This window comes from Nonomuraea aurantiaca, assembly GCF_020215705.1.
Lineage (GTDB): Bacteria > Actinomycetota > Actinomycetes > Streptosporangiales > Streptosporangiaceae > Nonomuraea > Nonomuraea aurantiaca.
On sequence record NZ_JAIWNB010000027.1, the window covers coordinates 1 to 113,059 of the forward strand.

General features: G+C 70.9%; 101 protein-coding genes (1 of these 101 cut by a window edge). 46 read left to right on the forward strand and 55 right to left on the reverse strand.

All coding sequences use genetic code 11. The features are described from left to right. Positions 1–250 precede the first annotated feature (250 nt). From LDL49_RS43330 to LDL49_RS43340, 3 genes are read right to left on the reverse strand one after another with little or no spacing between them, the layout of a single operon-like run. Positions 251–664: a GNAT family N-acetyltransferase gene (locus LDL49_RS43330; RefSeq protein WP_225300752.1), complete on the reverse strand. Its 414-nt coding sequence runs from the start codon at positions 662–664 to the stop codon at positions 251–253. Positions 665–693: 29 nt separating this feature from the next. Next, positions 694–1,263, reverse strand: coding sequence for a YbhB/YbcL family Raf kinase inhibitor-like protein (locus LDL49_RS43335; protein ID WP_225300753.1), 570 nt, complete (start codon positions 1,261–1,263; stop codon positions 694–696). 57 nt (positions 1,264–1,320) lie between these two features. After that, positions 1,321–3,321 carry a HelD family protein gene (locus tag LDL49_RS43340; RefSeq protein WP_225300754.1) on the reverse strand — a complete coding sequence of 667 codons (2,001 nt, stop codon included), beginning with the start codon at positions 3,319–3,321 and terminating at the stop codon, positions 1,321–1,323. A 154-nt stretch (positions 3,322–3,475) separates the two neighbouring features. Between LDL49_RS43340 and LDL49_RS43345 the strand changes: the two genes are divergently transcribed. After that, positions 3,476–3,769, forward strand: a complete 294-nt coding sequence (locus LDL49_RS43345) for a hypothetical protein (RefSeq protein WP_225300755.1) — start codon at positions 3,476–3,478, stop codon at positions 3,767–3,769. Positions 3,770–3,989: 220 nt separating this feature from the next. Here LDL49_RS43345 and LDL49_RS43350 read toward each other — a convergent pair whose 3' ends face one another. Further along, a complete protein-coding gene (locus LDL49_RS43350; RefSeq protein ID WP_225300756.1) occupies positions 3,990–5,642 on the reverse strand; it encodes a DNA repair helicase XPB in 1,653 nt (550 codons plus the stop codon). A gap of 62 nt (positions 5,643–5,704) precedes the next feature. Next, positions 5,705–6,073 carry a hypothetical protein gene (locus tag LDL49_RS43355; RefSeq protein ID WP_225300757.1) on the reverse strand — a complete coding sequence of 123 codons (369 nt, stop codon included), beginning with the start codon at positions 6,071–6,073 and terminating at the stop codon, positions 5,705–5,707. 126 nt (positions 6,074–6,199) lie between these two features. Between LDL49_RS43355 and LDL49_RS43360 the strand changes: the two genes are divergently transcribed. Beyond that, positions 6,200–6,700, forward strand: coding sequence for a SigE family RNA polymerase sigma factor (locus LDL49_RS43360; protein ID WP_225300758.1), 501 nt, complete (start codon positions 6,200–6,202; stop codon positions 6,698–6,700). Between the two features lies 1 nt (position 6,701). Beyond that, positions 6,702–7,634 carry a hypothetical protein gene (locus tag LDL49_RS43365; RefSeq protein ID WP_225300759.1) on the forward strand — a complete coding sequence of 311 codons (933 nt, stop codon included), beginning with the start codon at positions 6,702–6,704 and terminating at the stop codon, positions 7,632–7,634. Here LDL49_RS43365 and LDL49_RS43370 read toward each other — a convergent pair. Beyond that, positions 7,631–9,109: an AMP-binding protein gene (locus tag LDL49_RS43370; protein WP_225300760.1), complete on the reverse strand. Its 1,479-nt coding sequence runs from the start codon at positions 9,107–9,109 to the stop codon at positions 7,631–7,633. The two genes, LDL49_RS43365 and LDL49_RS43370, sit on opposite strands and share 4 nt — an antisense overlap. A 42-nt stretch (positions 9,110–9,151) precedes the next feature. Further along, positions 9,152–11,581: a helicase-associated domain-containing protein gene (locus tag LDL49_RS43375; RefSeq protein WP_225300761.1), complete on the reverse strand. Its 2,430-nt coding sequence runs from the start codon at positions 11,579–11,581 to the stop codon at positions 9,152–9,154. A 44-nt stretch (positions 11,582–11,625) separates the two neighbouring features. Here LDL49_RS43375 and LDL49_RS43380 point away from each other — a divergent pair, with 44 nt between their 5' ends. After that, entirely contained in the window at positions 11,626–12,537 is a 912-nt protein-coding gene (locus LDL49_RS43380; protein ID WP_225300762.1) for a hypothetical protein, read from the forward strand. A gap of 18 nt (positions 12,538–12,555) precedes the next feature. Here LDL49_RS43380 and LDL49_RS43385 read toward each other — a convergent pair whose 3' ends face one another. Together LDL49_RS43385 and LDL49_RS43390 are read right to left on the reverse strand one after the other, a co-directional pair. Further along, positions 12,556–13,173, reverse strand: coding sequence for a TetR/AcrR family transcriptional regulator (locus LDL49_RS43385; protein WP_225300763.1), 618 nt, complete (start codon positions 13,171–13,173; stop codon positions 12,556–12,558). 34 nt (positions 13,174–13,207) lie between these two features. Further along, complete coding sequence (locus LDL49_RS43390) at positions 13,208–13,654, reverse strand: hypothetical protein (RefSeq protein WP_225300764.1); 447 nt, start codon at positions 13,652–13,654, stop codon at positions 13,208–13,210. A 100-nt stretch (positions 13,655–13,754) separates the two neighbouring features. On the opposite strand from LDL49_RS43390, the gene LDL49_RS43395 reads away from it, so the two are divergent. Then, entirely contained in the window at positions 13,755–14,375 is a 621-nt protein-coding gene (locus LDL49_RS43395; protein WP_225300765.1) for an HAD family hydrolase, read from the forward strand. 91 nt (positions 14,376–14,466) lie between these two features. Beyond that, positions 14,467–14,862 (forward strand): cold-shock protein, encoded by a 396-nt coding sequence (locus tag LDL49_RS43400; RefSeq protein ID WP_225300766.1) that lies wholly within the window; start codon positions 14,467–14,469, stop codon positions 14,860–14,862. Here the strand turns inward: LDL49_RS43400 and LDL49_RS43405 are convergent. Beyond that, entirely contained in the window at positions 14,859–16,457 is a 1,599-nt protein-coding gene (locus tag LDL49_RS43405; protein ID WP_225300767.1) for an MFS transporter, read from the reverse strand. The genes LDL49_RS43400 and LDL49_RS43405 overlap by 4 nt on opposite strands. A gap of 285 nt (positions 16,458–16,742) precedes the next feature. Between LDL49_RS43405 and LDL49_RS43410 the strand changes: the two genes are divergently transcribed. After that, complete coding sequence (locus LDL49_RS43410; protein WP_225300768.1) at positions 16,743–17,543, forward strand: DUF3027 domain-containing protein; 801 nt, start codon at positions 16,743–16,745, stop codon at positions 17,541–17,543. Between the two features lie 101 nt (positions 17,544–17,644). Then, complete coding sequence (locus LDL49_RS43415; RefSeq protein ID WP_225300769.1) at positions 17,645–20,692, forward strand: sacsin N-terminal ATP-binding-like domain-containing protein; 3,048 nt, start codon at positions 17,645–17,647, stop codon at positions 20,690–20,692. Between the two features lie 95 nt (positions 20,693–20,787). Here LDL49_RS43415 and LDL49_RS43420 read toward each other — a convergent pair whose 3' ends face one another. After that, a complete protein-coding gene (locus LDL49_RS43420; protein WP_225300770.1) occupies positions 20,788–22,302 on the reverse strand; it encodes an alpha/beta hydrolase in 1,515 nt (504 codons plus the stop codon). Positions 22,303–22,393: 91 nt separating this feature from the next. Next, positions 22,394–22,609, reverse strand: a complete 216-nt coding sequence (locus tag LDL49_RS43425; protein ID WP_225300771.1) for a DUF2530 domain-containing protein — start codon at positions 22,607–22,609, stop codon at positions 22,394–22,396. Positions 22,610–22,691: 82 nt separating this feature from the next. Between LDL49_RS43425 and LDL49_RS43430 the strand changes: the two genes are divergently transcribed. The 4 genes from LDL49_RS43430 to thpR all read left to right on the forward strand — a co-directional run bounded on the left by LDL49_RS43430 (position 22,692) and on the right by thpR (position 26,532). Further along, on the forward strand, positions 22,692–24,134 hold the full coding sequence (locus tag LDL49_RS43430) for an NCS2 family permease (protein WP_225300772.1): 1,443 nt from the start codon (positions 22,692–22,694) through the stop codon (positions 24,132–24,134). A gap of 115 nt (positions 24,135–24,249) precedes the next feature. Continuing rightward, positions 24,250–24,702 carry a MarR family winged helix-turn-helix transcriptional regulator gene (locus tag LDL49_RS43435; RefSeq protein ID WP_225300773.1) on the forward strand — a complete coding sequence of 151 codons (453 nt, stop codon included), beginning with the start codon at positions 24,250–24,252 and terminating at the stop codon, positions 24,700–24,702. Positions 24,703–24,725: 23 nt separating this feature from the next. Then, positions 24,726–25,952, forward strand: a complete 1,227-nt coding sequence (locus tag LDL49_RS43440) for an MFS transporter (RefSeq protein WP_225300774.1) — start codon at positions 24,726–24,728, stop codon at positions 25,950–25,952. 22 nt (positions 25,953–25,974) lie between these two features. Beyond that, positions 25,975–26,532 (forward strand): RNA 2',3'-cyclic phosphodiesterase, encoded by a 558-nt coding sequence (gene thpR, locus LDL49_RS43445; protein ID WP_225300775.1) that lies wholly within the window; start codon positions 25,975–25,977, stop codon positions 26,530–26,532. A gap of 95 nt (positions 26,533–26,627) precedes the next feature. Here thpR and LDL49_RS43450 read toward each other — a convergent pair whose 3' ends face one another. Further along, the gene (locus tag LDL49_RS43450; RefSeq protein ID WP_225300776.1) at positions 26,628–27,596 is read right to left on the reverse strand and encodes an aldo/keto reductase; all 969 of its coding nucleotides are present in this window, start codon (positions 27,594–27,596) and stop codon (positions 26,628–26,630) included. Between the two features lie 52 nt (positions 27,597–27,648). Here LDL49_RS43450 and LDL49_RS43455 point away from each other — a divergent pair, with 52 nt between their 5' ends. Next, the gene (locus LDL49_RS43455; RefSeq protein ID WP_225300777.1) at positions 27,649–28,722 is read left to right on the forward strand and encodes an MATE family efflux transporter; all 1,074 of its coding nucleotides are present in this window, start codon (positions 27,649–27,651) and stop codon (positions 28,720–28,722) included. Then, positions 28,707–29,717 (forward strand): hypothetical protein, encoded by a 1,011-nt coding sequence (locus LDL49_RS43460; RefSeq protein WP_225300778.1) that lies wholly within the window; start codon positions 28,707–28,709, stop codon positions 29,715–29,717. Before LDL49_RS43455 ends, LDL49_RS43460 begins: the two co-directional genes overlap by 16 nt. Positions 29,718–29,732: 15 nt before the next feature. Here LDL49_RS43460 and LDL49_RS43465 read toward each other — a convergent pair whose 3' ends face one another. Further along, complete coding sequence (locus LDL49_RS43465) at positions 29,733–30,104, reverse strand: hypothetical protein (RefSeq protein ID WP_225300779.1); 372 nt, start codon at positions 30,102–30,104, stop codon at positions 29,733–29,735. An 86-nt stretch (positions 30,105–30,190) separates the two neighbouring features. Here LDL49_RS43465 and LDL49_RS43470 point away from each other — a divergent pair, with 86 nt between their 5' ends. From LDL49_RS43470 to LDL49_RS43515, 10 genes are all read left to right on the forward strand, one after another. Beyond that, entirely contained in the window at positions 30,191–31,096 is a 906-nt protein-coding gene (locus LDL49_RS43470; RefSeq protein ID WP_225300780.1) for an NmrA family NAD(P)-binding protein, read from the forward strand. 181 nt (positions 31,097–31,277) lie between these two features. Beyond that, the gene (locus LDL49_RS43475; RefSeq protein ID WP_225300870.1) at positions 31,278–31,715 is read left to right on the forward strand and encodes a VOC family protein; all 438 of its coding nucleotides are present in this window, start codon (positions 31,278–31,280) and stop codon (positions 31,713–31,715) included. A gap of 36 nt (positions 31,716–31,751) precedes the next feature. Further along, positions 31,752–31,919, forward strand: a complete 168-nt coding sequence (locus tag LDL49_RS43480) for a hypothetical protein (protein WP_225300781.1) — start codon at positions 31,752–31,754, stop codon at positions 31,917–31,919. Positions 31,920–31,964: 45 nt separating this feature from the next. Then, entirely contained in the window at positions 31,965–32,954 is a 990-nt protein-coding gene (locus LDL49_RS43485; RefSeq protein ID WP_225300782.1) for an NAD-dependent epimerase/dehydratase family protein, read from the forward strand. Then, positions 32,951–34,141 (forward strand): L-2-hydroxyglutarate dehydrogenase, encoded by a 1,191-nt coding sequence (gene lhgD / locus LDL49_RS43490; RefSeq protein ID WP_225300783.1) that lies wholly within the window; start codon positions 32,951–32,953, stop codon positions 34,139–34,141. The genes LDL49_RS43485 and lhgD overlap by 4 nt, the downstream gene beginning before the upstream one ends. A 14-nt stretch (positions 34,142–34,155) precedes the next feature. Beyond that, the gene (locus tag LDL49_RS43495) at positions 34,156–34,851 is read left to right on the forward strand and encodes a response regulator transcription factor (protein ID WP_225300871.1); all 696 of its coding nucleotides are present in this window, start codon (positions 34,156–34,158) and stop codon (positions 34,849–34,851) included. Further along, positions 34,851–36,272 (forward strand): sensor histidine kinase, encoded by a 1,422-nt coding sequence (locus LDL49_RS43500; protein ID WP_225300784.1) that lies wholly within the window; start codon positions 34,851–34,853, stop codon positions 36,270–36,272. Before LDL49_RS43495 ends, LDL49_RS43500 begins: the two co-directional genes overlap by 1 nt. Positions 36,273–36,337: 65 nt before the next feature. Then, positions 36,338–36,994, forward strand: coding sequence for a response regulator transcription factor (locus LDL49_RS43505; protein WP_225300872.1), 657 nt, complete (start codon positions 36,338–36,340; stop codon positions 36,992–36,994). 9 nt (positions 36,995–37,003) lie between these two features. Then, positions 37,004–38,743: a GTPase family protein gene (locus LDL49_RS43510; protein ID WP_225300785.1), complete on the forward strand. Its 1,740-nt coding sequence runs from the start codon at positions 37,004–37,006 to the stop codon at positions 38,741–38,743. After that, positions 38,740–40,410, forward strand: coding sequence for a GTPase (locus tag LDL49_RS43515; protein WP_225300786.1), 1,671 nt, complete (start codon positions 38,740–38,742; stop codon positions 40,408–40,410). Before LDL49_RS43510 ends, LDL49_RS43515 begins: the two co-directional genes overlap by 4 nt. A 25-nt stretch (positions 40,411–40,435) precedes the next feature. On the opposite strand, the gene LDL49_RS43520 is transcribed toward LDL49_RS43515, so the two are convergent. Genes LDL49_RS43520 through tdh form a run of 4 tightly spaced genes read right to left on the reverse strand, consistent with a single transcriptional unit; the run spans position 40,436 to position 44,771 of the window. Beyond that, on the reverse strand, positions 40,436–41,596 hold the full coding sequence (locus tag LDL49_RS43520) for an MFS transporter (protein WP_225300787.1): 1,161 nt from the start codon (positions 41,594–41,596) through the stop codon (positions 40,436–40,438). A 21-nt stretch (positions 41,597–41,617) separates the two neighbouring features. Next, positions 41,618–42,541, reverse strand: coding sequence for a LysR family transcriptional regulator (locus LDL49_RS43525; RefSeq protein ID WP_225300788.1), 924 nt, complete (start codon positions 42,539–42,541; stop codon positions 41,618–41,620). Between the two features lie 20 nt (positions 42,542–42,561). Then, the gene (locus tag LDL49_RS43530; RefSeq protein ID WP_225300789.1) at positions 42,562–43,743 is read right to left on the reverse strand and encodes a glycine C-acetyltransferase; all 1,182 of its coding nucleotides are present in this window, start codon (positions 43,741–43,743) and stop codon (positions 42,562–42,564) included. Beyond that, positions 43,743–44,771, reverse strand: coding sequence for an L-threonine 3-dehydrogenase (gene tdh, locus LDL49_RS43535; RefSeq protein WP_225300790.1), 1,029 nt, complete (start codon positions 44,769–44,771; stop codon positions 43,743–43,745). Before tdh ends, LDL49_RS43530 begins: the two co-directional genes overlap by 1 nt. A gap of 137 nt (positions 44,772–44,908) precedes the next feature. Between tdh and LDL49_RS43540 the strand changes: the two genes are divergently transcribed. Beyond that, on the forward strand, positions 44,909–45,982 hold the full coding sequence (locus tag LDL49_RS43540; RefSeq protein WP_225300791.1) for an RNA-guided endonuclease InsQ/TnpB family protein: 1,074 nt from the start codon (positions 44,909–44,911) through the stop codon (positions 45,980–45,982). 189 nt (positions 45,983–46,171) lie between these two features. Then, positions 46,172–47,365: a Gfo/Idh/MocA family protein gene (locus tag LDL49_RS43545; protein ID WP_225300792.1), complete on the forward strand. Its 1,194-nt coding sequence runs from the start codon at positions 46,172–46,174 to the stop codon at positions 47,363–47,365. Between the two features lie 269 nt (positions 47,366–47,634). Here the strand turns inward: LDL49_RS43545 and LDL49_RS43550 are convergent, their stop codons facing one another. Both LDL49_RS43550 and LDL49_RS43555 read right to left on the reverse strand, forming a co-directional pair. Further along, positions 47,635–48,465: an oxidoreductase gene (locus LDL49_RS43550; protein WP_225300793.1), complete on the reverse strand. Its 831-nt coding sequence runs from the start codon at positions 48,463–48,465 to the stop codon at positions 47,635–47,637. Positions 48,466–48,467: 2 nt separating this feature from the next. Then, positions 48,468–49,325 carry a helix-turn-helix transcriptional regulator gene (locus LDL49_RS43555; protein ID WP_225300794.1) on the reverse strand — a complete coding sequence of 286 codons (858 nt, stop codon included), beginning with the start codon at positions 49,323–49,325 and terminating at the stop codon, positions 48,468–48,470. A 378-nt stretch (positions 49,326–49,703) separates the two neighbouring features. On the opposite strand from LDL49_RS43555, the gene LDL49_RS43560 reads away from it, so the two are divergent. Beyond that, on the forward strand, positions 49,704–50,294 hold the full coding sequence (locus LDL49_RS43560) for a hypothetical protein (protein ID WP_225300795.1): 591 nt from the start codon (positions 49,704–49,706) through the stop codon (positions 50,292–50,294). Positions 50,295–50,384: 90 nt separating this feature from the next. Here the strand turns inward: LDL49_RS43560 and LDL49_RS43565 are convergent, their stop codons facing one another. From LDL49_RS43565 to LDL49_RS43595, 7 genes are all read right to left on the reverse strand, one after another. Further along, positions 50,385–51,458: an SPFH domain-containing protein gene (locus LDL49_RS43565; protein ID WP_225300796.1), complete on the reverse strand. Its 1,074-nt coding sequence runs from the start codon at positions 51,456–51,458 to the stop codon at positions 50,385–50,387. A 2-nt stretch (positions 51,459–51,460) separates the two neighbouring features. Continuing rightward, the gene (locus LDL49_RS43570) at positions 51,461–51,892 is read right to left on the reverse strand and encodes an NfeD family protein (protein WP_225300797.1); all 432 of its coding nucleotides are present in this window, start codon (positions 51,890–51,892) and stop codon (positions 51,461–51,463) included. Positions 51,893–51,964: 72 nt separating this feature from the next. After that, positions 51,965–53,122, reverse strand: coding sequence for a L,D-transpeptidase (locus tag LDL49_RS43575; RefSeq protein ID WP_225300798.1), 1,158 nt, complete (start codon positions 53,120–53,122; stop codon positions 51,965–51,967). A 70-nt stretch (positions 53,123–53,192) separates the two neighbouring features. Continuing rightward, positions 53,193–54,296 (reverse strand): fumarylacetoacetase, encoded by a 1,104-nt coding sequence (gene fahA, locus LDL49_RS43580; protein WP_225300799.1) that lies wholly within the window; start codon positions 54,294–54,296, stop codon positions 53,193–53,195. Continuing rightward, on the reverse strand, positions 54,293–55,048 hold the full coding sequence (locus LDL49_RS43585; RefSeq protein ID WP_225300800.1) for a hypothetical protein: 756 nt from the start codon (positions 55,046–55,048) through the stop codon (positions 54,293–54,295). The genes fahA and LDL49_RS43585 overlap by 4 nt, the downstream gene beginning before the upstream one ends. Continuing rightward, positions 55,045–56,214, reverse strand: a complete 1,170-nt coding sequence (locus tag LDL49_RS43590) for a homogentisate 1,2-dioxygenase (protein ID WP_225300873.1) — start codon at positions 56,212–56,214, stop codon at positions 55,045–55,047. The genes LDL49_RS43585 and LDL49_RS43590 overlap by 4 nt, the downstream gene beginning before the upstream one ends. A 78-nt stretch (positions 56,215–56,292) precedes the next feature. Beyond that, entirely contained in the window at positions 56,293–56,922 is a 630-nt protein-coding gene (locus LDL49_RS43595; RefSeq protein WP_225300801.1) for an IclR family transcriptional regulator, read from the reverse strand. A gap of 128 nt (positions 56,923–57,050) precedes the next feature. Between LDL49_RS43595 and LDL49_RS43600 the strand changes: the two genes are divergently transcribed. Then, a complete protein-coding gene (locus LDL49_RS43600; protein WP_225300802.1) occupies positions 57,051–57,638 on the forward strand; it encodes a hypothetical protein in 588 nt (195 codons plus the stop codon). Between the two features lie 9 nt (positions 57,639–57,647). Here the strand turns inward: LDL49_RS43600 and LDL49_RS43605 are convergent, their stop codons facing one another. Then, the gene (locus LDL49_RS43605) at positions 57,648–58,898 is read right to left on the reverse strand and encodes an MFS transporter (protein ID WP_225300803.1); all 1,251 of its coding nucleotides are present in this window, start codon (positions 58,896–58,898) and stop codon (positions 57,648–57,650) included. A gap of 190 nt (positions 58,899–59,088) precedes the next feature. Between LDL49_RS43605 and LDL49_RS43610 the strand changes: the two genes are divergently transcribed. From LDL49_RS43610 to LDL49_RS43630, 5 genes are all read left to right on the forward strand, one after another. Continuing rightward, on the forward strand, positions 59,089–60,762 hold the full coding sequence (locus tag LDL49_RS43610) for a fatty acyl-AMP ligase (protein WP_225300804.1): 1,674 nt from the start codon (positions 59,089–59,091) through the stop codon (positions 60,760–60,762). After that, positions 60,755–63,796 (forward strand): MMPL family transporter, encoded by a 3,042-nt coding sequence (locus LDL49_RS43615; protein ID WP_225300805.1) that lies wholly within the window; start codon positions 60,755–60,757, stop codon positions 63,794–63,796. The genes LDL49_RS43610 and LDL49_RS43615 overlap by 8 nt, the downstream gene beginning before the upstream one ends. Continuing rightward, positions 63,793–65,190 carry an MFS transporter gene (locus LDL49_RS43620; protein ID WP_225300806.1) on the forward strand — a complete coding sequence of 466 codons (1,398 nt, stop codon included), beginning with the start codon at positions 63,793–63,795 and terminating at the stop codon, positions 65,188–65,190. Before LDL49_RS43615 ends, LDL49_RS43620 begins: the two co-directional genes overlap by 4 nt. A 153-nt stretch (positions 65,191–65,343) precedes the next feature. Next, positions 65,344–66,708, forward strand: coding sequence for a glycosyltransferase (locus LDL49_RS43625; RefSeq protein ID WP_225300807.1), 1,365 nt, complete (start codon positions 65,344–65,346; stop codon positions 66,706–66,708). Between the two features lie 52 nt (positions 66,709–66,760). Further along, the gene (locus tag LDL49_RS43630) at positions 66,761–68,044 is read left to right on the forward strand and encodes a hypothetical protein (RefSeq protein WP_225300808.1); all 1,284 of its coding nucleotides are present in this window, start codon (positions 66,761–66,763) and stop codon (positions 68,042–68,044) included. A gap of 67 nt (positions 68,045–68,111) precedes the next feature. Here LDL49_RS43630 and LDL49_RS43635 read toward each other — a convergent pair whose 3' ends face one another. From LDL49_RS43635 to LDL49_RS43650, 4 genes are all read right to left on the reverse strand, one after another. Beyond that, positions 68,112–68,480 carry a MerR family transcriptional regulator gene (locus tag LDL49_RS43635; RefSeq protein ID WP_225300809.1) on the reverse strand — a complete coding sequence of 123 codons (369 nt, stop codon included), beginning with the start codon at positions 68,478–68,480 and terminating at the stop codon, positions 68,112–68,114. A gap of 17 nt (positions 68,481–68,497) precedes the next feature. After that, positions 68,498–69,568: an MDR family NADP-dependent oxidoreductase gene (locus LDL49_RS43640; protein ID WP_225300810.1), complete on the reverse strand. Its 1,071-nt coding sequence runs from the start codon at positions 69,566–69,568 to the stop codon at positions 68,498–68,500. A gap of 368 nt (positions 69,569–69,936) precedes the next feature. Continuing rightward, positions 69,937–70,161 (reverse strand): hypothetical protein, encoded by a 225-nt coding sequence (locus LDL49_RS43645; RefSeq protein WP_225300811.1) that lies wholly within the window; start codon positions 70,159–70,161, stop codon positions 69,937–69,939. 145 nt (positions 70,162–70,306) lie between these two features. Further along, the gene (locus LDL49_RS43650) at positions 70,307–71,461 is read right to left on the reverse strand and encodes an alpha/beta hydrolase (protein ID WP_225300812.1); all 1,155 of its coding nucleotides are present in this window, start codon (positions 71,459–71,461) and stop codon (positions 70,307–70,309) included. Positions 71,462–71,689: 228 nt separating this feature from the next. Here LDL49_RS43650 and LDL49_RS57600 point away from each other — a divergent pair, with 228 nt between their 5' ends. Together LDL49_RS57600 and ccrA are read left to right on the forward strand one after the other, a co-directional pair. Further along, the gene (locus tag LDL49_RS57600; protein WP_308016263.1) at positions 71,690–78,118 is read left to right on the forward strand and encodes an SDR family NAD(P)-dependent oxidoreductase; all 6,429 of its coding nucleotides are present in this window, start codon (positions 71,690–71,692) and stop codon (positions 78,116–78,118) included. Further along, a complete protein-coding gene (ccrA, locus tag LDL49_RS43665) occupies positions 78,115–79,419 on the forward strand; it encodes a crotonyl-CoA carboxylase/reductase (RefSeq protein WP_225300813.1) in 1,305 nt (434 codons plus the stop codon). The genes LDL49_RS57600 and ccrA overlap by 4 nt, the downstream gene beginning before the upstream one ends. Here ccrA and LDL49_RS43670 read toward each other — a convergent pair. Genes LDL49_RS43670 through LDL49_RS43680 form a run of 3 tightly spaced genes read right to left on the reverse strand, consistent with a single transcriptional unit; the run spans position 79,400 to position 81,763 of the window. Further along, positions 79,400–80,593 (reverse strand): PucR family transcriptional regulator, encoded by a 1,194-nt coding sequence (locus LDL49_RS43670; RefSeq protein ID WP_225300814.1) that lies wholly within the window; start codon positions 80,591–80,593, stop codon positions 79,400–79,402. The two genes, ccrA and LDL49_RS43670, sit on opposite strands and share 20 nt — an antisense overlap. A gap of 59 nt (positions 80,594–80,652) precedes the next feature. Next, positions 80,653–80,856, reverse strand: a complete 204-nt coding sequence (locus LDL49_RS43675; RefSeq protein WP_225300815.1) for an EF-hand domain-containing protein — start codon at positions 80,854–80,856, stop codon at positions 80,653–80,655. Positions 80,857–80,884: 28 nt separating this feature from the next. Continuing rightward, the gene (locus LDL49_RS43680; protein ID WP_225300816.1) at positions 80,885–81,763 is read right to left on the reverse strand and encodes a LysR family transcriptional regulator; all 879 of its coding nucleotides are present in this window, start codon (positions 81,761–81,763) and stop codon (positions 80,885–80,887) included. Between the two features lie 62 nt (positions 81,764–81,825). On the opposite strand from LDL49_RS43680, the gene LDL49_RS43685 reads away from it, so the two are divergent. Genes LDL49_RS43685 through LDL49_RS43695 form a run of 3 tightly spaced genes read left to right on the forward strand, consistent with a single transcriptional unit; the run spans position 81,826 to position 86,300 of the window. Then, complete coding sequence (locus LDL49_RS43685) at positions 81,826–82,809, forward strand: aldo/keto reductase (RefSeq protein WP_225300817.1); 984 nt, start codon at positions 81,826–81,828, stop codon at positions 82,807–82,809. 33 nt (positions 82,810–82,842) lie between these two features. Continuing rightward, entirely contained in the window at positions 82,843–84,504 is a 1,662-nt protein-coding gene (locus LDL49_RS43690; RefSeq protein ID WP_225300818.1) for an alpha-amylase family protein, read from the forward strand. A 53-nt stretch (positions 84,505–84,557) separates the two neighbouring features. After that, positions 84,558–86,300 carry a bifunctional metallophosphatase/5'-nucleotidase gene (locus LDL49_RS43695; RefSeq protein WP_225300819.1) on the forward strand — a complete coding sequence of 581 codons (1,743 nt, stop codon included), beginning with the start codon at positions 84,558–84,560 and terminating at the stop codon, positions 86,298–86,300. Between the two features lie 45 nt (positions 86,301–86,345). On the opposite strand, the gene sigJ is transcribed toward LDL49_RS43695, so the two are convergent. Continuing rightward, on the reverse strand, positions 86,346–87,254 hold the full coding sequence (sigJ, locus tag LDL49_RS43700; protein ID WP_225300820.1) for an RNA polymerase sigma factor SigJ: 909 nt from the start codon (positions 87,252–87,254) through the stop codon (positions 86,346–86,348). A gap of 176 nt (positions 87,255–87,430) precedes the next feature. Here sigJ and LDL49_RS43705 point away from each other — a divergent pair, with 176 nt between their 5' ends. Then, positions 87,431–88,144 carry an LUD domain-containing protein gene (locus LDL49_RS43705; RefSeq protein ID WP_225300821.1) on the forward strand — a complete coding sequence of 238 codons (714 nt, stop codon included), beginning with the start codon at positions 87,431–87,433 and terminating at the stop codon, positions 88,142–88,144. Between the two features lie 75 nt (positions 88,145–88,219). After that, entirely contained in the window at positions 88,220–88,786 is a 567-nt protein-coding gene (locus LDL49_RS43710; protein ID WP_225300822.1) for a dienelactone hydrolase family protein, read from the forward strand. 779 nt (positions 88,787–89,565) lie between these two features. Here LDL49_RS43710 and LDL49_RS43715 read toward each other — a convergent pair. The 6 genes from LDL49_RS43715 to LDL49_RS43740 all read right to left on the reverse strand — a co-directional run bounded on the left by LDL49_RS43715 (position 89,566) and on the right by LDL49_RS43740 (position 94,754). Then, positions 89,566–89,973, reverse strand: coding sequence for a nuclear transport factor 2 family protein (locus LDL49_RS43715; protein ID WP_225300823.1), 408 nt, complete (start codon positions 89,971–89,973; stop codon positions 89,566–89,568). A gap of 65 nt (positions 89,974–90,038) precedes the next feature. Further along, positions 90,039–90,497: a hypothetical protein gene (locus tag LDL49_RS43720; RefSeq protein WP_225300824.1), complete on the reverse strand. Its 459-nt coding sequence runs from the start codon at positions 90,495–90,497 to the stop codon at positions 90,039–90,041. Positions 90,498–90,861: 364 nt separating this feature from the next. Continuing rightward, positions 90,862–91,602, reverse strand: coding sequence for a cytochrome d ubiquinol oxidase subunit II (locus LDL49_RS43725; protein ID WP_225300825.1), 741 nt, complete (start codon positions 91,600–91,602; stop codon positions 90,862–90,864). Positions 91,603–91,611: 9 nt separating this feature from the next. Continuing rightward, positions 91,612–92,868: a cytochrome ubiquinol oxidase subunit I gene (locus tag LDL49_RS43730; protein ID WP_225300826.1), complete on the reverse strand. Its 1,257-nt coding sequence runs from the start codon at positions 92,866–92,868 to the stop codon at positions 91,612–91,614. A gap of 96 nt (positions 92,869–92,964) precedes the next feature. Continuing rightward, positions 92,965–93,633 (reverse strand): response regulator transcription factor, encoded by a 669-nt coding sequence (locus tag LDL49_RS43735; RefSeq protein WP_225300827.1) that lies wholly within the window; start codon positions 93,631–93,633, stop codon positions 92,965–92,967. Further along, positions 93,630–94,754, reverse strand: a complete 1,125-nt coding sequence (locus LDL49_RS43740; RefSeq protein ID WP_225300828.1) for a sensor histidine kinase — start codon at positions 94,752–94,754, stop codon at positions 93,630–93,632. The genes LDL49_RS43735 and LDL49_RS43740 overlap by 4 nt, the downstream gene beginning before the upstream one ends. Before the next feature lie 65 nt (positions 94,755–94,819). Here LDL49_RS43740 and LDL49_RS43745 point away from each other — a divergent pair, with 65 nt between their 5' ends. After that, positions 94,820–95,035, forward strand: coding sequence for a hypothetical protein (locus LDL49_RS43745; RefSeq protein ID WP_225300829.1), 216 nt, complete (start codon positions 94,820–94,822; stop codon positions 95,033–95,035). A 22-nt stretch (positions 95,036–95,057) separates the two neighbouring features. Here the strand turns inward: LDL49_RS43745 and LDL49_RS43750 are convergent, their stop codons facing one another. The 4 genes from LDL49_RS43750 to LDL49_RS43765 all read right to left on the reverse strand — a co-directional run bounded on the left by LDL49_RS43750 (position 95,058) and on the right by LDL49_RS43765 (position 100,882). Then, positions 95,058–96,071 carry a fatty acid desaturase family protein gene (locus tag LDL49_RS43750; protein ID WP_225300830.1) on the reverse strand — a complete coding sequence of 338 codons (1,014 nt, stop codon included), beginning with the start codon at positions 96,069–96,071 and terminating at the stop codon, positions 95,058–95,060. 162 nt (positions 96,072–96,233) lie between these two features. Beyond that, complete coding sequence (locus LDL49_RS43755; RefSeq protein WP_225300831.1) at positions 96,234–99,116, reverse strand: ATP-binding protein; 2,883 nt, start codon at positions 99,114–99,116, stop codon at positions 96,234–96,236. 22 nt (positions 99,117–99,138) lie between these two features. Continuing rightward, positions 99,139–99,474, reverse strand: coding sequence for an antibiotic biosynthesis monooxygenase family protein (locus tag LDL49_RS43760; protein WP_225300832.1), 336 nt, complete (start codon positions 99,472–99,474; stop codon positions 99,139–99,141). Positions 99,475–99,631: 157 nt separating this feature from the next. Beyond that, the gene (locus tag LDL49_RS43765; RefSeq protein ID WP_225300833.1) at positions 99,632–100,882 is read right to left on the reverse strand and encodes an FAD-dependent oxidoreductase; all 1,251 of its coding nucleotides are present in this window, start codon (positions 100,880–100,882) and stop codon (positions 99,632–99,634) included. A 65-nt stretch (positions 100,883–100,947) separates the two neighbouring features. Between LDL49_RS43765 and LDL49_RS43770 the strand changes: the two genes are divergently transcribed. After that, a complete protein-coding gene (locus tag LDL49_RS43770; RefSeq protein WP_225300834.1) occupies positions 100,948–101,538 on the forward strand; it encodes a TetR/AcrR family transcriptional regulator in 591 nt (196 codons plus the stop codon). Positions 101,539–101,553: 15 nt separating this feature from the next. Here the strand turns inward: LDL49_RS43770 and LDL49_RS43775 are convergent, their stop codons facing one another. Continuing rightward, entirely contained in the window at positions 101,554–102,492 is a 939-nt protein-coding gene (locus tag LDL49_RS43775; RefSeq protein WP_225300835.1) for a beta-ketoacyl-ACP synthase III, read from the reverse strand. 62 nt (positions 102,493–102,554) lie between these two features. Between LDL49_RS43775 and LDL49_RS43780 the strand changes: the two genes are divergently transcribed. Continuing rightward, entirely contained in the window at positions 102,555–103,157 is a 603-nt protein-coding gene (locus tag LDL49_RS43780) for a TetR/AcrR family transcriptional regulator (RefSeq protein ID WP_225300836.1), read from the forward strand. Positions 103,158–103,224: 67 nt separating this feature from the next. Here the strand turns inward: LDL49_RS43780 and LDL49_RS43785 are convergent, their stop codons facing one another. The 4 genes from LDL49_RS43785 to LDL49_RS43800 form a co-directional block, all read right to left on the reverse strand. Continuing rightward, a complete protein-coding gene (locus LDL49_RS43785; protein ID WP_225300837.1) occupies positions 103,225–103,437 on the reverse strand; it encodes a hypothetical protein in 213 nt (70 codons plus the stop codon). A gap of 137 nt (positions 103,438–103,574) precedes the next feature. After that, positions 103,575–104,246, reverse strand: coding sequence for a response regulator (locus LDL49_RS43790; protein WP_225300838.1), 672 nt, complete (start codon positions 104,244–104,246; stop codon positions 103,575–103,577). Beyond that, on the reverse strand, positions 104,243–105,430 hold the full coding sequence (locus tag LDL49_RS43795) for a sensor histidine kinase (RefSeq protein WP_225300839.1): 1,188 nt from the start codon (positions 105,428–105,430) through the stop codon (positions 104,243–104,245). The genes LDL49_RS43790 and LDL49_RS43795 overlap by 4 nt, the downstream gene beginning before the upstream one ends. 49 nt (positions 105,431–105,479) lie before the next feature. Then, positions 105,480–106,064 carry a hypothetical protein gene (locus LDL49_RS43800; protein ID WP_225300840.1) on the reverse strand — a complete coding sequence of 195 codons (585 nt, stop codon included), beginning with the start codon at positions 106,062–106,064 and terminating at the stop codon, positions 105,480–105,482. 215 nt (positions 106,065–106,279) lie between these two features. On the opposite strand from LDL49_RS43800, the gene LDL49_RS43805 reads away from it, so the two are divergent. After that, complete coding sequence (locus LDL49_RS43805) at positions 106,280–107,029, forward strand: SRPBCC domain-containing protein (protein ID WP_225300841.1); 750 nt, start codon at positions 106,280–106,282, stop codon at positions 107,027–107,029. A gap of 116 nt (positions 107,030–107,145) precedes the next feature. Here the strand turns inward: LDL49_RS43805 and LDL49_RS43810 are convergent, their stop codons facing one another. Both LDL49_RS43810 and LDL49_RS43815 read right to left on the reverse strand, forming a co-directional pair. Continuing rightward, a complete protein-coding gene (locus tag LDL49_RS43810) occupies positions 107,146–107,406 on the reverse strand; it encodes a helix-turn-helix domain-containing protein (protein ID WP_225300875.1) in 261 nt (86 codons plus the stop codon). Positions 107,407–108,266: 860 nt separating this feature from the next. After that, the gene (locus LDL49_RS43815; protein ID WP_225300842.1) at positions 108,267–108,824 is read right to left on the reverse strand and encodes a TetR/AcrR family transcriptional regulator; all 558 of its coding nucleotides are present in this window, start codon (positions 108,822–108,824) and stop codon (positions 108,267–108,269) included. Positions 108,825–108,871: 47 nt separating this feature from the next. Between LDL49_RS43815 and LDL49_RS43820 the strand changes: the two genes are divergently transcribed. Further along, complete coding sequence (locus LDL49_RS43820) at positions 108,872–110,047, forward strand: cytochrome P450 (RefSeq protein WP_225300843.1); 1,176 nt, start codon at positions 108,872–108,874, stop codon at positions 110,045–110,047. A 48-nt stretch (positions 110,048–110,095) separates the two neighbouring features. On the opposite strand, the gene LDL49_RS43825 is transcribed toward LDL49_RS43820, so the two are convergent. Beyond that, on the reverse strand, positions 110,096–110,542 hold the full coding sequence (locus LDL49_RS43825; RefSeq protein WP_225300844.1) for a YdeI/OmpD-associated family protein: 447 nt from the start codon (positions 110,540–110,542) through the stop codon (positions 110,096–110,098). Next, positions 110,539–111,333: an alpha/beta fold hydrolase gene (locus tag LDL49_RS43830; RefSeq protein WP_225300845.1), complete on the reverse strand. Its 795-nt coding sequence runs from the start codon at positions 111,331–111,333 to the stop codon at positions 110,539–110,541. The genes LDL49_RS43825 and LDL49_RS43830 overlap by 4 nt, the downstream gene beginning before the upstream one ends. A 149-nt stretch (positions 111,334–111,482) precedes the next feature. Between LDL49_RS43830 and ilvD the strand changes: the two genes are divergently transcribed. Beyond that, positions 111,483–113,059, forward strand: partial view of a dihydroxy-acid dehydratase gene (gene ilvD / locus LDL49_RS43835; RefSeq protein WP_225300846.1) — the 5' portion only. Its footprint extends 70 nt past the window's final position; only the first 1,577 of its 1,647 coding nucleotides appear in the window; its start codon is at positions 111,483–111,485; the stop codon falls past the right edge of the window.

The window sequence follows — 113,059 nt, forward strand, 5'->3', positions numbered from 1 at the left end:
ACCCGGCCAAGGTGACGCGCTCGGCGCTGCAGAACGCCGCTTCCATCGCGGCGCTCTTCCTCACCACCGAGGCGGTCATCGCCGAGAAGCCCGAGAAGACCCCTGCCGCCCCCGCCGGTATGCCCGGTGGCGGAGACATGGACTTCTAGGTCTCCTCACCAGAGACTTCCAGGTCTCTTCTCACCAGACCGGCTCGGACGCACGTTGTCCGGGCCGGTCTGTTTTCTGTGGTGAAGAGCCGTACATATGATCATTTAAGCGGTTTGACCCAACGCGACCACATGGGCTGGAGCGCGTAGCCGGCGGCGGACCACGCTCCGTGGGCGGAGAGGTTGTCGTCCAGCACCATGGCGTCGGCGCGGAAGGCGCCGAAGGCGGCGAAGCGGGACTCGGCCGCGGCCAGGAGCGTGGTGGCGATGCCCTTGCGGCGGTGGGACGGGTGGACGGCGAGGCGATAGAGATGCGCTCGCCAGCCGTCCCAGCCCGCGATGAGCGTGCCCACCAGCTCCCCATCGAGCTCGGCGATGAGCAGGGCCTCCGGGTCGCGCTCGATCAGCGCCATCACCTTGTCGGGCGAGTCGCGCCGGTCGGTGCCCTCGGCGGCCAGGAGCCAGAAGTCGAGCACGGCGGGCACGTCGTCGAACCCCCCATGCCGTATCTTCACCCCCGAAGCGGCCCCTGAGTCGGCCGCCATCAGACGCCGAAGTGGGCGACCACGTGGCCGCGTGCGAGCGTGTTGGCGGTGATGTTGAAGCCGACCACCGCCGGGCTGGCGTCACTGTCGACGCCCAGCTCGGCCACGCCCAGCGCGTGCACCGTGAAGACGTAGCGGTGCGGGTCGCCGGGCGGGGGAGCGGCGCCGCCGTAGTCCTTGCTGTTGTAGTCGTTGCGCGCGTGCGTGGCCCCCGCGGGCAGGCCCTTGAACTCGGGCGCGGTGCCGGCGCCCGTGGGCAGCTCGGTGACGGAGGCCGGGAGGTCGAAGAGCACCCAGTGCCAGAACCCGCTGCCGGTGGGCGCGTCGGGGTCGTAGCAGGTCACGGCGTAGCTCTGCGTCTCGGCCGGGGCGCCGGACCACTGGAGGTGGGGTGACAGGTTCTGGCCGGTCATGCCCCAGTCGTTGAAGACGTGGAGGTCACCCAGCCTCTCCCCGTCCGCGATGTCGTCGCTCTGGACCGTGAGTGCGGGGACCGACGGCAGGTGTTCGTGTGGCAGCGGTGCGGGCACGGCGTCCTCCTTGTAGAGATCCTCCACTACTCCAGCCATCCTAGGAGTGCGTCCGTCTCGGGAGGCGACGTGCCCGCTCGTGGGTCCCTCGGGTGGTCAGGCGGACAGCTGGGCGGGCAGGGCCTTTCCGTGTAGGACGGTGAGCGAGGTGACCGCACGGGTGAGCACCACGTACAGCCTGGCCAGGCCGCGGGGCTCGGCCGCCACGATGTCGGCCGGCTCGACGACGATCACGTGGTCGTACTCCAGGCCCTTGGCCAGCGTCGCCGGGACGATCAGCAGCCGGTGCTCCTTGGTCGTGTCGGGGTCGAGCACGGCGTGGGCCAGCCCGTCGAGCTGCCGTGACACCTCCGCCACCAGCGCGTCGGGCACGATCACGCCGATCGAGCCCTCCCGGGACATGGCCTCGCGCGCGGCGTCGGCGACCGCGCCGCCGGGGCGTACGCTCAGCGAGCCCACGCCGGGGCGCAGCGACCGCGGCGGGGCCAGCGTCGGGGCGATCGACGGCAGCAGCCGGGCGGCGTAGTCGAGCACCTCGCGTGGCACGCGGAAGCCCAGCGTCAGCTCGGTGACCTCGCCCGCGTCCTGGCCCAGGTGCTTGAGCACGGTCCCCCACGAGCTGGTGGACCACGGGGTGGTGCCCTGGGCGAGGTCGCCGAGGACGGTGGCCGAGCCGTTGCGGCAGCGCCGGCCGAGCGCGCGCAGCTGCATCTCCGACAGGTCCTGCGCCTCGTCGACGACCAGGTGGCCGAGCGAGGGCGTGCGTTCGATCAGGTCGCCGAGCTCGTCGAGGAGCGCGGCGTCGGCCGCCGACCACTTCGCCGACTTCCAGCCTCGGTACGGTTTCTGCCATAGCAACATTTGCTGCTCGTCGGGCGACAAATCGGTTTTGGCGGCTTTTGCCAGGAATTCTGGGTCCGAGAGGAGCTTGAAGAGGACCTGCTGCGGCACCAGTTTGGGCCAGACCGCGTCGACGAGCTGCTTGACCGGCTTGGACCTGGCCACGGCGTCCTGCACCCGGTCGTCGGGCGACTCCCCGCGCTGCTCCATGCGTACCAGCACCATGTGCGCGAGCCGCTGCGCCAGCGCCGCCCGGCCGGGCCCGTAGCGGGTGGTGCCGCGCAGCGAGGCGACGATCTCGCGTACCTCGTAGTCGGCCACCCGGAAGCGGTAGGCGCCCTTGCTGTAGACGACGCCCTCCTCCGGCTTCACGATGTGCAGCCACAGCGCCCGCTCCAGCACGGCGGCCATGCGGGCGTCGCCCTTCAGCGCCGACACCATCGGATCCTCCGGCGTGGCGTGTTCGCCGAGCAGGCCCGCCACCGTGGTCTGGTCGACCTTGACCTCGCCGAGCGCGGGCAGCACGGAGGAGATGTAGGACAGGAAGGCGCGGTTGGGGCCGACGATCATGACGCCCGACCTGGCCAGCCGCTCGCGGTGGGTGAACAGCAGGTACGCCGCCCGGTGCAGGCCGACGGCGGTCTTCCCGGTGCCCGGCGCGCCCTGGACGCAGACGGTCTGGGTGAGCGTGGCGCGGACGATCTCGTCCTGGTCCGGCTGGATCGTGGCGACGATGTCGCGCATCGGGCCGGTGCGCGGGCGCTCGATCTCCTCGGTCAGGATCTTCGACGGACCGATGTCGCCGCCCTCACCGAGCGGCTCGTCCTCGAACGCGGTCAGCATGCCGCCGTGATAGCCGAACCGGCGCCGCCGCGCGACGCTCATCGGATCGGCGGGGCTGGCCTGGTAGAACGCCCGGGACACCGGCGCGCGCCAGTCGATCACCAGCGGGCGGCTGCTGCCGTCGTGCACGTGGCGGCGGCCGACGTAGATCGTAGAGGGCAGGTCGTCGTCCGCCGAGCGGTCGAGGCGGCCGAAGAACAGCGGGGTGTCGGGATGGTCGGCCAGCGCCGCCACCCGCTTGTCGAGCAGCGACTGCAGGATCTGCTGGGACACCCAGTCGCCGGCCGCGTCGGCCGACAGCGATTGGGCGTGCAGCCGCATCGCCTGGAGCGCGGCCCTCGACTCGGCCAGATGGGACTGCTCGGCCGCGAGCACGTCGGCGGGTATGTCGGGGGCCAGCTGGTGTGCGGGCATGCGAAAGTGCCTCCCTGGTCGAAGTAACGGAGGTGGTGTAGGCAGCGAATCGACCAGTTTAGTGGGGCGTCCGGCACGCTTCCAAAGCATTTAGCCGGGGTAGAGAGGGACCGTGGCCCGCGTACGGTTTGTTTTCTCCCCGATCATCCCGACAGTGGCGAGTTTCCTGCTGGCGGCGTTGTGGGCGTTGTCGGTGTTCGCGGGATGGGGGCTGGAGGCGTTCTGCGCGGGAGGCGAGTCCGCGGCGGGCTGCTCGCAGCGGCTCGGCACGGTCTCGGCGATGTCGGGGCTGTTCGCCGTGGCCGCCGCCTGCTGTACGGCCGGTGCCTGGCTGGTCCCTTCCGCCAGGAACGATCCACGCGTGTTCAGCCGGTTCATGGGCGTGGGTGTGGCCGCCTGGATCGTCGCCGAAGGGGTGCTCTTCCTGGGCGGCCTGCTGGCCAGATAACGACAACCTGCCAATAACCGAGAATTCGGGCATATCAGGTGGATTTGCCGGATCATGGGGGTATGTCGCTGGCTGATTGAGGCGCGCAGCGGCGTAGCACGCTGGTGAGGGGGGTGGTTCGATTGTCGACAGCCCGCGGAGTCTCGTGGACGTAATCGACGTCGAAGCCTGGCCGCTCGGAGGGTGAGCGGCCGGGCCTCGCTCGGTCTTGAACGTGGCGCTACACGCCGCCGTGCACGTCGTCGGCGTCGATGATCTGGTAAGCGTAACCCTGCTCGGCCAGGAACCGCTGGCGGTGCGCCGCGAACTCCTGGTCGACCGTGTCCCTGCTGACCACCGTGTAGAACCGGGCGCCGCCGCCGTCGGCCTTGGGCCGCAGCACCCGCCCGAGCCGCTGCGCCTCCTCCTGACGCGACCCGAACGTGCCGGACACCTGGATGGCCACGGCCGCCTCGGGCAGGTCGATGGAGAAGTTCGCCACCTTGGACACGACCAGGACCTGGATCTCCTTGTCGCGGAAGGCCTGGTAGAGCCGCTCGCGCTCCTTGACCCTGGTCTCGCCCTTGATCACCGGAGCGTTCAGGTGCTCGCCCAGCTCGTCCAGCTGGTCGATGTACTGGCCGATGACCAGCACCTGCTCGCCCAGATGCCGGCGGACCAGCGCCTCGGTCACGTGGGTCTTGGACGGCGTGGTGGCGCAGAAGCGGTAACGCTCCTCGGACTCGGCCATCGCGTACGCCAGCCGCTCCTCGTCCGTCAGCGTGACCCGGACCTCCACGCAGTCGGCGGGGGCGATCCAGCCCTGGTTCTCCATCTCCTTCCAGGGCGCGTCGTAGCGCTTGGGGCCGATCAGCGAGAACACGTCGCCCTCGCGGCCGTCCTCGCGCACCAGCGTCGCGGTCAGCCCGACGCGCCTGCGGGCCTGCAGGTCGGCGGTCATCCGGAAGATCGGCGCGGGCAGCAGGTGCACCTCGTCGTAGACGACCAGACCCCAGTCACGCGCGTCGAACAGCTCCAGGTGGCTGTAGACGCCCTTCCGCCGGGTGGTCATCACCTGGTAGGTGGCGATGGTGACCGGACGGATCTCCTTCTTGCTGCCGGAGTATTCGCCGATCTCGTCCTCGGTCAGCGTGGTGCGCTTGAGCAGCTCCTGCTTCCACTGATGCGCGCTCACCGTGTTGGTGACCAGGATCAGCGTGGTGGCCTGGGCGTGTGCCATCGCGGCCGCGCCGACGATGGTCTTGCCGGCCCCGCAGGGCAGCACGACCACGCCGGAGCCGCCGTGCCAGAAGGCGTCGGCCGCGTCCTGCTGGTAGGGCCGCAGGCTCCAGCCGTCCTGCAGCAGCTCGATCTTGTGGTGCTCGCCGTCGACGTAGCCCGCGAGGTCCTCGGCGGGCCAGCCCAGCTTGAGCAGCGCCTGCTTGACGTTGCCGCGGTCGCTCGGGTGCACGGCCACGGAGTCGCCGCTGAGCCGTTCGCCCAGCATGGGCTGGATCTTCTTGGACCGCAGCACCTCTTCGAGCACGGCCCGGTCGGTGGAGGTCAGGATCAGCCCGTTGGCCGGGTCTTTCTCCAGCTTGAGCCGGCCGTATCTGGCCATGGTCTCGGCGATGTCCACGAGCAGCGCGTGGGGCACCGGATAGCGGCTGAAACTGATCAGCGCGTCGATGACCTGCTCGGCGTCGTGCCCGGCCGCGCGCGCGTTCCACAGCGCCAGCGGGGTGACGCGGTAGGTGTGCACGTGTTCGGGGGCGCGCTCGAGCTCGGCGAACGGCGCGATGGCCTTGCGGCACTCGCCTGCCTTCTCGTGATCGACCTCGAGGAGCAGCGTCTTGTCCGACTGGACGATGAGCGGGCCGTCGTTCACGGACATCCCTTCTACGGTTGACGCCTATCCAACACATCAGACGGCAAGAACAGTCCCCGAACAGGTAATCAGTCGTCGAGGTAGCCGTTGAGGCCGAGGAAGAGGAAGATGCCGAGATTGAGTGCGAGGCCCACCCCGAGCAGTGTCCAGCACCAGACGAGCAGGCCCTTGGCGCTGGCCGGCTGCGTGCTCGACCGGCCGAGCGCCATGCCCGCGAGGATGGCGCCGGGGATCGCGAAGATGTTGCAACAGCCGACGATCGAGAGCAGATTGAGCACCAGCGCGACGATGGCGGTGGCCCTCGGCCCCTCGGGCGGCCTAGGGGGCGGGGGATAGCCGTAGCCATAGCCATAACCGTGCTGTGGCGGCGGCTGCTGGCCGTATGGTGCGCCGTAGGGCTGGTACGGATATTCGCCCGATGGACCTTCTTGGCTCATGCCACCTCCTGACAGGTCAACATTTATCACGGAATGGCCACGCGCCCTGCCAGGTCTGCTGTCTCGCCATAGATCTGGACTCTCTCACACGTCTTCAGAGATCGAGACCCAGAGCAGGGAGGCGAGTTGCACCAGGACGACCTACGAGTCTTCACGGCGTTCGTCACGACGCGATCGGACAGCCTCATGCGCCTGGCGTACGTGCTCACCGGCGACCAGCACGCCGCGGAGGATCTGCTCCAGAGCGCGCTGGCCAGAACCGCGGACCGATGGCGGAGCATCAGGGGCGATCCGGAGGCGTACGTCCGCCAGGTCATGTACCACGAGCAGGTCGGCCGGTGGCGCAGCCCGCGCTGGGGGCGCGAGCGCGTGGTCGAGACCCTGCCCGAGCGGATCGCGGGCGACGGCACCGCGCGGGTCGACGACCGGCTCACGCTCGAACAGGCCCTGCGCCGGCTGCCCGCGAAGAAGCGGGCCGTGCTGGTCCTGCGCTACTTCGAGGATCTGCCGGAGTCGGACGTCGCCAGGATCATGGGGTGCTCGATCGGCACCGTACGCAGCCAGACCCACCAGGCCGTGAAGCGGCTGCGCGACCTGGTGGGCGAGACCGTCAATCTGGAGGCCTGAGATGACAGTCGACGAACGCGCGGTCACCGAGGCCCTGAGCAGGCTGGCCGACCGGGCGCGGCCCGTGGATCCCGAGCTGCTTCTGTCACGTGCCCTACGGAGGCGGGCACGGATGAAGTGGCCGAGATGGGGGCTGGCCCTGGCGGCGGCGGCCTGTGTGGTGGCCATCGGGGTGGTGGCGCTGCGGGCGCATGAGCAGCTGTCGGTCTCGCCCGCGAGCCCGCCGACGACGAGCACAGGACCCACCGCGAGCACAGAACCCACGGCGCGGGCGACGGCGACGGCCCCGCCCGCCACCGCGTACGTCCGGGACATCCCCGGCCTGCCGCGGAACACCATCGCGCAGTTCGCGAAGGTGGAGGACTGCATGCCCAAGGGCAGCCCGGTGCACAGCATGGACGGCGAGCGGCTGCTGCCCCAGTACGGGACCGTCAAGGATTACCGCTGGCTCGTGGAGGCCAAGGACAAACTGGGCGTGACGCGGCTGGTCGGCAGCCGCAAGGGGTTCGTGCTGTGCACGCCGGCCATCCGGCTGGTCAGCTACCCGACGGACCCGGTCTTCTCCTACTGGGGCGGGGACCCGCCTGGCAAGCCGGCCCTGCGCGGCGCGCTCAGCGTCGACGTCTACAGCATCGAGACGCAGTCGGAGATCAACCCGGGCCGGGACGGCGACCCGTCCTTCCTGGTGGTGGCCGGCCGGGTCGCTCCCCAGGCGACTCGGGTGGAGGTCGAGTGGGCGGACGGGCGGAAGATGACGGCCAGCGTACGGGACGGCTTCTACATCGGCCGATCGCGGGTGTACGCCGACAAGAAGGGTTCCATCCGCCCGGTCCTGCTGAGCAAGGTGACCGCCTATGACTCCGGCGGCCAGGCGCTGGGCGAGCTCAAGAACGTCAAGTGGAGGTCCGAGGGAGCCATTGACGCGGACGACTAGCCGAGCCTCGACCGCAGCGCCTTGCGGTCGAGCTTGAGCACGCTCGTGACCGGGATCGAGTCGACGAACCGCACTTCCCGGGGATACTTCACCCGGCCGACCCGGTCACGAGCCCAGGTCATCAGCTCCTCGGCGGTGGCCGTGCCGCCCGCCTTGAGCTGGACGAAGGCCACGACCTCCTCGCCCAGGCGCGGGTCCGGGCGGCCCACGACGCCGGACATCACCACGTCGGGGTGCTCGTTGAGGGCGTCCTCGACGTCGCGCGGGAACACGTTGAACCCGCCGCGGATGATGAGGTCCTTCTTCCGGTCGACGATGTACAGGTAGCCGTCGTCGTCCACGCAGCCGATGTCGCCGGTCCGCAGCTCGCCCTCGACCAGCGCGGTGCCGGTGGAGTCCGCAGGGTGCTCGCCCCAGTAGCCGAGCATCAGCGAGTCGCCGCTGACGCAGATCTCCCCGACGTCGCCCGCCTCGGCCTGGTCGCCGGAGGAGTCGCGGATCGTGATCGTGTAGCCGGGCAGCGGCAGGCCCACGCTGCCGATCCGGCGCCGCCCCGGCGGGTTGAAGGTGGTCACGGCGCTGGTCTCGGTCATCCCGTAGCCTTCGAGGACCTGCACGCCGGGCATCCGGCGCTCGAACTCCGCCAGCGTCTCCCGGCCGAGCGGCGCCGCGCCGCAGGTGAGGAAGGCCAGGTCGGGCAGGGGGTGGGACTCCAGCGGCTCGGCCAGGAGCATCTGGAGCATGGCGGGCACGACCGTTCCGTACTGGGCGCGCTGCGCGGCGGCCAGCTCGAGGAAGGCCTTCGGGTCGAACCAGCGCATCAGCACCGCCTGCTGCGGCTCCGTGGCGTGCATCCCGGCGACCGTGATGATCAGCCCGTACGAGTGGGAGAGGGGCACCGGCACTATTGCGCGATTTTTCCCCTCTTGGTGGGACATTTCGTAGGCGTCCTTGGCCACCTGCCAGAGCCCGCGATGGCTCAGCATGACGCCCTTGGCCATGCCGGTCGTGCCTCCGGTGTACATGAGAGCCGCCAGATCGGTGGCGTCCCGCTCGACGGGCCCCCGCTCGGCCGCCCGCTCCAGCTCCCCCGTGTCCACAAATATCGGGATTTGGGGCTCGGCGGCCTGGACCGTCTCCATCAGTTCGGGCGAGGTGACGAGGGCGGTGGCGCCGCTGTCGGCCAGGATGTGCCGCAACTCCGCCGGTCCGACCAGGAACACCACGGGCGTCACCACCGCACCGGCCGCCCAGATCGCCTCGTAGATCAGGCCGACCTCGGGGGAGTTCGCCATCATCACCACGATCCGGTCGCCGGGGCGTACCCCCGCCTCGACCAGCCCGCCGCAGACCTTGCGGGCCCGCTCGGCCAGCGCGTGGCCGCGGTGCCAGACCCCTTCGTAGTAGACCGCGTCGAAGTCGTCGAACCTGCTCCAAGACTCCTCGGCCAACCGGCCCAACGTCAGCTCGCTCACCGTCCCAACCTCGCCTGATCACCGCCGGGCGTCAAGCTGACGTCAAGACAGGTCGGCCACCCCGGTGATGCGATGGAGCGCGAAGCGGTGCACGGCGGCCCTGGTCTCGTCGTACGCCGTGAGGTAGCCGCCCTCCATCCGCGCGGGCTCCAGGATGCGCGAGGTGGCGTTGCCCTGGGAGTCGAGGTAGCCGATCCACACGCGTACGCCCTGCCTGATGGCATCCTGCAACGCGGAGATCGTGGCGGTCGCCGGGCCGCGCGGGATCTGGCCGCTGGGGGCGTCGGCGGGCTCGCGCCGCGTCAGGTGGGCCGCGTCGCCCGCCCGCAGCGCGCGTACGGCGGCGGCCGTGACCTCGGCGTCGAGGCCGTTGGGCGAGGGCACGGACCGGGCCGGCGGCAGGCCCTCGGTGCGCTTCCTGTCGAGCTCGGAGATGATCACGTCGCCGTCGAGCGACTCGGCCACCGGGGCGTACCCCATCGCACGCAGCGCGTCGACCAGCGCGGCCCGCGAGGAGCGGGAGGCGATGACCGTGGGCGCCAGCCTGCGCAGGCGCAGCGCGGCCGAGCGCCGGTCGGCGGTGATCTGGTCGAGCAGGGCCGGGTCGTCGCAGCGGATGTAGGCACTGGCGGTGCCGACCCTGATGCGCCCGTGCCGGCGGGCCACGTCGGCGATCAAGTAGGACAGCGCCTGCGGGACCGGCGTCGCCGAGTGGCGCTCCAGCATGGCCAGCAGCTCCTCGGCCCCCTGGCCCGCGTCGAGCGCGCGGCGGACCGAGCCCTCGCCGAACCGGTAGACGGTCGCGCCGCCCTTGGACTCGACATCGGCGGCCAGCGTCATCCAGCGGCTCAGCTCGCTGGTGAGCGGTCCTGGCGCGACGGCGGTCAGGTCGGCCTGGAGCAGCACATGATCGACCGGCTCGGGCAGCAGCGGGGCCAGCACCGAGGCGGGGTCCTCGCCGGACAGCAGCGCCCGGCCGTGTCCCGACAGCACGCCGAGCCCGGTGACGCCGATCTGCTCGGCCTCCCGCAGCGCGAACTCCGTCAGCTGCTCGCGCAGCGGCCCGCGGCGGCGCGGCTGCTCCCACGCCAGCCGGTCGAACACCGACTCGCGCGTGGGCGCCAGGCCGGGCGCCGACGCGAGCACGCCCAGCGCCGCCGACCGCACACCCGGCGCGGACGAGCGGCGCAGCTCGGTGTGCAGCGCGTTGAGCGGCCGGTCCCGGTCGTCACGCTCGCCGACCAGGCCGGGGACGCGGTCGGTGTGCAGCCAGGTGACCGCCAGCGCCGCCCACCGGTCGGCGGTCGGCCGGACCCGCCACAGGTCGTAGCCGGTGGTCGGCAGCCACTCGCCGTCGACGTTGCCGCCCGCCGCGATCAGCCCGGCCGCGTGCGCGACCTCCACGATCAGCGCGGCGGCCCACTCGGGCACGTCCAGCTCGGTCGCGGTGCGCTTCAGATCCCGTACGCCCAGCCCGCCGGTACGCAGCACGCCCGGCGGTTCGGCGCTCCACCGCTCGCACAGGTCCTCGACCGTCCGCACGAACGTGAACGCCTGCCCCGCCGCCGTCCGGTCGGCCAGCCTCTGGTCCCGCGCGGCGCCCTCCAGGGCGGGAGGTACGGCGTACAGATCCCGGTGTACGAGGCCGTTACGCAGGTAGAGGCCGACCTCCCGAGGCAGGGCCACGCTCTCCTCACCCGTCGCCGCCAGCAGGCCGCGGGCGAGCAGCTGGTCGATGGGCGAGCGGGCGGAGGCGACCCGCACCTCACGTCTGGCGTTGGGCACCCGGCCCGTCGGCGGCCCCCAGGTGAGTTGGTCCAGCGCCGCCCTAGCCTCGGGCGAGACCTCCTCGATCAGCTTCCCGGGCCGGGTCAGGGCGGCGGCCAGGCGTTCCTTGCCCGAGCCCGCAGTGCCCGGCGCGATGTCGTCGGCCATCTCCGCCAGCTGCTCGGGCGCGTGGTGCCGGAACGCCTCCACCGCCGGGGGGCCGAGCCCCGCCGGATCGTCGAGCACCTTCCGCACGCCGGGGGCCAGGGCTAGCGCGGAGTCGGGGCCGTAGACGAGGGCCAGGTCGCGCAGGTGGTCGAGCGCCGCCGACAGCGCGGGCTCCGGCTTGCCCGCCGCGAGCGCCCCGCCGACGAGCGCGCGCAGGGCCGCCTTCGTGACGGGCCCCGGTCGTACGTCCGGCTTCTCGACCCGCTTCTCGGCCTGCGCTCCGGCGGCGGGGCGCGTTTCGCCGACGGCGCGCGTTTCGCCGGCGGCCGGTGTCTCGACGACGGCCAGCGTTTCGAGCACGGCGAGCGTGAAGCGGTTGAGCCGGTCGAGCGCCCGGCCGATCGCCGAAGGGCTGCCCGCGCGTACGGCGAGGCCCTCCAGATGTGCGGGCACCGGAGTGATCAGCTCGGGGCGCGCGGAGACGAGCGCCCGCAGCTGTTCGTCGGTGCGCCCCCTGATCCACTCCGTGAACTCCATCGTTGCCATGGTATGTCCCCCCTGATTGGGGCAGCATGGCTCACGTGATTGAGCGAGCGGACCAGCTCATCCTCAACTACGTCAGCGCAGCCGCCGACGCGGCTCATGGCGTGCTCAGATCCGACCAGCGGCTCGACTTCGCCAAGCGGTTACGGGCCAGGATCGAGGTCGAACGGCAGGGCAGCCAGAACCCACGGCAGGTGGTCAAGGTGCTCGCCCGGTTCGGCGACCCGGTGGCGCTGGTCGAACGCGAGGCCCGCAGGCTGGCCGAGGCGGGGCCGGGCGGCGCGCCCGGCGCCCCGTCCGGAACCCGGCCGGGAACGGCGCCCACGGCCGCGCCCGGGGCCGCGCGGGGAACCGTGACGCCGGGTGCCGTGGCCAAGGCGGAACGGGTCGCGGGGGCTGGTGGGGCGACGCCGTTCTTCCCCAAGATCGTCGACGACGTGGCGCCCCCGGGAGCCCAGCTGGGCCGGCGGCTCGCGGAGGACCATCTGGCCCCGCGGCCCCTGCGGGGCATGCCGTTCGCGCGGCTGCGGCAGGTGGCCATGTCCGGGGGGAACCCGATGACCACCCGTGGACGGGACGCCGGCACCATCGTCAAGGAGTACCCGCGCGAGACGGCGGCGATGGTGGTCCTGGTGCTGGCCGCGCTGCTGGTCCCGTTCGGCCTGCCGGCCGTCGCGATCTTCCGGGTGCCGGTGCTGGTGTGGGGGTTGGGGGCGCTGCTGGTGGCGTTCTCGGAGGGCTGGGTGCTGCGCGACCGGCTGATCGGGATCGGTGCGCCCCTGGTCGGCTACACGCTCGGCGGGGCGCTCGTCGGCGGTCTGCGGGTGGGCGCGGAGCCGGGGGTGCAGGCGTTCGTGGTGCAGTTCTTCGACGTCAGCGGGGTGATGTTCATGATCGGCACGGCTCTGGGCGTGGGCTGGCTGGCTTACCGGCTGGTGGAGGTCAACTGACCGAGGCGGGGCTCGGGGTCAGCTGACGGGTGCGGGGCTCGGCAGGAGGCCCACGGCCAGGCGTACCCAGGCGGTGACGAACTGGTCTTTCTCCGCGTGTCCCGGCGACTCGCCGACCGTCTCCTGGAACAGCCGGTAGTGCACCACGGAGCCGCCGAGCACCGCCGCGATCCCGTTCCAGTCGACCTTGGCGTCCTCGTATTCGGGCTGGGCGCGGAACCAGGTCGTGATGGCGTCGAACATGGGCTGCAGCAGCCCTTCGCGCACCACCGCCACCAGCTCCGGGAACTGGCTCAGGTCCCGGAAGAACACCCGGGTCAGTTCCGACTCCTCCCGCACCTTGGCCAGCCCGGCGCGGCACAGGTGCGAGAGCCGCATCTCCAGGTCGGCCGAGGTCTCCATGTCGCCCAGCTGAGCCAGGCTCTCGGCCACCTGCGTGCGGGTACGGGCGGCATGCTCGTTGATCGCCGCGGCGAGCACCTCGTACTTCGACTTGAAGTGCCGGTAGAGCCCTCCGGCGCCCGGGGAGAGCCCTGAGGCGGCCTCGATCTCGGCCACCGAGGTGGCGGAGTAGCCCCGCTCCGCGAAGAGCCGCAGGGCCTCGTCGATGATCCGCTCACGCGTCGATCTGGTCATTCTTTCCTGATACCTCCGTGATGGAGCGTAGCCGTCACGGCGCGGCTCGCCGTATCAACCCCGCGACGACCGAGCCGACGATCAGCCACACCAGCGCCGCGAGCCCGTAGTTGACCAGCGTCGTCCACCGTACGTCGGCGAGCTGGAACAGGTTGGCCAGGCCCACCGACAGCGGCGAGGCGAGCGATTCGACGAACTGGTACCAAATGTTGGCCGGGTTGGCCCGGAACACCGTGAAGATCGCGTACAGCACCAGGATCAGCGCGGCCAGCCTGGACGCCAGCCGGACGGCGGCGGCCAGGAACGCCACCACTCCCCGCCACACCCTGACCGGTCCGGTCACCTGCCGGGGCAGCGCGGGCCGGTGCGGCCGCGGCCCGCTGAGGGAGAGGTCCCGGGTGGGCTGTTCGGGCGGGCTGGGGCGGTTGGCGGCGGCGACCAGCCGATCTCCCGCTTCCGGCGGTTTGGGGGGCTCGGTCACGGCCACTCCTCCCGATAAGTAATTCCTTTCTTCCCACTCCCACGGTCCCACAACAAGGGCCGTTACCCGTAATGCGGACGCGTTTGGCATCCTTCACCTTGTGCGGACATCGGTGGGTTTCGACCTGGACATGACATTGGCGGACACACGGTCGGGCATCGCGGCCGTCTACGACGAGCTTTCGACGCGCCTCGGCGTGGTCATCGACAGCAAGGCGATCATCACCAGGCTCGGCCCGCCACTCGAACAGGAGTTGGCGAACTGGCTGCCGCTGGAGGCGATCCCGGAAGCCGTGATCCTGTTCAGGGAGATCTATCCGGAGTTGGGCGTGCCCGTGCACACGGCCATGGCCGGAGCGGCGGAGGCCGTCGAGGCCGTACGCGCGCAAGGGGGCAGGATCATCGTCGTGACCGGCAAGAACCCGCGCGACGCGACCAGCACCGTGAAGGCGCTCGGGCTCGCCGTGGACGAGGTGGTCGGGTCGGTCTTCGGGGCGGCCAAGGGTGCGGCCCTCGAGCGCTTCGGCGCCGGAGCCTATGTCGGCGACCATGTGGCGGACATCGAGGCCGCGCGGGCCGGGGGAGCCGTCAGCGTGACGGTCGCGACCGGCCCTTACACGCTGGACGAACTCCGTGATCACGGAGCCGATGTGGCGCTTGGCGACCTGACGGAATTCGCCGACTGGTTCGCCGGATGGCGTTCGAGTGGGCAACTCCGGTAAATGCCGGGAATTTTCCTGGTCGCTACGGAGCCTCGCGGGGCATAACCTACATCCATTCGCCTTTTACGACTGTTTGAACGAGGTTCCTCCTGTGCCGAGTGGCAAGGTCAAGTGGTACGACGCCGACAAGGGTTTCGGCTTCCTCACCCGCGACGACGGTGGTGAGGTCTTCGTGCATTCCTCCGCGCTACCCACAGGTGCCGGCCCGCTCAAGCCCGGCCAGAAGGTCGAGTTCGGCGTGGCCGAGGGACGGCGCGGCCAGCAGGCCCTGTCGGTGCGGATCCTCGAGCAGCCGCCGACGCTGGCCAAGCCCAAGCCCAAGGCCAAGCGCAAGAAGCCGGACGAGCTGGTCGTCATCGTGGAGGATCTGATCAAGCTCCTCGACGACGTCTCGACCTCCTACCAGCGGGGCAAGCACCCTGACGCGGCGCACGCGAAGAAGATCGCGCAGGTGCTCAGGGCGGTGGCGGACGACCTCGACGCCTAGCCGTTGGGGTTCGTCAGCGGCTTGGTCGAGTCGAGGGTGTCGACGCGCTGATCCCGCCGGTCGGCGCGTCGATCCTCCGCGTCCCACGCACCTTGATCCGTTTGGTCTTCCTGGTCCGTTTGGGCCGCGGCTTCGGGGCCCCGTGTGGCGGCGCGGATCCGCTTGCGGCGGCGCACGATCAGCCAGCCGAACGTGCCCGTCAGCGCCACGGCCAGCGTGACCAGCCCCGCCGCGCTGCTCTCGGCCAGTGACAGCAGCAGCCCGATCAGCCCGCCGAACACCCAGGCGAGCTGCAACACCGCCTCGACCACCCCGAACGTGGACGAGCGCACCTCCTCGCCGATCTCCCGCTGCACGATCGCGTCGAGGGCGAGCTTGCCGAGCTCCTGCGCGAACGCGGTGACGAGCGAGATCGCGGCCGCGGTCCAGAGGCCGAAGAACACCGCGGTGGCGATCGTGGTCGCGCCGGTCACGGCCAGCGTCAGCAGCGTGATGAGATGCGGCGAGTGGTTGCGGGTCCAGTTCGCGACCACGGCGCCGACCAGGCCGCCCAGCCCCGCCGCGGCCGCGAGCAGCGCGATCGTCTTCGGGATGTCGAAGAACGGGTCGGGTGTGGCCAGCCACGGCACACCCTTGTCCTGCACCAGGAACAGCAGGAAGAACAGCAGGAACCCGGAGAACAGGCGGATGGCCACGTTCGCCCAGACCGCCTCGGCCACCGCCGGGCCCACGTTCAGGAGGGTCCGCCAGCGGAGCGGCCTGCCCTCCTCCTCTTCCAGCTCGGGCGAGTCGACGTGTCGCGGCAGCCGTACGGCCAGGACGCCGATCAGGAGGAAGGCGACCATCGCCGTACGCAGGACCGCGGCGCTGCCCAGCCACGCGGTCAGGCCCGCGGCGACCGGCACCATCACGCCCGCCGAGATCAGCGAGAACAGCGCCACCCTGGCGTTGGCCGAGACCAGCGTGATGTCGGCGGGCAGCACGCTCGGCATGATCGCCGCGCGGGACACGTTGTACGCCTTCGACAGCACCAGCACGCCCAGCGCCCCGACGAACAGCGTCGGCAGGTCGCCGGGCCCCACGGCGGCGGCCATCGCGAAGCACAGCAGGCCGCGGCCGAACAGCGTGCCCGCCATGACATAACGGCGGCCCGACCTGAACCGGTCGAGGATCGGCCCCACGAACGGCGCCAGCAGGGCGAACGGCAGCATCGTGATGACCAGGTAGAGCGCCACGGGCCCGCGGGCCTCGCCGACGGGCACACCGAAGAAGACGGTGCTCGCCAGCGCGACCGTGACGAGTGCGTCGCCGCCGCTGTGACCGGCGGTGAGCTCGATCAGACGGCCCAGCCCGGTGCGGTCGGCGCCGTTGGCGTGGGTGAGGCGCCGGGTCGCCTTCCCGACCTTCTGCGCCCCCCTGCCGACCTTCTGCGCGCCCCTGGCCGTGGCCTTGCCCGCCCGCGCGGTGCCGCCGGCGGTCGCCTTCCCGGCCCGCAGGGTGGCCCGGCCGGCGCGCGCGGTGGCGCGCCCCGCGTCGGCGACGCCTCGCCCCACGCGCCGCGTGACCTCGCGAGCCGTGTCCCAGCCTCCTTGCACGCTTACCAGTCTTACCCGATCGCCGCTCGCAAACGGCGACGGATCGCCCGGGGACAGGCCCACCGATGTGCCGCCAGTTGATCCGGGATCGGCGGTGTCGGCACCTTGGGGTCCGCTGCCCGTCCTACCTCGATGGTCGCCCGCCCACGGCGGCGGGATTGCTGGGGGTCGGGGGTGCTGATGTGTCGTGAGTGGGTCCGGGATGGGCGGTGTCGGCACCTTCAGGTCCGGTCATGGGTGAGAATGAAGTGTGAGCGAACAGCACCTTGCGGCGGAGGCGGACAGATGACCCGCACCCGGACCCGCGTCTCCCCGCCCGACCAGGCGTGCGTCGCCGCGGTGGACCTGGCGCGCGCCGCCGCGGAGGAGCTCGCGCGGCCGGGCGAGCCGGGTGAGCACCTCGGTTATGAGGGCGAGGGCGACCGCATCGTCACCCATTACTTCGCCTGTCTCGACCGGGCCTACCGCGGTTGGCGCTGGGCCGTCACCGTGACCCGCGCCTCGCGGGCGAAGAACGTCACCGTGAGCGAAGCCGTCCTGCTGCCCGGCTCGGGAGCGTTGCTCGCGCCCGAGTGGCTGCCCTGGAGCGAGCGTCTGCGCCCCGGTGACCTGGGCGTCGGCGATCTGCTGCCGACCTCGGAGGACGACGACCGCCTGGAGCCAGGTTTCGTCAAGACCGACGACGAGACCGACCATCAGACGATTTTCGAGTACGGCCTGGGCCGGGCCCGTGTGCTCTCGGCCATCGGCAAGGACCGCGCTGCCAGACGTTGGCACTCGGGCGAGCACGGGCCGCATACGCCGATCGCACACGCCGCTCCCGCGCAGTGCTCCACCTGTGGTTTCTACTGGCCGCTCGCGGGTGGGCTCCGGCAGGTGTTCGGGGTCTGCGCCAATGAGTACGCCCCCGACGACGGCAAGGTGGTCGCCGCCGACCACGGCTGCGGGGCCCACTCGGAGGCAGCGGTCATGCCGCCGTCCGTCGAGCAGGCCATGCCCATCCTCGACGACATGGGCTTCGACCTGATGGAAGAGGAGGCCGGATCCGTCGACGGATCGGCCACCGAGGAGCTCGGCCACTCCTGACCGCGAATGTCGGTGAGGGCCGCTAGCCTACGGTGGCCCCCCATCGGCGGACCCCGGACACGTGCCGGAGCCCGCCCCACCAGCGACCAGGATCGTGACAGATGACCGACACCTTTGGCACCGACCGGACGCGGGCCGCCGTGCTCGCCGCGTGGACGGCCTCGACCGCCCGATTCCGCGAGGACGCCAACGCCGAGGAGGACTTCGCCCTCGGCGGCTACCGCGACCGGCTCATCGTGGAGCTCGCCCAGAACGCCGCCGACGCGGCGCTGCGCGCGGGCGTGCCAGGGGTGCTCCGGCTGACGTTGCGCGACGACGTCCTGACCGCCGCCAACACCGGCGTCCCGCTCGACGCGACCGGCGTCGAGGGTCTGTCGACGCTGCGTGTCTCCGGCAAGCGGGACGAAGCGGGCGCCGCCGGCCGGTTCGGCGTCGGGTTCGCCGCGGTGGTGTCGGTCTGCGATGAGCCGTCGATCTGCTCGCGCGAGACGGGCGCCGTCCGCTGGTCGCGCGCGGAGACGGCCGCCGTGGTGGCCTCGGTGCCGGAGCTGGCCGCCGAGCTCGGCTCGCGCGGCGGCCACGTACCGCTGCTGCGCCTGCCGTTCGAGGCCGAGCCGCTCGACGTGCCGCAGGGCTTCGACACGCTCGTACGCCTGCCGCTGCGCGACGCCGCGTCGGTCGCGGCGGTCCGCCGCATGCTGGCCGAGACCAGCCCGGCGCTGCTGCTCGGCATGCCCGCGCTGACGAGCATCGAGATCGACCTCGACGGCTCGGAGCGCCGGGTGTCGGCCGACGGGTGGCACCTGGTGTCGGAGTCGGGGGAGTTCGCTCCCGACGAGGTGGCGGCCCTGTTCGCCGACCGGCCCACCGAAGAGCGCGCCCGCCCCTACTGGTCACTCCGCTGGGCCGTGCCCGTCGCCGACACGGAGCCCGCCCCGCTGCCCGCCGGGGTGCCGCCGGTGGTGCACGCGCCGACGCCCAGCGACGAGCCGCTCGACCTGCCGGCCCTGCTCATCGCCTCGTTCCCGATGGCCACCGACCGGCGGCACGTGGCCAAGGGGCCGCTGACCGACTTCCTGGTCGAGCGGGCCGCCGACGCCTACGTCAGACTGCTCGGCGAGCTGCCGCGCACCCCCAAGCTCCTCGATCTCGTCCCCTCTCTGATGGGCAAGGGCGAGCTCGACGCCCGGATCCGGCGGGCCATCCTGCTGCGCCTGCCCGCCACCCCGCTGCTCCCGGCCCTGTCCGCGCCCGCTCCGGCCGTGCAGACGCCGTCGTTCGCCGAGGCCGAGGTCTACGAGCCCGACGCCGAGTGGCAGGTCGAGCACCCGGCCAGGGAGCCGCACGAGGACGGCTGGATCGTCGCCGGCCAGGAGGCGGCCGTGGTCGCCGGGTCGAGTGACCTGCTGGCGGCGATCGCCGACTTCGTCCCCGGCCTGCTGCCCGCCGGGTGGCCCGCCCGGCACCCGGCGATGGGCTCGCTCGGCGTGCGCCGGGTCGAGCTGGCCGAGGTCGTCGACCTGCTGTCCGGTGAGGCGGTCGAGGCGCGGGAGCCGTCCTGGTGGCGCTCGCTCTACGAGGTGCTGCCGGCCGACGACCCCGAGTCGCTGGGCGCGCTGCCGGTGCCGCTGGCCGACGGCCGCCTGGTCCGTGGGCCGCGCGGCACCCTCATCCTCGACCTGGGCGGCACCCGCCTGGCCTCGGCCCGCGACGGGCTCGACCTGACGCCTCTGGGGCTGCGGATCGTGCACCCGGAGGCGGCGCACGCGGCGCTGCTGCGGCTCGGCGCCGCCGAGGCCACGCCACGGACGATCCTCGAAGACCCCATCACCAAGGCCGCCGTCGCCCAGTCCCTCGACAGCGCCGACTCCGAGCCCGTGGCGCGGGCCGTGCTCTCCCTGGTGGAGGCCGCCTCGCTGGTGCCGGGCGAGGCGCCGTGGCTGGCCGAGCTGGCGCTGCGCGGCAGCGACGGCGACCTCTACGCGGCGGGCGAGCTGATGCTGGCCGACGGCGCGCTGACCCGACTGCTGGAGCCCGACACGCACCTCGGGGTGGTCGCGCCGGAGCTGGTGGAGACCTACGGCTCCCGGGTGCTCGAAGCCGTGGGCGTGCTCGACGGGTTCGCCGTGGCGCACGACTCCGACGTGCTGCTCGACCACGACGACTGCGACCACGACCTCGACGGTGAGGACGACTGGCTCGACCACGTGCTCGACCTGCTGCCTGAGCTGGACCTGCCGCCCGTGGTGCCGGACTTCGCCGCGGTGCGCGACCTGGAGCTGGTCGCCGACTGGCCCGCCGCGCTGGCGCTGCTGACCAGACCGCCGCTGCGTGCCGCGCTGCACCCGCTGCGGGTGGAGGGCGTCGAGGTGCCGTCCTACACGGCGTGGTGGCTGGCCAACCACCCCGTGCTCGACGGGCGACGGCCACGGGAGCTGCGGCTGCCCGGCGCCGACCCGCTGCTCCAGGGTCTCTATGGTGACGCGCCCGGCGGGCTCGACCCGGTGGCGCTGGGGATGCTCGGCGTACGCACCACGCTGGCCGAGCTGCTCGCCGGCCACGGCGGTCCCGAAGAGCTGCTCGACCTGATGGCCGACGAGTCCATCGAGGTCGACCGGGCCCAGTTGCGGGCCCTGTGGATCGCGCTGGCGGCCGTCGAGCCCGCGCGGGTGGCGCCGCCCGCCCGGGTGCGCGCCGTGCTCGGTGGCGACATCGTGGTGGCCGCGGCCGACGACGCCGTCGTGGTGGAGGCCCCCGACCTGCTCCAGCTCGTCACCGACCGGCCTCTGGTGCTGGCCCCCTACGACCTGGCCGAGTCGCTGTCGGAGCTGCTCGACCTGCCGCTGGCCGGCGAGCTGGCCCAGGGCGAGGTCACGTCCGAGGGTGAGACCCGGAGCGTGCCGGCAGAGGTGCGCTCCCTGCTGCCGACGGCTCCCGAGACCTACGTCGAGCACGAGAAGCTGCTGGTCGACGGCGTCGCCTGCACGTGGCGCTTCTTCGAGGGCTCCGTGCACTGCACCGGGCTCGACGGCCTGGCGCGCGGCCTGGCCTGGGCGACGGGCCAGTGGAACGACCGGCTCGCGGTGGCCGCGCTGCTGCACGACCCCACGGCCGTGCCGCTCCTGCTGGCCGAGGCCGACCTGTCGTAGAGCCGACGGGCCCGTAGCGCCGACCTGTCTGCAGAGCCGACCGGGCCCGTAGCGCTGACCGGCCAGCGCCGACCTGCCCGTAGTGTCGTGAGGGTTCACGCCGCCGGGCAGGTGGCGTTCGCGTCAGGGGTCTTGCCGGTGAGGAAGTAGGCGTCGACCAGGCGGCTGACGCAGGAGCTGCCGCTCAGGTAGGCGCCGTGCCCCTCGCCCTCGTACGTGACCAGGACCCCGGTCTTGAGCTGGGCGGCGAGCTTGGGCGCCCACGCGTACGGCGTGGCGGGATCGCCCTTGCCGCCGATCACGAGGATGGGGGCGGAGCCGGTGGCGTCGATCTTCTTGGACTCGTCGCTGCCGGGCGCCGGCCAGTGCGCGCAGAGCGAGCCGAGACCCCCGGAGCGCATGAGCGGGAAGATCTTGGCGGTCTCGCGTTCGACCTGGTCGATCTCGGCGGGGCTCGGCCGTTCGGCGCTGTCCACGCAGTCGATCGCCACGACGCTGGTCATCAGCGTCGAGTACGTCCCGTCGGCCTTGCGGCCGTTGTAGGAGTCGGCCAGGGCGAGCAGCCGCGTGCCGTCCCCCTTGGTCGCGGCGGCGGTCGCCTGCTCCAGCATCGGCCAGCTGAGCTTGGAGTAGAGAGCGGCCAGGACGCCGGTGCTCGCCAGGCCCTTGGTGAGCTCCCGGCCGGCCACCTTGAGCGGCTTGTCCCGCAGGCCGTACAACAGCGTCTCGACGTTCTTGCGCACGGCCGCGGGGTCGGCGCCGAGGTCGCAGCCCTGCTTCACGCAGTCGGCGGCGAACGCCTCGAACGCCTGCCTGAAGCCGGCCGTCTGCGTCTTCGCGCGCTCGGCGAAGCTGACAGTCGGGTCGAGGGCGCCGTCGAGCACGAACCGGCCGACCTTCTTCGGGTACTGAGTGGCGTACACGGCGCCGAGGTGGGTGCCGTACGAGAAGCCGAAGTAGTTGAGCCGCTCGTCGCCCAGGGCGGCGCGGATGCGGTCGAGGTCGCGCGCGGCGTTCACGGTGCCGACGTGGGGCAGGAGCTTGCCGGAGGTCTTGGCGCAGGAGGCCGCGAACTCCTTGGTGGCCTCGTCCATCTCGTCGCTCGCGGGGTCCAGGGAGATCCACTTCTCGACGCTGCCGCACTTGACGGGCGCGCTGCGCTCGACGCCGCGCGGGTCGAAGCTGACCAGGTCATAGCTCGCGCCCACGCCGGCGAAGATCTTGGCGGTCATGGGCAGCAGATCGACCCCCGAGCCGCCGGGGCCGCCGAAGTTGAACACCAGCGAGCCGAGCCGGTCGCCGGAGGCCTTGACGCGGATCAGCGCCAGGTCGATCTGCTCGCCGTCCTGCTTGGCGTAGTCGAGCGGCACCGCGAGCTTGCCGCACTCGACGGCGGGCTCGGGCGCGGCGGGCTTGCCGTCGGGGCCGGTCAGGCCGGTGCACGGGCTCCAGGCGACGGTGCCGGCGCCCGTCGCCGTCTGGGCGGGCTTCGTCGCGGCGGTGCTCGCCGCCGACCCGCTGTTGGGCTTGGCGGTGGACCCGCAGCCCGTGAGGGTGGCGCTCGCGAGGGTCACCGCGCACAGGAGCGAGGGGAATGACGTCTTCTTCATGCCTCCAGCATGATCAGCCGGCTTTTTCCCAGGTAGTGGGGTAAAACAGCACTTTCCAGTGACTTCGGGGATCGGCCGGAGGTGACGAATGTCAGCTCCGGGACGCCCGCCTGTGCACGTACCAGAGGCCGAGGAGCCCGAGGCCGACCCCGGCGACGCAGGTCCAGATCCACCACGACTGCTCGGCGGCCGGGCGGAAGATCAGTAGCGCGACCAGCGCGAGCGCCCACGCGACCGTGCCCACGGCGACCGCCGCGACGTCGTTGGTCTCGATCGGCTCCGGGTCGGGACGCCATTCCTGCTTCACAGGATCCAGCCTAGCTTCCAATCGGGTCTCGATCCGATCACCGCCACTTTTCGCAGATGACGCAAACTGTCACTGTTCGCCCGTGAGTGACACAAGTAGTGGTATCGACAGGTTCTTCGCAATCTCCGCACGCGGCTCGACGATCTCCCGTGAGATCCGCGGCGGGCTGGCCACGTTCTTCACGATGGCCTACATCGTCGTGCTGAACCCGATCATCATCGCCAACGGCAAGGATGTCCAGGAGCAGTTCATCGGCGACGGCTCCTCGCCCAACCTGCCCCTCGTGGCGGCGGGCACGGCGTTCGTGGCGGGCGTGCTGACCATCCTCATGGGGGTGATCGGCCGGGTGCCCTTCGCCATGGCGGCCGGGTTGGGGCTCAACGCCTTCGTGACCTTCAACATCGCCTCGGTGATGAGCTGGGAGGAGGCCATGGGGCTGGTCTTCCTGGAGGGCGTCATCATCGGCATCCTGGTGTTGACCGGTTTCCGGGTGGCGGTGTTCAACGCCATCCCGGCCCAGCTCAAGACCGCCATCAGCGTCGGCATCGGGTTGTTCATCGCGCTGATCGGCTTCGTGGACGCCGGCTTCGTGCGCCGGGTGCCCGTGGGGCCACCGCTGGAGATGGGCATCCACAACACCCTGACCTCCTGGCCGATCTTCGTCTTCGTCGTCGGGCTGCTCGCGACGGCGGCGCTGGTGGCCCGCAAGGCCAAAGGCGCGATCCTGATCGGCATCGTCGGCACCACCGTGCTGGCGATCATCGTGGAGTCGATCGCGAAGGCCGGCCAGGCCTCCGACAAGAACCCCGGCGGCTGGATGCTGAACGTGCCCACCCTGCCGGAGCAGATCATCGGCTTCCACAACCCCCTGGTGCTGTTCAAGGAGTTCGACCCGTTCGGCGCGTTCAGCCGGGTCTCGGTGATCCTGGCCGTGCTGTTCGTCTTCACGCTGCTCATCACCGACTTCTTCGACACGATGGGCACCGTCGTCGGGGTCGGCCGTCAGGCCGGTCTGGTGGACGCCGATGGGATGCTGCCGCGTACCCGGGAGATCCTGCTCGTCGACTCGCTCGGCGCGGCGGCCGGCGGCGCGGGCTCGGTCTCATCGAACACCACCTACATCGAGTCGGCCGCGGGGGTCGGCGAGGGCGCGCGGACCGGCCTGGCCAGCGTGGTGACCGGCCTGCTCTTCCTGGTGGCGATCTTCTTCGCGCCGCTGGTCACGGTCGTGCCCTATGAGGCGGCCGCGCCCGCGCTGGTCGTGGTGGGCTTCCTGATGATGACCTCGATCCGTGAGATCGACTTCACCGACTACGAGATCGCCATCCCGGCGTTCCTCACGATCGTGGTCATGCCGTTCACGTACTCGATCTCGAACGGCATCGGCGCCGGCTTCATCAGCTACGTGCTGATCAAGATCGTTCGTGGCAAGGTACGGGAGATCCACCCTCTGCTGTGGGTAGTGATGGGCCTGTTCGTGATCTACTTCGCGCTCGGCCCGATCAGGGTACTTTTCGGGGTCTGATGCCTGGTGAGGCCGTCTTCGCATGGGAGGCGGCCTCGGGGTATCAAAGAGTGAGACGAGAAATGAGGTAGGGAAATATCGTGGAGTGCCCTATAGTTAGCAAAGGTAATGACTCATGCTAACCAAGAACCAGTCCCAGATAAACCTGCGCAGCGACGCAGGCCTGGCCACAGCCCTGCGCGTGTCGCTGGCGCGGCTGACCAGGCGGCTACGACGACAAGCGGCGGCGCACTCGCTGACTCCCACGCAGTTCGCGACGCTCGCCGCGGTGGAACGGCATTCCGCGATAACCCCCGGCGAATTGGCCGAGCTCGAGAAGGTGCAACCCCCCTCGATGACTCGCGTGATCGCCGCGCTAGAGGAACGCGGTCTGGTGTCGCGCACACCGCACCCGACCGACCGGCGACAGGTGACCGTGACCGTGACCGAGGCCGCCCAGAAACTGCTGAAGGAGGAACGACGTCTCAAGGAAGCCTGGCTGAGCCAGCGCTTGAGGGAGCTGACCGCGGAGGAGCGGTCGATCCTCAGGCAGGCGGCGCCGATTCTGGAGAAACTCAGCAGGATCTAGAGCCTGAAGAACCCAAGACCGGGATGTTCCGGTCACTCCAGGTACGTAACTACCGCATGTTCGCAGCCGGTGGCGCGGTGTCCAACGTCGGCGGCTGGCTGCAACGCACCGCCCAAGACTGGCTGGTGCTCGATCTGACCCATGGCAGCGCGGCGGCCCTCGGCACGGCGACCGCGCTGCAGTTCCTGCCGATGCTGCTGTTCGGGCTCTTCGGCGGCGTGCTGGCCGACCGCTACCCCAAGCGGCCGATCCTCATCGTGGCGCAGTCGCTCATGGCCGTGCTCGCCCTGGCCATCGGCGTGCTGACGATGACGGGCAGTGCCCAGGTGTGGCACGTCTACGTGATGGCGTTCACGCTGGGTGTGATCTCCTGTGTCGAGGTGCCGACCAGGCAGGCGTTCGTGGTCGAGATGGTGGGCCGGCGGGATCTGTCCAACGCGATCGCGCTCAACAGCTCCATCTTCAACCTGGCCCGCGTCGTCGGACCGGCGATCGCCGGTGTGCTGATCTTCCTGTTCGGGGGCACGGGACCGCTCTTCCTGATCAACGCGGTCACGTTCGCCGCCGTGATCTCCAGCCTGATCTTCATGCGGAAGTCGGAGCTGAACCTCGCCGTACCGGTGCCCAGAGCCAAGGGCCAGCTCCGCGAAGGGCTGCGCTATGTGCTGCATCGCGAAGAGCTGCTGATGCCGGTGCTGCTGATCGGGTTCGTGTCGATGTTCTCGCAGTCGTTCTCGATGTCGATCGCGCTCATGGCCCGCGAGGTCTTCAAGGCCGGCGCCTCGTCGTTCGGCCTGGCCTCCAGCATGTTCGCCGTCGGCGCGCTGGGCGGGGCGCTGCTCGCCGCCCGCCGGGCCCGCCCGTCACGCCGCATGCTGATCGCCGGGGCCATCGGGTTCGGGCTGTTCCAGATCGCCACCGGGCTGGCCCCGGTCTACCCGGTGTACCTGCTGCTGCTCATCCCCACCGGCATCGCGCTGATCACGATCAACACGGCCGCGAACGCGAGCGTCCAGCTCGCCACCGCGCCGGCCATGCGCGGCCGCGTCATGGGCATCTACATGCTCGTCTTCACCGGTGGCGCGCCCATCGGCGCCCCGCTGGTCGGCTGGCTGTCGGAGCTGGGCGGACCCAGGACGGGCGTCATGCTCTCCGGGCTGCTGGTGCTGGTCGGCACGGGCGTCGCGGTGATGCTGACGAGGCTGATCAGCGCCCGTGTTGAGGGCGAGCCGGTGCTGGCGATCGCCTGAGTACGTTGCAGAATCGGGTGGCATGAGGTTATTCGCGGCACTGATGCCGCCCGAAGGGGTGCTCGACGAGATCGAGCGCGCCATCGCGCCGCACGTCGGGCAGGTGCCGGGCCTGCGCTGGCCGGACCGCGCCACCTGGCACATCACGCTGGGCTTCTTCGGCGAGGTGCCCGAGCACGTCCTGCCGGAGCTGCAGGTGCGGCTGGCCCGTGCCGTGGGCCGGCATGCCAGCCTGGACCTGGCCTTCTCCGGGTTCGGGGCGTTCTCGTCCGCCCGCCGGGCCAGGGTGTTCTGGGCCGGGCTCTCCGGTGACTCGATGGTCCGGCTGTCGGAGTCGGTCAGAGCGGGCGCCCGCCGGGCGGGGGCCGTACAGACCGACGACAAGCACTTCCACCCGCATCTGACGCTCGCGCGGGCGAAGGCGGAGATGGACCTCCGCCCGCTCGTCGAGTCGCTGTCGGAATTCAGCGGCTCGACATGGCGGGCGAAAGCCGTCCATCTCGTACGGAGCCATCAGGAGGGGCAGGTGAGGTACGAGTCACTCGCACAATGGGATCTGGCACCCATCGGGCGCGATTAGGCTCCAGAACGTGGACCGTCCTCGCCCTTGGCTGCTGCCCCTCGTGCTCGGCCTCCTGCTGCTGATCGTCGTGATCGGCGCCCTGCTGGCCTGAGCTACCAGGCGTAGTCCTCCGGCGCCGGACGGTGCCCGGGGAAGATCTCGTCGAGGCGGGCCAGCGCCTGCTCGTCCAGCTCGATCTCCAGCGTGCGCAGGCTGCCGTCGAGCTGCTCCTGCGTGCGCGGGCCGATGATCGGCGCGGTGACCGCGGGCTGCTTCAGGAGCCAGGCCAGCGCCACGTGCGCGGGGTCCTCGCCGAGTTCGTCACAGAACTTCTCGTACTGCTCGATCTTGTCGCGGTGCTTCTCGAGCTCCGTGACCATGCGGTCGGCGGCCGACCGGCCCTTGTCGATCTTGCGCAGCACGCCGCCCAGCAGGCCGCCGGCCAGCGGGCTCCACGGGATCACGCCGAGGCCGTAGTCCTGGCAGGCGGGCAGCACCTCCAGCTCGACCGCGCGGGTGAGCAGGTTGTAGTGGCTCTGCTCGCTCACGAGCCCGATCGAGTTGCGCCGGGCCGCGGACTCCTGGGCCTTGGCGATGTGCCAGCCCGCGAAGTTGGACGATCCCACGTAGAGGATCTTGCCCTGCTGCTTCAGGACGTCCATGGCCTCCCAGAACTCGTCGAACGGCGTGTTCCGGTCGACGTGGTGGGCCTGGTAGATGTCGATGTAGTCGGTCTGCATGCGCTTGAGCGAGGCGTCGCAGGCCCGGCGGATGTTCAGCGCGGACAGCAGGTTCTCGTTGGGCCAGTCGCCCATCGAGCCGTAGAGCTTGGTCGCGATGACCGTCTTCTCCCGGCGACCCTCGCCCTTGGCGAACCAACGGCCGACGATCTGCTCGGTGATCCCCTCGCCCTGCTTCCAGCCGTACACGTTGGCCGTGTCGAAGAAGTTGATGCCCAGCTCATGAGCCCTGTCCATGATCGCGAAGGAGTCTTCCTCCGTGGTCAGCGGGCCGAAGTTCATGGTGCCGAGGCAGAGTGGACTGACCCGGAGGCCACTGCGTCCGAGGTTCACATAATCCATGTACTCCACCCTAAATACCTGGAGTGCACTCCAGGCTAGTAGGGTCGGCCGGGTGAGCTCGGGCCTCCTTCGTGCGGCGGTGCCCCTGTTCCTCTCCATGGTCACCACTACGCTCGGCACGCTGGTGGTCACTTCCGTGCTCGGCAGGCACGCCACCGTCACGCTGGCCGCCTTCGCGGTCATGTCGGCCGTGCTGAACCCCGCCTCCGCCGCTGTCGTGGGCGCTCTGCGCGGGCTCGCGCCCTTCGTCGCGCCGTACAAGGACACGCCCGCGGCGGCCGTGCCGATCCTGCGTGACGCGCGCTGGCTCACCCTGCTGGTGGGTACGGCCGGCGCGCTCGCGGTGCTGTGCGTGCCCCTGCTCGCCCGCGCCACCGGGGCGCCCGCCGAGGTCGTGGCCGAGCTGGGGCCGCTGCCCTGGCTCCTGTCGCTCTATCTGCTGGTGTTCGCCTCGGGTGGTGGGGCCAACACCGTGCTCGTGGCACTCGGCCGCAGCCGCCAGGTCCTCTGGTCCAGCCTGGCGGCCGGCGCCGCGATGATCGGCGGCACGGTCGCCCTGGTGCCGCCGCTCGGCCTGACCGGCGTGGGCGTCGCATGGCTGCTGTCGGGCGTCGCGGGCGTGGTCGTCTCGAACCTCTGCCTGCGCCGCGCCCTCGGGACGCGCGTCGGCCAGGGCCGGCCGCGGATCGGGGAGATCGTCCGGCTCGGGCGGGTGAGCATCCCGCTGGCCGGGACGGTCCTGATCAAGTTCGGCGGCCTCGGGGTCGTCACCTTCGCCGCGAGCACGACCGGCACCCGTGACGTGGCCGCCCACGCGGTGCTGAGCACGCTCACCGGGTTCATCATGCTGGCCTCGACTGCCGACGGGGCAGGCGGTACAGGGCATCGGGCTCATCGCGCTCAAGCGGTCGGGGGCGAGCCTGATCTACTTCGCCGTCGGGTACGGGGCGATGGTGGCCGTGGCCGCACCCGTGGCCGCCGCCTGGGGGCTCGTCGGGCTGTGGTGGCTCATGGCGGTGACCAACGGGGTGCTGGTCGTGCTGCAGGGCGCCGGATTTCACCGGCACAGCGCTACCGTGGGCGCGGCGTCCGTTGGGGCATGATGGCGGGGTGGGGGATGTTGTGATTCGTACGGCCGCCGGGGTTATCGCGGTCTTCGTCGTGTTCGTTCAAGGAAGCCCGGCCTTCGCCGATGATGGCGACAAGAAGCTGTTCACGTTCAAGGACGCGCGGATCACCGAGTCGAGCGGGCTGGCCGTGTCGCCGACGCGGGACGGCGTCTTCTACACGCACAACGACAGCTCGGCGGCGCCGACGTTCTACGCGGTGGGTTCCGATGGGCGGACCCGGGCGACGTACCGGCTCCAGGGGGCGCAGGCTCGTGACTGGGAGGCGATGGCCGCGAGCAAGGACCCCGCCACCGGGCGTGGGGTGCTGTGGTTCGCCGACATCGGCGACAACCTGGACGGGGCCTGGCCGGATGTCTCCGTCTACAAGGTCATGGAGCCGGAGACACTGCGGGACGCCACCCTTCCGGCGGTCCGCTACCGGTTCCGCTACGCGGACGGCGCCAGGAACGCCGAGGGCATCATGGTCAACCCGGTGACCGGGCGGCTCTTCGTGGTGTCGAAGGAGTTCTCCGGGTCGGTGTACCAGGCGCCCAAGAAGCTCAGGAGCGACCGGGTCAACGTGCTGCGCAAGGTGGGCACGGCCCCGATCATGGCGACGGACGCCGCGTACGCGCCCGACGGCAGCTCGTACGTGATCCGTACGTACTTCTCGGCTACGGTCTTCCGCCCCTCGGGGGAGTCGATCGGCAGGGTGTCGATGCCGGAGCTGAAACAGGCCGAGTCCATCGCCTACACCCGCGACGGCAAGAACCTGCTGACCGGCTCGGAGGGTGTGCGCAGCCCGGTCTATCAGGTGGCGCTGCCCGCGGCCGCGTTACCGGCCGCCGGCCCGTCCAGCTCGCCGACCCACCGATCGAAGGCGACCGTGTCGCCGTCCGCCCGGCCGGTGGCGGCGGCCAAGGGGCTCAGCGCGCGTGACGTCCTGATCTGGCTGGCCGCCGCCGCGGGCGCCAGCGGCATCATCGCGGCGATCGCCCGCCGCACCCGGTAGATACGCCCAGCATGGTCATGGGTGGCGCATCGTGGCCGTGAAGAGGTCGCCGCGGAGGGCGCGTTCGACCACCGCGATCGAGCGGGACAGGCGCACGAGCCGGGGCCCCTCCTCGCGGTAGGCGTCCAGGACCGCCTCGATCGCGTGCGGCGGCAGGTGGCCCTTGAGGTCGACCGCGGCGCCCCGGTAGCCGGCGCGGGCCGCCTCGATCGCCGCGCCGACGTGGTGGCCGGCCATCCTGGCCAGCGCGATCGGGTGGCGGCGGAGCACCTCGTAGGCGCGGTAGTCGGGCGGCACCGCGTCGAGCAGCCAGGCCGCCGCCGAGGTCTCCCAATCGGGGACGCTGGGCGGGCGGACCTCGGGTGGCCACTCGGGCGGGAGATACATGACGCCATCGTACTCACGTTCGATTTGTCGGTGAAGAGGTGGCTTTACCTGGGGTAACGCCGCAGCGACAGGAAGGAGATCGGCCGATGGTCGCCAGCAACCTTGTTCTCATCGCGGGGGTCGGTGGAGTGGGCCGCACGGTTCTCGAGCAACTGCGCGCGCAGGATGTACCGGTGCGGGCGATGGTGCGTCACGACGACGATCGGGCGGCCGAGCTGCGTGCGCTCGGCGCGGAGGTGGTCGTCGGCGATCTGACCCGGCCCGAGAGCGTCGCGGCCGCGCTGGAGAGTGTCGGAGGGATGTACTTCGGGATGCCCGTGTCGCCGGACCATCTGCTGGCCGCGACGGTGGTGGCCACCGTGGCGCGGGAGTACGGGGACCTGACCGGCCTGGTCGACATGTCACAGATGACGGTGTCGCAGATGACCGCCATCAGCACCAGCGAGTCGCACCAGCAGCGGCTGCACTGGCTGGCGGAGCAGGTGCTGAACTGGTCGGGCCTGCCGGTGGTGCACATCCGGCCGACGGTGTTCCTGGACAATCCGCTGTTCACCACGCTGGCGGCGCGTTCGATCCGGGAGAACGGCACGATCGAACTGCCGTTCGGCAGCGGGCGTACGTCGCCGGTCGCCGTGGACGACGTCGCCCGGGTGGTCGCCACCGTGCTCCGCGACCCGGCTCCGCATGTCGGGCACGTCTACGAGCTGACCGGGCCACGTACGGTCGACATGACGGAGCTGGCGGCGGAGTTCTCACGGGCGTTGGGCCGTCCGGTCTCCTATGTGGACGTGCCTCTGGACCGGTGGCGGGCCGAGGTGCTGGCGAAGGCGGGCCTGCCGCCGCACACCGAGGAGCACATCGCCACCATGGCCCGGCTGCACCGCGAGAACCGCTACGACCGCGCGTCCGACGACGTGGAACGCGTCACGGGCGTACCCGCCCAGACGATCGAGGCGTTCGTAGCCGCGCGCAGAGATCTCTACCTGGGCTGAACCGCTCCGAACGGGCCAGAAGCAACCACCAGGACGTGGCCAAAAGCCTGCCGATCGTTGAAGCCGCCGCTCCTGGACTTCGCCGCTGACGTGCGCGAATGTGGAGAGAACGTCCCCCCATGCCGTAGACAGCAGCCCCGGGCCACCGGGGGTCGAACGGGGAGGATCCGCCGCTGTGGACATGAAGCTCGAGGTCGTGGTGGTGCCGGTCGCCGATGTCGACCGGGCCAAGGACTTCTACAAGGCGCTCGGGTGGCGGGAGGACGCCGACGTCGCCGTCGGCGCGGACTTCCGGGTGGTGCAGCTGACCCCGCCCGGCTCGCCGTGCTCGATCATCTTCGGCAGCGGGGTCACCTCGGCCGCGCCGGGCTCGACGCAGGGCCTGCACCTGATCGTTGACGACATCGAGGCGGCACGGGCCGAGCTCGCCGAGCGCGGGGTCGAGGTGGGTGAGGTGTTCCACGACGCGAGCGGGGTGTTCCACCGCGCCGGGACCGAGGGGCGGGTGGCGGGCCCGGAACCGGCCCGCCAGAGCTACGGCTCCTACACCTCCTTCAGCGACCCTGACGGCAACGGCTGGATACTCCAGGAAGTCACCACCCGCCTTCCGGGCCGCTGAGCCCGGATGGCCGGCCTCACGGAAGGAGGCAGCAAGATGCAGGTGACGTATAGCTCGGTGGCCGAGGTGGCCGATGCCCTGCGCCGTGCGGAGGCCGCGCACGGCCGGTACGAGCAGGAGCTCGGGCACGCCGACCCCGACTGGCCGGCCTGGTATGCCCAGTACATGGCCGACGAGCAGGCCAGGGACGCCGCCGCCCGTTGACCAGAAGGTTGATGGATCACCCAAGTAAGCGCTAGCTTCCATAGCATGCGCGTCCTGGTCAGCGGTGGCTCGGGGTTCGTCGGCTCGCACGCGGTCGCGGCCCTGATCGCGGCCGGTCATGAGCCATGCCTTCTGGCGAGAAATCCGGAAAAAGTGCGTCGGGTGCTGGGTTCCGGGGACTGGGTGATCCGCCAGGGGGACATCCGTGACGCGCCGGCCGTACGCGCCGCTCTGGAGGGGTGTGACGCGGTGCTGCACGCCGCCGCCGACATGGGGGTCACCGGGCACGGGGCGGACCTGCGCGGGTCCAACGTCGTCGGGCTGCGTAACGTGCTCGGGCAGGCCGCCGAGCTGGGGCTGGATCCGATCGTGCACGTCTCCACGATCGCGGTGTTCGTGCCGCCCGCCGGGCCGCTCATCACCGCCGACAGCCCGCTGGCCAGCCCCAGGAACGCCTACGGCCGGTCCAAGGTCGAGGGCGAGCGGTACGCCAGGGAGCTGGGCGGCGTGACCATCGTCTATCCGGGCGGCATCAGCGGGCCGGGCCAGCCGACGCTCGACGCGCTCAACGAGGGGCTCCGCGCGGGCCTGCGGTTGGGCTGGCCGATCGTGCCGGGCGGGGTGGGCGTGCTGGACGTCCGGGACCTGGCCGTCGCGCTGGCCCGCTGTTTCACGCCCGGCCGACGGGACCGCCGCTACCTGCTCGGGGGACATTTCCTGACCTGGAGGCAGCTGGCGGACATATGCGCGGAGGTGACGGGACGGGCGGGACGGACCTACCGGATGCCCGGCGGCCTGCTGCGCGGGATGGCCGCGACACTCGACGGGCTCAAGCGGCTGGCGCCCATCGACTACCCGCTCACCCGTGACGCGGCCGACTTCATGCTCACTCTGGTCCCCACCGACGACGGCCCCGCGCTCAAGGACCTCGGCCTCACCCTGCGCCCGGTGGAAGACACCGTTTCGGCTACATTGCGGTGGTTGGCCGCCGAAGGCCACCTGAATCCGGCCAGAATCGGCAAACTGGCGCTGTGACAGAGAAGATCGGTGTCATCGGGGCCGGCATCGTCGGCCTGGCGGTCGCCCGCGAGCTCGCCACCACGCGAGGCGCCGAGGTGACGGTCCTCGAGAAGGAGGACCGCGTCGGCGCGCACCAGACCGGGCACAACAGCGGCGTCGTCCACGCGGGCATCTACTACCCGCCGGGCTCGCTCAAGGCCCGGCTCTGCCGTGAGGGCGTGGCGCTGCTCAAGGAGTACTGCGCCCAGCACCGCCTGCCGTACGAGGAGGTCGGGAAGCTGGTCGTGGCCTCTACCAGCGCGGAGCGGCCGCGGCTCGCGGCGCTGGCGGAGCGGGCCAGGGCGAACGGCGTGCCCGGCATCACCGAGCTGGACGCGCTCGGCCTGCGCGAGATCGAGCCGCACGCCGTCGGCGTCGGCGCGGTCCACTCGCCGCACACCGCGATCGCCGACTTCCCCGCCGTCGCGCGCCGGCTGGCGCTCGACGTGGCCGAGCTGGGCGGCTCGGTACGGCTGGCACACCCGGTCAGGGCGATCAGGGAGACCGCAGGGAGCGTCGAGGTGCTGGCCGCCGGGCGGCGCTTCGCCTTCGACCGGCTGGTGATCTGCGCCGGACTGGGCACCGACGCGGCGGCCCGGATGGCGGGACGGCCGGGCGACATCAGGATCGTGCCGTTCAGAGGCGAGTACTACGCGCTCGACGGAGCGGCCAGGGACCTGGTGCGCGGCCTGATCTACCCGGTGCCCGACCCCCGCTACCCGTTCCTCGGCGTCCACCTGACCAGGCACATCGACGGCGAGGTGCTGGTCGGGCCGAACGCGGTGCTCGCGCTCGCCTATGAGGGCTACCGGGGATACAACCTCCGTAATTCCTGGCAGATTCTGCGCTGGCCGGGCACGCTGCGCATGGCCCGGCAGCACTGGCGCACCGGGCTCAAGGAGGTCCACGGCTCGCTGGTCAAGGGGGCCTTCGTCCGGGCCGCGCGCCGCTACGTGCCCGAGCTCACCGCCTCCGACCTGCGGCGAACCGAGGGCGGGGTACGCGCCCAGGCCGTGGCGAAGGACGGCCGGCTGGTCGACGACTTCGCCGTGGACGTGGAAGGCAGGGTCGTTCTGGTGCGCAACGCGCCGTCCCCCGCGGCGACCTCCAGCCTGGCGATTGCTCGGCACATCTCCGGAATTGTCCCAGCACTCGTTCGGTGAGGGCATCCTTGGAGATGATGGAAGCGCGACTGCTGATCGTCGAGGACGACCCCAACATCCTCGAACTCCTCGCCGCGAGCCTGAGGTTCGCGGGTTTCGACGTGTCCACGGCCAAGAGTGGCCTCGACGCCGTTACCGCCGTCCAACGGCACCGTCCTGACCTGGTCGTCCTTGACGTCATGCTGCCCGACCTCGACGGCTTCGAGATCGTCCGGCGGCTGCGCGGCGGGGGTGTGCACGTGCCCGTGGTCTTCCTGACCGCGCGCGACGAGACCGAGGACAAGATCCGCGGGCTGACGATCGGCGGCGACGACTACGTCACCAAGCCGTTCAGCCTCGAAGAGGTGGTCGCCAGGATCCACGCGGTGCTCCGCCGTACCAGTGGGGAGTCGCAGGCGCCGCCGCCCCGGCTGACGTTCGCCGACATCGAGCTGGACGAGGAGAGCCACGAGGTGTGGCGCGGCGGCAACGCCGTGTCGCTGTCGCCGACCGAGTTCAAGCTGCTGCGCTACTTCATGACGAACGCGGGCCGGGTCCTGTCGAAGCCGCAGATCCTTGACCACGTCTGGGACTACGACTTCAGGGGCGAGGTCGGGATCGTCGAGTCCTACGTGTCGGTGCTCCGCCGAAAGATCGACAACCGCAACCCGCGGCTCATTCACACGCTGCGCGGTGTCGGATACGTGCTGCGGCTGCCGCCGAGTCCGTGATGCGCGGCCTGCCGCTCAGGATCAAGCTCATCGCCGCGATGCTGGCGCTGCTCGGCGTCGGGCTGACCTTCATCGGCGTGGTGAGCGTCTCCGTGCTGCACGGCTACCTGATGAACCGGGTCGACAGCCAGATCCAGCTCCTGGCCGTACGGGTGGAGAACAAGCTCAGGCACGACCAGGAGAAGCGCAACCGGGGCAAAGAGACCAACGACAAGATGGCGCTGATCGAGTCCGACACGATCGTGCTGGTGAAGCCGCCGGGCGGGGCGCTCACGCCGGTGTTCGGCGACCGCGACGTCGACGCGCGGCCCAGGCCGCTGCTGTCGCCCACGCCCGGAGCGAACCTCTACACGACGCGGGCGGTCAGTGGCGACGGCGAGTGGCGGGTGCTGCAGACCTCGACGGTGGTGGGCGACTACGTGATCGCCGCGGACCTGGAGGAGGTCAGGGACATCACCCGGCGGCTCGGCCTCATCGAACTGCTGGGCGGCGGCGGCATCCTGCTCATCCTCGCCGTCGTGGGCGTCGCGATGGTCCGGCGGAGCATGCGTCCGCTGGCCGAGATCGAGAGCACGGCCGAGGCCATCGCCGGGGGCGAGCTCGGCCGCCGGGTGCCGGCCGGCGACCCGCGTACGGAGGTGGGCCGCCTGGCCCTGTCGCTCAACGGGATGCTCGCGCAGATCGAGGCCGCGTTCACCGCCCGGTCCGCGTCCGAGGCGGCGGCCCGCCGCTCCGAGGACCGGATGCGCCAGTTCATCGGCGACGCCTCACACGAGCTGCGCACCCCGCTCACCTCGATCCGCGGCTTCGCCGAGTACGCCAGGCAGAACCAGAAGGCCGATGCCGCCGAGCTGATGCAGCGCGTGGAGAAGGCCGCGGGCAGGATGAGCCTGCTCGTCGACGACCTGCTGCTGCTCGCCCGCGTCGACCAGCAGCGGCCGCTGCGCATGCGGCCGGTCGACATGCTGGCGCTGGCCGCCGACGCGGTGCACGACGCGCGCATCCTGGCGCCCGACCGGGAGATCGGCCTGGACGTCGTCGGCGGCGCGGCCCTGATCGTCTCCGGCGACGAGGTACGGCTGCGCCAGGTGGTCACCAACCTCATGACCAACGCCCTGACCCACACCGAGCCGGGCACTCCGGTGGCGGTGCGAGTGGGGGCAGGGGCCGACAAGGCGTTCCTGGAAGTGAGCGACAAGGGGCCCGGTCTCACGCCCGAGCAGGTCGAGCGGGTGTTCGAGCGGTTCTACCGAGCCGACTCGGCCAGATCGCGCCACCGCTCGGGCGAGGACCGGGGCAGCGGGCTCGGCCTGGCCATCGTGCAGGCGCTGGTGCAGGCGCATGGCGGCACGGTGCTGCTGGACAGCGCGCCGGGCTCGGGCTCCACCTTCCGGGTCGAACTCCCACTCGCCTTGGAGTGAGCGTTCAGCTATTCCTCAGCCTCCTGAGTCACTCTGAGTAGGTGACTAGACCCGAGGCGCTGATCATGGTGGTGGACGACGAGCCCAGCATCCGAGACCTGCTGTCCGCGAGTCTGCGCTTCTCCGGCTTCGAGGTGCTGACCGCCGCCGACGGCTACGAGGCCGTGGAGGTGGCCGAGCGGACCAATCCGGACCTGGTGGTGCTGGACGTCATGCTGCCCGACCTCGACGGGTTCGAGGTGGCCAGGCGGATCGGCGTACCAGTGCTGTTCCTGACCGCCCGCGACAACACCGAGGACAAGATCGTCGGGCTGGGCGTGGGCGACGACTACGTGACCAAGCCGTTCAGCCTGGAGGAGGTCCAGGCCAGGATCCGCGCGGTGCTCCGCCGTACCCGGGGGGAGAACACCCCCGCGAGCCGCCTGCGGGTCGCCGACCTGGAGCTGGACGAGGAGGCCCGCGAGGTCTGGCGCAACGGGCGGCAGGTACGGCTCTCGCCGACCGAGTACAAGCTGCTGCACTACTTCATGTCCAACGCCGGGCGGGTGCTGTCCAAGGCGCAGATCCTCGACCACGTGTGGAACTACGACTTCGGCGGCGACGCCGGCGTGGTCGAGTCATACGTCTCCTACCTGCGGCGCAAGGTCGACGACGTCGAGCCGAGGCTCATCCACACGCTGCGCAGCGTCGGATATGTGCTGCGGGAGCCCCCGGCGGGCTAGCGTGGTGCCATGGATCTGCTGGGCGCGTTGGAGGGGTTGCGTCACCGGCTCGATGGCGAGCTGTTCCCGCTCGAGATCGGTGCGGTCGCCGACGACCGTCGCGCGCTCAAGGAGCTGACCGGCCAGCTCGACGACTACCTGCTGCCCAGGCTGCGGGCCATCGACGCGCCGCTGCTTGCCGTGGTCGGCGGCTCGACCGGGGCGGGCAAGTCGACCCTGGTCAACTCGCTGGTCGGGGCCGACGTCGCCGAGCCGGGCGTGCTGCGGCCCACCACGCTGGTGCCGACGCTGGTGGTGAGCCGGGCCGACCGCGACTGGTTCATGGGCCAGAACGTGCTCCCCGGCCTGTCCCGCGCCACCGGTTCCGCCGCAGGGGCGCTGCGCGTGGTCACCTCTTCGTCGCTCGGCGCCGGGCTGGCCCTGCTCGACGCGCCCGACATCGACTCGGTGGTGACCGCGAACCGCGAGCTGGCCGCCCAGCTGCTGGCCGCCGCCGACCTGTGGCTGTTCGTCACCACCGCCGCCCGCTACGCCGACGAGGTGCCGTGGAGCTTCCTGCGCTCCGCCCGCGAACGCAGCACGGCGCTGGCCCTCGTGCTCGACCGCGTGCCCGCCGAGGCCGTCGAACCCGTCACCCGCGACCTCGAACGCCTGCTGGTCGAGAACGGCCTCGACGGCACCCGGCTGTTCACCGTGCCCGAGGCGGCGCTGCCGTCGGAGAAGGCCCGGCTGCCCGCCGAGCTGGTCGCGCCGATCTCCGCCTGGCTGTCCGAGCTGGCCGCCGACGCGGCCGAACGGTCCCGGGTCGTCCGGCAGACGCTGTCCGGGGCGCTCGACAGCCTGGTCACGCGGGTGCCGCTGCTGGCCGACGCCGTCACCCGGCAGCAGGCCGGATTCGACGGGCTGCGGTCCATCGTGTCGGGGGCCTACGCGGGCGGGCTGGCCGACTTCGACGAGGGCATGCGCGACGGGTCGCTGCTGCGCGGCGAGGTGCTGGCCCGCTGGCAGGACTTCATCGGCACCGGCGACCTGATGCGGTCGCTGGAGAGCCGGGTCGGCCGGCTGCGTGACCGGATCGCCGGGTTCTTCACCGGGCGGCCGCCCGCCGCGTCGCTGCGGGACGCGCTGGAGAGCGGCGTCGAGACGCTGATCAGAGGTGCCGCCGACGGGGCCGCCGAACGCAGCCTGGAAGCCTGGTCGGCCGCTCCCGGCGGGCCCGGGATCATCGCCCGCGTCGGTGCGGTGGACGCGGCCCGGCTCGGCCGGACCTCGCCCGACCTGGGCAAGCGGGCCGCGGCGGCGGTGCGGGGGTGGCAGGAGTACGTTCTCGATCTCGTACGCCAGGAGGGCGCCGAGAAGCGGACCACGGCCAGGATCGCCTCCTTCGGCGTGAACGGGGCCGGCCTGCTGTTGATGCTGGCCGTTTTCGCCTCCACCGGCGGGTTGACGGGGATCGAGGTGGGGATCGCGGGCGGCACGAGCCTGCTGTCGCAGAAGCTGCTGGAGGCGGTGTTCGGCGATCAGGCGGTGCGGACGCTGACCATGCAGGCGCGGGACGATCTGCGGGAGCGGGTGCGGGTGCTGCTGGAGGAGGAGGCGGGGCGGTTCACCGCGCTGCTGGCGGAGGTCGAGCCACCGGCCGGAGCGGCGGACGCCCTGCGGCAGGCCGCTCAATCGGTCCGTGCCCATCGCACCGAGCTGCCGTCGGGGCCGGCTTCGAGCGACGTCGGTGAAGGTGAGGGGTCGTGAAGCTGCTGCGCCGTAAGGAGGGGCCTTCGCTGGACTCCCGGCTGGCCGCGCTGCTGGAGGCGGCCGAACTGGCCGAGGGACGGCTGCCGGCCGACGTGGTGGCCGCCGCGCGGGCGGTGGCGGAGCGGGCCGGGACCCGCCGGAGCCTGTCGGTCGACCACACCGTGGCGGCGCTGGCCGGGGCCACGGGGAGCGGGAAGTCGTCGCTGTTCAACGCGCTGGCCGGGGATGAGCTCGCGGCCGTGGGCGTCACCCGGCCGACCACCTCGACCGCGCAGGCGGCGCTGTGGGACGGGACGGGCGCGGGTCCGCTGCTCGACTGGCTGGAGATCCCCCAACGGCACACCCCACAGACCACAGTCGAGCCCGCCCAGCCCGCCGATTTTTCCGGACTTATCCTGCTAGACCTCCCCGACCATGACTCCATCAGGCTGGCGCACCGCCTGGAGGTCGACCGGCTGGTGGAGCTCGTGGATCTGCTGGTGTGGGTGCTGGACCCGCAGAAGTACGCCGACGCGGCCGTGCACGAGCGCTACCTGCGCCCGCTGTCCGGGCACAGGGACGTGATGGTGGTGGTCCTCAACCAGATCGACCGCCTGCCGCCCCACGCCGTGGACCGGTGCCTGCGCGACCTGCGCCGCCTCCTGGACGACGACGGGCTGACGGGAGTGCCCATCCTCGGCGTCTCCGCGCGCACGGGCACGGGTCTGGCCGACCTGCGTGAGCTGCTGGCGAAGCGGGTGGCCGAGCGCCGCTCCTGGTCCGCCCGCCTGTCCGCCGACGTCTCCGCCGCCGCCGACCGGCTGGCCGACCCGTCCCCTGGCCCCGGTACGCCGGGTGGCGCGGTGGCAGGTGGCTCCGGTACGCCGGGTGGCGCCGTCGCGGGTCTGGGGAAGCCGCTCACCGACGCGTTGTCCGAGGCCGCCGGGGTGCCGCTGGTCGTGGCGGCCGTCAGCAAGGGGCACCGGCATCGGGCCGTGGTCGCCACCGGCTGGCCCGTCACCAAGTGGGTCCGGCGCTTCCGGCCCGATCCGTTGCGCAGGCTGCGCATCGGTACGAGCACCGCGGTCAAGCCTGCCGACCGGGAGATCGTCGGCCGCACGTCCGTACCGGCCGCTTCGGCCGTACAGAAGGCTCAGGTCGAGACCGCTCTCAGGGACGTCGGCGAGGCGGCGGCGAGTGACCTGGCGGGGGTGTGGGCGGCGGCGGTGCGGCAGGCGGCGCGGTCGCGGGCCGGGGACCTGGCCGACGCCGTGGACCGGGCGGTGGCGACGACCTCGCTCGGGGCGACCCGGCGGCCGAGGTGGTGGCGGGCGGTGGGGATGCTGCAGTGGCTGGTGTTCGCCGTCATGGTGGCCGGTGGGCTCTGGCTCGGGGGGCTGTTCGGCATGGACTACCTGCGCCTGCCCCAGCCGCCCCTGCCGACGGTGGGTGTGGCGCCGTGGCCCACCGTGCTGCTGGGCGGGGGCGCGCTGGCGGGCGTGGCGATCGCGCTGCTGTCCCGGCTGGCGGCCTGGGCGGGTGGGCACCGCCGGGCGCGGCGCGTCGCGAAGGCCCTGCGGTCGGCCATCGCCCAGGTGGGCGCCGACTACGTACTCGATCCGGTGGAGGGCGAACTGGCCAGGCACGCCCGCTTCACCGAGGCGATCGCCCGCGCCCGCGCCTGACGGCCCCATACGTGCTCAGAACCGGTCAGGGGCGGCCGATGGGCCCGAGGAGGAGGCTCGACAGGATCGCGGCCAGGCCGGCGAAACCGGCGGCCACCAGGAACGGCAACGACGGCCCGAACTGCTGTGCCACCACCCCCGCCACCCCCGCACCCGCCGCGGCCCCCATGCTCGCCGCCGTCGACACCCACCCGAACGCCTCCGCCTGCGCCCCCGGCGCGAACTCGTCCACCAGCAGCGATGCGGTCGTCAACGCGGGGTTGAGCATGAGCCCCCCGGCGAAGAGCACCACCCAGAACACCGGCAGCGAGGACACCAGCACCAGCGGCGCCAACGCGAGACCGAAGACCAGGACCAGCCCGCTCAGCCTGCGGGCGGGCGCGGTGGTCCACCGGCGGGCGCCGTAGACGGCCGCTCCGGCGACGCCGCCCAGCGCCAGCGCCGCCACCAGCAGGCCCGTCGCGGCCGGAACCCCCCGGGCCACCGCGAGAGCGGGAACCCCGACGTCCAGCGCGCCTATGGCCCCGCCGAGCAGGACGACCACGCCGAGCAGCAGCCGCATGCCGACATGCCGGAACACCCTGCCCCGGCCCGCCGACAGCGAGGGACCGGTGACCCGCAGCACCCGCGAGAAGGCCAGCGTGCCCGCACCCGCGGCGGCGGCCACCACGCCCAGCCCCACTGACGCCGACACCAGCGCGATCAGCAGCCCGAACAGCAGCGGGCCGATGAGGATGGCCAGCTCCTGCACCAGGTACACCAGGCTGTAGGCGGCGGTACGTCCCTCCGCGGCCATCCGGGCGCCCCACTCGATGCGCATGGACACTGAGATCGGCGGCAGTCCGGCCCCGGCCGTCCAGGCCAGCGCCACGATCGTCCACCCCGGCCAGCCGGACCCGGCGCCGAGCACCAGTGCGATCAGGGCCGTGACGTGCGCTGCCGCGCTGACCGCCAGCACGCCACGCGGCCCCCGCCGATCGATGAGGCGCCCCTGGACCGGCCGGGCCATCCCCGCGCCGATGCCTAACGCCGCCGCGGCCAGCCCCGCCAGTACGAGCGAGCCGCTCGACGCCTGCACCACCAGCACGATCCCCACCGGCGCCACCTGCTGGGTGAGCTGGGCCAGGAACCCGAGCACGGCCTGCGCCGTCACCCCCGGCAGGCCGAATAACTTCTGGTACGGCACGCCTGATCCCATATGCCAGTGTCACCCGCTTCCGAGGGAGCCGAGGGAGCCGGCGATCGTGTGCAGGGTGTCGAGCAAGGGCCGGAGGAGAGGGTGGGTCTCGGCGCCACGGCGTACGGCCGCGAAGACGCGTCGTTCGGGACCCGGCGTACGGCGTACCGCCACCCCGGGCAGCACCATGTCACGCAGCGCCAGCCTGGGCACCAGCGCCACCCCCGCACCGGCGCCGACCAGCGCCACCACGGCGCGGAAGTCGTCGGAGCAGTGCGCGAAGTCCGGCGAGAAGCCGGCCTGCTCGCAGGCGAACGTGATCACGTCGTGGACCGGATTGCCGGGATAGGGGCCGATCCACGTCTCGCCGGTGAGATCGCCGAGCCGGAGCGAGGGGGCGTCGGAGCGCGCCAGGGGGTGGTCCTGGGGGAGGACCAGGTCGAACGGCTCCGCGTACAGGGCGGACCGGTGCAGGCGGGGGTCGGCCGCGTCGGGGGCGCCTCGGTACTCGACCGCGATGGCCAGGTCGGCCCGGTCGTCGAGCAGCATGGACAGGCTGTGGTCGCCCTCGGCGTCGAGCACCCGTACGCGCAGCCCCGGGGAGCCGGTGCGGAGAGCCGTGATGGCGGGGGAGAGCACGGCGCTGATCGCGGTGGCGAAGCAGGCGACCGTCACCTCGCCCGCCGCGCCCGTGGTGTAGGCGGCGACCTCGGCCTCGGCGCGTTCGAGCTGGGCGAGCACCTCGTTGGCGTGGGCCAGCATGATCTGGCCGACGGCGGTCAGGCGCACGCCACGCGCGTCGCGGGTGAACAGCCGGTGGCCCACCTCGTGCTCCAGCGCCAGGAGCTGCTGGGACACGGCCGACGGGGTGAGGTGCAGGGCGGCGGCCGCGGCGGTGACCGTGCCGTGGTCGGCCACCGCGCGCAGCGTACGCAGCCGCCGCGTGTCTATCACGCAGCGAGAATACTCAGCGCCTATACCGGGTGGGGCGTGCGGGCCTTGATGAAGGCGTCGACCGCGCGGTCCACGTCCTCGGCCGAGTGGGCCGCCGACAGCTGGACCCGGATCCGGGCCTGGCCGTGGGGGACGACCGGGTAAGAGAAGCCGATCACGTACACGCCGAGCTCCAGCAGCCGCTCGGCCATGGCCCCGGCCTCGGCGGCGTCGCCGATCATCACCGGGGTGATCGGATGATCGCCGGGCAGGATGTCGAACCCGGCCTCGGCCATCTTGGCGCGGAAGCGGGCGGTGTTGGCGCGCAGCTGCTCGCGCGCCTCGCTGGAGGTCTCCAGCAGGTCGAGGATGCGCAGCGAGGCCGAGGCGATGACCGGGGCGAGCGAGTTGGAGAACAGGTACGGGCGGGAGCGCTGGCGCAGCAGCTCGCAGATCTCCTTGCGCGCCGCGACGTAGCCGCCGCTGGCCCCGCCGAGCGCCTTGCCCAGGGTGCCGGTGATGATGTCCACCCGGTCGGTGACGCCGTGCAGCTCGGGCGTGCCGCGTCCGGTCGGCCCGACGAAGCCCACGGCGTGGGAGTCGTCGACCATGACCATTGCGTCGTAGCGTTCGGCCAGGTCGCAGATGTCGGCCAGCGGCGCCAGGTAGCCGTCCATGGAGAACACGCCGTCGGTCACGATCAGCCGTCGCCGCGCGTCGGACGCCTCCTTCAGCCTGGCCTCCAGCTCGGCCATGTCGCGGTTGGCGTAGCGGTAGCGCCGGGCCTTCGACAGCCTGATGCCGTCGATGATGCTCGCGTGGTTGAGAGCGTCGGAGATCACCGCGTCCTGCGCGTCGAGCAGCGTCTCGAAGACGCCGCCGTTGGCGTCGAAGCACGAGCTGTAGAGGACGGAGTCCTCCTGGCCGAGGAAGTGTGAGAGGCGGCCTTCGAGCTCCTTGTGCACTTCCTGGGTGCCGCAGATGAACCGGACCGAGGCCATCCCGAAGCCCCAGCGGTCGAGCGCCTCCTTGGCGGCCGCGACCACCTCGGGGTGGTCGGCCAGGCCGAGGTAGTTGTTGGCGCAGAAGTTCAGCACCTGTCGCCCGGCCACGCCCACCTGCGAGCTCTGCGGCGTGGTGATCACCCGCTCGGGCTTGTGCAGCCCCGCCTCGGTGATCTCGTCGAGCGTCGCACGCAGCTGATCGCGGACGTTCGTGAACATCAAGCGCTCCAATCCAGGATGACCTTGCCCGTGCGGCCGCTGGCGGCCGTGTCGAAGGCGGCGTCGAACTCGCCGTACGGGTAGCGGTCGGTGATCACCGGGGACAGGTCGAGGCCCTTCTCCAGCAGCACCGACATGTTGTACCAGGTCTCGAACATCTCGCGGCCGTAGATGCCCTTGATGGTGAGCATCGAGGTCACCACCGTGGCCCAGTCGATGGCGAACTCCTCGGCGGGCAGCCCGAGCATCGCGATCTTGCCGCCGTGCGTCATGTTCGCGATCATGTCGCGGACGGCCCGCGGGTTGCCGGACATCTCCAGCCCGACGTCGAAGCCCTCGCGCATGCCGAGCCGCGTGATGCCGTCGGCGATCGAGGTCCGCGCGACGTTCAGGGCCAGCGAGACGCCGACCTTGCCGGCCAGGTTCAGGCGTTCCTCGCTGACGTCGGTGATCACCACGTTGCGCGCGCCGACGTGCGTGGCCACCGCCGCCGCCATCAGCCCGATCGGGCCCGCGCCCGTGATCAGCACGTCCTCGCCCACCAGCGGAAACGACAGCGCGGTGTGTACGGCGTTGCCGAACGGATCGAAGATGGCCGCCACGTCGGGATGGACCGGCACCCGGTGCACCCACACGTTGGAGGCGGGCAGCGTGAGGTATTCGGCGAAGGCGCCGTCCCGGTTGACGCCGAGCCCGATGGTGTTGCGGCACAGATGGCGGCGCCCGGCCATGCAGTTGCGGCACTTGCCGCAGACGATGTGTCCCTCGCCGCTCACCAGGTCGCCGACGGAGATGTCCTCGACGCCGGGTGCGACCTCGACGACGTGCCCGGAGAACTCATGCCCCACGATCAGCGGAAGCTTAAGAGTTTGCCGCGCCCAATCGTCATATTTCCGGATGTGGAGGTCGGTGCCGCAGATGCCGGTACGCAGCACCCGGATCAGCACCTCACCCGGACCCGGAGTGGGCTCCGGCACGTCGGCCAGCCGCAATCCGGGCTCGGCTCGATCCTTGACCAGCGCTTTCATCTGAATGGTGGCGCGAAGACCCGATCCTTCAGGGTCAGGAGGGAGCGCCACCCCTCCTTTCGAAAACAGTATGGAAAGACTCGGTCACGTTCGGTAATGTGTGCGGTGGGTGAGAACACTGTGACAGGAGGTGCGCGATGGCGACCCGCCGCTCCGCCGCCAAACGCCACGGCCTGCCCTCGATCGTGCAACTGCGGCTCACACCCGCCCCGGCCCAGGCCCACGCGCTGGCCGCAGCGGTGCTGTTGTGCAATCAGGCGGCCACTGTCGTCTCCCGCCTGGCGTGGCAGCACCGGGTCTTCGCGGTGGTGGAGTTGCATCGGCTGGCCTACTACGAGGTGCGCGGGCAGGTGGCCGGGCTGGGCGCGCAAGCGGCCGTGCGGGCGATCGCCCGGGTCGCCGGCGCCTACGCCAACCGGCGTTCCACCAAGAAACGCGCGCACATCTTCCGCCCGCACGTCTACCGGCGCGGGGTGTGGCTGCTGCACGTCGCGCTCACCCTGCCCGCACCGGCGGTACGCGAGCCGGTCGGCGGCTTCGTCGGGATGGATCAAGAGGTGGCCAACCTGGCGGTCACCTCCGACGGCGCGGTGCTGCCCGGCCCCGTCCTGGCCGGGCCGGTGGGCGGTAACGGCCACGTCCGCACCCTGCGGGAGCGACGCCACCGCCAACGCCGACGCCTGCAGAAGAAGGGCACTTCTGCGGCGCGGCGGGTGCTGCGCCGCCTGTCCGGGCGTGAGCGCCGGATGATGACCGACCTCAACCACCAAATCTCGACGTTCGTGGTGCGTGAAGCCGAACGCACCGGCCGTGGTGTCGCCCTGGAGGATCTGCAGGGTATCCGCGGCCGGGTAAGGGCTCATCGGTTCCAGCGGCGCACCTTGCACAGCTGGGCGTTCGCCCGGCAGATCGCGTTCACCCGCTACAAGGCCGCTCGCGCCGCGATCGCCTTCGTGTTGGTCGACCCCGCGTATACGTCGCAGGCGTGTCCGGAGCGCGGGCATATCAGCAGGGCGAGCCGGCCGGCGCGGGGCCGGTTCGTCTGCACCAGGTGTGGCCTCGCTGGGCACGCCGACCACATCGCGGCCCGCAACATCGCCACACGCGGCGTCGCGGGCTGGGCTGCTGTCAACCAGCCACACGCTACCGACCTCCCCTCAGCCAGACGGGACCGTGAGAGCAAACCACCGGCTTCACCTGGCGGTAGTTGATGACTCCAACTCTCCCCTGCCCCGAACCTAACGCACTGTGCCTGCTCGCTTAGGGACGTGTCCATCGAGGGATTCTTAAGTGCCCCCACAGCTCCCCTTCACGCCCGCCGTCACCTCTTCAAGGGGCATGCCCGATCTCGCACCATTCACGGTGGTTATTTGCATAAACGAGCGCTAGCCTCTCAAGACGTGGACATCGTCACTGGAGTGGAAGACCTGCGCATCGGAGTCATCGGCCTCGGCATGCGCGCGGACCTGGCCCGCTACGCCCATCGACCGGGCCAGGGCTCGGTCGTGACCGCGCTCTGCGACACCGACCCGGCGGTGCTGAAGAGTCAGGCCGGGCGGTTCGAGGCGGAGTTCCTCACCGAGGACTACCGCCGGCTGCTCGACCGCGACGACCTCGACGCGGTCATCGTCGTCACCCCCGACGACACGCACGAGCGCGTCGCGATCGACTGCCTGGAGGCCGGTAAGGCCGTCTATCTGGAGAAGCCGCTGGCCATCACCGTGGAGGGCTGCGACAACGTCCTGCGCGCGGCCAGGCGTACCGGGACCCGGCTGTACGTCGGGCACAACATGCGCCACATGGGCGTGGTCCGGCTGATGCGCGACATCATCCAGCAGGGCGTCATCGGCGAGCCGAAGACGGTCTGGGTGCGCCACTTCGTGTCCTACGGCGGCGACTTCTACTTCAAGGACTGGCACGCCGACCGCACCCGGACCACGGGCCTGCTCCTGCAGAAGGCCGCGCACGACCTCGACGTGATCCACTGGCTGGCCGGCGGCTACACGACCAGGGTGAACGCCCTCGGCGACCTCATGCTCTACGGCGACCTGCCGCGCCGCGAGCCGGGCACGCCCCGGCCGGAGAGCTGGCTGCGCGAGTACGAGTGGCCGCCCACCAGCCGCGCCGACCTCAACCACGTCGTCGACGTCGAGGACGTGTCGGTGATGAACATGCGCCTCGACAACGGCGTCATCGCCGCCTACCAGCAGTGCCACTTCACCCCCGACTACGTGCGCAACTACACGGTCATCGGCACGGAGGGCCGGCTGGAGAACTTCGGTGACGGCCCCGGCGACACGGTCAAGGTCTGGAACACCGGACCGTCGGGCTACCGGGGGGACGGCGACATCGCGTACCGGGTGCCCGACGCCAACGGCTCGCACGGCGGCGCCGACACGGACATCATGCGAGAGTTCTTGGGGTTCGTCCGGGACGGCGGGGTCACCGACACCTCTCCGGTGGCCGCGCGGATGAGCGTCGCCGCCGGTTACATGGCCACGATGTCACTGCGCGACGGTGGCATGCCGTACGACGTCCCGCCGCTCGACCCGGACCTGGCGGCCTACTTCGACCGGGGACAGCTGGAACTCTGACGCGCGGCCGGACAGTCCCTCTATGTGGATATGTCGACACGTGCCCTGATACGCGCCGGGGAAAAGGCGGCCTTCGCAGCTCTTCGACGACTACGCGAAGGCCGTGTACAACCATGGTGGCGGTCGTGGCGGGCATCTGGGCGCGCGTCGCCGAGGGCCCGGTCGCCGACTGCACGCTGGTCGACACGACGGACGCGCCGCTGTCGCACTGAGCACACGGGGGCGCCGGCCGTACGCGGTCAGCCGGGGTAGGCAGTTCGGGTGAGCGGTCATTCGGGGTAGGCGGTGCTGAGGGTCAGCTCCTTCCACCCGTCGAAGTCGCTGCGGAGTCTGTCGAGCTTGGCGTTCGCGACGTTCAGGGCGTCCCCACCCAGAAGCAGGCGCAGCGGCGGGTTCTCCGAACGCACCACGGTGAGAATGGCCTCGGCGGCGCGCTTCGGGTCGCCGGGCTGGCTCCCGTACGTCCCCAGGGTGGCCTCCCGGCGCCGGCCGGCGGTCTCGGAGTAGTCGTCGATGCGGGTCTCCGACTGCCGCATCGAGGGCCCCGACCAGTTCGTACGGAACCCGCCGGGTTCGACGATGGTCACCTTTATGCCGAGCGGCGCCACCTCCGCCGCGAGCGACTCCGACAGTCCCTCGACCGCGAACTTGGTGGCGTGGTAGTAACCGGTGGCCCCGAAAGCGGCAAGACCGCCGACCGAGGACACGTTGAGGATGTGGCCGTGCCGCCTGGCCCGCATGCCGGGCAGCACCGCCTTGGTGAGGGACACGAGCCCGAAGACGTTGGCTTCGAACAGCTCGCGTACCTGCCCGTCCTCGCCCTCCTCGATCGCCGCCAGGTAGCCGTAGCCCGCGTTGTTGACCAGCACGTCGATGCGGCCGAAGACCTCCTCGGCCCGCTGGACGGCCGCCGCGACCTGCGCGGGCTCGGTGACGTCCAGGGCCAGGGCGAGGGCTCGGTCGCCGTGCCCGGCCACGATGTCGGCGACCTGGTCCGGGTCGCGGGCGGTCACCACGGCCCGCTCGCCCCGGTCGAGGACGAGCGTGGCCAGTTCCCGGCCGAAGCCGGTGGAGCATCCGGTGATGAACCAGACAGACATGATTACTTTTCCTGTTCGGTCATAGTGATGTCGCGCATCACGGGTGTGGCGGTGATGCTGCCCAGCAGGGACAGCGCCTGCTCGGAGGGGCTGCCGGGCTCGGCCTGATAGACGACGAGCTGCTGGCCGGGGGCACTGTTGACGGTCAGGGCCTCGTAGCTGAGATCCAGCTCGCCGACCACCGGATGGCGCAACCGCTTGAACTCCGCCGTCTTGCCGCGTACGTCGTGGCGTGCCCACAGGCGGGCGAAGTCGGCGCTCTTGAGCGACAGCTCACCGACCAGGTCGGTCAGGCGGGGATCGTCCAGATCCGCGCCGGCGGTGGCCCGCAGGGACGCGACGCAGTCCCGCGTGACCTTCGGCCAGTCGCGGTAGAAGTCACGGGCCTGCGGATCGAGGAACACCGTCCGGACCAGGCTGCGGTCGCCCAGCCAGCCGAACAGCGCCGCGCCGAGCGCGTTGCCGGCCAGTACGTCCATGTAGCGCCCGAGTACCAGAGCCGGGGTGTCCGGCCAGCGCTCCATCAGCCGGACCAGACCCGGACTGACCCGCTCGGGGCGCCCGGCCCGCCGCCTGCGCCGCGGCTCCGGTCGGGCCAGCTCGTGCAGGTGCGCGACGGCGTCCTCCTCCAGGATCAGCGCGGTCGCCAGCGCCTCGAGCACCTGCGCCGACGGATGCTTGTCGCGGCCCTGCTCCAGGCGGATGTAGTAGTCAGTGCTGACGCCGGCCAGCATCGCGACCTCTTCCCGGCGCATCCCGGGCGTACGGCGGAGCCCGGCGGCGGGCATCCCGTGCGATTCGGGCCGGGCCAGCTCCCGTCGCGCTCGCAGGAACTCACCCAGACGATTGGCACTGTCCATATTTCGAGGTTAGGCGCCGGCCTGGAGACCAGGGTGGACCTGCCACTCCCAGGCTGTGTGGTGCGGAGCTGGGGTACCTGGCTTGGAAAAGCCGTTCTAACTGTGCAACACTGTTGCACAGTTAGAACATGGTTGGGCGAGGAAGACATCAGCACAACGAGATCAACGCGGTGCTCAAGGCAATCCGCAAGATCAATAGCGCTCTCACCGTCGAGGAGGACCACAACGGGCATCGCTGGGGCTGGAGCACCTGCCAATGCGGAGAAAACCGTTCACGATCAACTGCACGCCCCGGAATCCAGGTGTCCATGCCAAGCAGATCCGCCAATGGCTCACTCGGCACCTCGAGTGCAAAAGCGACGATCAAGAGGGGACATCATGACTAGCTGGGATTTCCAGGTCATGCTCAACCGCGAGCCGGACGCTGCCGAGTTCGACCGGCTCCACGAGGCGGGCATGGATGACTGCGCGCTGGTCGGGGGCGCACAGCCTTACTTCATGTGTGATCGTGAGGCGGACAGCCTGTTGGAGGCCATCATGTCCGTGTTCATCCAGATGAGCACGGTCGACAAGCTGTGGGCCGTTGGCGTGGGGCACGATGACGCGGTGACGCTCGGAGACGCGGCCAGGCGGCACGGTGGCCGCACGCAGGCCAGCTTCCGCCAGCTGGCGAGCGGGCAGCGCGGGCCCGGCGGCTTCCCGGCTCCGCTCATTGAGGCCGACAACGTCAGCGTCTACTCCTGGGCGGAGATCTCCGAGTGGCTACGCACCGAGCTGGGCGACGATGTCCCGCAGGCGAACGGGGACGTCATCCTGGCCGACGCCACAGTCAAGCTGGCCTGCCGGGCAAATTCCCTGCATCGCATGTCCCAGATGCGGGACCTGCTGGAAGTGGCGTGCCGTCCCTTTCCGACCGAACCCAAGTCCGAACCCAGGTCTGAGGCCAAGTCCGAGGCGAGAGTCGCCTGACCGGTGCCCGTCGGCGTGAGCGTGGCGGGCACCTTGGTCGGCGGGCGTCCTGACCGCCACGCCCCACACCAGCGGGGCGTCTCGGCCCGGTCAGCGCTCCTGATGCTCCTTCTCCAGGTCCGTGAGCGCGACCGACGGGTCCTCCACCCCTTGCGTGAGCTGGCGCGGCCCGTTGGGGCTCTCGGCTTCCTGGGCGTCGGCCACGGCCTCCGCCGCCGCCTCCGATGCCCTGGCGACCTCCTCGTCCGCCGCCGAGCTGCCCGGCGTCTCGTCCCGCGTCGCCGCCGACCTGGGCAGCGCCTCCGTGAACGCCTTGGACACGCCCTGCAGCGCTGAGGTGACCTCGCTGGGAATCACCCAGAACGTGTTGCCGGGGCTCTGCGCGAGCTGCGGCAGCATCTGCAGATACTGGTAGGCGAGCAGCTGGGGGTCGGGGTCGTTGCGGTGGACCGCCTGGAAGACCTGGTCGATGGCCCGCGACTGGCCCTCGGCCTGCAGGATGGCGGCGGTGCGCTGGCCTTCGGCACGCAGGATGGCGCTCTGCTTGTCGCCCTCGGCGGTGAGGATCTGCGACTGGCGCTGGCCCTCGGCGTTGAGGACGGCCGCCCGCTTGTCCCGCTCGGCCCGCATCTGCTTCTCCATCGCGTCCTTGATGGTCTTCGGCGGGTCGATCGCCTTGACCTCCACGCGGTTGACGCGGATGCCCCACTTGCCGGTGGCCTCGTCGAGCACGCCGCGCAGCTGGCTGTTGATGGTGTCGCGGGAGGTGAGCGTCTTCTCCAGGTCCATGGCGCCGATGACGTTACGCATGGTGGTGACGGTGAGCTGTTCTATCGCCTGAAGGTAGTTGGCGATCTCGTAGGCCGCCGCCCGGGGATCGGTGACCTGGAAGTAGAGGACGTTGTCGATCTCGACGACCAGGTTGTCCTCGGTGATGACCGGTTGCGGGCGGAAGGTCACGACCTGCTCGCGCAGGTCGATCATCGGGTAGACGCGGTCGATGTACGGGATGACGAAGTTGAGTCCGGGCTTGAGCGTACGGTTGTAGCGGCCGAGGCGCTCGACGTTGCGGGCGCGTGCCTGGGGCACGATCCGCACGGCCTTGAGCACCGTGAACACCGCGAAGAGTATGACGAGCAGTCCGACGACCAACAGCGGATCCATGGTCACTCCCGGGGATATACGAGGGCCGTGGCGCCCTCGATCTCGATGACATCGACGGTCGCCCCCGTGGGGATCACCAGGGTCTCGTCATAGGCGCGCGCGGACCACTCCTCGCCGCCGATGCGTACTCTGCCGTCCCTGCCGGTGACCTCCGACACTACGTACGCCTGCTTGCCGAGCAGTGCTTCCACGCCGAAGCGCTGCAGCTGTGGCTGCCGGATGTGGCGCATGGCGATCGGCCGGATCACGATCAGACCGGCCGTGGAAGACAGGGCGAAGACCAGCAGTTGCAGGGGGACGGGCAGCCCGATGGCGGCGGTCGCCGCAGTGAGGAGAGCGGCCGCGCCGAGCAGCCCGAGCGCCGCGGTGACGGTGAAGATCTCCGCCACGCCGAGGACGACTGCCAGGATTATCCAGATGATCCATTCATCCATGCTCCGGCCCTCCTGATGGCATAACGGGCCTGTGTGCTCGCCTGGTTCCCCCCTCCTACCGTAATGCCGGAATCATTGCTGTGGCAGGGCCGCAGGGTTGTACAAAGCGCTGCCCTGGCGCCACTTGTCCCACGGCAGTTGCCAGAACCCCCAGCCGTTGTCCCACGCGAGCTCGCGGGAGGTGCCGGTGATCGTCACCGGGTCGCCGCGCAGCGAGTGGGCGAAGAACCAGGCCGCCTGGTCGGGGCGGGCGTTGACGCAGCCGTGGCTGACGTTCGCGTGGCCCTGTGCCCAGAGGTTGTTCTTGGCGTGGACGTATTCGCCGCTGTTGGAGATGCGCACGGCATGGTCGATCAGCACGTCGTAGAAGCCGGGCTCGCCCTTCTTGCGGCCGGGCGAGATCATGCGGACCGGGTCGCCCTTGTCCATGGTCAGGTGGACGCCGCTGGTCGTGGTGTATTCGCGGGTGGTGGCCATGCCCGCGCTGATGGCCATGCGCTGCGCGACCCGGTCGTCGCGCCTGACGACCATCTGGTGGGTCCGGGTGTCGATCGAGGTCGTCTGCTCGCGGCCCACCTTGAAGGCGAACGTGCGGTCGCTCAGGCCGTAGACGCCCGGCGCCATGCGTACGCCGGTCAGGTGGGCCGTGACCGTGACCTGCTGCTCCGGCGCCCAGAACGCGCGGGTGCGGTAGATCGCCCGGGTGTCGCTCACCCAGCGCCACGCGCCCTCGACGGCCGGCTTGATCTCCAGCGCCCGCTCCACGGCCGCCTTGTCCCGCACCGGGGTGTCGAAGTCCATGATGATCGGCATGCCGACGCCGACGGTCTCGCCGGGCAGCGGGGTGATGGAGGCGATCTGGAACGTACGGTTGGCGGCGCGGGTGCGGAAGCGGCCCATGGCCACCGTCGACGGGCCGGCCGAGCCCGCCGCGGTGGCGGTCACCGTGTATTCGGCCCCGGGGGCCAGTGTCCAGGAGGAGCGCCAGGTCGTGCGCGACGCGTCCAGCTTGCCCGGCACCAGCGCACCCGCCACGTAGGCGATCACCTGGCTGAGTCTGCCGCCCCGCGCCTGCACGACCAGCCCGTGGTCCGTCCGGGCGCGCCGGGTGTCGAAGGCGGGGGAGACCTGGACGACGGGCGGCGTGGGCGCCGGGCGGTCGGCGGTCACCGGGCAGCAGCCCGCGGTCAGGAGTAGGGCCATGAGAAAGATGGCTGCGGCGCGCCGCATCTCAATCCTGCTTTCCGGGAAGGGGATATCCAGGTTAGCGGGGAGTCACTGAATGAGCACGCCGAGTCACCTATCGGATTGTTCCGGAAACCTCCCCCAATGACCGGCCGCCGGCCGTGGCTCGGATCGTCACCGTGTCGCCGTCCTCCAGGAATGTCCTGGTCTCGCCGCCGGCGAGCTTGATCGGATCGCTGCCGTTCCAGGTCAGTTCGATGAGTGAGCCGCGTTCCTCGCGCTGTTCGCCGGAGATCGTGCCGCTCGCGAACAGGTCGCCGGTCCGCAGGGACGCGCCGTTCGCCGTCATGTGGGCGAGCATCTGGTCCGGCGTCCAGTACATGCCCGAGTACGGCGGGCGGGACACGACCTCGCCGTTGAGCGACACCTCGACCGAGACGTCCAGCCCCCAGTCGTCCCTCCTGCGCAGGTAGTCGAGCGGTTCGGGATCCTGTACGCGCCCGGCCAGCCGGGGCAGCGCCTCCAGCGGCGTGATCCACGGCGAGATCGAGGTGGCGAACGACTTGCCCAGGAACGGCCCGAGTGGCACGTACTCCCACGCCTGGATGTCGCGCGCGCTCCAGTCGTTGACCAGCGTCACCCCGAACACGTGATCCTCGAAGGCCCCGGCGGGCGAGCCCAGCTCGGACGGCACGCCGATCACGAAGCCCAGCTCGGCCTCCAGGTCGAGCTTGGCGGACGGCCCGAACCGCCCGGCCCCGAGCTGGCCGTGCGGCCGGTTGATCGGGGTGCCCGAGACCACCACCGTGCCCGACCTGCCGTGGTAGCCGACCGGCAGGTGCCGCCAGTTGGGCAGCAGCCCCTCGGTGCCGGGCCGGAACATCCTGCCCAGGTTGGTGGCGTGCTCCAGCGAGCAGTAGAAGTCGACGTAGTCGGCCACCTCGAACGGCATGTGCAGCCGCACCTGGTCGAGCGGGATCAGGTGCGGCTCGGTGATCGCGAGGTCGGAGGTGAGCTTGTTGGCGATCAGCGTCCTGGTGTCGTGCCAGGCGGTGCGGCCCCTGGCCATGAAGGGGTTCAGGGTGGGCGCCGCGAACACCTCGTCGTGCAGCGCGGCGGCCAGGTCGAGCACCCGGTCGCCGTAGCGCACGCCGACGCGTGGCCGCTCGCCGCGCCGGGAGAACACCCCATAGGGCAGGTTGTCGATTCCCCAGCTCACGCGTCCTCCTCGATCAGTCCCAGTGCGCGCAGGTCGTCCAGCGGGGCGCTGGTGCTGCACGAGCCGTAGCTCATCAGCAGCGCCCTGGCCCGCTTCGCCGTCTCCTCGGACACGGCGCGGGCCAGCCGTACGAGATGGCCCACGTCGGTGGTGCGCAGCACGGGCGCGGGGTCGCGCTGGTCCACCGCCTCGCAGACGGCCAGCAGCAGGTTGAGGAAGCCGTGCCGGTCGACGCCGAGCGTGGGGTCGAAATGGCGTACGGCGTGGTGCAGCCCGGCGGTGGCCTTGAACGGGAGGTCGTGCTCCGCGCAGAACCGGATGAACGCCGCGAGATGTTCGACCGACGGGAAGGCGTCGGCGGTCAGGCCGCCGCAGCGCACTTTGAGCGCGGCGCCCTTGGGCACATCGGCGACGTACTTCCCGGCGGGCACCTCGACGAACAGCCGCACGCCCGGTGGCAGGCCGCCGTCGGGCAGCCGGCCGAGCGCGTCCGCGCGCAGCTCGACCGAGTCCACGGGCAGGTCGTCGAACGGCGGGATCTCCGGCGTGTCGACGATCAGCCCGATCCGGCGGGGCGGGGCCTCCTCGCGGCGCAGCCCGTCGAGGCGGCTGGCGGGGCAGAGGAAGCGGTGGGTGAGCACCTGGGAGGCCCGCTCCTGGTCGCGCTGGTGGCGGGCCAGCGCCTCCGACATGCGCAGGGAGGTCGGCGGGAACAGGCCCGCGTCGTCGACCAGCGCGAGGTAGAGGTTCATCGGGCCCAGGTCCAGGCGTAGCCGGGGTCCTCGCAGGTCAGTGCGGCCTGGCCGAGGTCGAGCGGGCGGAAGGTGTCGATCATCACGGCCATCTCGCTGGTGGTCGTGATGCCGCGACTGACCGCGTCGATGACCGCCTCCACCGCCCCGGGCTGCGGGCCGTGCGTGAAGCCGGCCGGGTGCAGCGAGATCGAGCCGACGTCGATGCCGGAGCCCTTGCGGGCCGAGTAGTCGCCGCCCACGTAGAACATGAACTCGTCGGAGTCGACGTTGTGGTGGTTGTAGGGGATCGGTACGGACTCGGGGTGGAAGTCCAGCGGCCGAGGGCAGAACGAGCAGATCACGAATCCCGGCCCCTCGAACGTCTGGTGGACCGGCGGCGGCGCGTGCGTCTTCTTCACGATCGGCTCGAAGTCATTGATGTTGAACGCGAACGGGTAGAGGTAGCCGTCCCAGCCGACCACGTCGAACGGGTGGTTGCGGTAGACCAGCCGGGTCAGCCCGCCCCGCGTGCGGACCAGCACCGGGACCTCCTCGCCCTCGACGACGAACGGCTCCGCCGGGCTGCGCAGGTCGCGCTCGCAGTAGGGCGCGTGCTCCAGGAACTGCCCGTACTGCGACAGGTAGCGCTTGGGCGGCCTGATGTGCCCGGACGCCTCGATGGCCAGCACGTTGACCGGCCCGTCGGGCACCCAGCGGTGGATCGTGCCGGTCGGGATGACGATGTAGTCGCCCGCGCCGGCTTCGATGACGCCGTACGTGGACTCGAAGCGGACGCGGCCGGCCTGGACGTACACGCACTCGTCGCCCATGGAGTTGCGGTAGAGGTCGCTGGGCCGGTCACTGGTGGCGTACGACAATCGGACGTCGGCGTTGCCCGCCAGCTGCATCCGGCCGGTCACCAGGTCGCCCGCGCCGCGCAGGTCCTGGGTGCGGAAGTGGCGCGGCGACAGCGGCAGGTTCGGCTCCAGGCGCGTGTCGGCGGGCGGCGTGACGGCCTCGGCCTTGACGATCGCGGTCGGCAGATAGCGGTGGTAGAGCAGCGAGGAGTCCGACGAGAAGCCTTCCTCGCCCATCAGCTCCTCGGCGTAGAGGCCGCCGTCGGGCCGCCTGAACTGCGTGTGCCGCTTACGGGGCACCTCGCCAACGACGCGGTAGTAAGGCATCATCGCCTCCAGGGCGTCCGACTATCGGACGTGTGTGTCCTCTATACGCAACTACCGTCCGCCATCGGCTAGGCGATGTCAACCCAGCGCGCCGGACAGCTCGGCGGCCGCCTCGACCACGCGCGGCCCGGCCGACTCGCTGAGCGGCCCGAACGTCACCACCCCGACCGACGCCTCCAGCCACGGCAGCCCGGACACGGGCGCGGCGATCCCCCGCGCGCCCTCCTGCAACTGCCCCTCCGTCACCAGGTAGTCGGCCCGACCTTCGCGCAGCGCCAGGATCGCCCGCCCGGCGGCGCCCAGCAGCAGGGAGTGGCGCGACCCCTCCCGGTAGGCCACGTGCATGTCCGTCCACGACGGCTCCACCACCGCCACGGCCAGGCCGTCGTCGCCCTCCGCCACGGTCAGGTGCGCGGTCGCGCCGACGTCCTCGGCCAGCCGCCGCAGCGTGGGCAGCGCGGCCGCCCGCAGCAGCGGTTGTACGGCCTGGGCCAGCACGAGCACGCCGAACCCGAGGTGCACCCGCCCCTCGGCGTCACGGCGGACGAACCCCTCGCTCAGCAGTGTGGTCACCAGCCGGTAGACCACCGGGCGGGACAGCGACAGCTCGGTGCTCAGTTCGGTGGGCGTCCGCCCGCCCTTGCCGTCGGCGAGCAGCCTGAGCAGGCGGAGCCCGCGTTCCAAGGTCTGGGCGGATTCAGCGGCCATGAACCGATTATCTATGCGTGAGCCAGGAGTAACGCTACGCGCTGGTGGGGTACGTATCGGGGAGACGAACAGGGGGTGGGATGCGGCAAACATGGGCATTTGTCGTTGCCGGGTTGAGTCTGTGCGCGTTGCTCCCCACGCTGCCCTCGGCCGACTTCCACCCCGTTGCCATGTCGAGGGACCTGCCCGCCCAGCACGTGGATCCCCCGACCAAGCGGCTCGTCGAGGACGTCTTCTACGTCACACAGGGCATCGAGGTGACCAATCGCCTGCTGCCGTTCCAGGACGGTCTGACCATCCGCGGCGGCGCCCTGGCACCGGGCGTGACCCTGGACGACGCGGGCCGGCTGCACGGCGTGCCCCAGCGTCCCGGCACCTTCGCCACGCCCGTCCGCCTGTGCCGTGGCCAGGACTGCGTCGATCAGCAGGTCACAGTGGTCGTGCTGCGGAACGTACCCTGGCAGCCGAGTGGGCTGGTCTTCCCCGGCAAGGTGGGCAACCGCTACGACGGCCAGATCGGGATCTCGGGCGGGCCCACCGGCGTGCCGCCCACGTTCTCGGTGACCGACCACGGCAAGCTGCCGGCGGGCGTCACGATCGGCCCAGACGGGCACATCGGCGGCATCCCGGAGGCCGCGGGGGTGTCCGAGGTGCCCGTCCGCATCTGCGTGGCGGGCAACTGCGCGGGCGTCGTGGTGACGCTGATCGTCATCTGAACGCGCTTTTCAGCTGGTGACGCTCTCGGCGACCGGATCGGGAGCGCGTAGTTGCCGCACCCCGGGAGACAGCAGCGCGGCGAGCGTGGACAGCACGACGAGCGCCGCGCAGCCCAGCAGCGCCGTCCGGGTGCCGACCAGGCTCGCCGCCGGTCCGGCCAGCATGAGCCCGATCGGGCCGAACATCAGCGAGCCCAGCGCGTCGTACGAGCTGACCCGCGACAGCGACTCCGGCGGCACCTCGCGCTGCATGGTCGTCTGCCACAGCACACCGAACACGTCGAAGCAGACGCCCAGCACGAACGCGCCCCCCACGATCGCCCACAGCGGCGCGCCGGTGCCCAGCAGTACGTACGGCAGCGCGGTCGGCAGGCAGAGCAGCGTCCCGACCAGGATCGGCCGCCTCGGCCGGACGCGCAGGGAGACGATCACCCCCACGATCGTGCCGGCCGCCTCGCCGGCCAGGAACGCCGACCAGGCCGCGGGCCCGCCCAGGCTCTCCTTGGCGATCAGCGGCCCGAGCACCCCGTGACCCGCCTGGAGCCCCATCACGAGCACGGAGAACTGCGCGACCACCACCCAGATCCACTGCCGGGTGCTGAACTCGCGCCACCCGTCACGCAGGTCGGCCAGCATCGAATGCTCGGCCGCCGCGCCGCGCTCGGCGGGCGTGAGCCGCAGCGCCGCGATCAGCACCCCGGCCACCGTGAACATCAGCCCGCTCACCGCCAGCGCCCACCCGCTGCCGAACAGCACGACCGCGCCGCCGCCCAGCACCGCGCCCACCACCCGCGAGCTGTTGGCGCCCAGGCCGAGCAGCGCGTTGCCGGTCTGCAGCCGGTCGGCGGGCACGACCTCGGGGATGATGCCGGTCAGCGAGGGGAACAGCATCGCTATCGCCACCCCGCTGGCCGCCGCGGCGGTCGCCATCGCGGGCAGCGGGGTCCAGCCCGACAGCATCATCGCGGCCAGGGCGAAGAAGGCCAGCGCGCTCATGAACTCGCTGACCATCATCACCCGGTGCCTGGGGAACCGGTCCGCGATCACCCCGGCGAACAGCATGAACACGATCATCGGCAGCGCTTCGGCGGTGAGCACCACGGACAGCGTGGTGGCGTCCGCGCCGGGCAGGGCGAGGATGCCGAAGGCGAGCGCCACGGGGGCGAAGGAGGTGCCGAGCACCGAGATGGTCCGCGCGGTCAGCAGCAGCGTGAACCGCCGATCCCGGAGCAGCCCGAGATCGTGAAGATAGCCGTGCACGTGGTAATCCCCCTAATAGCCCAAACGCTCACTATTGTGATGGTTCACCGCCTCTGCTGTCGTCTGGATATCTCCGTGCTTGTCACGCTGCTGACAAGACCGGAAGCGGAATGTGCAGGCGTTTGGCAAGAATCGAAGCTCTTTCTGCCGTAATTTTCTAGGTCCCTGTAGTCGGCGAGGGGACCCGCGCATGCCCGAGGCACTGATCGAGCGCGTGGCGCGATGGGCGCGGGAGATCCCGGACGCGCCCGCCTACACCTTCGTCGATTACCTGGGTGACGGCTCCCGCGAGACCTTGACCTGGGCTCGGGCGGACCTCAAAGCGCGGGCGCTGGCCGTACGGCTGCGCGAGATCGCGGGTCCCGGGGACCGGGTGGCGATCCTCGCTCCCCAAGGGCTGCCGTACGTGGTGGCGATGCTCGGCGCCCTGTACGCCGGGGTCGTGGCGGTGCCGTTGTTCGCGCCCGATCTGCCGGGGCACGCCGAGCGACTGACCCGCGCCTACTCCGATGCCGATCCGGTCGCCGTGCTCACGACCACGGCCGCGCTGCCCGGCGTGCGGGCCTTCGCCGCTGAGGTTCCGGTGATCACCGTCGACACGGTCTCGGACCTGCTCGCCGACGAGTGGGAGCCCGTACCAAGCGGGCCCGGCGACCTCGCCTACCTGCAGTACACCTCCGGCTCCACCCGGGCGCCCGCCGGTGTGGAGATCACGCACGGCAACCTTGAGGCCAACGCCGCGCAGCTGTGGGAGCTGTTCCGGGCCAAGCCGCGTACCTCGGTCGCGGCTCTGTGGCTGCCGCTCTTCCACGACATGGGGCTGGTGGCGACGATCGCGCTGCCGATGGTGGCGGGCAACCAGGTGGCGTTCATGGATCCGGTGGCGTTCGTCATGCATCCGGTGCGCTGGCTGCGGCTGCTCAGCGAGTTCGACGACGTCTACACCGGCGGGCCCAACTTCGCCTACGAGTACACGGCGGCCAGGGTCGGCGCGGCCGACAAGGAAGGGCTGGACCTGTCCGGGGTGCGGGTCATGCTGAACGGCGCGGAGCCGGTACGGCCCGGCACCGTCGAGGCGTTCCACGCCGCGTTCGGCGGGTGCGGGCTGCGGCCGGAGGCGCACACGCCGGCGTACGGGCTGGCCGAGGCCACGGTCTTCGTCTCCGCCATGGGACCCGGTGAGGCGGTGGTGGCCACGGACTTCGACCGCGACGCCCTGCGCGACGGCCGTGCCGTGCCGTACGGCGGGCCGGGGGCGGGGGAGGTGACCACGCTGGTGGCGTGTGGACGGCCTGGTGGTCAGCGGGTGCGCGTCGTCGGCTCGGGCGGGCAGGAGTTGCCGGACGGTCGCGTGGGGGAGATCTGGGTCCAGGGCCCGAACGTGGCCCGCGCCTACTGGCGCGATCCGCTACGCACGGCAGAGGTGTTCGGCGCGGTGCTGGACGGCGCGGACGGCGCCTGGCTGCGTACGGGCGACCTCGGGGTGGTGTACGGCGGGCTGCTGTACGTCACCGGGCGGATCAAGGACCTGATCATCGTCGACGGCCGCAACCACTATCCCCAGGACATCGAGGTCACCGTCCAGGAGGCGCACCGGGCCGTGCGCCGCGACCACGTGGCGGCCTTCTCCGTGCCGGGGGAGGAGACCGAGCGGCTCGTGGTGGTGGCCGAGCGGTCGCGCGGTGGCGCTTCGGCCGATCCGGCCGAGGTGGCGGCCCGGGTACGGGCAGCGGTCCGGAAATTTCACGATTTATCCGTGCACGACTTCGTGCTGACGGGCACCGGAGCCGTACCCCGGACGACCAGCGGCAAGATCGCCCGGCGGGCCTGCCTGCGGGCGTACCTGGAGGGCGCCCTTGTTTGAGTCGGCGGGGCGCCTGATCCACCGCGGCCGGTGGACGCTGCTGGTCCTGAGCCTGGTGGCGGCCGTCCTGGTCGCGCCCTTCGGGCTGCAGCTGTTCGGCCGGATGGCCGACGGCGGCTTCGCCGACCCGGCCGCCGACTCGACCACCGCCGCCCGCTGGAACGACGCCTGGTACAGCGGCAACGCGCCCGACGTGGTCGTCCTCTACCGGCACCCGCAGGTCAAGGTGCGCGACGCGCGCTTCAAGAAGGCCGTACACGACTCCCTGCGCGCCCTGCCCGCCCAGTACGTCCGCAAGCTGGCCACCTACTGGACCACCGGCGCCAAGGAGCTGATGTCCACCGATGAACACGCCACCTACGCCCTGATCACCCTGAAGGGCGCCAAGCAGGCGGCATACGCCGCGATCAAGGACCGGCTGCCCGTCGCGAACCTCCAGGTCCAGGTGGGCGGCTCGGTGCCGCTCCTGAAGGAGCTGAACGATCAGACGGCCGCCGACCTGGCGCGCGCCGAGGCGATCTCGATGCCGGTGCTGCTGGTGCTGCTCGTGGTGGTGTTCGGCAGCGTGGTGGCCGCCGGGCTCCCGCTGCTCGTCGGGCTCTTCGCGGTGCTCGGCGCGCTCGTGCTGCTCAGGCTGCTCACCGAGGTGACCGAGGTCTCGGTCTTCTCGCTGAACGTGGTCACCATGCTCGGTCTCGGGCTGGCCGTCGACTACTCGCTCTTCGTGCTGAACGCCTTCCGCGAGCAGATCAGGATCGGCGCCCCGACCCGGGAGGCCGTGGTGCACACCATGGCGACCGCCGGGCGTACCGTCGCGTTCTCCGGTTTGACGGTGGCGACCTCGCTGCTGGGGCTGCTGCTGTTCCCGCAGATGTTCCTGCGCTCGATCGGGCTGGGCGCGGCGGCCGTGGTGCTGGTGGCCATGGCCGCGGCCCTGGTCGTCCTGCCCGCCGCGCTGTCCATCCTCGGCCCCCGCGTGGACGCCATCCGCATCACCCCCGACTTCGGCTCGGCCCGCGTGGGTTCCGGCCTGTGGCACGCGATCGCCTCCAGCGTCATGAAGCGGCCGGTGCTCTACCTGATCGCGGTCACCTCCGTACTGCTCGCGCTGGCCGGGCCCTTCGCCCACGCACGGTTCGGCAACGTCGACCACCGCGTCCTGCCCGCCGCCGCCGAGAGCCGCCGCGTCGCCGAGACCGTCGACCGCGACTTCGCCAGGAACTCGATGGCCACGATCGACGTCCACGCCCTCATCGAACGCTCCTTCACCACCCGACCCGCCGCCGTCGGTCCCCTCGGCCAGGGCTACACCCCCATCAGCGCCGTCACCGCGATCGACCCCACCGACGCCAAGCCCCTCGCCGACCGCCTGCGCAAGCTGCCCGGGGTCACGGGCGTCGACCTGGCCGGCCTCTCCCAGCCCAACGGTGCGGTACGGCTGGCGGTCCGCTACTCCTACGACCCCATGTCGGCCCAGGCCCAGAACCTGGTGACCTTGATCAGATCCATGACCCCGGAGCCGAACATCCGGCGGATCGTCGTGGGCGGCCCGACGGCGGCCCAGATGGACCTCCTGTCGAGCCTGCTGTCCAGGCTGCCGTGGATGGCGCTGGTGGTGGGCGGGGTGACGTTCCTGCTCCTGTTCGCCGCCTTCGGCTCCGTGGTGCTGCCGCTCAAGGCCCTGCTCATGAACGTCCTGTCGATCGGGGCCTCGTTCGGCGTGATCGTCTGGGCCTTCCAGGACGGCCACCTGGCGCCTTGGCTGCACTTCACGTCCACGGGGACCATCGAGGCCACGGTGACGGTACTGATCCTCGCGGTGGTGTTCGGGCTGTCGATGGACTACGAGCTGTTCCTGCTGTCGCGCGTGCGGGCGGAGTGGCTGCGTACGGGGGACAACACGGCCGCGGTGGCGACGGGTCTGCAGCGGACCGGCGGCGTCATCACCAGTGCGGCGCTGTTGCTGCTGGTGGTGATCGGGGCCTTCTCGACGGCCGGGATCACGATCGTGAAGCTGCTCGGGGTGGGCATGTTCGTGGCGATCGTGGTGGACGCGACGCTGGTGCGGGCATTGCTGGTGCCGGCGACGATGCGGCTGTTGGGCGGAGCCAACTGGTGGCTGCCGGGGGTGCTACGGGGGGTCCATCGACGGCTCGAGTTCCGCGAGGGGCCACCGCCTGCGGAGGGGCGGCATTCGGGGCGGTCGTTGGCTGAGCGGCCACTTGTCGAACGGTCGCTTGCTGAACGGTCGTCCGCTGAGCAGCGGGCTGCTGAGCGGCCGCGTCCCGGTTCCGGGGAAGTGATTTCGCCGCCGGCACGGTCTTCACCGCCGTCATCCCAAGGCGCCGCGTCGGCGAGTACGGACGTCGGCGGGGCTCGGCGCCCCGAGACGGCGAGCGGCCCGCGTCCCGGGCGGGTGATCAAGCCCAATCCGGACGGCCCCGGCTGGTGCTGGGCGGAGGACGGCCCTGGTGCGGCGGCGGTGACCGTCAACGGCCGTCCGGTGATCTTCGGCGTGGACACCGACCCCATGCCGGTATCCGCCGAACACGACCCCCCTGCCGCACCCCCCACCCCGGGCTCTGCCGCCCTCGCCACACCGCGTCCTGCCGCACCCCCCACCCCGCCCCCCGCCGCGCTCCCCACGTCGCGTCCTGCCGCGCTCCCCACGCCGCGCCCCGCCGCGCCCCTCGTCAGGAAGCGTCCCTACAGCACTGCCGAGCCCGCGGGCTCCAAACGACCACCGGTCACCGCCCGTCCGACCACCAATAGCCCGACCGGCGCCGATGCCGGCACCGATCTGGATGCCCTGCCTGGACCCAATGCCCCCGCAGGCTCCGATGGCCCGGCAGGTCCTGGCATGGCGTCCGGTTCCGGCACCGCGTCCGTTCCCGACGATCCGGGCGCCCCTGGTTCCGGGCGTGCTGCTGGTACGCGGCGGCCAACCTGGGAGAAGGTCACCGCCGGTCGTACCAGGGTCGTCAGGGCGAACCCCGACGGCCCCGGCTGGACCTGGGCGGAGGTGGACATGTGACCTTGGCCGTCGCCCCTGTCCAGCCCACCACCCGATCCTGGCCGCTCCTGACGGTTGTCGGCCTGGCCGGGTTCGTGACGACGCTGGACAACACCGTGGTCACCGTCGCCCTGCCCAGCATCCAGCGCGATCTCCACACCCGCCTGAGCGCGCTCGAATGGGTCGCCACCGGATACATCCTGACGTTCGCCGGCCTCATGATCGCCGGCGGCCGCCTGGCCGACGTGTACGGCCGGCGCAAGGTGCTGCTCGTCGGGCTCACCGTCTTCACCGGGGCATCGCTCGGCGCCGGTCTGGCCACGTCGATCGAGCCCCTGGTCGCCGCACGGCTGGCCCAGGGGGTGGGAGCGGCGCTCATCCTGCCCGCGACACTGGCCGTGCTGGCAGGGCGGCCCGACCGGTCGCTCGGGGTGGCCATCTGGATGGCGTCCGGCGCCGGGGCCCTCGCGTTGGGACCGGTAGTGGGCGGGTACCTGAGCCAGCACGCCCACTGGAGCTGGGTCTTCCTGATCAACGTGCCCATGGGAGCGGCCGTCATCGCGCTGGCCACCGTCGCCATACCGGAAACACGCTCCGGGCCTAGCGCCGAGCCTCCCGCCGGACAGTGGGCCGGGCATCGGTTCGGGCGGCGGGGCCAGGCGGATGTGCCTGGGTTGTTGGCGTCGGTGGTGTTCTTGGCTTCTGGGACGTTCGCGCTGATCCACGGGGGTGAGTACGGCTGGGGGTCGCCGCCCATCCTGATCGCGGTGGCCGGGTGCGTGGGTGGCGGGCTGCTGTTCCTGGTCGTGGAGCGTGGGGCGCGGGCGCCGATGGTGGAGTTGGGGCTGTTCGCGGGCCGGAGCTTCGCGGGTGGGGTGCTGGCTCAGGTGCTGTGGGGGCTCGGGGTCAACGGGGTGTTCTTCTATACCGCGCTGTTCTTGCAGGGGGTGCTCGGGTTCACGCCTACGGCTTCTGGGATGGCGTTCGTGCCGTTGGCGTTGCTCGTGGTGGTCGTCACGCCGCTGGTGCCGGTGGTCGAGCGGCGGCTGGGGAGCGGGAGGACGGTCGCCTGCGGGCTGGTGCTCGTAGCGGCTGGGATGGTGGGGGCGGCGTTCCTGGAGGCGGGGGACGGGTGGGGGCAGTTGGTGCCCGCTGTGTGCGCGATCGGGGTGGGGTCGGCGCTGACCATGCCGCTGGGGTCGGCCGTGCTGGCGGCTGTGCCGGAGTCTCGGGCCGGAGTGGCTGGTGGGATCTTCTCCGTGAGTCGTGAAATTTCCGGGCTCTTCGGGGTCGCGGCCATCGGGGTGATCGTCCACGAGGCCGGGAGCTTCTCCCAGGGGTACGCGCTCGGACTGCTGGTCGCGGCGGCCCTCGTACTCCTGGGCGCGTTGATCGCCTTACTGACACTGCCATGAGCAGATCGGCCGTGAGATGGTCGGCCAAGACGGTGACCCGCACGTGAGGGCGGGCTGGGGCGTGACCACGGCGGGTTGCGTGTAATGGCGGGTGGGGCGCGAGAGCGAGCTGGGCGTGCGCGAGAGCGGGTTGGGTGTGAAGGCGGGCTGGGCGTGAGGGTTGCTGTGCTGGCGTTGGGGTCGCGGGGGGACACTCAGCCGTGCGTGGCGCTGGCCCAGGGATTGGCCGAGCGTGGGCACGAGGCCACGCTCGTCGCGCCCGAGCGCTTCGGGTATCTGGCCTTAGGCGAGCATTCGGGGGCCCTGCGGTTCGTGCCGCTGGGGGTGGATCCGGTGGCGATCGTCGAGAGCGAGGAAGGGCAGGCGTGGTTGCGCAGCGGGCCGCTGGGGTTCGTGCGGGGCTTCAGGGCCGTTCTCGAACCTCTCGCCGCAGAGCTCGTCGCCCAGGTGGACGACGCCTGCGCGGATGCCGAACTGGTCCTCGCTCCCGCGCTCGGCGCCATGGGCAGGCACCTCTACGAGAGGTACGGCATGCCGTACGGGATCCTGCAGTTCCAGCCCAGCGAGCCGACCGGCGAGTTCCCGAACCCGCTGATCCCGCGCCGTACCCTGGGCAGGATCGGCAACCGGGCCAGCTTCGCCGTGGTCGAGCGGCTCGGCTGGCTGATGCTGGGCCGCATGATGAACCGGCTGCGCGGGCAGGTGCTGGGGCTGCGACCGTTGCGGAGGAGCCCGTTCGCGGCCGACCGGCGGGATCGGGTGCCGGTGTTGTGCGGGGTGAGCCCGCTGGTGGTGCCCAGGCCGCGCGATTGGCCCGACTACGTCCACCTGACCGGCTACTGGCGTCTGCCACCCCACCCGGACAGCCCCACCCTCCCGCCGCACTCCGACCCGACCGCCCTCCCGCCTGACCTGGACAGAGCCGTTTCCCCGGCCCTGGACAGAGCCGTTTCCCCCGCCCTGGACAGAGAAGCTCTCCCGCCGCACCCGGGCCCGGCCGTCGTCCCGCTGCCCCCAGACGTCGCCGCCTTTCTGGAGGGTGGGTCGCCGCCCGTGTTCGTCGGGTTCGGGAGCATGGCGCCGGATGACCCGGAGGCCGTCGCCGAGCAGGTGGTCGCGGCGCTGCGGTTGGCCAAGGTACGGGCGGTGGTGCAGGGGTTGCCCGTGGCCGCCTCGGCGGACGTCTGTCCGGTGGGGGAGGTGGCGCACGAGGTGCTGTTCCCGAGGATGGCAGCGGTCGTGCATCACGGTGGGGCGGGGACCACGGCGGCGGGGCTGGCGGCCGGGGTGCCGAACGTGGTCTGCCCCTTCTTCTCCGACCAGCCGTTCTGGGGTCGCCGGGTGGCGGCATTGGGAGTGGGTCCGCCGCCATTGCCGATTCGGGCGCTGAGCGGGCGGTCGTTGGCCGCGCGGTTGCTGGCCGTACCGGAATATCGCGAGAACGCGGCGCAACTTGGAAGGCTACTGCGGGTGGAACACGGGGTGAAGAACGCAGTGGATCTCATTGAAGGTAGCTGATCATCCAGATATTGTGCGATATGTCCGCGATCACCCCCTGGAGTAAGGCGCCATGCGACTGAGGAAGATTTTCGTCATCGGATTGGCACTCTCACTGCTGGGCATAGGCGTTCCAGCCTGGTCGGAGGACGATCCGCGCAGCTGCAACGACCTGATGTCCGGCGACACCCCGGCGTACGTCGTGTGCCGCTGGATGGCCACCCCCGACGAGGCGCGGGACATCGCCAACTTCTGGCTCTCCAACGACGGCGAGCACCTGCAGGAAGCCGGCCCGCTGAACCCGATCACCGTCGACTGCACCGAAGCCGGCAACGAGTGCGCCGACACCTCCGAGGGCGACGGCCAGCTGCACGACGTCGACTCGCCCGACGTCGACGGCGCCGAGGACGGCGGCTCGCCCGAGTGCCAGTCCGGCGAGGACTGCTTCGTCAACCCCGAGGGCCTGTCCAAGGCCGAGATCCAGGCTGCCGAGAAGTCCGCCGGCGGCCAGGCCGTCAAGGCCGCGGCCGCGGCCGGGATGCGCGTCTGGATCGACGCGGAGCTGGCCGACGACTGGAAGGCGGGCAAGCTCGCCGAGGCGGCCAAGAAGGTCGCCGCGGTCGCGGCGCAGCAGGGGGCCGTGGGGATCAGGTTCAGCTCGCAGCTCGGGTTCAACAAGACGTTCGAGACGGCTGACGAGATGGACAAGTTCGTCACGGAGGCCACCACCACGCTCCGCAACCTCGCGCCGGGCAAGAAGCTGGCCGTGCACACGGTGGTGCCGTTGCTCGGCTGCGGCGCCAACGACACGTGCAAGGTCGAGGTGGCCAAGAAGTACCCGCTGCTCGACCCCGAGCGGATCGGCGCCTGGCTCACCAAGGGCCTGGTCGACCAGCTCGCCCTGGACGGCGGGCACCTGGCGACCGAGTACGCCACCTGGAAGATCGACGCCACCGAGGCCCAGCGCAACCAGTGGATCCAGGTCAGGGCCCGCGCCTGGGACGCCTATGGTCAGATCGCCGCGGAGGACGCGGGCTTCGCCACCGTGGGCTCGCCGCAGCTGAACGCCGAGCAGGCCGCCAAGTCGATCACCGACCGCATCGCCACGCCGCTCCAGGCCGACGCCGCCGAGACGATCAACCTCTGGTCCCGCTGGCAGAACGACCAGGGACAGGTCAGCAGGCTGTACGGCGAGAAGTGGGCGCAGAACGCCACCTGGGACCAGCTGAAGAAGCTGACCTCGATCCGTCCCCGGCTGGCCACGATCTACGACCCGTCGGCGCCGGAAGTCGATTCGGCCACGGACCTCAAGAAGCTGTCCGAGGTGTTCGGGCAGGTATATCTGCACACCGCCTGATCAGGTCAGATCAGGACAGATGGTGTGACGACCCGGGCGGCTGCCCGGGTCGTCTTGCTGACCCGGCTCAGGTCGTCGTGCCCACCCGGGCGGCGAGTCGCTCCCGCAGTGCCGTCAGGCGGGAGATCTCCTCGTCCAGGGCGGTGAGCCGGCGCTGGACGACTCCGGTGCCCTGCGTGCAGCCAGTGCTCCCGTACGGCGGCAGCGCCTCGCCCTCCAGAAGGTGGAGGCGTTCGGCGCAGCTGCGTACGTCCTCGACGGTCAGACCCAGTGACAGCAGCTCGCGGATGATCCGCACCAGCGCCACGTCATGGGGCCCGTACTCCCGCTGCCCGGTCATCGTGCGCGGCGCCGGGGGCAGCAGCCCGCGCTGCTCGTAGAAGCGCAGTGCCCGAGGTGTCGTGCCCGCTGCTGCCGCCGCGTCGCCGATCCGCATCAGTCCTCCAAAGATGGCTACAGCTCTACGACGACGGCTCCGAGGTGCCGTCCGCCGATCATCTCGTGCAACGCCTGGGGAGCCTGCTCGATGCCCGGCACGCGTACGTGCGGAAACGTGATCTCGCCGGAACGCAGCCAGCCGCCGAAACGCTCGGTCCACTGTGATCGTGCCCGCGCGTCGTCCGGGGCACTGAAGCCACGCATGGCGATCCCCTTGAGGATGAGCTGGTAGGTGTCCAGTTCGACCGGTGACGTCGTACCGGTGCCGTGTGCCGACATCTGGCCGGACAGTGCGCCGACCAGGACGAACCGCGCCCCGGGCCGGGCCGCGGACACCGCCGCCTGGAGCTGCTCGCCGCCGACGTTGTCCAGGAGCACGTCGATGCCGCCTGGCGCGATCTTGGCCAGCTGCTCGCCGATCGGCTCCGCGCCGCGGATCACGGCGGCGTCATACCCCAGCTCGGACACCAGCCGCTCGGCCTTCTCCCGCGAGCCGGTGCTGCCGATCACCTGCGCCGCGCCGAGCAGGCGGGCGATCTGCCCGGCCAGCGAGCCGACCGCGCCGGCGCCGCCGGAGACGAACACCGTGTCGCCCGGCCGTACCTCGGCCCCCAGGGTCAACGCGGCGTACGCCGTCCAGCCCTGTGACAGGTGCGCGACAGGGTCGGGCAGCGTGTCACCCAGCGGGGTGCACTGGGCCGCGGCCACGGCCGCGTACTCGCGCCACCCGAGCCAGTGCGAGACCAGCTCGCCGGGGCGCAGCCCACTGTCCGCGGGCGCTGACACGACCTCGCCGATCGCCGCCCCGAACAGGGTGTCACCGGGTAGGAGCGGAGGGAACGGCGTACCCTTCACCCCTCCGCCGATCAGGGTGCGGAGCGCGGCGAAGACGTGGAAGAAGCGATTGCGGACGAGTACCTGGCCTTCTTCGGGCACCGGCAGCGGCGTCTCGACGACTTCGAAGTGCTCCGGCCTCGGCAGGCCGTCGGGCAGGCCGGCGAGCCGGACTTCCCGGGACACGCGGGGCAGGGCTTCGCTGGACGTACGGGGCAAGGCTTCGCGGGACGTGCGGGGCAGGGCGGGCATGCGACGCTCCTCAGCGGTGGGCAGGGGGCCCTTATGGCGTCGCGACCCTAACCCTTGACCCATACGTCAAGGGCAAGTCGCACGATGAGTGATGGTCGTGGCTCGCCGCCCTGGGGCGCGCACGCCGCAGGTGTTTTCCGATAGCACGAACTGGCCAGACGGCTTGGGCCCGGGGAGCACGAGGGCCGGAAGGTCACCTCGCCGGAGGTGTGGGGACATGTCCCCACTATCACCGCCCGAGCTCCATCGGCGCGGAGCGCCTGAAGGCGGTGACCATACTTACAGGGCCGGGCCCGATAACACGCGTCAACACAGGCCGACAGCGCCCTCTGGCGAACGCTGCCTGCTTCAGATAGTGCCAGGCGGTTTCAGAGTTTGATCAGCTTGGCGTATGGAGTCGTGATGCGTTCCTGTCGTGATCCGAAGTCGATGAGGACGGCTTCGTCCTCGACGCCGATGACCCGACCGAGACCGTAGCGGTCGTGGGACACCTGGTCGTGCATGCTGAACTGCTCGACCGGCGGGGCCGGAGGCGGGGGCTTGAAGGGGCTGGTGGGCAGGTGGCGCCGGGTCGCGGCGCTGGGTGGCTTCATCTACTCCAGTATGCGCCACCGCGAGATCTTAGAACGCCACATTCGCCGCAGTGGTTCGGTTTTCGGGCGTGAATACCCAGGAACATCGGCCTTATGTCCGTTTTATTGGCGTCCGGAAAGCCGTGGTGGACGGGCGGTGACATGTTCAGGGCCGGGGGTTGGCCAGCTGCCAGTCGCCCTGGCGGTCCGTCGTGTCCAGCTTGGGCGGGCCGCCGCCCGGCAGGCCCAGGGCGGTCAAGATCATGGGGTACGAGTTCTTGAACTCCCTGATCCAGTACGGCCAGGTGTGGGTGCCGTTGCCGTACAGGTTCAGGGTGTGCTGGATGCCCAGGCTGTTCAGGCGCTTGCTCAGGGCCTTGACCGTGTAGGCGGAGATGGGTTCGCCCAGGTGGGCCGGGTGCCAGGGGGAGCCGGGCGGGTCAAGGGGGCCCATGAAGCTGTTCGTGCCGCTCGACATGTAGATGGAGACGCCCCTCAGCCTCGGCGCCAGGGCCACGGGGTCGTTGGCCGCCCAGACCTGCCGGTCGCGGATGGGATCGCCCCACAGGGCCTTGGGATCCTGCTTCTCGCTGGCCTGGGCGTTCATGATGATCGCCGGGATGCCGGGGATCTCGGTGGCCATGATGCCGCTGTACGCGCCGACGAAGCGGAACATCCCCGGATAGCGGGCCGCGTACTTCATCGCCCCGTACGCGCCCATCGACAGGCCGGCCACGGCTCGCCGGGTGCCCGCTCGGTAGCCGATCTCCAGCAACCGCCGCACCTCGTAGGTGTGGAACGTAGCCCACGCCGGTGGGCCGCCCTTGCCGCCGTTGTACCAGTCGGAGTAGTTGCCGGCTCGGCCTGCTTCCGGCATGACGACCATGGCGTCCAGGTTCTCGGTGAAGGCGGCGATGTCCGTCATACGGGTCCAGGACGTGTAGTTGTCGGCGCCGCCGTGCAGGAGGTACAGCACGGGCCAGGTACGGTTCGCCTGCTTGGACCAGCCCTTGGGGAGCAGCAGGCGGACCGGCGTCATCAGGCCGGTCGACGGCGAGGAGATGAGGAGGTCGAGCATGCGGGGGCTCAGCCACCTCTCCCGCACGACGCGAGCGCTGCCGGGGAGGGCTTTCTGGCCGGGCATGTAGTACGTCGCGGTCTTGGGGGCCGCCGTGGGGCGCCCACCGTCTGCGTCCGTGGTGGTCGATTTTCCCTCGGGCACGATCGACCAGCCCGGATCGGCGAGGGCGGGGGTGGCGCTCGAGCCGACGAGGAGCACCGTCGTCGCCAGGGCCAGCAGGGCGTGGGCGCGGGATCGCATGAGAGCTCCCCTTCGCAAGTGAGACCGGAGGCGAGGCTAGGGGCCCAGGCACCGGCCCATCTATGACCCAATGCAACGAAATATCGGCATTGGTTGCGCTCTGCCGGACAAAACCGAGGGTTATCACTGGCGTGACAAATCGCACCCGAGGAATGTTCGGTACGGACCTGCCCCGGCGCCACGGCGTGTGGGTATGTTGGCCGATCACCCGGCAGCATGGGAGCCCTCGTGAACGTACTGGGCGAAGCCGACATCCGCCGCTTCCTCACCGAGCGGGTCGCGTCACGCGGAGTCGAGCGGGTCGATCCGGAACGGCCGCTGGAGGAGTACGGCCTGTCGTCACGTGACGCGGTGGCGATCGCGGGCGAGCTGGCCGAGCTGCTCGGCAGGCAGCTGAGCCCGACCCTGGCCTGGGAGCACCCGACGATCAACCGCCTGGCCCGCGCACTGGCGGGACCGCCTCAGGAGGCCAGGGCGGAGATCCCCGGCGACGTGGGTGAGCCGGTGGCGGTGGTCGGGGTGGGGTGCCGGTTGCCGGGCGCGCACGGCCCCGGGGCGTACTGGGAGCTGCTCCTTGACGGGCGGGACGCGATCGGTGAGGTGCCCGCGGGGCGGTGGGAGGCGTTCGACGACGGATCGGCGCGTACGGAGGAGGTACTGGCCGGGACGACCAGGTATGGCGGGTTCCTGGGAGACGTGGCCGGGTTCGACGCGGAGTTCTTCGGGATCGCGCCGGGTGAGGCGGCGCTCATGGATCCGCAGCAGCGGCTGCTCCTGGAGACGGCCTGGGAGGCGCTGGAGCACGGCGGCATCGCGCCGAGGTCGCTGGGCGGCAGCCGTACCGGGACGTTCGTCGGCATCTCCGGCGCCGAGTACGCCTACTTGACCAGCGCGGACCTGGGCGGCGTCGGCGCGTGGACGGCCACCGGCGCGGCGCTCAGCATCGCCGCGAACCGCCTGTCCTACCTGCTCGACCTGCGCGGTCCCTCGATGGCGGTGGACACGGCCTGCTCCTCCTCGCTCGTCGCCACCCACCTGGCGGTAGGCGCCCTGAGATCGGGGGAGTGCGACCTGGCCCTGGCCGCCGGAGTGAACCTGCTGCTCTCGCCCCTGGTCACGGTGGCCTTCGACCAGGGCGGCGGTACGGCGGCGGATGGGCGGTGCAAGGCGTTCGACGCGTCGGCCGACGGCATGGTACGCGCCGAGGGCTGCGGCGTCGTCGTACTCAAACGCCTCGCGGACGCCGAACGGGACGGTGACCGCGTGCTGGCCGTGATCAGGCAGACCGGCGTCAACCAGGACGGCCGCTCCAACGGCCTGGTCGCCCCCAACCCCGAGGCACAGGAGGCCCTGCTGCGCGAGGTGTACGCGGCTCTGGAGCGGGGGCCCGACTACGTGGAGGCGCACGGGACGGGCACGTTCCTCGGCGACCCCATCGAGGCGCGAGCCATCGCCGCGGCGGTTCCCGGGCAGGTGCTGCTCGGCTCGGCCAAGACGAACCTCGGCCACCTGGAGGCGGCGGCCGGGGTCGCGGGGCTCATCAAGACGGTCCTGGCGCTGTGGCACGGCGTGATCCCGCCCAGCCTCCACTTCCGGCAGCCGAACCCACACATCCCCTGGGATCGGCTGCGGGTCGTCACCTCACCGACGCCGTGGCCCCGGCCGGACGCACAGGCGGGGGTGTCGTCGTTCGGCTTCGGCGGCACGAACGCGCACGTCGCGCTGGCCGCCCATCAGGCGGTGGGTGAGGCGGCTCCCGCCCGCCCAGCCGACCCGACGGCCACGCAGCCCGCCTTCGTCCAGCCCTCGCAGCCTGCGCCCGCGCAGCACGTCTTCGTGCTCCCCGGCGCCACGCCCGATCGCGTGCGGCAGTACGCGGAGACGCTGGCCGCCTGGCAGCCCTCAGCCGACCTCGGCGACATGGCCCACACCCTCGCCAGGCGAGCCGGTGGCGCTCGCGCGGCTTCGGCCGTGACCGCCGCCGCGGCCGCCCCCGTAATCGCCCCCGTGGCCGCTGTGGTGACCGCTGCCGATGTGGCCGAGCTGCGCGAACGCCTAGCCGCCGTCACACCCCGGCCCGTCCCCCTGGCGCCGGTCGGCCCGGTGTGGGTCTTCAGCGGGTACGGCTCGCAGTGGCCGGCCATGGGCCACCACCTGTACCAAACGGAACCGCCCTACAAGCAGGCCATCGACGAGCTCGCGCCCCTGCTCCGAGCCGAGGCCGGCATCGACCTCCACGCCCCGGCGGCCAAGGGCGTGGCCACCGTCCAGCCCATGATCTTCGCCGTCCAGCTCGCCCTGGCCCGCCTGTGGCAGGTGTACGGCATCGAGCCCGCCGCAGTGATCGGCCACTCGATGGGCGAGGTGGCGGCGGCGGTGGTGGCGGGCGGCCTCGACCAGCACGACGCGGTACGCGTGATCTGCCGCCGCGCCCGCCTCCTCGCCAGCCTCGGTGGTGGCGGCGGCGGTGACCATGGCGGTGGTGGGGCGATGGCCGTGGTCGGGGTGGCTGCCGAGGAGGTGCCCGGCGACTTGTATGTGGCGGTTCATTCCGCCCCGCACCAGACCGTCGTCACCGGCGCTCCTGAGCGGGTGGCCAGGTTCGTGGCGGAGATCGAGGCACGAGGTCTGTTCGCCAGAACACTCACCACCGAAGGCGCCGGCCACTCACCCCAGGTAGCCCCCCTGCTGCCGAAGATCAGGAACGAGCTGGCCGCCATCACCCCGGCCAAGCCGCGCCTGCCGTTCTATTCCACGGTCTTGGACGACCCTCGCGAGACCCCGACGTTCGAGGCCGCGTACTGGGCCGCAGGCGTTCGTCGGCCGGTGCGCCTCCTCCAGGCCGTACGGGCCGCCGCGGAGGACGGATTCACCATCTTCACGGAGGTGAGCCCGCACCCGGTGCTGAGCCAGGCGCTCCAGGACACGCTCACGGCCCCGACGATGATCACCCACTCCCTCGAACGCCACCACGACCATACCTTCCACGCTCAACTCGCCACCGTGGCCACCGCCATCACACCCAGGACACATGGCCGGGTGGTGGACGTGCCGGGGGCACCGTGGCGGCACACCCGCCACTGGGTGACCCCGTACCGCCGCCCGCCAGGCCACCGCCTGCTCGGCGCGCACGTCGAGACCCCGGCCGGACACGCGTGGACCACCACGCTCGGCGACCTCAGCGACGCGCCCTGGCGCCTGGACCCGTCCGACTGGCATCGCCACGGCCACCCCGTGCTCCCGCTCGCCGCCGTGGCCAGACTGGCGCACGCCGCGGCCATGGAGGTGTACGGCTCGGCAGGGCTGAACAGCTCGGCGGAGCGACCCGGCTTGGTGGAACGGCACGGCTCTGTGGGGCTGCACGGTTCGGTGGAACTGCCCGAGGTTGAGCTGTACGAGGTGGCCCTGCACGCGCTGCTTCCCCTGCCCGCGCAGGTGACGGTCACTTTGGCCGACACCCGGGTCGAGGTGACCGCCAAGAACGCCGCAGGCTCCTGGACCGTCTACGGCTCGGCCAGCCTCACGCAGCCGGCCGCGCCCTCCCAGGCCCTGGAGAGGGTACGGCGGGTGACGGCGGACGGCACGCTCCACGGGGCCGAGAGCCAAGAGCTACCGGCATCGAGCATCCCGGTGCCCCTCGACGCCAAGCTCGTCGAACGCGTCTGGATCCCCACCCCCTTACCGACGGCTCTGGCCGTCGAGGTTCGAGAGGCGGCGCCGGGGTGGGGCGGGGTGCCTGAGGCGGCGCTGGGGTCGAGCGAAGTCCGCGAGGCGGTGGCTCTGGCAGGCGGTTTCCGTGAGGCGGCAGATGGGGCGGGCGGGGTCCGCGAGGCGGCGGCTCTGGCGGGCGGGGTGCGCGTGGTGGCGGAGGGAGCGGGCGCTGTTGTGCGGGTTCCGCGGCTACTGGAACCGCTGGCGGCTCGGCGACTGATCCTGGATCTGGCCCGCCTCGCCGACCAGGGGACAGAGCTCACGATCGTCACCGAACGCGCCCAGGCCGTGCGGGACGGAGAGCCTGCCGATCCGGGTTCCGCCTCCTTGAGCGGGCTGGTCAGAGTGCTGGCGTTGGAGCGCCCTGAGGCCCGCGTCAGGCTGGTGGACGTCGACGACCCCAGCGTGCTGCCACGGGAACTCGCCACCCCGACCGAAGACGACGAGGTGGCCTGGCGCGACGGCGTCCGCTACGCGGCCCGACTCCGCCGCGCGACCCTAACCCCCGGCCCGGCAACCGCGGGCCCGGCAGCCCTCGGCCTAGCAACCTCCAGCCCACTGACCCCCGGTTCGGCGACCCCCAGCACGGCCTCACCGAACCTCTGCCCGCCGACCCCCGGCCGGGCCTCGGCGGCCTCCGGTTCCGCGGCCTCCGGTTCCGCGGCCTCCGGCCCAGTGGCCCCGGGCCCGGTCTCGGCGGTCGCCGGGCCTGGTGGGTATGTGATCACCGGGGGGTACGGGAGGCTCGGGCTGGTCGTCGCGCGTCGGCTGGCCCGTCTCGGCGCCACCCGCATCGTGCTGAACGGCCGGTCCGCCACCCCCGTGCCCAGCGATCTCGCGGGCGTCGCCGAGGTGGTGGTGGGTGATCTGGCCGCTCCGGGTACGGCCGAGCGGCTCGTGGTGGCCGCGACCGAGGGAGGGGTACGGCTGCGCGGAGTCGTACACGCGGCCGGAGTCCTGGACGACCGTCTGGTCGCCGACCTCGACCCCAGCAGCCTCGAACGGGTCTGGGCCGCCAAGGTGGACGGCGCGCTCAATCTGCACCGAGCCACCGAGCACCTGGACCTGGACTGGTGGGTGGCCTTCTCCTCGGCCGCCGCGCTGCTCGGGTCCCCCGGGCAGGCCGCTTACGCCACGGCCAACGCCTGGCTGGACGCCCTCTGCCGACTGCGTCGCGCCCAGGGGCTGCCCGCCATCGCCATCGGCTGGGGTACGTGGGCCGGTGCCGCCACGATGCCGGGCGTCGAGCCGCTGACCGCCGAGGAGGGTGTCGAGGCGTTGGAGGCGTTGATCCAGCGGGACCGGTGTGCGGGGGTGGTCAGGATCGACCCAGCCGCGGCCTTGTCGGTGTTTCCCGGGATCGGTCGCCATCCGTACTTCTCGGACGTCGCCGACCTTGCCCCAGAGGTGAAGCGCGACCTCGGGCCCGAGGGGGTGCTGGCTGCCGTCAGGGAGCGGGTCGCGGCCGTGCTCGGGGTGGAGCCGGTGTGGCTCGACGATGGCGCCGTGCTGACCGGCCGGGGGCTCGACTCGCTGGCCGCCACCCGGCTGCGCGGCCTGATCGAGTACGACTTCGGCGTCACGATCCCGACGGCACCGCTGCTCAACGGCGGGACATTGGGCGAGCTGGCCCGGATCGTCACCGCCGAACTGGGCATCCCGCAGCCCCAGCCGCCGCCCGCCACCGCGGGTGACGTGGATGTGGCGACAGGACCCGCCACAGCAGGTCAGGCGGACGCCGCGACAGATCCGGCGCCCGCCACAGCGGGACCGTACGGTGCCCTCAACGGGCGAGCGGTGATCGGGCCGAGGGACGCGGCGGAGCGGCAGGTGGTCCGGGTGCTGACCGGCCTGCTGGGACGCGAACCCTCGGTCACCGAGACCATCCCGCCGGACACGCTGGCGAAGACCCTCGACCTTCTCCGCCTCGAACTCGGCAGACCGGTCGCGACGGGTGGCGGACGGGAAAGCGTGCGGGTGGCCGAGGTCGCCGATGCCGTACGCCAGGGCGAGGCGGCCGAAGCAGGGCTCGCCACCGTCAGACCCCTCACCGAACGAACCGAACGAACCGAACGAACCGAACGAACCGAACGAACCGAGCGAACCGAACAAGCCGAGCAAACCGAACAAGCCAAGCGAAGCGAGCGAAGCGAAAAGGCCGAGCGAACCGAAGGGACCGCCGGCAGGCCGCTGTTCCTGGCCCACCCCGCCGGCGGCACCACAGGCGTGTACGCCCTGCTGGCCGCCCGCCTCAACCTCCCGGCCATCGGCCTGGAACGGCTGGACGACGCCCATGAGCTGGGCATCCCCGAGCGTGCCGCCCGCTACGCCGAGGCCGTCAAGCGGACCTGCCCTGGACCGTACCGGCTGGGTGGCTGGTCCTTCGGGGGAATCCTGGCGTTCGAGATCGCCAGACGGCTCGGCGACGACGTCGAGCTGGTCGTGATGATCGACTCAGGGCTGCCCGAACGGGTGCCCGAGGAGCGGCGGCGGGAGATCCAGGCCCGCCGGTACGTGGACTTCGCGGCCTATCTGCGTGCCACCTACGGCGTCCGGATCCGTCTCGACCCGCAGGAGCTCCGGGCGCTCGACGAGCGCGGGCAGCTCGCGCTCGCCGAAGAGCGGATCGCGGAGTCCGGTGTGCCGGAGCTGCTCAGCCCGGCCATCCTGCGCCACCAGATCACCTCGCACGAGGACACCAGGGCCATCGAGCGCTACGAGCCCGGCCCGTACCTGGGCGACGTGCTCCTCTACCGGTCCACGGAGCCGACCCCCTGGGCGGTCGAGGACGTGCGGTACGCCCACGCGGACGATCCGGCACGTGGCTTCCGCCCGTACTGCCCGCGCCTGGAGATCATCGAGGTCCCCGGCGCGCATCACCTCAATCTGCTCGATCCACCCCATGTCGAAGGCATCGCCGCCGACCTGAACAGGAGGCTCGCATGACGCTGGCAGAGGCCGTGGTGGCGGGCGCGGGGCCCGCTGAGCTGGCGAGCCTGGAGGTGCCGACGCGCTACCGGGCCGTACACCTGCGCAAGGACGAAGTCGGCATGTTCAACGGCCAGACCAAGGACGGCCAGGACAAGGACGTGCGGAGGTCGCTCCACGTAGGAGAGGTGCCGATGCCGGAGCTGGCCCCCGATGAGGTGCTCGTCGCGGTCATGGCCAGCGCGATCAACTTCAACACGGTCTGGTCGGCCATGTTCGAGCCGATCCCGACGTTCGCGTTCCTGGAGCGGTTCGGGCGTACGGATCCGCGGCACGACCTGCCCACCCACGTGCTCGGCTCCGACGCGGCCGGGGTGGTGGTCAGGGCGGGTCAGGCGGTACGGCACTGGCGTCCCGGGGATCGCGTGGTCACCAGCCCCGCCTACCTCGACAGCCAGGACCCGATCGTGCAGCACGACGGGATGCTGGCCGCGGACCTGCGCGCATGGGGGTTCGAGACGAACTTCGGCGGGCTGGCGGAGTTCGCGGTGGTCAAGGCGACCCAGTTGCTGCCCAAGCCGAGGCATCTGAGCTGGGAGGAGGCGGCGTGCAACATGCTGTGCGCGTCGACGGCCTACCGGATGCTGGTCGGCGAGCGCGGCGCCCGGATGAAGCAGGGCGACGTGGTGCTGCTGTGGGGGGCGACGGGCGGCCTCGGCGCGTACGGCGTGCAGCTCGTCAGGAACGGCGGCGGCATCCCCGTCGGCGTGGTGAGCTCGCCGGAGAAGGCCGCGCTGCTGCGCGCGATGGGCTGCGAGCATGTCGTCGACCGCTCGCGGTTCGACGACCTGACCGAGGAGAAGGGCTGGCGCGGGCTGGGGGCGGAGGTCAGGCGGTTGGTGGGGGAGGACCCGGCCATCGTGTTCGAGCACACCGGAAAGGACACTTTCGGCGCTTCGGTATATGTCGCGAAAAAGGGTGGGAAGGTGGTCACGTGTGGCTCGTCCAGCGGATACGACCACGCCTACGACAACCGCCACCTGTGGATGCGGCTCAAGCAGATCATCGGCTCACACGGCGCGAACTACCAGGAGTGCCACGAGATCAACCGGCTCATCTCGCTCGGCATGGTCCATCCCACGCTCTCCCGGGTGTACCCGCTGGCCGAGGCGGCGGACGCGGCGCGGGCCGTACAACTGAACCAGCACGTCGGCAAGGTCGGCGTGCTCGCGCTGGCCCCCAAGGAGGACCTCGGCATCGAGGACGGCCGCCTCCGCGAACGCATCGGCGAGGAGCGCCTCAGACTTTTCCGTGGATAACGTTCAGGGCGGCCCGGCGGGCACGGAGCACGATCTCCAGCTCGAAGCGGATGTCCGGATCGGCGAGCTGGTCGCCGTAGAGCTCCTCCAGCTGCCGCAAGCGGTAGCGGACCGTCTGCGGATGTACGTGCAGCCGAGCCGCCACCTCACCCGCCCCCCGGCCGTAGCGCAGCCAGGCCAGCAGCGTCTCCGCCAGCCGGTCCTGCTGCGTGGGCCGGAGGTGGGCCAGTGGCGCCAGGCGTACCTCCGCCAGCGCGTTGACCAGCTCCTCGTCCTTGAACACCACCAGCGTCGCCATGTGGTCCGCGCAGTGCAGCAGGCCGCGCGGCAGCACGCCGCGCCCGGACAGCTCCAGCGCCTCGGCCGCCCACCGCAGCGACGCCGCGGCGGCGTTCAGGGGCACGGGCGGCCCGATGGCGCCCAGGTAGCCGCGGAGCGCGGTCTCCAGCATGCGCGCCTGGCCGGGGCCGTTCGGGTCGGGTATGAGCAGGCAGGGCGTGGCTCGGTCCAGGCCCATCAGCACGTCGGGCGGCATCGCGGGTGAGCGGCAGGTGCCGTGCTGGTCGTCGAGCGCGACGCAGGCCACGGTCTTGGGCAGCCGCCACCCGGCGGCCTTGGCCAGGTCGGAGATGGCCTCCGCGCCGGCGGGCGGCCGGCTCAGCAGCAGGTCGAGCAGGCGGTTGCGGCGGCGCTCGATCTCGCCCGCCGCGTGCGCCCTGGCCTCGTCGAAGCCCTCGGCCGCGGCGTCGGCGAGCTGGTCGAGGTAGACGAAGATGGCCTCGCCCAGGTCGTACAGGGACTGCGGGGAGAGCCCGAGGGTGTCGGCGATCTCGGTCAGCCGCCGCCAGCCGACTCTGGCGCCCAGCCGCATCGCGGCCTGCAGCGGCTCCAGGTTGCGCCCCTCCGCCGCCTCGCCCTTGCCGATCATGCGGAACGGCTCGGGGTCCCAGGGAGCGCCGGGGTCCTGGATGTGGTCGAGGAAGCCGTCGATGGCCTGCTCGACGGCCATCCTGACGACCTTGATGTAGACCTCGTCGGACGGTCTGGCGTACTCGGGGATGCGAGCCTGGATCTCCGCGATCACCTCGGCGGAGATCCGGCCGATTCCGGCCCTGAGCGTCTTCACGATGTCCGCGGAGATCCGGGTCTCGCTGGTGTCACTCTTGATGGCCATCGTCCCTCCTGTCGCCATTGTTACCCGTGCGGCAGAGGTTTGTGTAGCAAGTGCTTGTTTTACCTCTGTACGAAGGCGCCGAACTCCTCCACGTCGATCAGGCCGTCGCCGTCCTTGTCGAGCTTCTCCACGCCGGCCTGCGCGGCCTCCAGCGTGATCGGCTGACCGAGCACCTCCATCAACCCGACCAGCTCTTCGGCGGAGATCCGGCCGTCCTTGTCAACGTCGATCAGATCGAAGGTGATCGCGTAGTCGTCGCTCATGGGTTGCCCTTTCGCGGATCCGTGTCGGTCAGACCTTAGTGGCGCTTTCTCGAAGCGCGTCGATGAATGCCCTGACTTCTCGTCTTTTATCGCCGGAGCGCCAGGCGATGGCCAGCTCACCCGGTGGGAGGCCGGCCACCGGGCGGTAGACCAGGCCGGGCCGGGTGTAGAGCGCGGCGTTGCCCTCAGCCACCAGGACGACGCCCAGTCCGCTGGTCACGGCCTCGAACACCTCTTCAGGCGTGTTGGCCGTGAACCCGATGACCGGTTCGTCGGCCCGGAGCTCGCGGGCGAGCCAGTAGTCGCGCAGCGGCCCGGCCGAGGTGGGCAGCGCGATGAACGGCTCGTCGCGCAGGGCCTCGAACGGGATCTCCGCCAGCCCGGCGAGGGGGTGATCGTCCGGCATGGCCACGCCTCTGCCCTCGGTGGCCAGAACATGCGTGCTCAGCCCCTCGGGCACGGGCAGCCAGATGAAGGCCACGTCGGAGCCGCCGTCGGCCAGGCCGCCGCTGGGGTCGTCCCAGCCGACCAACCGCAACGACACCTCCCAGCCGGGCATCGCCGCGCGGAACAGGCGCAACGCCTCGTGCTGCAGCCCCCGCCCGACGGCCGTCTGCATGCCGATGACCAGGGTGCCCGTGGGCGCGGCGGCCCTGGCGGTCTCAAGGCCGACATTCCACCGGTCGAGCAGCTCGCGCGCCACCGGCAGCAGCGCCTCGCCCTGCCTGGTGAGGACCACGCCGGTGGGCACGCGCTCGACCAGACCGAAGCCGAGCTGCCGTTCCAGTGCCTTGAGCTGCTTGGACAGCGCGGGCTGGGAGACGAACAGCCGCTCGGCGGCCCGGGTCACGTTCAGTTCCTCGGCGACGGCCACGAAATAGCGCAAGTCGCGCAGGTGCACGTCCATAACCGATGGTTATAGCAGAAGGTCTTGGACGCGCCGCCCGTACCGCCAGCAGGATGAATCGCATGAAGACCCGTGAACTTGGCAACAACCTGACGGTCCCCGCGATCGGTTTCGGCGCGATGGTGCTGTCACCCGGCGTGTACGGCGACATCGACGACACCCGCGCGGAAACGGCGATCAAGGCGGCACTCGACGCCGGAGCCGTCCACATCGACACCAGTGACGCCTACGGCGTGGACGGCCACAACGAGCGCCTGGTCGGCCGGGCGATCAAGGGGCGGCGTGATGAGGTGGTGGTCGCCACCAAGTTCGGCCTGGCCATCCCGGAAGGGGAGGCGAGCAGGTCGCAGCCGGTGGGCTACGCGTTCGGCGAGCTGCGGGTGAACGCCGAGCCGAAGCTGGTCCGCCGCTACGCCGAGCGGAGCCTGCGCAATCTGGACACCGACGTGATCGACCTCTATTACCTGCACTACGTGGACCCGGGCGTGCCCATCGAGGAGACGGCCGGGGCCATGGCCGAGCTGGTCCAGGCCGGGCTGGTCAGACACCTCGGCCTGTCGAACGTGACCGCCGACGAGCTGCGCAGGGCACACGCCGTGCACCCGGTGGCGGCCGTACAGAACGAATGGTCGATGTGGCGGCCGGTCGACCCCGAGCTCCTCAAGACGGCCCGCGAGCTGGGCGTGGGGATCGTGGCCTGGAGCCCGCTGGGCAACGGCTTCCTCACCGGCACCGTCCAGCGGCTCGGCGAAGGCGACTTCCGGCACAACGCGCCCCGCTTCTCCGCCGACAACCTCGCGAGCAACAACGACCGCTACGCCCCGATCAGGGACCTGGCCACCCGCCTGGGCATCACCCCGGCCCAGCTGGCACTGGCCTGGCTGCTGCACCAGTACGAGCACGTGGTGGCCATCCCGGGCAGCCGCACGCCCGCGCACATCGAGGAGAACCTGGCCGCCGCCGACCTCGTCCTGCACCCCGACACGCTGGCCCGCGTCGACGAGGCGCTCGCCGGTTTCGAGGTGACCGGCGGCACGCTGCTCTGAATGTGTGCGCCGCTGCTGGGTAGCGGTGGCGCCATGCGACTGACGTACACCTCTGATCTGTGGTGGAAGAACGCCGTTGTCTACTGTCTGGACGTCGAGACCTTCAAGGACGGGAACGACGACGGGGTCGGCGACTTCCGGGGCCTCACGCAGGAGATCGACTACCTGGCGGGGCTCGGGGTCACCTGCCTGTGGCTGATGCCGTTCTTCCCCACCCCCAACAGGGACGACGGCTACGACATCACCGACTTCTACTCCATCGATCCGCGGCTCGGGACGCTGGGCGACTTCGTGGAGTTCATGCGGACCGCCAAGGACCGGGGCCTGCGGGTGATCGCGGACCTGGTCGTGAACCACACCTCCGACCAGCATCCCTGGTTCATCGAGTCGCGGTCGAGCAAGAAGTCGCCCAAACGCGGCTGGTACGTCTGGTCGGACAAACCGGAACCCGACGACCCCAAGCAGGTGGTCTTCCCCGACAAGGAGGACAGCATCTGGCAGCTGGACACCTCGACCGGCCAGTACTACCTGCACAGCTTCTACCGCCACCAGCCTGACCTGAACGTCAGCAACCCCGAGGTCCGCGACGAGATCGCCCGGATCCTGGGCTTCTGGATGGAGCTCGGGCTGTCGGGGTTCAGGGTCGACGCCGTGCCGTTCCTCATCGAGAACGTCCAGCCCCAGCTGGCCGACCCGCACGAGTTCCTGGCGGACCTGCGCGCCTTCATGACCCGGCGCGAGGGCGCCTCGGTGCTGCTCGGCGAGGTCAACCTGCCCTACAAGGACCTGCTCGCGTACTTCGGCGAGGGGCTCGGCGACCAGCTCACCATGTGCTTCGACTTCATCGGCATGCAGCGCGCGTGGCTGGCGCTGGCGCGCGGCGAGGCCGAGCCGCTCGCCGACGCGCTCAAGTCCCGTCCCCGGCCGCCGAAGGACTGCCAGTGGGCGATGTTCCTCCGCAACCACGACGAGTTGACGCTGGACAAGCTCACGGACGAGGAACGCCAGGAGGTCTTCCAGGCGTTCGGCCCCGAGGAGGACATGCAGATCTACGGCCGTGGCCTGCGCAGACGCCTGCCGACCATGATGGGCGGGGACATACGCCGCATCAAGATGGCCTACAGCCTGCTCTTCTCCCTGCCCGGCACCCCGGTCATGTTCTACGGCGAAGAGATCGGCATGGGCGAGAACCTCAAGGCGGAGGGCCGCATGGCCGTACGGACGCCGATGCAGTGGTCACCGGACGGCGGCTTCACCCGCGGCACCCCCGAACGCGAGATGCCGGAGGCCGCCTTCGCGCCCGCTCGCATCAACGTGGCCGACCAGAAGCGGGACAATGACTCGTTGCTGCGCTGGTTCCAGCTGCTCATCGAGCGCTACCGGGAGTGCCCCGAACTGGCCTGGGGCGACTGCACGGTGCTGGACACGGCCGATCCGGCGATCCTGGCGCACCGCTCCGACGCCGACGGCGCCACAGTGGTGGCGATCCACAACCTCGGCGAAACCGCCCAGGACGTGGAGCTGAAACTGGTGGGCCTGGAGACGCACACGCTCACGGACCTCCTGGTGGACGGGACCCTGGAGGTCTCGGAGGAGGGCGTGGCCCGGCTGACGATGGACCCGCACGGCTGCCGCTGGCTGCGCGCCTCGCCGAAGGAGATCCCCGCCGAGGACGCCTCGGTCAAGTCCCTCTGATGTGACGAGGGTCCGTAATCCATGGGTTATTCGCTGCAATTACTGTCCTCGCCATGCACACCATGAAGCTTGGGGCCGTCGCGCTGACCGCGCTGGCCCTGATGGGCGTACCCGCGAACGCGACCGGTGACAAGACCGTCACCGTCACCGTGATGGGCACCTCCGACATCCACGGCAACGGCCTCAACTGGGACTACTACAAGGACGCGGCCTACGCCGACAGCGCCGGCAACAACGTCGGCCTGGCCAAGGTGTCGACGCTGGTCAACAAGGTGCGGGCGGAGCGCGGCGCCGGCCGGACGCTGCTGTTCGACTCGGGTGACACCATCCAGGGCACCCCGCTGGCGTACTACTACGCCAAGGTCGAGCCGATCACCAGGAACGGCCCGGTCCACCCGATGGCCAAGGCCATGAACGCCATCGGCTACGACGCCGTCACCCTGGGGAACCACGAGTTCAACTACGGCCTGCCCCTGCTGGCCACCTGGATCCACCAGATGAAGGCCCCGGTGCTCGGCGCGAACGCCGTCAGCGCGAAGACCGGCCGGCCCGCCTACCTGCCGTTCGTGATCAAGACCATGAACGTCGAGGGCGACAAGCCGGTCAAGGTGGGTGTGCTCGGCCTGACCAACCCGGGTGTCGCGATCTGGGACAAGGCGAACGTCGAGGGCAAACTCCGCTTCACCGACCTGGTGGCGTCGGCCAAGAAGTGGGTGCCGATCATCCGTGGCCTGGGCGCCGACGTGGTCGTGGTGACGGCGCACGCGGGCGACAACGGCATGTCGTCGTACGGCGGCGACCTGCCCGTGGAGAACGCCTCCGCGATGGTCGCGGAGCAGGTGCCGGGCATCGACGCGGTGCTGTTCGGGCACGCGCACAACGACGTGGCCCAGCGGTTCGTCACCAACCAGGCGACCGGCAAGCAGGTCCTGCTCACCGAGCCGAGCAAGTGGGGCCAGCGCCTCAGCGTGATCGACTTCCAGCTCGCCAAGCAGCGCGGCAGGTGGACGGTCACCGGCAAGTCCTCGACCACGCTCAACACGAACACGGCCGCCGAGGACCCGAAGATCACCGCCCTGCTCAAGCCGCAGCACGACGCCACGGTGGGCTACGTCAACAAGGTCGTGGCCAAGTCGTCGGAGCAGCTCTCGGCCGCCGAGTCCCCCTACAAGGACACGCCGATCCTCGACTACATCCAGCAGGTCCAGGTCGAGACCGTCAAGCAGGCGCTGCCGGACAACCAGCTCCCGGTCCTGTCGATCGCCGCGCCATTCAGCCGCACCGCCGTATTCCCCGCCGGCGACATCAGGGTCCGCGATGTGGCCGGGCTGTACGTGTACGACAACACGCTGCTGGCGGTGAAGCTGACGGGCGCCCAGATCAAGGACTACCTGGAGTACTCCGCCAAGTACTTCAACCAGCTGGCTCCCGGCGACCCCGTGGACGTCGCCAAGCTCACGAACGCCGGCAACACGCCGGACTACAACTACGACCAGCTGTCGGGCGTGTCGTACGACATCGACATCGCCAAGCCGGTGGGCCAGCGGATCGCGAACCTCAGCTACGAGGGGGTGCCGGTGCCGGCGGACAAGGAGTTCGTGGTCGCGATCAACAACTACCGGCAGTCGGGCGGCGGCGGGTTCCCGCACGTCGCGACCGCGCCGGTCCTGTACAACGCCCAGGTGGAGATCCGCCAGGCGCTGATCGACTACGCGACCGCGAAGGGCACGATCAACCCGTCCGACTTCGCCGCCACCAACTGGCGCCTGACGCGTGCCGGGGTGCCGGTCTTCTGACGTACGGCAAGCAGTGGACTGGCAGGGCTGAGGCGTGGATGCGCCTCAGCCCATCGTCCAGCGACGCAGTTTGTCGGGATTGCGGACCACCCAGATGTGCTTGATCCGATCGTCCACGACCTCGAACGCGAACACCGTCACGGTGGTGCCGTCTTCCTGAGCCACCAGACCGGGTTGACCGTTGACCGTACGTTCCAGGAACGTCATGGTGCCCGGCAGCCGGCCGGCGAGCTCGATCCAGGCGTGCGCGATCTGCTCGCCGCCTTCGATGGGGTGCAGGAAGGTGACGGCGAAGCCGCCGCCGTCGGCGATCGCCGTGGCGTCGGGGTCGAGCAGGCCGATGAGGGCGTCGATGTCCTTGGCCTCCCATGCCTGCTTGAAGTCCCTGACGATGCCGGCGCGCTGGGCTGCCGGAGTCGCGGACGGCTGCGCGGCCCGGATGCGGCGGCGGGCCGAGGAGGCCAGCTGGCGGCAGGCCGCCGGGGTACGGCCGACGATCTCGGCCACTTCGGCGAAGGAGTGGCAGAAGACGTCGTGCAGGATGAACACGACGCGCTGGGCCGGGGTCATCGATTCGAGCACGACCAGGAAGGCCAGGTTGACCGACTCATCCAGGGTGACCCGGTCGGCCGGGTCGTCACCCGGCCGCCCGCTCATCCACTCCGTACGTTCGGGCAGCGGCTCAGGAATCCATTCGCCCACGTAGGTCTCTCGCCGTGACCGCGCCGAGCCGAGCAGGTTGAGGCAGATACGGCTGGTGACCGTGGTCAGCCAGGCGCCGGGGGATTCGATGGCGTCCTGCTGCTGCCGGGTCATGGCGTACCAGCGAGCGTAGGTCTCCTGTACGACATCCTCGGCCTCGGCCAGGGAGCCCAGGAGCCGGTACGCGACATTGATCAGCTGACGCCGCTCGCTCATGATCGCGCTCAGCCCCGGATCGGATGGGGTGGTCATGGTGTAGCCGGCTCCCTTGGTCGCATCTGCCCTCACCGGTCCGACAAGACAGCGCACCGGAATGTGAGGCCGGCGTGTCCCATCACATTCCGCGGGGTTGTGTTGTCGAGCTGCTGAGACAAACACACCACCCCATGCCGTCGTACACCGGCTTCGGGTTGACCAGGAGGAAGTCGATGAGTGACTTTCAGGCCATCGCTGACCGCGTCGAGATCGAGACGCTGCACGGCGAGGCAGGCTCGGCGCCCCGCACGACCGGGGCGCCCGTTGACCCGCCGGCCACACCGTTCGCCGACCCGGCGTCCGAGCAGCGCCTGGAGCGGACGGCCGCCGCGCTGACGGCACATGGTTTCACCGTGGAAATCCTCGACGACGCCGCCGCCGCGCGTACCCGCGTCAAGGATCTGATCCCGGAGGGCGCCAGCGTGTTCACCGGGGCCAGCGAGACCCTCCGCCTGTCGGGCATCGATGAGGACATCAACGGCAGCGGGCGGTACGCGTCCGTCAAGGCACGCAGCACGACCATGGACCGCGCCACCCAAACGGCCGAGATCTGGCGGCTGATCGCCTGCCCCGACGTCATCGTGGGCAGCGTCGCCGCGGTCACCGAGACCGGATCCCTGGTGGCCGCCTCGGCCAGCGGAAGCCAGCTGGCCGGCTACGCGGGCGCCGCACCCCGCGCGATCTGGATCGTCGGGGCGCAGAAGGTGGTCCCCGACCTGGACACCGCGCTGCGGCGCGTCGAAGACCACTGCCTTCCGCTGGAGAACGAGCGCGCCATGAGGGCGTACGGACAGCCCAGCGCTCTGAACCGCCTCCTCATCCTCAACGCGGAACCCCACCCGGGGCGCGGCACCGTCCTGCTGCTCCGCGAAGCCATCGGATTCTGAACACCAGGAGTTCACCGGGGTCTGTAGAGTCCCGCTCGCTGGCGGACATCGAGGCCGGTCACAGAGGATGACGGGATGGCTCATATCGCTCTGTTCCATTCCGTGTACGGGCTACGCGCTGTCGAACATGCCGCCGCCGACCGCTTTCGCGCCGCTGGGCACGAGGTTGTCACGCCGGACCTGTATGCCGGTGCAATCGCCACGACGATCGACGGCGGGTTCGCCCTGAAGGATCGGATCGGTTGGGAGGTCATCGTGGAAAGAGCCCGCGACGCAGTCGGGAGGATGTCTGCCGGCACCGTTCTCGCCGGTGTTTCGATGGGCGCCGGGGTGGTCGGGGAACTGCTGGCCGACCGGCGCGACACGGCTGGTCTGCTGCTCCTGCATGGCATCACGGAGATCCCCGCGTCAGCGCGGACCGCCCTGCCTGTACAGCTGCACGTCGCGGATCCGGATATGTTCGCCCCTCCCGCCGCTGTCGCCGACTGGGAGAAGGCCGCGAAGAGCGTGGGTGCCGCTGTGCAGGTTTTCACCTATCCCGGTGTCGGACACTTCTACACAGACGCGAGCCTGCGTGATCACGATGCGGAAGCGGCCGATCGCACCTGGCGGCGAAGCTTGGACTTCCTGCGTCACCTATGAGTCGCCGGTTCGGGCAGACATCCCGGGCCGCGGTTCTCCCAACGTCAGACCGGTGAAGCTTTGTGTCACCGCACTAGCAGGCGTGACGGCGGCCGTCCCTCCAGATTTCCGCCGCCACGCCTGTTCTAACGGGCGCTTCCGGACAGCAATCCCGTCCAGATCGCCCGAGTCTCGTTGATCGGCCGGATAGAGGTCTCGTGCACCTCGTGCTCGCGGCCGAGTTGGACGGTCCGGCGGATGTACGCCTGCCCCGCGCTTCTCGCACAGCTCGTAGACCGTCGCCCGGCAAAAACAGGTCCAGGCCACCACGCGCGCCCGCGCCGGCACCGGGTATGGCGTGCGCCACTCCAGCCGCACATGATCACGCTGAACCACGGCCACGTGCGGACTCAGACACTCATCCAGCACAGTCTGCTCTCTGCGATCAGGTCGACCACTCTTTCGGGGCACTCACTCCTCACGATCTGAGGCTCGGGGTCGCTGGGCAGAGACACCAGGTAGGAGCCGGAACGCGGCTCCATGGTCACCGTGATGTGGCAAGAGCCATGGGGACCGATGACAGCGAGCTCGGGCGGATACCGGTGCAGCGCTCTCGCGCGCCGCTCCGGCGTAAGCCTCTGAACTTCCTCTGCGACGTGCAGGGTTAGGGGCAATGCCGGTTCGTCTGGATCGCCGTCGTCCTCTACGCGCTGCTCGCTGCCGCATGGGTCGTGGTGGCCTACCGCTCAGTGCGTCACTTCCCGCGCACGTGGGCGGTCGGAGAGGCCGATGTGCGTTTCCTATTGGTCGCGGACCGGGATCGGATCGGCCAGCGCGGCCCGGCTGGGAGGCGCGGGGAAGGGGTCGGCGAAGTATTGGGTCTCGTGCGTCACGAGACCATCGGTGATCTCCATGACGCTGAGCGAGTATGTGGGCACGCCGTCATAGGTGATCACGCACTCACTCACCCAAACGTCGCCGCCGCCCAGGATCCGGCGGATGGTGAAGTGGCGTTCGGCCGGGTGCCCACCGCGTTGCGCCTGGATCCTCGACCGGCCTCTGAAACGCTCGCCCGACTGCGGGTAGTCCAGGATCGCGTCCGCGGCGTAGATCGCATGCTCGGCGTCGACGTCGCCGCGTTCGGAGGCCGCCCAATGCTCCTGGAGCCGAGCCCGGATCTCGGCCTCGGGATCCCTTGCGCTGTTCACCCGTTTCACCCCTCGTGACCAGGAGAAATGTAGCTCGGCCCGCACAGCAGATGCTACCTGCCGGCTCAGGCCAGGGCCGAGATCTCGATCCGGGTGTGGTCGGTGGGGGCCACCAGGCAGGAGAGCACGGCGTCGCCCCGCTCCAAGCGTTCCCCCATGGACGAGGTGAGCCGGGCCGTGCGCTCGATCTCGTACGGGCTGCCGGACCGAGGCGTCACCCGGAGCCGCAACATCCAGACGTAGCGTCCGTTGAGCTTGTTGGACGTCTCCTCGGCCCCCAGGACCGCCGCGTCGCACGGCACCGCCGCCGCGCGCTCCGCCGGTGTGAAGGTCTGCAGCGCGGCGGCTTCCAGGCTCGCGATCGAGATGGAGCCCATGGCGAGCACCCCCGCGCCCAGGAACAGGAACATGGCGCTGACGTACGCCCCGACCCGGGTGTGCGGCTTGCGCCTCAGCCGGAGGAACAGCACCACACCCACGACCACCGCGACTACGGCGAGTGCCCCGAAGACGGTCGATGCCATCGTTCTTCCTCACGCCGAAGGCGGACCCTGGTGGGCCCCTGTCGTTCCGATACCGGTAGTTGATCAGGCGGCGCTTGCATGGCGGCTGCAGCCCGCATGATCGCGACGTTCCAGGTACGCGACCTGGAAAGCGTGCCGTTGCAGGCCGCGCCCCCTCGGCGCCTGGCTGAACGCGGCCGAGGTCACGCTCGTCGCCATCCCCTCGGACGATTGGGGGGAGAACCGTCAGATCACCTACGCGGTGAATGTGCGGACCGGGCCAGGTGAGGAAGCTGGCCGTCTACCGTCCCCAGTCCGTGATGCGCCTGGTCGTCCCCGGGGCTCCGCTCACGGCTGCCCCCGGGCAACGCGGCAGGTCCGCGGATTACAGGTACGACGGGCCCGTCACCCGGTGCCGGAAGGTCCACCAGACCCACGCCTGCGAGGCCACCAGGAGCGGGATCATCGTGAGGATGACCGGCACCAGGAGCGCGCCCGAGGTGCCCGGTGCCAGCGGCAGCCGGAAGCCCGCCAGGACGCCGATCGCCACGAGCGCCGTCGCCGTCAGCGCGTAGGTGCGGCCCTCGCCGGTGTCGCCGGACAGCACCGCCGCGCGCTCGCGCAGCGCGCCCCGCAGGCGCAGCGCCGCGAACGACAGCCCGTGCGTGGCGAACAGCGCGGCCACCAGCAGGGCGGGCAGCAGTGCGAGGAGGCCGTGGATGCCGAGCAGTACGTCGCTGAGCAGCGAACCCCAGCTCAGCGCCAGCCCCCAGCTGCCCGCGACGACGGCGCCGTCCCAGAAGCCCTGCCACCGGACGCCGGGCAGCCGCCCGCGCAGCCACAGGCCCATGTCCCGGATGACCCAGGAGAGCAGCAGCGCCACGACGAGCGAGTAGTTGCCGCTGAGCAGCGAGCCCTCCAGCGCAGGGAAGAGCCCGGCGAGCACGCCCGCGGTGGCCACCAGCCACACCTCGTTGCCGAGGAAGAACGGCGCGATCGCGGCGATCGCCTCGCGCCGCTCGCCCGGGGTGCGGCCCAGGTACGGCAGCACCATGCCGACGCCGATGTCGGCCCCGGCCAGCACGAGGTAGCCGATGGCGAAGAAGGCCAGGATCAGGATCTCCATGACGGCTCCTCAGAAGGTCAGGGCGGGGGCGGGGGTCTCGGCTGCCGGGCGGTCGTCGCCCAGCGCGACCTCGCCCGGACCCTTGCGGGCGGTCCTGGCCAGCAGCCAGTAGTTGACCACGATGAGTACGGCGAACACGGTGACGAACGCGGTCAGCGAGAACCTGATCTGGCCGTACGACACCGGTGACATGGCGTCGGCGGTCTTCAGCAGGCCATAAACAGCCCAGGGCTGACGGCCCATCTCGCGGAAGATCCACCCGGCGATCATGGTCACGAACGGGACGGGGATCAGCGCGGTCAGCAGCCAGTGCCACGGCCGGAAGCCCCGTACGACCGGCCGGATCAGCATCAGCAGGAAGCTCGCCCCGGAGACGAAGAAGAGCAGCGCGAAGAGCGACATCATGATGATCCCGGAGGTGCGCACCCACTCCAGCGACGGCAGGTAGTCACCAGGGCCGTGCGCGGCCACCATCTCCGCCTGCGCCTCGGCCATCTGCCGCGCGCTGCCCGACCAGGCGGCCAGCTTGGTCGGCTGCAGCGTGTCGAAGCCGATTCCGCCGAACGTCGCGGTGAACAGCGTCGCGGGCAGCGCCACGGCGATCCCGATGCGCAGCGACTTGCGGAAGAAGTCCTGCTCGGCGGTGCGCTTGGCCAGGTGGTACGCGCTCACTCCGGCCATGAGGAAGCCGCCGACGACCAGCGCGCCGCCGCCGATGTGGAAGAAGGCGACCAGCGCCGCCGGATTGGCCACCAGCGCGCCGAAGTCGGTGAGCCGCAGAACCCCGTCCTTGAGCTGGTAGCCCACCGGGTTCTGCAGGAAGCCGTTGGAGATCAGGATCCAGAACGCCGAGGCGTAGGCCGTCAGCGTGACGACCCAGATCAGTGCCAGGTGCGCCCAGCGGTTCAGCTTGTTCCAGCCGAAGATCCACAGGCCCAGAAAGGTGGATTCGATGAAGAACGCCACGATCGTCTCGATCGCCAGGGACGAGCCGAACACGTTCCCGGCGAACTCGGTGAGCCCGCTCCACGACAGCCCGAGCTGGAACTCCATGACGAGCCCGGTGACGATGCCCATCGCGTAGTTGATGATGTAGAGCTGCCCCCAGAAGCGCGTCATCCGCATGTGCACCGGGCTGCGGGTCAAGGTGGCCCAGGTCTGGATGACGGCCACCAGCGTCGCCAGCCCCAGGGTCAGGGCGACGAACAGGAAGTGCGCCCCCGCGGTGAGGGCGAACTGCAGGCGGGCGAGGTCTACGGTCTCCATGGTCAGAGGTTCTGGCCAAGGTCATCTCCGCCGCGTCATGCTGGGGCGTGCACCTGCCGTACACCTGTGGTGTCAACCGGCCGCCGGCCATACATCTCAGGGTGTAAGCCAGCCCGGGGTGATCATGCCGGCCTCGTAGGCGAGCACCACGAGCTGCGCCCGGTCGCGCGAGCCGAGCTTGGTCATGATGCGGCTGACGTGCGTCTTGGCCGTGGCGGGGCTGAGCACCAGCCGGGCCGCGATCTCGTCGTTGGACAGCCCGGCCGCCACCAGCGCCATGACCTCACGCTCACGCTCGGTGAGCGCGTTGAGCCGGGGCCCCGGCTCCGGGCGCTTGACCCGGCCCGCGAACTCGGCGATCAGCCGCCGGGTCACCGAGGGCGCGATCAGCGCGTCACCCCTGGCCACCACGCGCACCGCGTGGATCAGCTCGGCCGGCTCGGTGTCCTTGACCAGGAACCCGCTGGCGCCCGCTCGGAGCGCCCCGTAGACGTAGTCGTCGAGGTCGAACGTGGTCAGGATGATCACCTTGACGCCGTCGAGCCGCGGATCGGTGACGATCATGCGGGTCGCCTCCAGGCCGTCCAGCTCGGGCATCCGGATGTCCATCAGCACCACGTCGGGGCGCAGCTCGCGGGCCTTGGCCACGGCCTCGGCGCCGTTGGCCGCCTCGCCGACCACCTCGATGCCGTCCTCGTCGCTCAGGATGGACCGGAACCCCGCCCGTACGAGGGTCTGGTCGTCGGCGAGCACGGTGCGGATCATCGAACTCCGTTCAGCGGTAGGTGGGCGACGACCTGGAAGCCGCCGTCAGGCCGGGGGCCCGCGTCCAGTGTGCCGCCCAGCGCGGTGGCGCGCTCGCGCATGCCCTGCAGCCCGAACCCGGTCCCGCCGGTGAACGTCGCGCCCGGTCCATCATCCTCCACGCGGATCACGATTTTTCCGGACTCGTTGGTGACGGTCAGCCGAGCCGTATCGGCTCCCGAGTGCCGGGAGACGTTCGTCAGGGCCTCCCTGATGATGCGCGCCGCGGCCAGGTCCACCTCGGCCGGCACCTCGTCCAGCCGCCCCGACAGCTCGGTCCGCACGTCCAGCCCCGACGCCGCGACCAGCGCCTCCATCCGGGCCAGGCTGTCGGCGGGCGCGGTCGGCGCGTCCTCGTCCACCTGCCGTAACACCCCGAGCGTGGTACGCAGCTCGCGCAGCGTCTCCTTGCTGGCCTCCTTGATCGCCCGGAGCGCGGCCTCCGCGTCGTCCGGCCGCTTCTTCAGCCCGTGCAGCGCCGCCGCGGCCTGCACGTTGATCATCGAGATGTTGTGTCCCAGCAGGTCGTGCAGCTCCCTGGCGATGCGCAGCCGTTCCTCGCTCGCCCGCCGCCTGGCCTCCTCCTCCTTGCCGTGCAGGGCGTCGCGCACGCGCTGCTCGGCCTCCCGGAGGTAGGCGCGCCGGTTGCGGGTGACGCCCCCACCGGCGACCGCGGCCACCACCCACCCGGCGATCATGATGAACATGCTGTCGTCCACATGCCTGGTCCCGCCGGTCTCGCCCAGGCCCATGGCCAGCATCGTGGTCGCGCCCGCGGCGATGGCGGCGATCAGGTGGCCCAGGTCGGCGGCGGTGTAGAGGACGACGAACGCCATGATCAGGATCGGCCCGTCGAGCCGGGCGAAGGGGTAGTAGAACGCGACGGTCGCCAGCACGACGATCAGCGCCACCACCGGGTAGCGGCGCCGGGCCAGCACCCCGGCACTGGCCACGAGCGGCAGCACGAGGTCCAGCGCGTTCGGTTTCAGGGCGGGCTGGAACAAGGAGGTGGCGACCGTGCCCGCCAGCGTGACGATGACCACCGCGACCGACACGATGGTGCTGGCCGACAACCTGCGCATGAGGCCCATTCTGTACGGAGGCTCACTCGGGTGGCCAACCGCCCCGCAATGGGTAGAGCGGGAGCATGAGCGTAGAAGACGAGTTGCGCCACGTCGAAGAGGACCTGGCCAGGCTGCGAGCCGAGACCAAGGACCTGCGCGACCAGATCCGCGACATGGGCGCCACCGACCAGGTGGAGATCAGCGCGATGATCAGCATGGCGGACGAGCAGGAAGAGCTGATCGCGGAGCTGGAAGGCCGCCGAGACGAGCTCCTCCGGCGTCGTGAAGGTGCTGGCTGACGCCGCTAAGAGAGGGCGCGGGTCAGCGCAGCGGCGCGCCCACTTCATGCAGATGCCGCAGCGCCTGCCCGTACGAGGTGATCAGCCCTGTCTCCAGATAGCTGACACCCAGGTCGGCGCAGTACTGCCGGACGATCGGCTGGGCCTTGCGCAGGTTCGGCGACGGCATGTTCGGGAACAGGTGGTGCTCGATCTGGTAGTTGAGCTGGCCGAGCGCCACGTCCACGAACACGCCGCCCTTGACGTTGCGCGAGGTCAGCACCTGCTTGCGGAGGTAGTCGAGCTTGTCCTCCTTGGTGAGGATCGGCATGCCCTTGTGGTTCGGCGCGAACGTGCTGCCCAGATAGACACCGAACAGCCCCTGGTGCACCACCACGAAGAGCAGCGCCAGGCCGAACGGCAGCACGGCGAAGACCAGGCCGAAGTAGCAGGCGAAGTGCGCCAGCAGCAGCGCCCCCTCCGCCCTGCGGTGCTTCGTCGTCGGCTGGAACACCGCCTTGACACTGGCGATGTGCAGGTGCCACGCCTCCAGCGTGAGCAGCGGGAAGAACCAGTACGCCTGCCACTTGGCGATGAACCTCGGCAGCCCCCGGCTCCGCTCCACCTGGTCGGTCGACCAGACGATCACGGCGGGTGAGACGTCGGGGTCCTCGTCCTCGTGGTTGGGGTTGGCATGGTGGCGGTTGTGCTTGGTGTTCCACCAGCCCCAGCCCAGGCCGATGCCGAAGTCACCGATGATCAAGCCCAGGATGTCGCTCGCCCGGCGGGTCCTGAAGACCTGCCGGTGGCCCAGGTCGTGGGCGACGAACCCGATCTGCGCGGAGGCCACGGCGAGCGCGACAGCCACCAGCAGCTGCCACCATGAGTCGCCGATCCACACGAACAGCGCCCATAGACCGACATAAGCGGCCAATACCAGGGTCAGCCGCACGGCGTAGTAGACGGGACGCCGGTCCAGCAAGCCGGCGTCCTGGATTTGTCGGGCCAGTTTGGCGAAGTCACTACCACGGGTTTCGAGCGTGCCTGTATCGGCCACCGGTCTCCTCACTTAGAGGTGGAAGTTATCCCCACCCGGCGCATTCTCCGCGATAAGGAGAGATCACGGCTAGTGCTCCGCCATCGCGCCTGCTCAGTAGGCTGCCCAGTATGGTCCATGTCAAGCCATGCTCGGCGCGGTGACGGCGGCTGACAGGGACTTTCACGGGGACGAGAGCGCGTACCTCTCCGGGTTGGGGATCGCCGCGCCCTTGACCAGGGCGGCCGCGTAGCGCTCCGCGCCCAGCGCCGCCCGGCACCGCCCGGCCAGCGCGACCACGAACGGATCGGCCGACTCGGTGATCCCGCGCAGCACCCGGGCCGCCCCCAGCAGCTCGGCGGCCATCAGGGGATCGCGGTGCTCGGCCACGCCTTCGAGCACGGTCGCGCGGGCCGTCCTGTCCTCGCAGGTGGCCATGAGCTCCAGCGCCCTGCGCGACGGCTCGGCCGGCTCGGCCACGCGGGCCAGCTCGACGTTCATGAACGCCCTGAACTGGGGAGGCGCGTCGATGTCCATGGCCAGGGCGCCGCGCAGCAGCTCGGCGGCCTCGCCCGGATCGCCGCGGCGCCGGGCCAGCTCGGCTCTGGCGTGCGTCACCCGGGCGATGGTCAGCGCGTCCTCGGAGCGCAGCGCCGCCTGCCAGGCCCGCTCCAGCGCGGTGGCGGCGCCCGCGTGGTCGCCGGTGCGCATCATGAGCTGGCTGAGCCGCAGCAGGAACATCATCGGCCCGAGCGGGGCCCCCAGCCCGGCCAGCTCCGTCGCGATCGGCTCCGGCTCCTTGGCGAGGGTCAGCGCGCGGGCGAAGTCGCCGCGGTTCTCGGCGGCCAGCGACAGCCAGAAGTAGGCGGTCCACTGCCCCCAGCGGTCGCCGGTCCGGCGCAGTCCGTCGAGCGCCGGCTCCAGCAGGGACTCGGCGCCGTCGACCGCCCCGTACTCGAACCGGACGATGCCCGCCACCAGCAGCGCCGTCGACCTGGTCCACGTGTCGGGATGATCAAGAAGCCGCTGGGCGCTCGCCTCCGTGACGGCCACCACGTCGGGCGGCGGACCCATGGCGACGCCCATCGCCCACGAGTGCAGCGCCGCCGGATGGTCGGACTCCCGGACCGCCCGGCTCGGCTCGGCGCCCATGGCGGCCATCATGCACAGCCCATGGGCCAGCTCCCGCCCCTCGGGCGGGACGTCACCGACCTTGCGCAGCACGGCGGCCGCGTTCGCGATGATCTCGTGCCGCCGCCCGCGCATGATCCACGGCCACAGCCTGGGCAGGATGACCCGGAGCGGGTCGTCGGAGTGCCGGAGCGCCGCGTCCAGGTTGCCCTGCTCGGCGTCGAGCACGGCCAGCCACTTGACTTGCTCACCCGTCCGCAGGTGCGGCTCGGCGGCCTCGGCCAGCTCGGCGTAGTAGCGGGCGTGGGCCTGCCTGAGCTCCAGCAGATCAGCCGTGGTGCTCTCCGTGACGTACTGCCTGATCGTCTCCAGCATGGTGTAGCGGTCACCGGAGAGCGCGATCAGCGACTTGTCGACCAGCGAGGACAGCAGGTCGAGGTCGCCGCCGCAGACCCGGGTGATCGCCTCGGCCGTCGCCCCGCCGGAGAACACCGACAGCCCGCGCAGCAGCTCCCGCTCCTCCCGCGACAGCAGGTTCCAGCTCCAGTCGATGACCGCGCGCAGCGTGCGATGCCTGGGTTCGGAGGTACGGCTGCCGCGAAAGCCCAGCCGGTCGCCGAGCTGCTCGACCAGCATGGACACCGGCATCGTCCGCAGCCGGGCGGCGGCCAGCTCGATGGCCAGCGGGATGCCGTCAAGCTCGCGGCAGATCCGCGCGGCCTCGGCCGGCGCCGGGCTCAGGTCGGGACGGGCGGCGGCGGCGCGGTCGCGGAGCAGCTCCACGGCGGGCTCCTCCGCCAGCGGGAGTACGGGGTGCAGGGTCTCGCCGGGGATGTTCAGCGGCTCCCTGCTGGTGGCGATGATCCGCAGCCCGGCAACCTCGCCCAGCAGCCACTGCGCCACGCGCGCGGCCTCGTCGATCAGGTGCTCGCAGTTGTCCAGCACGATCACCGGTGACATGCCGCGCAGCGCTCTGACCAGGTCGGACGTCTTGAACACGGCCTCCAGCGCGGCCCGTACCCCGGCCGCCGGAGCCAGCTCGACCAGCCACACCCCATCGGGCACGCGCAGCGTCGCGACGGCCTCGACGGCCAGCCGGGTCTTCCCCGCGCCACCGGGCCCCACGAGCGTGATCAGCCGGGCACCCGTCAGCGCCCGGATGCGGGCGACGTCATCGCTGCGGCCGACGAAGAGCGCCCGGATGCGGGCGAGGTCGTCGCCGCGGCCGACGAAGCTGGTCAGCCGGGCGGGCAGGTTGCTCCTGGGCTCCGGCTCCTCCTCACGCAGCGCCGCGAGGTGCGCCTCCCGCAGCTCGGCCCCCGGATCGACGCCCAGCTCGTCCGCCAGCCGCGCCCTGATCCGCTCGAAGACCTCCAGCGCCTGTCCCCGCCGTCCGTCCGCCACCATGGCCCGCATCAGCAGCGCGTGGAACGGCTCGCGCAGCCGGTGCTCGGCGACCAGCTCCTCCAGCTCCGCCACGACGTCGCCGCCCGCGGCCAGGTCCGCCGCGATCCGGCTCGCCAGCGCCGCCAGCCGCAGCTCCTCCAGCCGGGCGGCCGGGGCCAGCGCGAAGGGCAGGTCGATGCCGCCCAGCGCCGGGCCGCGCCAGAGCGCCAGCGCGCCGTGCGCGTCGCCCGCGCGGGCCAGCCGCTCGAACGCCTGCGCGTCCACCTCATCGGCCGGTACGTCGAGCAGGTAGCCGCTCGGATGGGAGGAGATCAGCCCGGGTGCCTCCCTGCGCGCCCTGGACACCAGCGACTGCAGCGCGGCCATCGGATGCTCGGGCGGCTCACCCGGCCACAGGTCGTCGATCAGCCGGTCGTACGTCACCACCCGGCCGGGATCGAGCGCCAGGCGGATCAGCAGCGCCCGCACCCGCGCGCCGCCGACCGCGGCCCCCGCGATCTGGAGCGGCCCCAGGATCCCGATCCGCATCCACCCTCCAACAAAGGGCCGCTCAGCTCTTGGGGCTGGCGCTCTGGACGACCTCGAACGACCAGATCTGCGATCCGGACGCGGCGGGCCCCTGACCGTGGCCATGCCCCTGGGCGGCCCCGGCTTGCGCGTGCCCGCGCTGGAAGGCCTGACCCTGCTGCCACGTCTGGAAGTCGTCCTCGCTGCGCCAGCGGGTGTAGACCAGGTACTGGTCGGTGCCCTCGACCGGCCTGAGCAGCTCGAACCACTCGAACCCGTCGGCCGACTCCACCATGCCCGCCCGGTTGGAGAAGCGTCGCTCCAGCTCCTCCCGCATATCCGCCGGCACGGTCAGGACGTTGATCTTCACGACTGACAACGGAACCCCTCTCCTCTCCGCCAACGCTAGCGTCAGCGCGCCACGCCTTGCGATCTGGGTGCGCGAAGCTGGTCGCGCACCGCGCGGAGGGCGTGCCGCACCTCACCCCGCTCCAGCAGCTTCGACAGCGCCGGCTCCTCCAAGGTACGGCGTTGGACTACGAGAACACCTTCGCCTTGAGCGACGGGAAGCGCTGGGCCGTACGCAGGAAGGTCTTGAAGCCGATCCTGGCGGCCCGGCTCTCGCCGACGAACTGCTCGGCCGCGCGGAGCGAGTCCCGCACGGCCGCGAAGCCGTACTCGCGCATCCGCTCCTCGTAGTCCGCGATGGCCTCGACCGTGTCGCGTCCGCCGGTCAGCGCCAGGCAGAGCAGGTGGGCGTCGCGCAGGGCGGTGTTGGCGCCGATGCCGCGCATCGGCGTCATGCTGTGGATGGCGTCGCCGAGCAGCGTGATGGTGGTGGCCGGCCACGGCTCGATCGGGATCGAGGTGCGGATCGGCAGCAGCGAGACCGTGTCGGGGTCGGACAGGTCGATCAGCTTGTGCAGATCGGGGTGCCAGGACTCGACCATCTCCGCCACCGTCCGCTTGAGCCGCGCGCCCGGCAGGTCGGCGACGTCGGCGGGGAAGCGGTCCTTGGCGGCGCCCACGGCCCAGAGGATGTAGCTGCCGGCGTTGTCCATCAGCGCGCCCTGCTGCTCTGTGGCCCCGATGGCGCCGACCGGCGCGGTGTCGGTCAGGTCGTGCGGGGCGCAGAACATGCCGAGGCCCTTGGGCGGGATGATGGTGTTCGGGCCCTCGACGAGCCGCCGCGAGATGAGTGCCCTGGTCGCGTCGGTGAGCGGGAACTTGCCCGCCACCGTGGTGATGCCGGTCTCGACCCGCTCGGCGTGCGGCAGATACTGCTTGCGCACCCGCGAGTTGCCGCCGTCGGCGGCAACCACGACGTCGGCCGTGTCGTTGGAGCCGTCGGCGAAGAACAGCTCGATGCGGCCGTCGGGCAGCCGCTCGTAGCGCTCGTACGTCTTGCCGAGCCGCACCACCTCCTCCAGCCCGGTCAGCAGCACCTGCCTGAGCGTGATGCGGCTCACGGAGTGGTGGTCGTCGGCCGGGTCGGCCGCGGGCGCGGTCTCGATCAGCGCGAGCGTGCCGAGCCGCTCGGTGAGGAAGCCGAAGTCCTGGCCGCCCTGCCCGGTCGTGGCGAGGAACGCCTGCCAGAGCGCCGCCGGCAGGCAGTCGTGGAGCGCGCGGGCGCCGTTGGGGTCGATGTGCACCCGGTAGCCCTGCAGCCGGTCGGCCGGGGTGCGGTCCCGCTCGTAGACGGTGACGTGCTTGCCGGCCTTGCGGAGTCCCTGAGCGAGGCAGAGGCCGCCGACCCCGCCGCCGATGATCGCGATGTGCTCTGTCATGTCCATGACTATCAACCACATGGATGATTCTGTCAACCATCCGGATGGATGATAGTGTTCCGGGCATGAGACGAGCGCCGGAGGAGAAGCAGCGCGACCCGGAGCGCACCAAGGCGCGCATCCTGCAGGCGGCGCTGGAGGAGTTCGCGGCCAAGGGGTTCGCCGGGGCGCGGGTCGGCGAGATCGCGGCCAGGGCCGGGGTCAACAAGCAGCTGATCTCTTACTACTTCGGCGGCAAGGAGGGGCTCTTCCGCGCGCTGAACACCCGCTGGGAGAGCGAGGAGAGCGTGTTCGCCGATCGCGGGTCGTCGCTGGGCCGGCTCATCGCGGGCTACGCGCGCGCCAACTCCAGCCGCCGCGACTTCGGCAAGCTGATGGTCTGGCAGGGGCTCACCGACGACGGCCCGCCCGATCCCGCCTTCGCCGACGAGGTGCGCCGCGACCTGGAGCACCTGCGCGCCCGCCAGGAGGCGGGGGAGTTCCCCGCCGACCTGGACCCGGCCGCGGTGCTGGTGGCGCTGTTCGGGATGGCCGCGGCGGGCATCGTCTTCCCGCACCTCGTCCGGGCCGCCTGCGGGCTCGACCCGGGCTCACCCGAGTTCGGCGACTACTACGCCGAGCAGCTGGAGCGGCTTGCCGACCACCTGCGCGACTGAAGCCGGCCTACGAGGTCAAGGGCAGCGGACGATCATCCCCGCGTACGAGAGATTCCCGCCGAACCCGAACAGCAGCATCGGCGCCCCCTGCCGCACCTCACCCCGCTCCAGCAGCTTCGACAGCGCCAGCGGCACGCTCGCGGCCGAGGTGTTGCCCGATTCGACCACGTCGCGGGCCACGATCGCGTTGACCGCGCCGAGCTTCTGCGCGATCGGCTCGATGATCCGCAGGTTCGCCTGGTGCAGCACCACGGCCGCCAGCTCCTCCGGCTTGACGCCGCCACGCTCGCACGCCCGCCGGGCGATCTCCGGCAGCCGCGTGGTGGCCCAGCGGTAGACGGTCTGGCCGTCCTGGGCGAAGCGGGTGGGCGTGCCGCCGATCCGTACCGCGCTGCCCAGCTCGGGGGCCGAGCCCCAGACGACGGGCCCGATCTCCGGCTCCGCCGCCGCGCTGAGCACCGCCGCCCCGGCGCCGTCGCCGGTCAGGACGCACGTCGTACGGTCGGTCCAGTCGGTCACCGCCGTCATCTTGTCCACCCCCACGACCAGCGCGTGCATGGCGGCCCCCGCCCTGATCGTGTGGTCGGCCATGGCCAGCGCGTGGGTGAAGCCGGAGCACGAGACGCCCAGGTCCATGACGGCCGCGTCCGGCACGCCGAGTTTGGCCGCGACGCGGGAGGCGATGTTCGGCGCCCGCTCGGTCTGGGTGCAGGTGGCCACGAGGACGAGGTCGATGTCGGCGGCGTCCAGCCCGCTGCCTGCCAGCGCCTTGGCCGCCGCGTGCCCGGCCAGCTCCGTCACGCCCTCCTCCGGCCCGGCCACGTGCCTGGTACGGATTCCGACCCGCTTGGTGATCCACTCGTCGGAGGTGTCGACCATGGTGGCGAGGTCGTCGTTGGTCAGCACCTTGGCGGGCTGATAGTGGCCGGTGGCGACGAGGCGTGATCCAGTCATGGGCGGGACTATAGCAACCGACCGTTCGGACGCTAAACGGCTTCGGACGCTAGACTGCCTGGATGAGTCCACGGAGATCCGTGGCGGAGGCCCTCGGCACCCGCTCCGCCATCCTCGACCGCTCGGTCGCCATCGCCTCCCTCGAAGGGCTGGAAGGGCTGACCATCGGCCGCCTCGCGACCGAGCTCGGCATGAGCAAATCCGGGGTGCTCGGTCATTTCGGCTCGAAAGAAGCGCTGCAGCTGGCGGTGCTGGAACGGGCCGGCGAGGTCTTCCGCGCGGAGGTATGGGAGCCGGTCGTCCGGATCGAGCCGGGACTACGCCGGCTGCGGGCGCTCTGCGAGGAGTGGATCTCCTACCTGGAGCGCGGCGTCTTCCCCGGCGGCTGCTTCTTCGTCGCCGCGGCCCACGAGTTCGACGGGCGCGTGGGGGCGGTGCGTGACGCGGTGGCGGCCCGGTTCGACGCCTGGCGGGGGCGGCTGCTCAAGGAGACGCGGCGGGCCGTGGCCGCCGGGGACCTGCCGGGCGGCACCGAGGCCGATCAGCTGGTGTTCGAGCTGCACGGCCTGGTCATGTCGCTGAACCACGCCTTGCAGCTGCACGGCGATCGGCAGGCCGTCGTATGGGCGCGCCGGGCCGTACGGGCTCGTCTGGGCATGCCTTAGAAAGCACGGGCTCGTCTGGGCATGCCTTAGGACGCCGCGGCGAAGTCGGCGTCCGGACAGGGTCAGGTCAGCTCGCGGAGAGCTCCTCGAAGAGCATCAGCGCCGCCTGGCGTACGTCCTGCGGCGCGAGGCCGTCGAGCGTCTCCCTGGCCTGGACGACGTCGCGTGTGGTGGCCAGCGTGATGGCCACGGACGCGGCCGCCGCGCGGTCCAGCGAGCCCGCCGGCGCGGCGTCGGCCAACTGCTGGGCGCTCGCGGCGAGGTCGAGGTTGTCTCTCAACGGGCCTCCTCGGGTGATAGCGGGTCGGCCCATTGCATCACCTGACAGGGTGATTCATCCACTCTTCTTGGGGCCGTTCCCGTTTCGTCGGTCGAGAGGTCGTGCATACGTCCCCGCTTACCCCGTCTGACCATAGGTTACGCACCCGGTACCGCCAGGCCCGATTCATAGGCGGTGATCACCGCTTGCACCCTGTCGCGCAGTCCGAGCTTGGCGAGCAGGTTGCTGACGTGCGACTTCACGGTGTGCTCGCTGACCACCATGGTCTGGGCGATCTCCGCGTTCGACAGTCCGCGCGCGATGAGCTGCAGCGTCTCGCGCTCTCGCGCGGTCAGTACGGCCAGCGCGTCGGCCGGCCTGGCGGCGGGCCGGGAGGCGAACTGGGAGATCAGCCTCCTGGTCACCGTCGGCGCCAGCAGCGACTCACCCTCCGCGACCACCCGTACGGCGTTGACCAGGTCGTCCCGGCGCACGTCCTTCAGCAGGAACCCGCTGGCCCCCGCCCGCAGCGCGTCGTAGACATAGTCGTCGTGGTCGAACGTCGTGAGCATGAGCACCCGGCAGTCGGTCTCCGCGCACACGATCTTGGCCGCCTCGATGCCGTCCATCCTGGGCATGCGGATGTCGAGCAGGAGCACGTCGGCGCCGTGTTCGCGGACCGCGGCGACGGCCTGGAGCCCGTCGCCCGCCTCGGCCACCACGTCGATGTCCGGCTGCGCGTCCAGGATCATCGCGAACCCGCCGCGCACCAGCTCCTGATCGTCGGCGACCACGACCCGGATGCTCGGGGCCGCGTCCTGGCCGGTCATGCCTGGGCCAGCGGGAGTCGTACCGACACATGGAAGCCCGGCCCGTCGGTGCGGGGACGGGCCGCGGCGGTGCCACCGCAGGCGGCGGCCCGCTCGCGGATGCCGATCAGCCCGTGCCCACCCGAAGGCAGCCCGAGCCCGCCTGGAGAGTGCCCGTCGATCGCTGCGCGGCCCCGGCCGTCGTCGGTGATGTCGAGCATCAGGGTGTCGTCCTCCCAGGTGAGCCGGATGTCCGCGTGGTTCGCGCCGGCGTGCTTGACGATGTTGGTGAGTGCTTCCTGCGTGACTCGGTACGCGGCCACGGCGCAGTCGGGCGAGACGGGGCGCGGCGTGCCGGTCGAGGCGAACGCCACCCGCAGCCCCGTATGGGAGACCTGGTCCGCCAGCGCGGGCAGGTCGTCGATGGTGGGCTGTGGCGCGCGCGGCGCCTCCTCGTCCTTCAGCACGCCCAGCATCCGGCGCAGCTGCATCATCGCGTCCCGTCCGGCCGCGGCGATCGCGTCGAAGGCGGCCTCCGCCCGCGCCGGGTTGCTCCTGACCACCACGGGCCCCGCCTCGGCCTGGACGACCATGAGACTGACCGCGTGGGCCAGGATGTCGTGCATGTCGCGGGCGATCCTGGCGCGCTCCTGCTCGGCCGCGCGTTCCGCTTCCATCTGTCGCTCCCTTTCCAGCCGTTCGGCCCGTTCCTCCAGCGCGGCGGCGTGGGCGCGGGAGGTGGCCGTGGCCCTGCCCATGGCGTACGCGGCGACGAACAGCACCGTCCCGCGCAGCGCGGTCTCCGACGAGCCGACCACGAGCAGCCCACCGGCGATGGTCGTGGTGAACACGAGAATCCGCTGCCAGGTGCCGGAGTAGGCGGCGACCGTGTAGAGCGCGACCATGCCGCCGTACCAGATGGGCTGGCGCGCGACGTTGTCGGCGAGGTCGTAGAGGGCGCCCGTGCCCAGGCAGAGGATCAGTACGGTGATCGGTGCCCGCCGCCGCCAGACCAGGGGCAACGACGCGGCGACCACCACCACGTACCCCCACCAGTCCCAGGGCTCGCCGGTCCGATCGTTGCCGGACAGCAGGGGCCAGAGCTGGGCGATCAGGATCACCGCGGTGAGCGCGGCGTCCACCCAGAGGTGAGGGAGCGCCGCGATCCTTCGACGCACGATGTCGATAAGCGACAAGTCGGACACGACACCCCATCTTTCCGTACGCCGGCTCATGCTTCCCGTACGCCGGCTCTCACGCATGCGCGGGCGCGTGCCTCGCGGTCGTCGTACGGCGGCCCATCAGCGGCAGGAACGAGACGAACAGCAGGATCGCGCCCACCGGGATGAGGTCCTTGTCGACCGCCGACAGCACGATCTCGGCCAGCACCGCGACCGGCACCCAGATCTTGACCAGCCGGTGCCCGGCGAGCAGGCCGGCGAAGGCGAGCTGGGCGACGTAGAACAGGATCGGGCCCGCGTCGTAGACGGCCAGGGACACGCCCGGCACCGCCTTCACCTGCTCGAACAGCGGGCTCATCGCGTCATGGTCGGCGGCCAGGAAGCCGACGATGATGTCGATCGCGAACTGGGCGGCCGCGCAGCCGATCCCGACGACGCCCGCGACCATGGCCGCGGTGGCGAGGGCGGACCGTCCCAACATTCTCCGCATTTCCCAAAATATCGGGATGAACAGTGTCAAAGCCCCGAGAAAGGCGAGGTGTCCGGCTGTCCAGGCCAAGCCGGGGCCTCGGACGCCGTCGAGACCGTCGACGATTCTGAGCAGACCGTAGGTCAGGACGAGCAGTGGGGCGGCGATGAGCGCGGTGCGGTTCTTCACGACCGGTTCTCCTTCAAGCTGCGGGATATGCAGCCAATCCTCGGAGTTCGCCGCGCAAAGCGGATCGCCGCGACGGGCGATCCTCGGGCTCCCTCTCAAGAGCGAGTCCCGTCGCCCGCGAGGGCGATCTGCCGACAATCATGGAGTGCTTGACAATTCTTATTGTCGGTGGAAGTGTCGGTCTCACGCAAGGAACATCCACCGAGGAGACGGTCATGCCGCACGAGTTCGAGGTACGTCACGACATCGAGCTGGAAGCCTCACCCGAGGAGGTCTGGCAGGCGATCGCCGAAGGACCGGGCATCGACTCCTGGTTCATGGGCCACAGCGAGCTGGAGCCCCGCGAGGGCGGCAGGGGCACGCAGACCTTCGGCGGCGACTTCAGCATGGGCTCGACCGTCACCGCGTGGGAGCCCGGTAAACGGCTGGCCTACCGCGGCGACGAGAACCCCGAAGACGGCACGTTCATGGCGTTCGAATACCTCATCGAAGGTCGCGAGAGCGGCAGCACGGTGCTCCGCTTCGTGCACAGCGGCTTCCTCGGCGACGACTGGGAGTCCGAGTACGACGCGCTGAAGATCGGCGACCTCCAATACCTGCGCAAGCTGGCCGCCTACCTCAAGCACTTCCGCGGCCGGATCTCGACGCACAACCTGATGCTCTGGGGCCCGCAGGCGTCGCACGACCAGGCGTGGGCCGCCTTCCAGAGCGTGCTCGGCCGGTCCGGCGGCATCGCCGCGGGCGACCGGGTCACCATCGCGCCAGACGGGGTCGCGCCGCAGGAGGGCGTCGTCGAGTGGGTCACCGATCCGGGCACGTTCGTGGGCGTGCGTACGGACGACGGGCTCTACATGCTCATCCACGGCCAGGGCACGGTCGTGGTCGAGCACCACGCGTACGCCGAGATCGACGGGCAGGCGCTGGAGCAGGCCTGGCAGGGCTGGCTCCAGAAGGCCTTCGCGTAGAAGGCCTCCGCTCCGGCGGCTGTCAGGCCGACATCGGTGTCCCGGCATCCGGGGCATCGTTGGGCCTGGTCGGCGCTCTGCGGGACCAGGCCGCGGGGTCGATGAGGTCGCCGGCGCTAATGGTCGGCCGGGCGGTCGCGGGAGTTGTTGATGCGTAGCGCCTCGGCGAGCTGGTCTTCCAGGATGATGATCCGGCACGCGGCTTCCAGGGCGGTGCCCTGGTCGACCAGCTCGCGGGCCCTGGCCGCCAAGCGCAGCTGGTAGCGGGAGTAGCGGCGGTGGCCGCCGTTGGAGCGTTGCGGCTCGATCAGTTTGGCGGTGCCCAGACTGCGCAGGAAAGCCGCGCTGACGCCCAGGATCTCCGCGGCCCGGCCCATGCTGTAGGCGGGGTAGTCGTCATCGTCGAGTTTGGATTCGGCACTGGCATCCACCGCCGCATTGGAGGGGGACAGGGTGCGGGCCTCGGCTTTGTCGCCGTAAGCGGCGCTTGACGCGAGTGTGGAAGTAGCGGCCGTGGTGCGGGGCTTGAGCTTGCTATCGGGCCCTGTGGCCAACTCTGTGGATGTTCGATCCATGTAACCTCCTGAACGCGGACGAGGGCCCCGGCGCCATGATGCGCCGGGGCCCGCAACTAGGTTGTTCAACACCATCTACCGGCCAAGAGGCCGAATTGCCGTTTCCGCAACAGCCGCCCGCTGAGGGCGGGGATGCGGGGATCGCGTAAGCGTGACCGTAGACCACCTTCCCGTCTGTGGAGCTGCGGTACCCGTGCGGCGAAAACACACCGGCGACGGGCGATCCTGATGGCGTTCAACACTCCCTTCGCTATCTGTGAACCTTCTACAACCCATGTCATGAGACGGCCTTCGACGGCCGCTCTGGCAGCGCGTCCACGTGTGGGGCCCCTTGCGACTTCTTGGCCCTACACGTCCGACCTTCTGCCGGTTACTTCTTACTTTCAACTGCGGTGTTGCTGCGGCAGCGCGTCCACGTGTGGGGCCCCTTGCGACTTCTTGGCCCTGCACGTCCGACCTTCTGCCGATCACTCCTGCTATCCACGCTCGTCCGGGCAGCTCGTCGTGACGCTGGGTATCTCGTGCGCCGCCCTCGTGGATCCGTTCCTTGCGATGGGAGAAACACTAGCCACAACAACCACGAATGTCTACCATGGCGACTATAGATTTTCGATCCCTGGCGCAGCAGCATCTCCGGATGGCCTCTGGCCAGGGGTTCGCGGTCAGGAGGCCGCTTCGATGACGCCGTGGACGGCCCGGGAGACGCGCTCGGCGGCCGTGCCGGGATCGGGCCGTCCGGCGTCCAGCCACGCGATGACCCCTTCGACGGCCACCGCGAACACCAGCCGCGCCGCCCAGTCCGCCCACTTCGGATCGGCGATCCTGGCGGCCAGATGCTGGCGGGCGATCTGGACGGACTCGCGGGTGAAGTCGTCGATGAGGTCGCGGAACTCCGGCTCGCGGGCCGCATAGCGGAACAGCAGCCGGAACCCGTCCGGATCCGCGTCGGCCGCCCGCAGGAGCGCCGGGATCGTCTGGTCGCTGAAGCCCGATTCGCCCACCCGCTCGCCGAGCCGCGAGCCGGCCCGGTCGAGCACCGCCCGATAGAGGTCGGTCTTCGACTCGAAGTGCCGGTAGAGGATCACCCGGCTGACGCCGGCCTCGGCGGCCACGTCGTCGAGACCGGTGGCCGTGTAGCCGCCGACCGCGAAGGCGCGCGTCGCGGCGTCGAGGATCTGCTCCCGGCGCTCTGCCCGGGGCATCCGCCGGACGGTTTCCATGCGCGCTCCTCTTGTTTACTTTCGAGTCTACAAATACCGTTGTTCACATGCCAGTAAACAAGCTTCCCTTCGAGCAGCCCGAGCTCCTCCGGCCGGCGCCGCTGCTGCGCGCGCTGCAGGCGGAGGGCCCGGTGCATCGCGTACAGACGGGCACGGGTGACGACGCCTGGCTGGTGACCGGCTATGAGGAGGTGCGTCGCCTGCTCGACGACGACCGGCTCGGCCGCTCGCACCCCGATCCCGAGAACGCCGCGCGCATCGGCGAGTCGGCACTGTTCGGCGGCCCGATGGGCGACTTCGACACCGAGCGCGAGGACCACATCAGGATGCGGGCGGTGTTCCAGCCGCACTTCTCGCCGAAGCGCATGCGGGCCTTCCGTCCGCGCGTGGAAGAGCTGACCGACCAGCTGCTCGACGAGCTGGAGCGGCAGGGCTCGCCGGCCGATCTCCACCAGGCGCTGGCGCTGCCGCTGCCGATCCTGGTCATCTGCGAGCTGCTCGGCGTGCCGTACGAGGATCGCGACCAGTTCCGCGCCTGGACGGAGGCGGCGGGCAACACCGCCGACCACGCCCGCTCGATGCAGGGCCTGATCGACCTGTACGAGTACGGCAAGAGCCTCGTCGAGCGCAAGCGGCACACACCGGGCGACGACGTCATCTCTCGGATGATCGCGCTGCCCGACACGGACGACGACGAGATCGCGCGGCGGGCCATGAACCTGCTGTTCGCCGGGCACGAGACCACGGTCGTGCAGATCGGCATGGGCGCGCTGTACCTGCTGGCGAACTCCGAGCAGTGGGATGCTCTGCGGGCCGAGCCCGAGCTGCTCACCGGGGCGATCGAGGAGATCCTCCGGGCGCCCATGGTGAACGGCGCCGGCGGCATCCCCCGATACGCCCGTGTCGATCTGGAGATCGGCGAGGTCACGGTCCGGGCGGGCGAGCTGGTCCTGTTGCACATCGGCATGGCCAACCACGACGAGAAGATGTTCGCGGATCCGGAGCGGTTCGACGTCACCCGGGAGGCGATGGGTCACGTCTCGTTCGGCTATGGCGCCCGCTACTGCATCGGGGCGCCGCTCGCCCGGCTCGAGCTGCAGGCGGTGTTCGCCCGGCTCATCCCGCGTTTTCCGGGGATGCGGCTGGCGGTGCCGGTGGAGGAGCTGCGGGTGCGCGCCGACTCGCTGACGTCGGGCCTGGTGTCCCTGCCGGTGAAGTGGTGACGTCGGGCCCGTGACCCGGGGCCGCCCGGTCACCCGCGAAAGGTGCGGTCAGCCCTCACCGTTGGCGAGCCGGGTGACGGTGTCGGCGACGCGCCGCTGCCTGGTCTCGGCCTTCTTGGCGCCCTCGACCTGGAGGACGTAGCGGAGCCTGCGGGAGTACGACAGCCCTTCGAAGAAGCGCTTGGCCTCGGGAGCCTCGTCCAGCGCCGCGGCCAGGTCGGCCGGCACGGCCACCTCCCGGGGTGCGGTGTCGAGCTCCAGCGTGACCTCCACCTCGTCGCCCGCGGCCACACCCGCGCCCTGCCGGTGCTCGGCGCTGAGCGGCAGCATGTACCGGCCGCCCATGGGGCTGACCGTGCTGCGGTAGCCGTAGCCATTGATCGTGACGCTGACGGCGGGCCGCCTGCTCCCGCCGAGACCCTCGACGACCTCGGCGGGGACCTCGATGCCCGTGGCGGTCTTGCCGCCCAGCTGGACGACGGCGCGGAATCTCATCGGAAGAACCCTTCCAGGACCGGCGCCAGGGCCGGGGCCTTGACGATGTGGGTCTGGCCGTCGAGCGTGCGGTGCTCGGCGTTGGGCAGCACCTCGGCCCAGGCCCGCATGGCGTTGCGCATCCACAGCGGGCTCTTGCTGCCGCAGATCACCAGGGTCGGGATCTTGACCGAGGCCCAGGGAGCGGCGGGCAGCGGCTTGCCGTGCTCGTAGTCGGCCACGAACGCGACGTCATAGGGCAGCGTGTGGACGATGGCCTTGATACCGGACCAGGCGGGCATGAAGCGCATCATGGCGACGACCACGCCGGGCAGGTTGACGCCCTTGCGCATGAAGTAGGAGACTGCCTGGCCCCGGCGCCCGGTGGCCACCATCTCTTCGATCCGCCGCTCGTAGTCGTCCGGGATCGGCGGCCGGGTGTCGTCGACCACGAACGGCGCCTCGTAGACGGCCACCTTCGACACCGGCAGACCGCTCTCGACGGCCGCCATGGCCAGCGCCGCGCCGGACGAGATGCCGTACAGGAAGGCAGTGCCGCCCGCCTCCTCCACCAGCGCGGCCAGGTCCTCGATCTCGCGCTCGGGGGAGAACGGCGCGGTGTCGCCGCTGGCGCCGCGCCCTCGGCGGTCGTAGGTGTAGACGGTGAAGCTTCGAGCCAGCTCCTTGGCCAGCGCCGGGTTCGGACCGGCCGCGCGGTGGCACATCGCGCCGTCGACGAGGATGACCGCCGGACCCTGGCCGATGCGGTCGTAGGCGATCTGGGTGCCGTCTTTCGAAGTGACCTTGTCCATGTCCGTCTCCTTGTCAGGTGGTTGCAGCCTCCCACCGACAATTATTTTTGTCAAGGATCCACCTGGGCGTACCTCCGCGTGGAACCAGGGGCGCGCACGCCGGCGACCCTCAGTGATCGGTACGGCCGGCTCGTTCGTAAGGTGGCAGCATGAGCATCGCCGATGATCCGGACCGCGCACCCGCCCGCTCTCACCTGTACGCCATGGGACTGTCGGAGGAGGAGATGCGCCGCCCCATGATCGGCATCGCCTCCACCTGGACCGGCACGATGCCCTGCAACCTCACCCAACGCGAGCTGGCCGCCCACGTCGCCACGGGGGTGCGCAGGGCGGGTGGCACGCCGATGGAGTTCAACACGATCGCCGTCTCCGACAACCTGACCATGGGCACCCCCGGCATGCGTGCCTCGCTGGTGAGCCGCGAGATCATCGCCGACTCGATCGAGCTGATGGGCCGGGCGCACGGGTTCGACGCGCTGGTGTGCATCGTGGGGTGCGACAAGACCGTACCGGCGGGCGTCATGGCGCTGGCCCGCCTGGACGTACCCGCCGTCGTCCTCTACAGCGGCAGCATGATGCCGGGCCGCTGGCGCGACCGGGACGTCACCATCCAGGACATGTGGGAGGCGCTCGGCGAGCGTGCGGTCGGCCGGCTCGACCAGGCCGAGGTGGACGACCTGGCCAAGTACGCGTGTCCGGGCCCCGGCACCTGCGCCGCCCAGTACACCGCCAACACCATGGCCTCCGTCGTCGACTTCCTCGGCCTGGCCCCGTTCGGCATCGGTGACATCCCGGCCGTCGCCGAGACGAAGAACGCCGCGGCCGAGCGCGTCGGCGAGATCGTCATGGACGCGCTGGCCCGTGACGCCAGGCCCTCGCGCATCCTCACCGAGGACGCCCTGCACAACGCCATCGTCTCGGTGGCGGCCATGGGCGGCTCGACGAACGCAGTGCTGCACCTGCTCGCCATCGCCCGCGAGGCCGGGCTGCCGCTGCGCGTCGACGAGATCGGCGCCATCTGCCGCCAGGTCCCCATCATCACCAGGCTCATGCCCAGCGGCCCGCATACCGCCGCCGACCTGTGGCGCGCCGGCGGCACCGCGCTGGTCGCCAAGCGGCTGCTGGAAGCGGGCCTGCTGCGCTCGGACGCCGCCCTGGTCGACGGCCGTACGTACGCCGACGTCGCCGCGTCGGCGGCGGAGACGCCGGGGCAGCAGGTGGTCACGACCGTCGAGAACCCCGCCAAGGCGCGCGGGGCGCTGGCCGTCCTGCGCGGCTCGCTCGCCCCTGACGGGTGCGTGCTCAAGCTCAGCGGCAAGGCGGATTTCCGGCGGGAGGGCCCGGCCAGGGTGTTCGACGGCGAGGAGGCCTGTTTCGCGGCGATCCAGGAGGGGCGCATCCTGCCGGGTGACGTGATCGTCGTCCGCTACGAGGGCCCGGCCGGGGGACCTGGCATGCGGGAGATGCTGTCGATCACGGGTGCGCTCGTGGGTCAGGGGCTGGGGGATTCAGTGGCGCTGGTCACCGACGGGCGGTTCAGCGGGGTATCGCATGGCATGGTCATCGGGCATGTCGCGCCCGAGGCGTACGTGGGCGGGCCGCTCGCGCTGGTGCGCGACGGTGATGTGGTCGTCATCGACAGCGCGGCGGGGACTCTGGACCTGAGCGTGCCCGAGGAGGAGTTGGGACGACGGCGGGAGGCCTGGGTGCGGCCGGAGCGGCCGGT

Bases quoted from the DNA above. Each gene is read 5' to 3' on its own strand.
- LDL49_RS43440 (WP_225300774.1), top strand. From the start codon at position 24,726: ATGTTCCGGTCACTCCAGGTACGTAACTACCGCATGTTCGCAGCCGGT.
- ccrA (WP_225300813.1), top strand. From the start codon at position 78,115: ATGACGCTGGCAGAGGCCGTGGTGGCGGGCGCGGGGCCCGCTGAGCTG.
- LDL49_RS43435 (WP_225300773.1), top strand. From the start codon at position 24,250: ATGCTAACCAAGAACCAGTCCCAGATAAACCTGCGCAGCGACGCAGGC.
- LDL49_RS43805 (WP_225300841.1), top strand. From the start codon at position 106,280: ATGCCGCACGAGTTCGAGGTACGTCACGACATCGAGCTGGAAGCCTCA.
- LDL49_RS43385 (WP_225300763.1), bottom strand. From the start codon at position 13,173: ATGACCAGATCGACGCGTGAGCGGATCATCGACGAGGCCCTGCGGCTC.
- LDL49_RS43815 (WP_225300842.1), bottom strand. From the start codon at position 108,824: ATGGAAACCGTCCGGCGGATGCCCCGGGCAGAGCGCCGGGAGCAGATC.
- LDL49_RS43350 (WP_225300756.1), bottom strand. From the start codon at position 5,642: ATGTCCGTGAACGACGGCCCGCTCATCGTCCAGTCGGACAAGACGCTG.
- LDL49_RS43725 (WP_225300825.1), bottom strand. From the start codon at position 91,602: ATGGAGATCCTGATCCTGGCCTTCTTCGCCATCGGCTACCTCGTGCTG.
- LDL49_RS43470 (WP_225300780.1), top strand. From the start codon at position 30,191: ATGGTCGCCAGCAACCTTGTTCTCATCGCGGGGGTCGGTGGAGTGGGC.
- LDL49_RS43565 (WP_225300796.1), bottom strand. From the start codon at position 51,458: ATGGATCCGCTGTTGGTCGTCGGACTGCTCGTCATACTCTTCGCGGTG.
- LDL49_RS43595 (WP_225300801.1), bottom strand. From the start codon at position 56,922: ATGGCCGCTGAATCCGCCCAGACCTTGGAACGCGGGCTCCGCCTGCTC.
- LDL49_RS43770 (WP_225300834.1), top strand. From the start codon at position 100,948: ATGAGACGAGCGCCGGAGGAGAAGCAGCGCGACCCGGAGCGCACCAAG.
- LDL49_RS43635 (WP_225300809.1), bottom strand. From the start codon at position 68,480: ATGCGGATCGGCGACGCGGCGGCAGCAGCGGGCACGACACCTCGGGCA.
- LDL49_RS43555 (WP_225300794.1), bottom strand. From the start codon at position 49,325: ATGGACAGTGCCAATCGTCTGGGTGAGTTCCTGCGAGCGCGACGGGAG.
- LDL49_RS43410 (WP_225300768.1), top strand. From the start codon at position 16,743: ATGACCCGCACCCGGACCCGCGTCTCCCCGCCCGACCAGGCGTGCGTC.
- LDL49_RS43695 (WP_225300819.1), top strand. From the start codon at position 84,558: ATGCACACCATGAAGCTTGGGGCCGTCGCGCTGACCGCGCTGGCCCTG.
- LDL49_RS43745 (WP_225300829.1), top strand. From the start codon at position 94,820: ATGAGCGTAGAAGACGAGTTGCGCCACGTCGAAGAGGACCTGGCCAGG.
- LDL49_RS43480 (WP_225300781.1), top strand. From the start codon at position 31,752: ATGCAGGTGACGTATAGCTCGGTGGCCGAGGTGGCCGATGCCCTGCGC.
- LDL49_RS43500 (WP_225300784.1), top strand. From the start codon at position 34,851: ATGCGCGGCCTGCCGCTCAGGATCAAGCTCATCGCCGCGATGCTGGCG.
- LDL49_RS43830 (WP_225300845.1), bottom strand. From the start codon at position 111,333: ATGGACAAGGTCACTTCGAAAGACGGCACCCAGATCGCCTACGACCGC.
- LDL49_RS43450 (WP_225300776.1), bottom strand. From the start codon at position 27,596: ATGGATTATGTGAACCTCGGACGCAGTGGCCTCCGGGTCAGTCCACTC.
- LDL49_RS43705 (WP_225300821.1), top strand. From the start codon at position 87,431: ATGAGTGACTTTCAGGCCATCGCTGACCGCGTCGAGATCGAGACGCTG.
- LDL49_RS43640 (WP_225300810.1), bottom strand. From the start codon at position 69,568: ATGCCCGCCCTGCCCCGCACGTCCCGCGAAGCCTTGCCCCGTACGTCC.
- LDL49_RS43690 (WP_225300818.1), top strand. From the start codon at position 82,843: ATGCGACTGACGTACACCTCTGATCTGTGGTGGAAGAACGCCGTTGTC.
- LDL49_RS43375 (WP_225300761.1), bottom strand. From the start codon at position 11,581: ATGGAGTTCACGGAGTGGATCAGGGGGCGCACCGACGAACAGCTGCGG.
- LDL49_RS43585 (WP_225300800.1), bottom strand. From the start codon at position 55,048: ATGAACCTCTACCTCGCGCTGGTCGACGACGCGGGCCTGTTCCCGCCG.
- LDL49_RS43530 (WP_225300789.1), bottom strand. From the start codon at position 43,743: ATGTTCACGAACGTCCGCGATCAGCTGCGTGCGACGCTCGACGAGATC.
- LDL49_RS43610 (WP_225300804.1), top strand. From the start codon at position 59,089: ATGCCCGAGGCACTGATCGAGCGCGTGGCGCGATGGGCGCGGGAGATC.
- LDL49_RS43780 (WP_225300836.1), top strand. From the start codon at position 102,555: ATGAGTCCACGGAGATCCGTGGCGGAGGCCCTCGGCACCCGCTCCGCC.
- LDL49_RS43505 (WP_225300872.1), top strand. From the start codon at position 36,338: ATGGTGGTGGACGACGAGCCCAGCATCCGAGACCTGCTGTCCGCGAGT.
- LDL49_RS43775 (WP_225300835.1), bottom strand. From the start codon at position 102,492: ATGACTGGATCACGCCTCGTCGCCACCGGCCACTATCAGCCCGCCAAG.
- LDL49_RS43735 (WP_225300827.1), bottom strand. From the start codon at position 93,633: ATGATCCGCACCGTGCTCGCCGACGACCAGACCCTCGTACGGGCGGGG.
- LDL49_RS43590 (WP_225300873.1), bottom strand. From the start codon at position 56,214: ATGCCTTACTACCGCGTCGTTGGCGAGGTGCCCCGTAAGCGGCACACG.
- LDL49_RS43355 (WP_225300757.1), bottom strand. From the start codon at position 6,073: ATGAGCCAAGAAGGTCCATCGGGCGAATATCCGTACCAGCCCTACGGC.
- LDL49_RS43755 (WP_225300831.1), bottom strand. From the start codon at position 99,116: ATGCGGATCGGGATCCTGGGGCCGCTCCAGATCGCGGGGGCCGCGGTC.
- LDL49_RS43685 (WP_225300817.1), top strand. From the start codon at position 81,826: ATGAAGACCCGTGAACTTGGCAACAACCTGACGGTCCCCGCGATCGGT.
- LDL49_RS43670 (WP_225300814.1), bottom strand. From the start codon at position 80,593: ATGGCCATCAAGAGTGACACCAGCGAGACCCGGATCTCCGCGGACATC.
- LDL49_RS43540 (WP_225300791.1), top strand. From the start codon at position 44,909: ATGGCGACCCGCCGCTCCGCCGCCAAACGCCACGGCCTGCCCTCGATC.
- LDL49_RS43495 (WP_225300871.1), top strand. From the start codon at position 34,156: ATGATGGAAGCGCGACTGCTGATCGTCGAGGACGACCCCAACATCCTC.
- LDL49_RS43710 (WP_225300822.1), top strand. From the start codon at position 88,220: ATGGCTCATATCGCTCTGTTCCATTCCGTGTACGGGCTACGCGCTGTC.
- LDL49_RS43675 (WP_225300815.1), bottom strand. From the start codon at position 80,856: ATGAGCGACGACTACGCGATCACCTTCGATCTGATCGACGTTGACAAG.
- LDL49_RS43365 (WP_225300759.1), top strand. From the start codon at position 6,702: ATGACAGTCGACGAACGCGCGGTCACCGAGGCCCTGAGCAGGCTGGCC.
- LDL49_RS43680 (WP_225300816.1), bottom strand. From the start codon at position 81,763: ATGGACGTGCACCTGCGCGACTTGCGCTATTTCGTGGCCGTCGCCGAG.
- LDL49_RS43765 (WP_225300833.1), bottom strand. From the start codon at position 100,882: ATGACAGAGCACATCGCGATCATCGGCGGCGGGGTCGGCGGCCTCTGC.
- LDL49_RS43575 (WP_225300798.1), bottom strand. From the start codon at position 53,122: ATGCGGCGCGCCGCAGCCATCTTTCTCATGGCCCTACTCCTGACCGCG.
- LDL49_RS43790 (WP_225300838.1), bottom strand. From the start codon at position 104,246: ATGACCGGCCAGGACGCGGCCCCGAGCATCCGGGTCGTGGTCGCCGAC.
- thpR (WP_225300775.1), top strand. From the start codon at position 25,975: ATGAGGTTATTCGCGGCACTGATGCCGCCCGAAGGGGTGCTCGACGAG.
- LDL49_RS43550 (WP_225300793.1), bottom strand. From the start codon at position 48,465: ATGTCTGTCTGGTTCATCACCGGATGCTCCACCGGCTTCGGCCGGGAA.
- LDL49_RS43420 (WP_225300770.1), bottom strand. From the start codon at position 22,302: ATGAAGAAGACGTCATTCCCCTCGCTCCTGTGCGCGGTGACCCTCGCG.
- LDL49_RS43475 (WP_225300870.1), top strand. From the start codon at position 31,278: ATGAAGCTCGAGGTCGTGGTGGTGCCGGTCGCCGATGTCGACCGGGCC.
- LDL49_RS43720 (WP_225300824.1), bottom strand. From the start codon at position 90,497: ATGGCATCGACCGTCTTCGGGGCACTCGCCGTAGTCGCGGTGGTCGTG.
- LDL49_RS43820 (WP_225300843.1), top strand. From the start codon at position 108,872: ATGCCAGTAAACAAGCTTCCCTTCGAGCAGCCCGAGCTCCTCCGGCCG.
- LDL49_RS43465 (WP_225300779.1), bottom strand. From the start codon at position 30,104: ATGTATCTCCCGCCCGAGTGGCCACCCGAGGTCCGCCCGCCCAGCGTC.
- LDL49_RS43340 (WP_225300754.1), bottom strand. From the start codon at position 3,321: ATGCCCGCACACCAGCTGGCCCCCGACATACCCGCCGACGTGCTCGCG.
- LDL49_RS43570 (WP_225300797.1), bottom strand. From the start codon at position 51,892: ATGGATGAATGGATCATCTGGATAATCCTGGCAGTCGTCCTCGGCGTG.
- LDL49_RS43645 (WP_225300811.1), bottom strand. From the start codon at position 70,161: ATGAAGCCACCCAGCGCCGCGACCCGGCGCCACCTGCCCACCAGCCCC.
- LDL49_RS43730 (WP_225300826.1), bottom strand. From the start codon at position 92,868: ATGGAGACCGTAGACCTCGCCCGCCTGCAGTTCGCCCTCACCGCGGGG.
- LDL49_RS43810 (WP_225300875.1), bottom strand. From the start codon at position 107,406: ATGGGCCGGGCCGCGGAGATCCTGGGCGTCAGCGCGGCTTTCCTGCGC.
- LDL49_RS43335 (WP_225300753.1), bottom strand. From the start codon at position 1,263: ATGGCTGGAGTAGTGGAGGATCTCTACAAGGAGGACGCCGTGCCCGCA.
- LDL49_RS43650 (WP_225300812.1), bottom strand. From the start codon at position 71,461: ATGCGATCCCGCGCCCACGCCCTGCTGGCCCTGGCGACGACGGTGCTC.
- tdh (WP_225300790.1), bottom strand. From the start codon at position 44,771: ATGAAAGCGCTGGTCAAGGATCGAGCCGAGCCCGGATTGCGGCTGGCC.
- LDL49_RS43560 (WP_225300795.1), top strand. From the start codon at position 49,704: ATGACTAGCTGGGATTTCCAGGTCATGCTCAACCGCGAGCCGGACGCT.
- sigJ (WP_225300820.1), bottom strand. From the start codon at position 87,254: ATGACCACCCCATCCGATCCGGGGCTGAGCGCGATCATGAGCGAGCGG.
- LDL49_RS43415 (WP_225300769.1), top strand. From the start codon at position 17,645: ATGACCGACACCTTTGGCACCGACCGGACGCGGGCCGCCGTGCTCGCC.
- LDL49_RS43485 (WP_225300782.1), top strand. From the start codon at position 31,965: ATGCGCGTCCTGGTCAGCGGTGGCTCGGGGTTCGTCGGCTCGCACGCG.
- LDL49_RS43740 (WP_225300828.1), bottom strand. From the start codon at position 94,754: ATGCGCAGGTTGTCGGCCAGCACCATCGTGTCGGTCGCGGTGGTCATC.
- LDL49_RS43630 (WP_225300808.1), top strand. From the start codon at position 66,761: ATGCGACTGAGGAAGATTTTCGTCATCGGATTGGCACTCTCACTGCTG.
- LDL49_RS43510 (WP_225300785.1), top strand. From the start codon at position 37,004: ATGGATCTGCTGGGCGCGTTGGAGGGGTTGCGTCACCGGCTCGATGGC.
- LDL49_RS43825 (WP_225300844.1), bottom strand. From the start codon at position 110,542: ATGAGATTCCGCGCCGTCGTCCAGCTGGGCGGCAAGACCGCCACGGGC.